Raw genomic sequence first — 114660 nt, 5'->3', positions numbered from 1 at the left:
GGCAAGGCCCACGTGGCTTACCTGCCCGGGGAGCATGTGGTGGGCTTGTCGAAGCTTAACCGGGTGGTGCAGTACTACGCCCGCCGCCCCCAGGTGCAGGAACGCCTGACCCGGCAAATTGCCGAGGAGCTGAAACACTCTCTGCAAACTGAAAACGTGGCCGTGCTCATCGAAGCCGACCATCTGTGCGTGATGAGCCGCGGGGTAAACGACACGAGCAGCAGCACGCTGACGGCCGAGTACGGCGGCCTATTCAAGGAGGATTCGACGCTGCGGGCCGAGTTTTTGCGGCTATTGGGCAAATGAAACGCGCCGGGGTTGCCCATTAGATAGTAGCTTGCAGCCTGATTTTCTGCTTCCTCCCGCCCACACCCGGTAGCGTCCCGGCTAGTAACGCTCCACAAAATGTCCCAAAAAGTACTGATTACTGGTGGTACCGGCCTAATTGGCACCCGGCTGGCCGAAATGCTGATTGATGCGGGTTATGAAGTGGCCCTGCTCAGTCGCACGCCCAGCCAGAGCCGCTACCGCAGTTTCCGCTGGGACCCACAGCACGACACCATCGATGAGGCCGCCGTACCCTACGCCGACTACATCATCAACCTAGCTGGCTCCAGCGTGTCGGAGGGCAAGTGGACGGACGAGCGGAAGCGCGACATTATGACCAGCCGCCTGGGTGGCACCGCGCTCCTAACCCGGGAGCTGGCCAAGGGCCACCACCACGTGCGCACCCTCGTGTCGGCCTCGGCCATCGGCATCTACGGCGACAGTGCCGACCGGCTGGTAACCGAGGAAACCCCACCGGCCCCGGCCGACGACTTTCTGGCCGACGTGGCCCATCAGTGGGAACTGGCCGTGCAGCCCGTGCAGGACATGGGCATCCGGACGGTTATTATCCGCATTGGCATCGTGCTCAGCAACCAAGGCGGTGCCCTGCCGCCCATGGCCCGGCCTATCAAGCTGCTGGCCGGGGCCCCACTGGGCTCGGGCAAGCAGTACATGTCCTGGATTCACCTCGACGACGTGTGCCGGCTGTTTATCCAGGCCCTGGAGGAGCCGCAGTGGCAGGGCGTCTACAACGGTGTAGCGCCCAACCCGGTGACCAACAAAGCCTTTACCGAAGCCCTGGCCGAGGTAATGCACCGCCCGCTGGTGCTACCCAAAGTGCCGGCTTTCGGGCTGAAACTGGTACTGGGCGAGATGAGTGAAATTATTCTGGCCTCCCAGCGCGTGAGTGCCGAGAAAGTGCTGGGCACCGGCTTCCGCTTTGAATACCCCGATCTGAAGCCGGCTCTGGAGTCGTTTTACGGGAAAGAATAGCTGCATTAAGCTTACGGCTCTTGCTATGGCGTACGATTGTACTATAGCCCGGTATTCAGCTGATTTCACCACCCAGCTACCCATTAACCCAGCCGAATGGGCAGCTTTAGCCGAGAGCCGGGCACACTTACGTCTTGCCTCCGCTCTATGGCCTAATGATACCCTGGAGATATTAACGACCACGAAGGCCGACGATATTCGCTCGTCGGCCCAAGCTCCACAAAGCCACTTCCGTAGCCTTGCTGATAAGATCAGCAGGCTTTGGGGAAATCAAAAACCGGTAATAACTTCTGCAAGACCAGAGCCTTTAGAAGAATCGTGGTGGGGAGTACTAACTCTATCGGAGGAAGAAGCAACGTTCCCCAATACAGCCTTTCAGCAAGAGTCTATTTTCGAGTATTTGCTCGATATTGTTGAGTATCTCCAGGCGTGTATAGTTGGGCAGGATGGCGAAATCTACTTTGTGCCTACTATTGGGGTAACCTGGGACGAGTCGGCTACCGGGGAAACATTATTTGCCGGTATTGAAGAGCTTGCGGGCTTTGTACGCAGGCACGGGGCTGATTATCCGCAAGCAGCCCACCAACTAATGCGGCGCAAAGGCTGGTAACGTAGTTTACAGCTTAATGCTGTCGGGCACGGCGACGCCCTGGGTATTGAGCTGCTCGAGCAGGTTGTCGGTGGCAATGGTATCGACGGCCTCCTCGCGGCGGCGGCGCGGCTCCGACTCCGACACGCAGATGTACTTTTTCGTGATTTTACTGGCCGGCCGCGGGAATGGTCCCATGGTAATATCGAGGTCTTTGTCCTTATAGAGCTTCTCCATATAAGTACCAAAGATGGGCAGGGCCATGCGCCCACCTTCACCCTGCTGGGAGCCGTAGAAGTGAATACTGCGGTCTTCGCCGCCGACCCAGACACCAGTTACCAGGTCCTTGGTGACGCCCATGTACCAGCCATCGGAATAGTTGCTGGTAGTACCGGTTTTACCACCAATCTGATTGTCTTTTTTCCAGAGGTCGTACTCCCACAGGGCCTGGGAAGTGCCGCCGGGCTCGTCCATGCCGCCGCGCAGCATGTAAAGCATCAGCCAGGCCGTTTCGGACGGAATGGCGCGCTTCTGCTTGGGGTCGAACTGCTTGATGACGTTGCCGTTGCGGTCTTCGATACGGGTGATGAATTGGGGCTCACTCTGGAAGCCGTTGTTGACGAAGGTGCTGTAGGCGTCCACCATTTCGTACACATTCACGTCGCCGCCCGAGCCCAAGCCGATGCTGGGCACCGGCAGCAGCGGGCTCTGGATACCAACTTTGTGGGCGTACTTGGCCACGTTTTCCCAACCGACTTTCTCCGTGAGCTGGGCCGTGACGGAATTGACCGAGCGGGCCATGGCGTGGCGCAACGTCATGTTGATGCCGGTGTACTCCCGGGTCACGTTGTCGGGCTGCCACTCCATATCCTTGCCGTTTTCGACGTATTTGATGGTCACGCGCTGGTCCCGGATTCGGTCGCAGGGCGTGTAGCCGTTGTCGAGGGCGGTGAGGTAGACGAAGGGCTTGAAGGTGGAGCCGGCCTGACGGCGGCCCTGCTTCACGTGGTCATACTTGAAGAAGCGGTAGTTGATGCCGCCCACCCAGGCCTTAACGTGGCCCGTGAAGGGGTCCATCGTCATCATGCCCGCGTGCAGAAAGTGCTTGTAGTAGGCCAGCGAATCGAGGGGCGAAAGTACCAGCGTCGTGTCGCCGTCGCCCTTCCAGGTGAAGACCTTCATGGGCCGCTTGGCGTGCAGGGCCGAGTCGAGGCGGGCGGGCTGGCCCTTGTAGCGGGCGGCCAGCTCCTTATAGAGCTCGGTGCGCTTGATCTGGGTTTCGATAAAGCCGGGAATTTCCTTGCCCTCGTCATCGACCCAGGGGTTGCCGCCGCGGTTGCGCCAGAACCGGTCGAACTGCTGCTGCAGCTTTTTCATGCGGTCCTGCACGGCATCCTCGGCGTGGGCCTGCATCCGCGAGTCGATGGTGGTGTAGATTTTCAGGCCGTCGCGGTACATATCGTAGCCGTTGGCCTCGCACCACTTGTTCACGAACTGGCTGACGGCCCCGCGGAAATAGGTATCGGGCCCGTCGATGTGCTTCTCGACGCGGTACTGCAGGGCAATGGGCTGCTGCTGGAGCGAGTCGGTGGCTTTGGCCGTCAGCACGCCAGCCTGGCCCATCCGCTCCAGCACCAGGTTGCGGCGCTTGAGGGCGGTTTCGGGGTGGAAGCGCGGGTTGAAGGCCGTGGGGTTATTGAGCATGCCCACCAGCATAGCGGCCTGTTCGGGCTTAAGGCTGTCGGGAGAAGTATTAAAAAAGGTTTTGGCCGCGACTTTGATGCCGAAGGCCTGGGAACCGTACTCCACGGTGTTGAGGTACATCCGCAGAATTTCCTCCTTGGTATAGCGCTTTTCCAGCTCCACGGCCGTGAGCCACTCCTTGGTTTTGCTGATCAGGGTGCTGACCAACGGGATGTGACCAAGCAGGCCCCGCTCGCCACGGCGGGTTTTGTAGAGGTTTTTGGCCAGCTGCTGGGTGATGGTCGAGCCGCCGCCGTTGCGGCCCCCGCCGGCCACGGCCCGGGCCAGAGCCGTGAGGTCAATGCCGGAATGCTCGTAGAAGCGGATGTCTTCGGTGGCGACAAGGGCCTTGACCAGCACCGGCGAAATCTGGTTGAACGGCACCGGGGAGCGGTTTTCCCGAAAGTATTTGCCCAGCAGTACGCCGTCGGCAGTATACAGCTCGGAGGCCTGCTCTACTTTGGGGCTTTCCATTTCTTCCAGACTCGGCGACTTGCCGAACAAAAACAAGAAGTTGCTTTTTACCAGGATGGGGTACAGCAGAAAAACGCCGACCGACACCACGAAAATAGCCCAGGCAGCCCGCGCAATACGGTTGGGCCAACGGCGCTTGGGGGCAGTAGTCGGGGTGGGTTTCGGTTGTTCGGAAGCGGACATTCGGGACAGATATAGTCAGGAGGAGCCTGAGCTCCCGGCAACTGAAGTGCAAATATACCAGTTAGCGGCGGCCCGATAAGCGGGCAGCGCCATTACTCGGCAGCTATTTGCCCTGGTTGGGCCCTAAGGTTCAGCTCCGCGGCCCGGCGGCTACGCCAAGTAGCCAGCACGATGAGCAGCCCTTTGCCCGTGTCCAGCAGCAGATTGTCGAGGCGGCCGTAGCCCAGGTACAGGCCCAGGCCGATGCCTATCCACCAGATTCCCAACAGATAGCACAGCGTGGCGTAGTGCGGCTGCCGTTGCCACACCTGCCACAAAGCCAGGGCATCGACCAGGGACACGAACAGCAGCAGCCAGGCCAGGGCAAAGGCCATAAAACGCGTATCCGGATTGGCTCCGACCCCGAATTTGGTGAGCAGCAGATCGGGGGCCACGAAGCCCCCGATGGTGAGCACCAGCTCAATAACCAAGGCCAGCAAGAGAAGAACGAGTAGCGCAGTACGGGCCATAGAGCGGAGTAAGATGGGCGGGTGGAGCCGTAAGCTAAAGAAATTTGCTGCTTTTGCGGGAAGCCTCCGCCCCGCTCCTCAAAGCTTTATCAGCACCGCAATGATACCCACCAGGGAGAGCAGGGCTGCTCCTCCGTAGCCAACAATTGCCGCTAGGCGCCACAGAGCTTTCCAGAAAAAGCTTTCCACCTCCTCGGCAACCAACCAGGCCACCCGCGCCGCCAGCCAGGGCAGCAGTATGCCGCAGCCAATGGCCCACATAGTGAAGACCACAGTTGCCACGGGTGTATTCGGCCAGATTTCGCGGCTAAATACCAGATTGGCCAAGCTAAAAACCAAGCTGGCCAGCACCCACCACAGCCGCTGCGGGGCAATGCGCAGAACGAGCTGCACCAAGCGAAGCAGCGCGCTCATGCCCCGGTTTCGAGCCAGCCACTGCCCAGCACCAGCACTGCCAGTCCGCAGCCGCTCACGACCAGGTGAAACAATAAGCTCAGCACGAAGACGAAGGCCCCGCGCATACCCTGCAGCTCGATGCTGTGGCCCAGTCGCCACATGGGCCCGGTGGCGTAGCGGGCCACCAGCGCATTAGCCGCCAGCATCAGGGCCAGGGCCGTCCAGTCGTTATACACCAGCGCGGTGAGCCACTGTCCGGTTTCGGTGGCGGAGTGGCCGGCCCGGTACCAGTCGGGCAGCTGCAGCCAAAGCCAGAGCACGGCCGATACGGCCACCAGAATGCCGAGGCTGCGGCCCGCGGAAGGCCATTGTAGGGGTGCAGTTGAAGCCAGCATCATTTTCTTTAGCTCGCTAGGATTACTAGTTGAGGACATTGGGCAGCTTGTTTTACTAGGTTGAACCATAACCGATTTGGATACCACTGAGCGCGCCCAGCCGGGGGTGGCCACCGGCCTTTGCGCCTTGACTTTCCATCGTCGAAAAATCGTTAGAGACTGGCCAGGATGTCGGGCCCCTGGGGCGACCAGATGGCCATGAGCAGAAACACGGCCCCGAGCATGAGGGCTAGCACGGCGCTGGCCACGGGCAGCACCAGGCAGAGCAGGCGCTGGCGGCGCACGTCGGGGGCGGCGGCCCGCTCCTGCCAGGCCAGTACCAGGGCCAGCACCAGCACGCCACCCACGCAGAGCAGCAACAGCAGCAGGCTAAGCCCGAATTGGGCAAGAGGATTCATAAGCGTTGTGAGGAATGTTAGCCGGGGTCAGTGCGCACATCGACCAGCTTTTCAATTAGTTATAGCCCGGCGTGGGCGGGGAAGTATCCAGGGCTAAGGCCAGGCCGAGCACCATGAGCAGCAGACTCAGCAGCTGAAAGCCCACCAGAGCAACATTCCAGGCCAGGCTGAGCACAAACAACCACTGGGCTGCTTGGGGAAGGTGGGGGCTGAGCTGGCGCCACTGCCGAAACACGCCGTATTTCCAGATCAGCAGGTGAGTTGCCAAAAAGCTGAGCAGGGCCAGCACTTCGCCCAGGTTGGACCCGATACCCAGGGCCAAACCCAGCTGGTACAAGGCTAGCCAGCCGACCACGCAACCCACCGTTAGGGCCACGGAGTGCAGGCAGCTGCGGGTAACGGCGGCCGTAGCAGAGTTCCAAAAGCTATTCACGGCCGCTCAGCTGCTGGTAGGCTTGGTAGTCGGCCCAGGTGTAGCTGGGCCAGTGGCGCTGGGCCCGAAACTGCCGGATGCGGCCCGCCAGCTGCTGCCGGGCGTCGGCTTCGGGCAGCGGAATCCAGGTGTTGTAGTCGTTTTCCTGCACCAGGCGGCGGCCCGAGAGCAAGGCCTGGTGGGCAGCCAGTTCGGGCAGCACCCGGTCGGGCATGTCGAGCAGGAAGCCGTAGTCGATTTCGGCAAAGCGCGGCTGCAGGTTGTAGCGCGCAATCCAGATTTCCCAGTTGCCGCAGGCCAGCAGCACCATCACGGCGTAGGCGGCCAGGGCATTGAGGCGAAATAGCGCATAAGCCGAGCGGCGCTGCCAGATCTTGAGCAGCACGGTGGCCAAGCCGAAGAAAGTCAGCAGCAGAAAGCCATACACCCCAATCCGCTTGTAGGCCAGCCCCGTGTACTGGATGTAGTAGTAGTTGCGCAGGCCCACTGAGATGGCCAGCACTGCGTTTTGCAGCACCCACACCGTGGCGGCGCGGCGCAGCGTGGGCAAGCCGGGCTGGTAGAAATTCAGGTTGCGGCGGAAAAACCACAGCACGATGCCCATGGCCACCAGTATGCTCAAAATCAGCACGTAGGTACCCTCGTGCACAAACTGCGTTAAGTCGAAGCCCTTAGCCGGCACAAAGCCAAACCAGATCCAGCGGATGTCGATGACGTTAACGACCAGCAGCAGCACGTTGACCAGGCCGACCAGACTCAGGGCCATCAGGTACTCGCGGCGCAAGTCGAGCATCCCGAACGACTTGGCGCGAAAATCGGGGCGGCGCACGGCAAACGAAGCCACCCGGTCCCGGCCACGGCGCACAAACTCCCCAAAGCGCGACTCGTGGTCGGCAAAGAAATGCACCGGAATGATAAGCACGGCGCCGGCCGTAAGCACCAGGCCCAACCCGAAAAACAGCAGGTGGGGCACCGACAGCCGGGCGAAGAGCAGGTCAAAAAACTGCCCGACCAGGTCCAGCGCCCGGCTGGTCAAGGCCTTATACTTGGGGTTGGCAATGACGAAGAGCACGTGAAACACCAGCAGAGCCCCCACCGGCACCACCAGCAGGCGGCCGTAGTAACGGGTGCGGCTCAGGCGGCCTTCCAGGTTCTGGGGCAGGCGCACCAGCTGCGTCAGGCGCTGGGCGGCCGGCAGCAGGTTGGCGAGGCCCGTGAGCAGGGCGTAGCCCACCAGCTTGAGGTGGGCCTGGTTGACGTAGCCCAGCCACACGGCCAGGGAAGCTACGGCGCTTAGCTGAGCCGCCCCCGAGCCGTAGATGGCCACCATCAGGGCGCTGAGTACGGTACCGCCCAGCGTGAGCCAGAAGTAGCCCGAGCGCCACCCGGCCGCGTGCCGGGGCAGGCCGGCCAGCACGCCCCCGATGATAAACGCGGTGTAAAGCAGCATATTCAGGGCCATGCGCTCCTGCCAGAACAAAACGTCGAACAGGATGGCGCCCACCGGCAGCAGCAGCTTTTGCAGGGCCGTGAGCGGGAAAGGCGTGGCCGCCGGGCGGCTGGCGGCCGGCCACTGGGCCGCCGCGGAGGTTAGGGTAGTCATGACTATTTTATTTTAAAAGAACTTTGTATTTCAAAGTATAAAGACAAAAAAAACTACGCCGAGCCGCGCAGCAATTTTTCCAAAGCCGTTAAATGGTCCTGAAACGCCGTTTTGCCTTCGGCAGAAGCCTGATACGTGGTGTTGGGCTTCTTGCCCACAAACTGCTTGTTGACCAGCACGTAGCCCGCTTTTTCCAGGGCCGACACGTGGCTGGCCAGGTTGCCGTCGGTCAGGTCGAGGGCGTCTTTCAGCTCATTAAAGCTCACGGATTCATTGGCCATGAGCACTGCCATGACGCCCAACCGCACCCGGTTGTCGAAAGCCTTATTGAGCGTATGGATGAGGTGTTTCACAGCGTAGGCCGAGGCGCCCGTTCGTAGCGGTTGTACATGAGTAAGCCGTAGCCGATATGGCCCAGCCCAAAACCCAGGGCGAAGAAAATCAGGCCCCAGCCGGGCAGCAGGATTGCCACCAGGCCCAGAGCCATCTGGGTAAGGCCCAGCAGCCGGATTTCATCAAGGGTATATTTGCTGGCGTTGAGCAGGGCCAGGCCGTAAAACAACAGCAGCCCCGGCACCACGAACGACGCCGCGCCGCGAATATACAACCCAGTGCAGAACAAGCCCCCGGCCACCAGGGGCAACGCCAGGCTCAGCAGCAACCGGCGGGCCGGCGCATCCCACAGGGTCCGGCCTTCCTGCGTGGCCCGACGGTGAGTGAAGTAGAAGGCTACCAGCAACGCCAGCCCAATCATGCCGATGGCCAGGCCCAGCAGAAAAGGGTAAGCCGCCTGCCGCTCGGCCGTGGAGCCTTCCACCAGGCGCAGAAAGCCCTGCTCGCCGTAGTGGGTTTGCAAGTACCAGTGGCCCAAACCAGTGCCGGCCAGGGCTACCACGCCTGCTCCCACCCCCGACAGGCCACTGAGCGACAAGAAGCGGGAAGACCGCTCCATGATGGCGCGAATCTCGGTGAGTTGAGCAAGTGGATCGGTAGCTGGCTTCATGTCTTTCAGAGCACTTTGTAGTGCAAAGCTAACAACGCGGGGTTACAATGCAAGGTTATTCCGCATCAACCCCCAATTAAAAGTTGGTCGTCACTTAGCGCTGCCTCACTCATGCTGTTGCCATCCACTGTTGGGCAAGGTCGTATTGTCGCCTTAACTTCTCTTTTTGGGGCTGCTGTGGCGCAGTGGCTGCTGATTCTTGCATTAGGAAGCATCGGGTTTATGCTTATCAATTCCGACATGCTAGGCTTTACCATTGATAAGCTGGACCTGAACCAATACCTGGTAGTTATGATGCTGGCCAGTTGGCTTTCCTGGCCGGCTTCCCTGGGCTTGTTGGCTGCGCTTTGGTGGCTGCGCATCCGGACGGCCATTCGGGCAGCCAGCACCAGGCGGGTCGATTTGGCAGGCAGCCTTACTATTGCCGTCCTTGTTGGAGTAGTTGCCACAGCCCGGGTGGTAAGAATGGGCACGTCGGAGGGAACATTCGACTGGTTGTTGCGGCTCGTTCAGGTGTGCTGGCCTTGGATGGGGGCCGCGTACCCAGTTGTGTTCTGGGCTAACCGCCGCTACCTCCGTGCCCAGTGAAGCTGCCGCTCAGGGCATTTCAACCGTACTTATTGAATTCCGGCGAATTCAGCGGCTACGGTGCTTCGGCTAACCAACGTTTTTCCTCGTACTTACTTGGGTGAAACTTCGCCTCCAGCTATTCGAATTTGAGGACCTGCCCTGGTTTCCGGGCGTCATCCGGGCCGGCATGATGGACTACCTGCGCTTTATGATCAGCGCCCTGAACACGTATCAGCCCATCGTGCCGCTGCTGCGGGCGGCGCTGCAAGCCACGGGGCAACAGCGGCTGGTGGAGCTGGGCGCCGGGGCCGGGGGCGGCACCGAGGGCGTTACGCTGGCCCTGCGGCAGTATCCGGAGCTGCACCAGCTGCGCGTCACGCTCACCGACTTGTACCCCCAGCCCGCCGCCTGGCAGCTGCTGGCCCGGCGCAACACCCCGGCCATTGACTTCGAGCCCACTCCCGTGAATGCCTTGGCCGTGCCGTCCACCCTGCCGGGGTTTCGCACGATATTCTCCGCCTTCCACCACTTCTCCCCCGCTGCCGCCGAAGCCCTGCTGGCCGATGCCGTGCGCCAGAACGCGGGTATTGGCGTGTTTGAGGGCGCGGGCAAGCACTGGCTGGAAATTCTGCTGGCCTGGACGGTGCTGCCCGTGGCTCAGCTGCTGATTACCCCCTTTATCCGCCCGTTTAGCCTGAGCCGACTGGTATTTACTTACCTGATTCCCCTGATTCCGCTCTTTACTATCTGGGACGGTACCGTGTCGATTCTGCGCATGTACCCGCCCGCGCAGCTGCTGGCCCTGGCCCGCCGCGCCGACCCTGAGCAGCGCTTCGAGTGGCAGGCCGGCAAAGTGCGCCACCGCTGGGGCCCCGAGGTGACCTATCTGATTGGCCGGCCGTGGCAAAAGCGGGTATTGGCCTAGAATCCTACATTTGCCCCATGCTGCTTGCTTACCGCCGGGCGCTGCCCTTGCTGCGCATCCCCTTTTCCGTGTACCTGATGCCCGTTTACTGGTTTGGGCTGAGCGCGCTGCCCCGGGCCGTGGACGGCGTCCGGGCCCTGGGTGTGTTCGTGGTGCTGCACCTGCTGGCGTATCCGGCCTCAAACGGCTACAACTCCTACTACGACCGGGACGAGGGCAGCATTGGGGGCCTGAAACAGCCGCCGAAGGTGTCGGAGGAGCTGATTCACCTGGTCTGGCTCTTCGACGCGCTAGCCGTGCTGGGCGGCTGGCTTTTGTCGCCGCTGTTTGCGGCCCTGGTGGCCGTGTACCTGCTTATTTCGAAAGCCTACAGCTACGAGGGTATCCGGCTCAAGAAATACCCGTTTCTGAGCACCTTCGTCGTCGTCGTTTTTCAGGGCGCCTACACGTTCCTTATGACGCAGGTCGGCGCCGGCGCCACTCCTGCGGCTATTTTGGAGCCAACCAACCTGCTGCTGGCCCTGGTCAGTACGCTGTTTTTGTGCGGCTCTTACCCGCTTACCCAGGTATACCAGCACCAGGAAGACCGGCAGCGCGGCGACCTGACGCTGAGCCTGTGGCTGGGTTTGCGCGGCACGTTCGTCTTTGCCGCCGTGGGCTTGCTGAGCGGGGCCTTGCTGCTGGGTTTCACTTATTGGCAGCGCCACGAAATTCGCAACCTGCTTATTTTTCTGGTGGCCACCGGGCCCGTGGTGGTGCTCTTTGGACGCTGGGCCTGGGCCGTGTGGCTCCGCCCCGCCGCCGCCGACTTCGAGCATACCATGCGCATGAACCAGGTATCGTCGCTGTGCCTGAGTGCGGCGTTTGTGCTGATGCTACTCTGGGCCCTTGCCGGCCGATAACCGCCCGCCGGAGCTGGTTCCCACCTCAACACTACCCTGCTGGACCACGTATTTGGGCAGGTAAAAACTTCAGAACAATGCGCTACGCTGCTTTTGCCTCTCTGCTTTTACTTGCCGGAGCCGCCTGCTCCACCACCGATTCGTCGCAGAACAACGGTGCGGCCGTCACCACCGACTCCGTCGCCACGGCCGCCGAGCCCCTGGATACTACCCGGGCCCGCTCGGTCACGGCCCAGTCGGATACGCTGAAAGTGGTGCGCGCCCGGCACGTATTTTCGGCTCCCGGCACCCCCGACCAGTTTACGGCCGTGCTCCGGGGCACTTCGGTGCTCAGCGGTGAGGTGTCGGTTACCATTACCGATGCCGCCGGCCAGGTTATTTTCCGCGAAATGCTCAGCCCCGGCGACCTGGAAGCCTCAATGGTGTACGAAATGAAAACGGCCACCGCCACCCAGGCCGAGCGTGAAGCCTTCGTGCGCCGCCGCCTCAACACCTTTTTTGCCGAAGCCAACTTCCGCCAGCCCGCCGTGGGCCCGCAGGCAACCTACGCGCCCGGCGAGCTGGACCGCCCCACCTGGGACGACCTGCGCCAGCGCCCCGACGCGGTGAGCTTTCAGTACCTGGTCGGCAAGGAAGACCGGAAGCGCATTGCCTGGTCGCCGCTCAAAAAGCAAGTCGTTCACCTGCCCGGCTTCGGCGGGTAGGCGCGCAGTGCCCGTGCCCTACTGCGCCTGCGCTAAAGCCTGCTCCACGCTGCTGGCAAAGGCGTCGTAGGGCATGAAGCCGCGGGCCAGCACGTAGCCCTGGTTGCCGATGCGCAGAATGGTCGTGGGGAAGCCCTGCACCCCGATTTTGGCCACGGCGGCAAACTCCTGACGCGTGGCCTGAGCGGTTTCGGGCAACGCCCAGCGCCGCTGAAACTCGGCCACGTTCAGACCAAAGTCGGCAGCCAGCACGGCGTAGGTATCCGGGTCGTTGAGGTCTTTGCCTTCGCCGAAATAGGCCTGCTGCACCGCGTGGGCAAAGCTGGCGGTTTGATTATAGGAGTCAAGCTGGCGGAACACGGTCAGGGCCCGGCTCGGCGGCTCAGAATCCTGCACGCGGCTGCCCTCGGCACCAAGGGCCCGAAAAGCCGGCCCGAACTGCACGCCGGCTACTTTCTCCACTTGCTCCAGGGCCGCGCTGATGTAGTCCCAGTCCTGACGAATCGGGCCCACGTGCTCCCCCGTAACCATTCCCCCGCTCAGCACCGACACGGTCAGGCGGCCGGCAAACTCGTTTTGAATTCGCTCCACCACGGGGCTCATGCCGTAGCACCAGCCGCAGAGCGGGTCGAAGATGTAGAGGATTTCGGGCAGATCGGGCGTTGGTTCCATAGTTTTCAGCAAAGCTCTAAGACCGGTAAAGAACGGAAAGGTTTGGGCCGGATAAAATGAAAAAGCCAGTGAAACGTCGTTTCACTGGCTTTTTCGGCTCTATACTATTCCGGCTTAGCCGTTCATCGACAGCAGGAACTCCTCGTTGTCCTTGGTGCCTTTCATACGGTCCTTCAAGAACTCCATGGCCTCCGAGGCGGTCATGTCGGCCATGAATTTGCGCAGCACCCAGATGCGGTTCAGCTCGTCGCGGCTCATGAGCAGGTCTTCGCGGCGGGTACCGGAAGCCGGCACGTCGATGGCCGGGAAAATACGCTTGTTGGCCAGCTTACGGTCCAGCTGTAGTTCCATGTTACCGGTGCCTTTGAATTCCTCGAAGATAACCTCGTCCATCTTGGAGCCGGTTTCAATCAGGGCCGTGGCAATAATGGTCAGCGAGCCGCCATTTTCCACGTTGCGGGCCGCGCCGAAGAAGCGCTTGGGCTTGTGCAGGGCGTTGGCATCCACACCACCCGAGAGAATCTTGCCCGAAGCCGGCTGCACCGTGTTGTAGGCGCGGGCCAGGCGGGTAATCGAGTCGAGCAGGATTACCACGTCGTGCCCGCACTCCACGAGGCGCTTGGCCTTTTCCAGGGCAATGCTGGCAATTTTGACGTGGCGGTCGGCCGTTTCGTCGAAGGTGGAGCTCAGCACCTCGGCTTTCACCGAGCGGGCCATGTCCGTTACTTCTTCCGGGCGTTCATCAATGAGCAGGATGATGAGGTAGACTTCGGGGTGATTTTCGGAAATGGAGTTGGCAATTTCCTGCAGCAGCACCGTTTTACCGGTTTTGGGCTGAGCCACAATCAAACCGCGCTGGCCTTTGCCGATGGGGGCAAACAAATCCAGAATCCGGGTGCTGAGCTGGCTCGACTTGGTCGAGAGCTTCAGGCGCTCCTCGGCAAAGAGCGGGGTCAGGTTGCTGAACGGGATACGGTCCCGGGCTTCCTCCAGCGTGCGGCCGTTGATGCTGTCCACACCGACCAGGGCGAAGTACTTTTCACCTTCCCGGGGCGGCCGAATCGTGCATTTCACCGTGTCGCCGGCTTTCAGGGCAAACTGCTTGACCTGCTGGGGCGCCACATAAATGTCGTCGGGCGAGGCGAGGTAGTTGTAGAAAGGGGACCGCAGGAAGCCGTAGCCGCCGTCGGGCATCATTTCCAGAGTCCCTTCGCTGGGAATTACAATGTCGAAATCGTTGCGGGGGCGCTGCTGCTGAGCCTGCTCACCCTGAACACGAGGCTCGCCGGACTGGCGTTGCTCCCCACCCTGCCGCAGCTGCCGCTGCTGGTCGCGGGCGGCAAACCGGTCTTCGCGGCGGCCTTCGCGGCCCTCCCGCTCGGGGCGGGGCTCCCGTAGCTCCCGGGGCGAGTCGCGCAGGGCGCGGGGCTCCCGCTGGTCACGGTTTTCCCGGTTCTGGCCTTCCCGGCCTTCGCGCGGGGCATCAGCGCGGTACTCGCGGGGCGCATCGGGGCGGGGTTCTCGTGGTTCGCGGTTTTCGCGGGGCTCCCGGTTTTCCCGGAAGTTGCGGGGCTCCCGGCCGTCTTCCCGGCCTTCGCGCGCTTGGCCATTGCCCTGCTCGGGACGGGGCTCCCGGAAAATGATGGGGGCCGGAGCTACGGCCGTTTCGGGGGCAGCTGCTACTGCCACTTCAGCCGAGGCCGGAGCAGCTGCTTCTGCATTTGCATTATTCTGTCCTTCCGTTTCCGGAGCCACGATTGCCGCGGGGGCTTCTTCGGCCCGGTTGCGGGCTTCGGAGCGGCTGCGGCGCTCGGGGCGCTGGTAGGGTTTGATAGGGCGAGCGGCCGCGTCAGGGGCGGTACCGTCGGGCTCGGCTACGGCAGTTTCTACGGCGGCGGGCACCGCGGGCGCGGGCGCAGCAGCTGCCACAGGAGCCGCTGCAGCGGCCGTAGCGCGGGCTACGCCATTATCGCGGCGGGGCGGCGTCGTGCGCGGGGCCCGGGAGTTGGCGCGGGCCGGGGCGGGGGCCACGGCTACTGCGGCGGGCAGCTCGGGCGCAGCCGTAGCCACGGCCACATCCGAGAAAGCCAGGGGCGCAGCCGCCGCGGGCTTGTCGTCCCCGGTTTTCACTTTTTTGGGGAGCTTGTCGGCCGGCGTGATGGCCTGCTGATCGAGAATCTTATAGATCAGATCCTGCTTGCTGAGTTTTTTGAAGTTACCGACGTTCAGTTCTTCCGCTATTTCCTTCAATTCAGAAAGCAGACGGTCCTTCAACTCTTCAATATTGTACATACACTAAAACTGGGAGAAAAAACGGGCGGAGCAAAACCGACACAAAGCAACACAGGCCAATCCGGGCGACAAAAGCAGCCGCAGGGCGGCGCGAAGCACAGTAGTTCGGAATGAAACGGGGTAATTAGGAGGGGGAGGCGCTGGAGATAAATCGGGCCGTGCGCAATAGAAACTGACTGCGGGCCCGGCATCAGCGGCCGGCTTGCTTACGCAATGTTAGCGTAATACGCCCGAACCGCCAAATGGGATACATTTTTTTTACCTGATTGGTGCAAAGCCCTGCCAACTAACTAGCCGCCGCTTCCGAACAGGCTCCGCAAGGGTGGCATTGCTGCTTACCGGCAAACTTCGTTTTAGGTTGCCGGGCGGACCCAATCGTGTTTTTATCCGAAAGCCTATTCAAAAAAACCTACTTTTGCCCTTGTTCAAAACCGCGTTTTCTGCCTTATGCTGCAAGTTTCTGTTCTGCGAGACAATACCGAGCTGGTCCTGGCTGGCCTGGCCAAAAGACACTATAAAACCGCGGAGGCCGACGTTTCCGCCATCCTGAACCTGGACCAGCGCCGCAAGCAGCTGCAAACCGAGCACGACCAGGCCCAGGCCGAAGCCAACGACCTGGCCCGGCAGATCGGGGGCCTGATGAAAAGCGGCGACAAAGCCGGGGCCGAAACCCTGAAGGCCCGCACCGCCGAGCTCAAGCAGCTCACCAAGACCCATTCCGACGAACTGGTGCAGGTGGAGGAAGGCTTGCAGCAACTGCTCTATAAGCTGCCCAACGTGCCCCACAGCAGCGTACCCGAAGGCCGCTCGGCCGACGACAACGAGGTGGTGCGCGAAGTGGGCCAGAAGCCCGAACTGGCCGCCGGCGCCAAACCCCACTGGGACCTGATTGAGCAGTACGACATCATCGACTTTGCCCTGGGCAACAAGATTACCGGCGCGGGCTTTCCAGTATACAAAGGCCAGGGAGCCCGGTTGCAGCGCGCGTTGATCAACTTTTTCCTCGACGAAGCCCGCAACGCCGGCTACACCGAAATTCAGCCCCCGATTCTGGTCAACGAGGCCAGCGGCTACGGCACGGGCCAGCTGCCCGACAAGGAAGGCCAGATGTACCACTCCACGGCCGACGACTTATACCTGATTCCGACGGCCGAGGTGCCCATTACCAACCTCTACCGCAACGAAATCATTGCCGCCGAGAAGCTGCCGATCCGCAATGCCGGCTACACGCCCTGCTTCCGCCGCGAGGCCGGCTCCTGGGGCGCCCACGTGCGCGGCCTCAACCGCCTGCACCAGTTCGACAAGGTGGAAATCGTGCAGATTACCGAGCCCGAGAAAAGCTACGAGGCCCTGGAAGGCATGGTGGCCCACATCGAAGGGCTGCTGCAGAAGCTGGGCCTCCCCTACCGCGTGCTGCGCCTCTGCGGCGGCGACATGGGCTTCACCTCGGCCCTAACTTTTGACCTGGAAGTGTGGAGCGCGGCCCAGGGCCGGTGGCTGGAAGTAAGCTCGGCTTCGAACTTCGAAACCTACCAGGCCAACCGCCTCAAGCTGCGCTACCGCGGCGAAAATAACAAGATGCAGCTCCTGCACACGCTCAACGGCTCGGCCCTGGCCCTGCCCCGCATCGTGGCCGCCCTGCTGGAAAACAACCAGGCCGAGGACGGGATTCACTTGCCCGAAGTGCTGCACAGCTACTGCGGCTTCAGCAAGATCGGGTAAGCATTACCCAAAGCAGCTTGTACTTGAAAAGCCCTTTCTGCCGCGGCGGAAAGGGCTTTTTGTATAGCGCGGAGCCTCAGAATAGCTCGGGCCGCCGCTGCGCCAAAGGCAGCGAATTTGGCGTCACCTCTTGCTGACCGAAGCCGCAGGCCGCGCAAAAACGGGCTTCCGGGGTCCGCAGCGGCTTACGGCATTTCGGGCAGGGCGGGCCGTAGAGCTCAACGCTATGATGCAACACGGCATTCGGATTGGTTTCCACAAAGCCCGTCAGCAGCCGGTACATTTCCAGCATGGGCTGCCAGGCTCGCGCTGTGCCGGTTAATTCCATAGGGTGCAGAATTCGGCCCCGTTTCTGCGCCTCGGCTTTTACCAGGGCCAAACCCTCCCGAATAGTGCGGTGGACCAGTTGGCTTTCGGCGGGCTCCAGCATCGGCATTTCCTGCTGACAGCGCCAGCACCAGAGTATCTTCATTACAGGATTTACTCGTCAAGTTTGTCAGTCAGCCAGTCGTTGGCCTGCCGCTCGTCGGTAAAGTACTGGATTCGGTAGTGGGGGTTGACCTCGGCGGGCAGCTGGGCCAGCCGGGGCCGGGTCCCGACTTCGTACAGATACATCGGGGAAAGCAGCACGGCCAGGTACAGCACCCCGCCGAGCTGCTGGGCGGCCCCGGGAAAAAACTCGTCGGTGACCCAGCGGGCCGTGTCATCGTCGCTGTGGTTGCGGCGGCGAATGTCGAGCAGCCAGTACCGGCAGCCGTAGGGCTGGGCCGCCCGCAAAACCTGCTCGTACGTGCTGCGGATATCGGCTACTGCCACTGGCTGCAGCCAGCGGGCAATAATCAGGCAAGCATCAGTCCGGTAGGTGATGTCCAGCGAATCGGATGCGTAAACCTGTTGATACATAAGGCGCAAGCAGCGGTGCAGTACCGGAGCGGGGGGTTAATACTCGGCCATCTGGCTATCCTGGTAGCACCAGGCCCACTGCTCGCCGGGCTCGGCTGAAATAATCACCGGATGCTGGGTAGCCTGGAAATGCTTGGTAGCGTGCTTGTTTTTTGATTGGTCGCAGCAGCCCACGTGGCCGCAGCTCTGGCACACGCGCAGGTGCACCCAGGTGTCGCCCTGGGCTACGCACTCGGGGCAGCTGTAGTCGGCGGCCGGAACCAGGGTTTCGAGGGCCGAAAGGTGTTCACAAAGTGCCATAGAGCAGCAGGAATAGGGTAGTTTGAAGTTAGGAAGCCAAAAATTCGGTTTCGGGCACGAGGCGGGTGACGATGCGCAGGCCGCTCATCAGGGTTTTCTGCACTGGGCACTTTTGGGAAATAACTTCCAGGCGCTGGCGCTGCTCCTCGGTCAGGGGCCCCAGCAGGCGGAGCTCCTTGGTTACTTCTTCCAGCATCTGGCCGGGCTGCTCGCACTTTTCGCAGTCGTGCTCGTGCACGCGCTGGTGGCTCAGGCGCACCTCAATGCCTTCGAGCGGCCATTTTTTCTGGTTGGCGTACAGGCGCAGCGTAATGGCGGTGCAGGCACCCAGGGCACTGAGCAGCAAGTCGTAGGGCGTGGGGCCCTGATCCTTCCCGCCCACTTCCACGGGCTCATCAATGAGGAAGGTGTGGCGGCCGGCCTGCACGTCGGCCTGCAGGGCTTCGGCTCCGACGCGCACCAGCACGTGTTTATCCAGTAACATACAAAGGCGGGGTTAACCTAGCCCGCAACTACTGCCGGGCTTCCGAGAGAAAAGATAGGCATTTCCGCATGCTTTTGCCCATCAGCCGCAGCTGGCCGCAGTTACCGCCCGTCGTGGGTAGGCGGCAGGTCGAGGTCGAAACGAATGTCGCGCATGCAGCGGAAATGGCCCTGGGGGCACTTGGCGTAGCCAATTTTGGAACAGGGCCGGCAGGGCAAACCCGGCACTTCCAGCACCCGAAACTCGGTGCGGTAGGGATACATACCAAACTCGGGCACGGTGTTGCCCCACACGCTGAATATTTCCTTATGAAAGGCCGCAGCAATGTGCATCAGACCCGTGTCGTGGCTGACGACCAGCTGGGCCTGCCGCACCAGGGAGGCCGACTGATTCAGCGAGTACCGCCCGCAGGCGTTGTAAATGAGTGAATGAGTGAATGAGTGAATTTCTTTGCTTTGCTGCTCAAACGCCTGCTCCACGACGTGGCCGGTGGTTTCGTCTTCGGGGCCGCCAAGCAATATAATGGGCCGGTTGAGTTGGGCGCAGAGCGCAATGATTCGTTCGGTAGGCAGACGCTTGGTAGCGTGCTGGGCCCCAATGGCAAAGGCCACGTAGCCGCCCTGAAACCCGGCCGGCAGCGTGGCCAGGTCCACTTCGTCCTGGGGCGGAATAAAATAATCCAGGCCCTGCCGGTCGTCTTGCACGCCCAGCGGGGCCGCGGCGGCCAAGTAACGCTCCACGATGTGCACCCGGGGCAGCACGTCTATTTTGGCATTGACCAGCAGCCACTTCTGCCAGTTGAGCTTGTCGAAGCTGGCCGATTTCACACCCAGCCGCAGCTTGAGAATACTGGTCCGCAGGTTGTTGTGCAGGTCTACGATGAAGTCGAACCGCTCCTGCTTAAGCTCGGCCACCAGCTCGGCCAGGGAGCCAGTGAGGTAGTGCGCCTTGTCCACGTAGGGGTTAGGCTCGATGATGCTGCGGTAGGCCGGTTTGGTGCAATAGTGCACCTGGGCGCCGGGCACCTGCTGCTTGAGGGCCCGCACCACGGGAGTCGTCAGCACAATGTCGCCGATGGAGGAAAAGCGCAGAACCAGAATCTTCATAGGAGCTACTCACGGCCGCCGCACCCGGCGCGGCCCGGGCTAGTTACCCAAACAGGGAGTCTTTGTATTCCAGCGGGGGCTTGATGTTGGCTTTGCGCTCGGCAAAGTAGGCGGCCACTTCTTCTCCGCTCAGGGCGTTGAAAGTCATGTCCTTAGTCAGCCCGCCCTTGCGGCCCATCATCACGCCGTAGCGCATGTCGGCGTAGCCGTCGGTGTGGTGGGCGTCGGGATTGATGCTGAGCTTGACGCCTTGGTCGAGGGCGTAGCGCACCCAGCGCCAGTCCAGGTCGAGGCGCCAGGGGTTGGAGTTGATTTCGATGATGACGTTGTGCTGGGCGCAGGCGTCGATAATGGCTTTGTGATTAATGGGGTAGCCTTCGCGCCGCAGCAAGAGCCGACCCGTGGGGTGGCCCAGCATGGTGGTGTAGGGGTTGGCAATAGCCCGCAACAGCCGCTCGGTGGCTTTGCGCTCGTCCATGCGCAGGTTGCTGTGCACCGAGGCCACGATAAAGTCGAACGACTCCAGCACGCTGTTCGAGTAGTCCAGGTTGCCGTCGCCGAGAATGTCGCTCTCGATGCCCTTGAAGATGCGGAACGGGGCCAGCTCCTGGTTGAGCTGGTCGATTTCGCGCTGCTGCTGCCGCACCCGCTCGGGGCTCAGCCCGTTGGCGTAGTGGGCGGCCTGCGAATGGTCGCAGATGCCCAGGTACTCGTAGCCCTGGTCACGCAGGAACTCGGCCATCTGGCGTAGGGTGTGGCTGCCGTCGGAATACGTGCTGTGGTTGTGTAGGGAGCCGCGCAGGTCTTCGTCGGTGAGCAGCTCGGGCAGCTTTTTCTCCTGAGCCAGGGCCACTTCGCCCAGTCCTTCGCGCAGTTCGGGCTCCACGTATTGCAGGCCGGCCTTTTCGTAAATGGCCGTTTCCTGGTAGAATTTCTCCCGCTTCACCAGCTGCCGCAACGAGCCGGCCCGCGCATCAGTCAGCGGCTCCGACAAGTGGGCTTCGGCGGCCGAGTGCAGGAACAGCTGGTTGACGAAATCTTCTTTGCTGACCAGATACACCTCCACTTTCACGCCCGAGGCCGTGGCCGTCCCGCGCCAGGCAAACGGGCCGGAGCGCTGCGGGTCGGGCGTGAGGCCGTCGAGGCCGTTGAGCAGCTCGTGGGCCTGCCGGGGCTGGGTTGTGGCGGCCACCAGCGTCACGGTTTCCACGATTTCGAGGCGGCGGCGCACTTCCCCGGCCACGGCCACCGAGTCGGTGCGCAGGGTGTCGCGCAGGCGGCGGGCCAGCTCTTCGGCTAGCTCCTCGGCCTGGGGGTAGAGCACTTTGCCCCGGCTTTCCTGGTTGAATTCGAGGGCGGCCAGAATCGTGTCCTGGGTCTTTTTGCCGAAGCCCTTGAGCTTGCTCACCTCGTCGCGCTCGGCGGCCTCGCGCAACTGCTCAGGACTCTCCACGCCCAGCTCCCGCCACAAAACCCGGATTTTCTTGGGCCCGATACCCTTGATGTTGAGCATTTCCACCACGCCGGGCGGGGTTATTTCCAGCAGCTTGCGCAATTCCTCAAACGTGCCCGTATCGAGCATCTCGGCCACTTTGGCGGCGGCCGTCTTGCTCAGGCCGGTCCGGTCGGGCAGGCCGGTGCGGTCCATGTCGGCCACGGGCAGCTCCAGGCGCTCCAGCGTGGCAGCGGTGCCTTCGTAGGCGCGGATTTTGAACGGGTTTTCGTCGTGCAGCTCCATGAGCGACGCGGCGAGGCGAAAGGCACGGATGAGGGCGCGGTTATCCACTTCGTTTCTTGGTTGATAGTTGATAGTTGATAGTTGATAGTTGTTAGGTGGCTTATTGACCTGTCGGAACTGACAACTGACAACTAGCAACGAACAACCACAACAGGCAGCGGCGGCCCGTCAAAGGTACGGGCCAAAGTCGTACATTCGCTCCTACGGGCCAGTACGAGGCCCGGCCGACCTTTTGTTTAACTTTCCTTTGCCGCTATGCGCGTTCTTCTGTTGTTGGCTTCGATGAGCTTGTTTTTGTTGGCCGGTACCTGCAATACCGATTCCCGCGCCTCGTCGCCCGAGCTCAAGCGCCTGGAAGGCACCTGGCTGCACGCCCACGAGGAAGACCAGGGCGAGGTGCGCGTGTACCGCCCCAACACCTACGCCTTTCCGCCTTCCCGGGGCCGCACGGGCTTTCAGTTCGACCATAACGGCCTGTTTACCCAGTACGATATTGCGCCCACCGACGGGCTGGAAGGCCGCAAAGGCCTCTGGAAAGCGGAAGGCGCCAACGTTATCCGCATCAGCCTCGACGACAAGAAGGAGCCCGACTACAAGCTCGAAATCGTGTCGTTGGAAAATGGAGTGCTCAAAGTAAAGCGCATCGAATAGCAGGCCGCGTGCAACCTTAGCCGGCTTTATCTCATCTGCTCTATATTCTCCGACTATTTTTCCGCTATGCTGCGCCGTTTACTGTTTTTACTCTCCGTCCCGATGCTGCTCGGCAGCTGCGAAAAAGAAGCTGACGCCACAACTCCCCTCGTAAGCCAGGCCACGTTTGAAGCCCACATCCAGGGCCGGAGCTGGCTCGAATCGTGGGAGGAAGAGCAGCCCGGCAGCGACATTAAAGTGTTTCGACCCGAAACCGCCAACCTGCCCGTTTCCCGGCCCCGCTACGGCTTCCAGCTGGACGCCGACGGGGTCTTTATCGGGCGCGGCCCCTCCCCCGACGATGGTATTGCCGTGTATCCCGGCCGCTGGCTGATGGAAGGCAACCAGCTGGTCCGCGTCACGCCCAGCGGCCAGAGCACCGGCTACGGCCTGCAGATAATTTCCCTGGAAAACGAGGTGCTCAAGCTTCGTCAGGTGGAATAAGCCCGCAGCAGCTTCGCAGAAAAAGCCCAGCAAGAGCTGAACTGAAGTTTTTTCAGTCTTCTTTTGCCGGGCTTTTCCATTTGCTTTTCTGTTTGCTTTCATGAATTACTGGCTCGTTAAATCAGAACCCAGCGCTTATTCCTGGCTTACCTTCACCCAGGACGGCCGCACCGACTGGACCGGGGTGCGCAACTTCCAGGCCCGCAACTACCTGCAGCAGATGCAGCCCGGCGACCTGGTGCTGTTCTACCACAGCATGACCGAGAAGGCCGTGGTGGGCATTGCCGAGGTCGGGGCCGGGGCCGCCCCCGATGCCACCGCCGAGGCCGGCAGCGGCTGGGTAGCCGTGGAGCTGCGCCCCCAGCAGGCCCTGGCCCGCCCCGTGACCTTGGCCCAAATCAAGCAGGACAGCCGCCTGACCCAGATTGGGCTGCTGCGCCAGTCGCGCCTGAGCGTGATGCCGCTGCGGGCCGAGGAATTCGACGTGCTGCTGGAGCTCGGCAGCTAGCTTTTGCAGCTTCTAACTGGCTAAGCCTGGCGCCTTTCGGGGCAGCCGGGCTTTTTTGTGGCCGTGAACAGAAAATTGGGTGGGCGGTGTTGTATGGAAAAGCGGCGAATAGTGCATCTGTTTACGCACAGGGCGTGACTATCTGTGGGCTTCCTCGTATCTTCCGTATGCTGCTGCCGTCACGGGCAGGTAGCCTCCCCTTCCGCTATGAAACAACCCGTACTTCGTCTCTTACTGCTGGTGTTCGGGGGCCTGCTGCCGGGCCGGAGCCAAGCCCAAACGGTGCCGGCCACGCAGGTCCCACGGCAAACGGCCCGCCTAGAGCTGCCCCTGCAGTCGTCGTCGAGCGACGTGCAGGTGCTGGCCATTCCCGAGGATAGCAGCGTGGTGCTGCTGGTAGAGCGCGAGGCCAAGATTACCGGCCCCAGCACGTTTACATTTCAGAAACTAGACAAGGACCTGCACAGCCGCTGGGAAAAGCCGCTGGAAGTACCCGAGCGGTTCAGCCTGGCCGAAACCTGCAACGAAGGCAGCATGGTGTACGCCTTGTTTCAGGATGATTATCTGAGCAACAAGCTCTGGATTGCGGCCCTGAACAGCCGCACCGGCGACATGCGCACCACTACCTACGACACCAAGCTCACGCACTCGGTCTACAGCATGAAGGCCCTGGACGGCAACTTGTTCGTGACCGTGCAAATCGAGCAGCACCTGACCGTACTGCTGCTCAAGCTGGCCTCGGGCGACTTTCAGTTTTTGCCGGCCGTGTACGAGCCCCTGGAAAGCCAGCTCACCTTCCTGGCCGACTCGGTGGCCAAGCAGGTTAAGTTTGTGGTCAGCCAGAACAACGGCGTCAAGTCGCGGCTGCAGGTCAAGCAGATTTCGCCCCAGGGCAAGCTGCTGCACAGCGAGTTTGTGCAGGCCGAAAGCAACCGGAGCCTGCTCACGGCCCAGCTCAGCCCCGGCGACTCCACCCACCGGCTAATGGCCGGCACCTACACCCTGCGCGATATTCGCTACTCCCAGGGCTTATTTGCCACCGACCTCACCCAGCCCCTGACGGCCAGCGGGGCCCGGCCGTCGTTGCGCTTCTACGACTTTCTGAACCTGAAGCACTTTTTCGACTTTATGAGCCCCAACCGCCAGGCCCGGCTGCGGCAGCGCGGGGCCCGGCGGTTGGCCGCCGACCGGGAGTTTCGCCTGCATTACCGGCTGCTCATGCACGATTTGCTGCCCAGCCCCGAGGGTTACGTGCTGGTGGCCGAAATCTACTTCCCGCACTACCGCTACAATAATTACGGCTTCGGCTTCGTGGGCACGGCCCGCAACTTCGACGGCTACCACACCACCCACGCCATTGTCTGCGGCTTCGACCAACACGGCAACCTCCTGTGGGACAATACTTTCGTTTTGAAGGACGTGGAGCACTACAACCTGGAGGAAACCGTGCGCATCCGGCCCCTGCCCGACGGCCGCTACGCCCTGACTTACATCGACGACCACCACATTCGCTACAAAATCATTGACCGCACCGCACCTTCGCCCAACGACTGGGAAGTGCCAGTCCAGACCACCCTGGCCGCCGATACCAAGGAAAAAATCACCAACACCGCCAGTTCCGATGTGCAGGCCTGGTACGGCGGCCGTTTCCTGGCCTTTGGCTACCAGCACGTGCGGGCCCCCAACTGGAACGGTCGGGACGTGTTTTTCGTCAACACCATAGATTTCGAGTAAAGCCAACGACCGGGCCGGGCCTGCGTATGGAAAAGGCACTTTGTTCTTTTTGCCTTTTTTTACGCTATGAAAAACCGACTCCTGACCTTGTGGGTGCTCGTGGCCCTGCTGGCCGCCAGCAGCTGCCGCACCAGTGGCCCGGGCACTCCCGCCCGCACCGTGGCCGAATTCTTCAACAAGTACGAAAACCGCTCCGGCTTCAAAGCCACCGACTGGTCGGCGGGCCTGACGACGCGCCTGCTGCTACTGAAGCTGGGCAACCTGGGCGGCGACAATGAGCTGACCCAGGCCATATCGGCGGTGCGCAGCGTGAAGGTGCTCACCTTTTCGCCCACCTCGGGCAGCGCCCGGGAGCTGGTGGCCGAGGGCCTGACCAAGGAAGTAGACGGCCTGCTGGCCAACGAGCGGTACACCCCCCTGCCCGTCACGGCCGAGGCCGGCACCACCGTCATGCGCTACTCGGCCCGGCAGCAGGGCGACAAAGTGAAGGAAGTGGTGGCTACCGGCAACGTGCAGGGCGCGCCCGAATCGTTTATGCTGGTCGCCATTTCCGGCGACTTCACCCAAAGCCAGGTCAATAAGCTGGTCAAGTTCCTGCCCAACGTCAGCGGGGAACTGGCTAAGTAACCATGCTACGTTCTACGCCAGAAAAGGCCGTCCGACATCCGGGCGGCCTTTTTTGTGGCTATACATTCAGAGCTGAGCCGCATGAGCCCCACAAGTTGGCCCCGGGTACGAAATCGTGTACTTTATCTGCCTGATTCTTACCTGGCAATATCTATGCGTTGGAAAGCAAGACTACTGGGGCTGTTGCTCCCGCTCGTCCCGGGTGCAGCCTGGGCCCAGAACAACAAAATCGAAATAGGCCACATCGACAGTTTATCGTCAAAGGTGCTGGGAGAACGGCGAGGACTGTGAGTGTACGTGCCACCTGCCGCAACTGAGCCCGGTTATGCTCCCAAGTGCTACCCGGTACTCCACCTGCTCGACGGCGACTGGCATTTTCCCTACGTCACGGCCCTCGTGCAGCAACTCAGCACCGTGACCAGCCTTGGGGTTTGCCCGGAAATGATAGTTGTGGACATTCCTCACCCCTACCCCACCCGCGGCCTGACGCCCACGCACTCCACCAAACGCTGGGACGGGGCCGAAGACCGCACGCTGAACTCATCCGGCGGAGGCGAAAAATTCCTGGAGTTTCTGGAAGCTGAACCGCTGCCCTACATCGACGCGAAGTATCCGACGGTGCCTTACCGGCTGCTGATGGGCCACTCCCTGGGCGGCCTGACCGTAATTAATACGCTGGCCACCAAGCCCAAAGCCCGGCAGTATTACACGGCCACCTCCCGGATTGAGGACTTGTCGGAGGCCCGGCAGAAGATAGCCGAGCTGCAACGCGCTTCCAGGAAGCCCTAGCCCAGCATCACAAAAAAAGGGCCTCACCAAGTTGGTGAGGCCCTTTTTTATTCGGCAGCAAACCGTCAATTACATGCTGGGCTGCGGCAGGGTAAAGAATTCGAACTTGAACTCGACGCGGCGGTTCTGCGACATGCCGGCCTTCGAGGTGTTCGGAGCGGCGGGCTCACCCTCGCCACGACCTTCGGTCACGACGCGGCTGCCTTCCACCTGCTTACCGGTGAAGTAGCGCTTCACCGATTCGGCGCGGCGCTCCGACAGGCCCTGGTTGTACTCATCGGTGCCGCGGCTGTCGGCGTGCCCGATGATGCGGATACCGTACTCGGGGTGGGTTTTCAGCGCCTCAATCATCTTATTCAGCGTGGGGTACGAGCTGCGCTCAATTACCGTGCTGTTGGTTTTGAAGCGGATGGGCACTTCCAGCTTCCGGATGGCGGGGTCTACTACCAAGGGGCAGCCAGTGGCGTCCACGCGGGTACCGGCGGGCGTGTTGGGGCACTTATCCACGTTGTCGAGTACACCGTCGTTGTCTTGGTCGAGTACCAGCGGGCAGCCGTTGGCGTCTACCTGGGTACCGGCGGGCGTGTCGGGGCACTTATCGTCCTGGTCCCGGACGCCGTCATTATCGGCGTCGGGGCAGCCGCGCAGCTGGGGCTTGCCGGGGGTGTCGGGGCAGGCATCTTCGCTGTCGCGCACCCCGTCGTTGTCACGGTCGGGGCAGCCTTCCAACGCTGCTACACCTTTTTCGGTGGGGCACTTATCCTGGTAGTCCGGTACCCCGTCACCGTCGCCGTCGAGGGGGCAGCCTTTCTCGTCCACGGCCACGCCGGTGGGCGTGTCGGGGCACTTATCTTTTTTGTCGCTCACGCCGTCCCCGTCCGTGTCCTTGGCTTTGCCAAAGGCAATGGTCAGGCCCACAGTGTGCTGCAGGTAGCGGTCATCAATTTTGTCGTCGTCCCGAATCGGCTCCCCATCCAGGTTGGCGTTTAGCGGAATGTGCTGGCCGGTTTGCACAAACAAACCCACCGCGTCGCTGAGGCGGAAGTTGATACCAGCCGCGCCAAAGGCGTCGAAATACGTTTTGTCTTCGTCAATGCGGGCGCCGCGCACCGAGCCTTCGCGGCTGGTGTAGGCAATGCCCGGGGCCAGCAGCAGGTAGGGCTGAATTACGGCGTCTTCCTTCAGAGCCCAACCGTTGTTGAGCTTCAGTTTCAGGGCCAGGTTCACGTTCACCACGTTGGTGTTGAAGAACGTGCTGGCATCCTTGGTGCCTTTCAGCTCAGTGTAAGCCCCCTGCAAACCCAGGTCGAGGCCGGGGGTGAGGTAGCGGTTGATGCTGATGCCGGGGCCGTAGTGGTTGTTGCTCCAGTTCCAGAAGTCGGAGCCGAGGCTGCCCTTGTACTGATACGCGCTGCCGTAGAGGCTAAGGGCCGTCTTGCGGTCGGCCGTCTGCGCGTGCCCATCCGGGGCCGCCGCCAGCAGCGTCAGTCCCAGGGCGAGTGAAGAGGTTAGAGAACGTTTCATGAGAACGGGTTTGGGTGACAAAAACGCCAGTTTGCGGGGCGCAAACTGGCCCGGTGCCGCAAACATAGGTACCGAACTATACTTTTCGAATGCGAGAAGGTTGTCTTACCCGGGTGGTTTTTGGCAAAAATTGACTTGTTCAGCTCCTTTCTCCCTGCTTTTCAAGGACTCTCGGGCCCACATATTTTTTGTAAAAAAATTCTATATTTTAATTTTTCAAGGAAGCCGTAAAACAAAAGAGCCGCCCAGGCTACGGGCGGCTCTTGTCGGGGCCGATCAGTTGGCTGCTACCAAATCTAGCGCCGGGCTTCGCGCATCAGCCGCTCGATATCGTCGGCTTCGAGCGGAATATTCTTCATCAGGTCCTCGTTGCCGGAAGCAGTAATGAGAATGTCGTTTTCGAGGCGGATGCCCAGCCCTTCCTCCCGGATGTAGATGCCCGGCTCGCAGGTATAGACCATGCCCGCTTCGAAAGTGCGGTACTTGGCGCCCACGTCGTGCACGTCGAGGCCCAGGTAATGGCTGGTGCCGTGCATGAAGTACTTCTTATACAGCGGGGCGGCCGGGTCCTGGCTCTTAACGTCGCTTTCGTTGAGCAAATCGAGCTTAATCAGCTCCTGCTCCATCACGCGGCCCACTTCGGCGTGGTAGTCCTCGATGTTGTTGCCGGCCACCAGGCGGGAAGTGGCGTGTTTCATCACCCGAAGCACGGCTTCGTACACGGCGCGCTGCCGCGGGGTAAAGGTGCCATTGACGGGGATGGAGCGCGACAAGTCGGCGGCGTAGTTGCCGAACTCGGCGCCGAAGTCCAGCAGCAGCACGTCGCCGTCCTGGCACTGCAGGTCGTTGCTCACGTAGTGCAGAATGCAGGCGTTGGCACCCGAGGCAATGATGCTGCCGTAGGCTGGGCCGCGGCTGCGGTTGCGCACAAACTCGTGCAGGATTTCGGCTTCAATCTCGTACTCCCACACCCCGGGCTGTACGAAGCCCAGCAAGCGGCGGAAGGCTTTTTCGGTGATGTTGGCGGCCTCGCGCATCAGGCGAATTTCCTCCTCGCTCTTGATGGCGCGCAGCTGGTGCATGATGGGCGCCACGCGGCGGTACTGGTGCAGCGGGTAGGCTTCGCGCAGCTTTTTGCCCAGGCGGGCGTCGCGGGTTTCGACCTCTACCACGGCTCGGATGTGCTCGTTGGAGTTGAGGTACACGTTTTCGGCCTCGTTCATCAAAGCCGGCAGCACCGTTTCGAACGAGTCGAGCCACATGATGGTGCGCACTCCGGACTGGGCGCGGGCGTCGTCCTTGGTCAGCTTATAGCCTTCCCAGACCAGGATATGGTCACTGGTTTCCTTCAGAAACAGGATTTCGCGGTATTGGGGCAGCTTGGCGTCGGGAAAAATCACCAGGATGCTTTCCTCCTGGTCCACGCCGGAGAGGTAGAACAGGTCGTTGTTCTGACGGAAGGCCATGGTGCCGTCGGCATTGGTCGGCATCACGTCGTTGGAGTGGAAAATAGCCAGCGACGCCGGGGGCAGCTGCTGAACGAAGTTGCGCCGATTCTGAATAAAAAGCTGCGGATCGATGGGGCCGTAACGCATGGGATGAGGTTAGAGTGCGAACAAAGACCCACCGCGGGCGGGCCGGCTGCAAGTTAAATAGATTGACCACACACGGGCCCGCAAGCCGGGGCCCGGGCCTGCGAGTTTGCACCGGGGCCCGGGCCGGGTATCTTTGCAGATTGCTACTTATCTATGCCCAATCCAGTTGCCCGCCGCGCCGTCCTGCTCATCCAAACCGCCTTCATCGGCGACGTTATTCTGGCCACGGCCTTGCTGGAGCACCTGCACCTGACCGAGCCCGGCACGCCCGTGGACTTCCTGGTGCGCAAGGGCAACGAGGGCTTGGTCAAAAACCACCCCCACGTGCGCCAGGTGCTGATCTGGGACAAGAAACAGGACAAGTACCGCGGGCTGTGGCAGCTGCTGCAGCAGATTCGCGGGGCCGACTACCAGCGCGTCATTACGTTGCAGCGCTTTGCCTCCACGGGTTTCCTGACGGCGTTTTCGGGCGCCCCCGAACGGGTGGGCTTCGACAAGAACCCGTTTTCCTTCCGCTTCACCCGGGCCATCCCGCACGTCATCGGGGCGGGCGTGCACGAGGTGTCGCGCAACCTGCACCTGCTCGACCCGGCCTATGACGGGCCCCTGACCCCGCCCCGCCTCTACCCTACCACTGCCGACGAAGCCGCCGCGGCCCAGGCCGCCGAGCTGGCCCAGGGCGGGCCCTACCTGTGCATCGCCCCGACTTCGGTGTGGTTTACCAAGCAATTCCCGCGGGAGCAGTGGCTGAAGCTGCTGCGGGCTTTGCCACTCAAGTACACCGTGTTTCTCATTGGCGGCCCGCCCGACGTGGCCGAATGTGAGGCCCTGCTGGAAGCCAGCGGCCGGCCTGGGGTAGTTAATCTGGCCGGCAAGCTGTCCTTGCTGGCCTCGGCGGCGCTGATGCGCGGGGCGGTGCTGAACTACGTCAACGACTCGGCGCCCATGCACCTGTGCTCGGCCCAGGGCGCGCCCACCTGCGCCATTTACTGCTCCACGGTACCGTTTTTCGGGTTTGGCCCGCTGAGCCCGTTTTCGAGAGTGGTGGAGTTGCCCGAGGAGCTGGCCTGCAAGCCCTGCGGCCTGCACGGCTACCGCAAATGCCCCCTGAACCATTTCCACTGCGCCCACGGCATCGAAACCAGCCAGCTGCTCAGCGCCCTGGCCGAAGCCGAAGAATATTAATGTGCTAATGATTAATGCGCTGATGTGCTAATGCAAAACTCGTGTGCTTGCGAGCTTGCGAAGCAATCCGTCCGCTGAAATGTGCCGAGTTTTCTAACGTGAGAAGCCCTTTCCTACAAGTGATAGGAAAGGGCTTTCTGGTGAAAGAGCGTTGGTCAGTAGCAGAAGACGGATGGCCACGGCTACGCCTCGCAAGCACACGAGTTTTGCATTAGCAGATCAGCACATTAATCATTAGCCATTAACTCGCACCTTAACAGCGTTACCTTTGTGGGGATGAAACCAGCGGCGGGGCTTGCTGGTTAGTATCTTTTCCGGCTGGTCTGCTTTTTCAGTCCGCCGGCTCCTGTCTTCAAGACCCTATTCAATGTCTGATTACGACCTCTACGAGTTGCCCAACGGCATTCGGGTTCTTCATAAACAAGTACTGCACACCAAGATTGCGCACTGCGGCTTCCTACTGGACATTGGCTCCCGCGACGAGAAGCTGCACCAGCTCGGGCTGGCCCACTTCTGGGAGCACATGGCTTTCAAGGGCACCGAAAAGCGCAAGAGCTTTCATATCCTGAACCGCCTCGAAACCGTGGGTGGGGAGCTGAACGCTTATACTACTAAGGAGAAAATCTGCTTTTACGCTTCCCTGCTCAGCACCCACTTCGAGCGGGCCTTCGAGCTGCTGACCGACCTGACCTTCAACTCGGTGTTTCCCGAAAAGGAAATCGAGAAGGAGCGCGGCGTGATTCTGGAGGAAATGAGCATGTACCAGGACGCCCCCGAAGACGCCATTGTGGACGACTTCGACGACGTGATTTTCCCCAACCATTCCCTGGGCCACAATATCCTGGGCACCCGCGAGAGTGTGTCGAGCTTTCAGCAGCAGGATTTCTACCGGTTTCTGGCCGACAACGTGCGCACCGACCGGCTGGCGTTCAGCTCGGTGAGCAACCTGCCCTTCAAGGAAGTAAAGCGCCTGGCCGATAAGTACCTGGCCCCGATTTCGGCCAAGCTCGGGGCCCGGCCCCGCACGCCGTTCACCGCCTTTCAGCAGGTAGAGCAAGTGGAGCGCAAGCCCATCAACCAGGCGCACTGCATCATCGGGGGGCCGGCTTACGCCATTGGCGACGCCCGCCGGATTCCGTTTTTCATGCTGAATAACCTGCTCGGCGGCCCGGGCATGAACTCCCGCCTCAACCTGGCCGTGCGCGAAAAGTACGGCCTGGTCTACACCATCGACTCGACTTACAGCCCCTACACCGACACGGGCTTGTTCGGCATTTACTTCGGCACCGAGAAAAAGCAGGTGGCCCGTACCATTTCGCTGGTCAACAAGGAGCTCAAGCTGCTGCGCGAAAAGACCCTGACCACCAACCAGCTGCACGTAGTAAAGGAGCAACTGATGGGCCAGCTGGCCATGTCGGAGGAAAGCAACAGCGGCATGATGCAGCTGCTGGGCAAGAGTACCCTGGATTTGGACCGGGTGGAATCCATCAACGAGGTCTTCGCCCAAATCCGCCAAATTACCGCCGAGCAGCTCCGCGACCTGGCCAACGATGTGCTGCGCGAAGACAACTTAAGCATGCTGCAGTACCTGCCGGAATAGGTGAGGTGGTGAACTTGTGAAATGGTGAGTTGACGTTGTGTCCTTGCGAGGCGCAGCCGTAGCAATCCATCCTCTGCTGGTGACAACCGCTCTTTCATCAGAAAGCCCTAACGCCTAACTAGACGTTAGGGCTTTTCACATTAGAAGGCTCTGCCTGTTTCGGAGGACGGATTGCTACGGCTGCGCCTCGCAAGGACACCAGCACGCACCACATGCACCAGCAGAACATCAAACTCACCATTTCACTAATTCACCATCTCTCCCTTTGCGCATCTTTGGTCACGTAGGTACTTACCGGCCCGGCGACACGTTTGCCTCCCGTTTAGTCTTGAGCGCCGCGGGCGTGCACCGGCCGCTGCGGGCCGGCGTGAGCGGCACGCCGGCCGAGGGCGTCGATTCCATAGTGCTGGCTGGGCAGTACGAGGATGACGTGTTTGGGGAAGACCAGATTCTCTACGCCGGCCACGGCGGCCGGGACCCTAAAACCGGCCACCAGACGGCCGACCAGGAGCTGACGGCCCGCAACCGGGCTTTTCATACCAGTCTGGCAACCCGGCGGCCGGTGCGAGTACTGCAGAAAGTGCCCGCTGGGGATGAAACGTTGGTATATCGGTACGAGGGACTCTACCAGGTAACGGCCGCCCAGTACGTGCGGGGCCGCTCGGGCTACTATATTTGGCTCTTTACATTGCGCCCGGCGCTGGCAGAGGCGTAGCGCCGGCCGGGTGTTGCCGTTATTTGCCCTTTGGTTTGCTTTTCTCTCTATTCTGAACCGCTAGCGGCATGCCGTTTACGCCCGCCCATCCGGCCCTTATTTTACCCGTGCTCCGTGCCGGGCAGCGCCGGCTCTCGGCCACGGCCCTGGTACTGGGCGCCATGGCTCCCGACTTCGAATACTTCCTGCGGCTGCGGCCCGACGGCATCTACGGGCACACCTGGGCCGGTATTTTTTGGCTCGATTTGCCCCTGGTGCTGCTTTTCGCTGGGCTATTTCACAACTTGGTGAAGGTGCCGCTGGTGCAGTGCCTGCCCACGGTGCTCCGCTCCCGTCTGCTGCCGCTCACGGCTGGGCGCTGGCCAGCGCGGCGACTAATATCCGGACCGGTGCTGCTGGGCGCGCTGCTGGGCTGCCTGTCCCACATTGTCTGGGACTGGTTTACCCACGACGACGGCCTGGTGGTGCTGCACTGGGCCTGGCTGCGCCACACGCTGCCGGGTTTTGGGCCTAGCTGGCCGCTGTACCAGTTTCTGCAGTACGTCAGCACCTTTATCGGGCTGGGCAGCATCCTGTGGTACGTGCTGCAGCTGCCCAAACGGCCCACGCCCCCGCTGCCGCCCACCCGCACCCGGTTCACGTTTTGGCTGGCCACCGGGGCCGTGCTGCTGCTGCTTTGGGGGCCGTTTATGATTTACTCGGCCCAAATCTGGCCCTTTGATGCCAACTCGGTGCTGGTGACGGGCATGAGCGCCGGCCTGGTGGGCCTGCTAGTAGCGGCCGGCGTGTTGCGCCGCCGCCTGGCCCCGGTCCCCACTTCCTGATTGTTGAATTTACCTTCCCTGTCCCCGTGCACCCCGACGAACTGCAAGCCTACGCCGAAAACCATTCCTCGCCCGAACCCGAGCTACTGCGCCGCCTCAACCGCGAAACCCACGTGCAGGTGCTGGCCCCGCGCATGCTCTCGGGGCACTTGCAGGGCCGGGTCCTGAGCATGCTCAGCCACATGGTGCGGCCCCGGCGGGTGCTGGAGCTGGGCACGTTTACGGGCTACTCGGCCCTGTGCCTGGCCGAGGGCCTGCTGCCCGACGGTGAGCTGCACACCGTGGAGCAAAACCCCGAACTGGAAGCCCGCATCCGGCGCTACGTGGCTGAGGCCGGCCTTACCGACCGAATTCACCTGCACATCGGCGACGCGGCTGCCGTGCTGGCTACGCTGCCGCAAACCTGGGATTTGGTGTTTATCGACGCCGATAAAATCAACAACGCCCGCTATTACGAGCTGGTGCTGCCCCAGGTGCGGCCCGGCGGCTTTATCTTAATTGACAATGTGCTGTGGAGCGGCAAGGCCCTGCCCTCCTACCCGCTGAAGCCGGCCGACAAGGACGCCCACGCCGTGCGGGCTTTCAACGACTTCGTGCAGCAGGATGAGCGGGTGGAAAACGTGTTTCTGCCCCTGCGCGACGGCCTGCTGCTGGTGCGCAAACGATAATTTTCCGGGGCTGGGTTAAACATTTGCCTTCAAGCCGCGTCTATTGAGCTTCAGGCTCAATAGGATGATGAGAAAAGTAGCTGTATTACTAGTATTGTTGTTCGGGGCTCTCCCCGGATTTGCGCAAACTTACCCCGTTTCCGGCCGCGTGGTCGACATTACTGATCAGTCGCCGCTGATTGGGGCCAACGTGCTGCTCGTGCACCTGCCCGACTCGGCCAAGACCGGCACCGCCGTGGATCCGACGGGCAGCTTTTCGATACCTGCCGCACCCGGCCGCTATATTCTGACAGCCTCTTTTCTGGGCTACGTCACGCTGCGGCGGCCGGTGGAAGTTACCAACGGGCCCGTGGCTTTGGGCGCCCTCACTTTGGCTACCAGCCAGGTGAAGCTAAAAGGCGTGGAAGTGGTGGGCCAGGCCGCCGCCGCCGTGCAGAAGGGCGACACAACCCAGTACGACTCCCGGGCCTTCAAAACCAACCCCGACGCCAATGCCCAGGATTTGATTACCAAAATGCCCGGCGTGGTGGTGCAGGACGGCAAAGTGCAGGCCCAGGGCGAGCAGGTGCAGCGCATCACCGTCGACGGCAAGGAGTTTTTTGGCAGCGACCCGGACGCCGTGCTGAAAAATCTGCCGGCCGAGGCCATCGACAAAATCCAGGTGTTTGACCGCCGCAGCGACCAGTCGCAGTTCACCGGCTTCAATGACGGCAACACCGAGAAAACCATCAACATCGTGACCAAGCCCAGCTTCCGCAACGGGCAGTTTGGGCGCATCGTGGCCGGCTACGGGCCCAGCAGCGGCAGCAACAGCCTCTCCGACGGCAAGTACCGGGTGAGCGGCAACATCAACTCGTTTAAGGGTGCGCGCCGCTTTTCGGTGGTAGCTCAGTCTAACAACGTGAACGAGCAGAACTTCGGCACCGACGATTTGCTGGGTGTCATCGGCACCTCGGCCCAGGGCGGGGGCGGCAACCGCGGCGGCCAGGGCGGAGCCCGGGGTGGCCAAGGCGGCCAGGGTGGCAACCGCGGCGGCGGGCAGCAGGGCGGCGGCAACGCCGGCAACTTCTTGGTGAACCAGGCCAGCGGCATTTCCACGACCCACGCCGTGGGCCTGAACTTCTCCGACACCTGGGGCAAAAAAGTGGACGTGCAGGCCAGCTACTTTTTTAACCTGAGCGACAACAACTCCAACAGCACCACCAACCGCCTCTACAACGTGCTGACCCGGGGCCGCACCCTGGGCTACGACGAGGTGTCGGACGGCTCGGCCCGCAACATCAACAACCGCTTCAGCCTGCGCCTCGACTACAAAATCGACAGCGCCAACTCCATCCTGTGGCAGCCGCGCCTGACGATGCAGAACAATTCGAGCGACAGTAACCTGGACGGCAACACCTTTTTGAGCGCCTTTTCGGACGTGCCCGACAGCGTGCAGAGCGCCAACCGCAGCCGCTACAACTCCGACCAGACCGGCCTGACCTTTACCAACCAGGTGCTCTACCGCCACCGCTTCGCCAAGCGCGGCCGGACCTTCTCGCTGGGCCTGAACACCACCTACAACGACCGGAACGCGGACAACTACCTGTTTTCCGACAACTTCGACTACACCGCCCGGCCCGAGGCCCGGGTTACCCAAACCAACCAGTACTCCCGCCTCGACCAAATCGGGTGGACCTGGAACGGCTCGGCCAACTACACCGAGCCAATCAGTCTGAAAAGCCAGCTTCAGCTGAACTACTCGCTGAACTACTCGCCCAACGACTCCGACAAAAAAACCTACAACCTGCTCAGCGGGGAGCAGCGCGAGCTGGACGAGCAGCTCAGCAACGTCTTTACCAGCCGCTACGTCACCAACTCCGGCGGGCTGACTTACCGCTACCAGTTCGAGAAGCTGGAGTGGGCCGTGGGCTCGTCGGTGCAGTACGCCCAGCTCCACAACGAGCAGGAGTTTCCGCAGACGGCCACCACCGACCGGCCGTTCTGGAGCGTTTTGCCTAATGCCACGCTGCAGTACAAATTCTCCCGCAACCAAAACCTGCGCCTCAATTACCAGACCCGCACCCAGAATCCGAGCATCAGCCAGCTGCAGGCCGTAGTAAATAACTCCAACCAGCTCCAGATCCGGACCGGCAACCCCGACCTGGCCCAGGAATACTCGCACAACCTGTTCTTGCGCTACTCCTCGACCCAGCCCGAAACCTCGCGCTCCTTTTTTGCCCTCATTGGCGGCTCGTTTACCAACAATTCCATTGCCAACAGCACCACCGTCGTGCGGCAGCCCACGCCCATCGACGGCACCAACGTCATCGTGCCCGCCGGCGGTACCATCATCCGGCCCGTCAACCTGAACAACCAGTATTCGCTCCGCTCGTTTGCCAACTACACCCTGCCGCTGAAGCCCATCAAGTCGAACCTGAACCTGAACGCCTCGGCCAGCTTCAGCCAAACACCGGGCTTCGTCAACGGAGTGCTCAACTACAACCGCTCCCCCAATTTCGCCCTGGGCGCGGTGCTGAGCAGCAATATCAGCCCCGAGCTCGATTTCACCATTTCCTCCAACTCCAGCCAGACCTACGCCCGCAATACGGTGCAGAGCAACAGCAACAGCCAGTATTTCCGTCAGAACACCACTCTGCGCCTGAACTGGATTCTGGTCAAGGGCGTGACTTTGCAGTCGGAAGTGAACCACCTGGCTTATTCGGGCCTGACGGCGGGCTATAACCAGAACTTCGTGCTTTGGAACGCCAGCCTGGGCAAAAAGCTGTTTGCCAAGCAGCAGGCCGAAATCAAGCTCTACGCCTTCGATTTGCTGGCCCAGAACAACAGCATTCAGCGCAACATCACCGACGCCTACACCGAAGACGTACGCACCAACATCCTGCAGCGCTACTTCATGCTGATGTTTACTTACAACCTGCGCAACTTCAGCGGCGCAGGCGGCGCAGCCCCCACCGATGCACCGCGCGACGGAAACCGGCAATTTGGCCCGCCCGGCGGCATTCCCGGCGGCCGGCCACCCGGCGGCGGCGGCGGGCCCGGCACGGGCTTCGGCGGCTAAGCACCCCGGATTTCTTCCCTGTGAAACCAGCACCCGAACGGGGCCGCGGCTTGGCAAAAGCGGCGGCCCCGTTCGGGTTTTTGCCGCCCGGATTTTGCACCGGTCGGCTCGACGGGCCGGATTGGGGCAGGAACTACGGCTTGAAAAATGAGCATTTTTACGGCTTTTTCTGCCGTATCCAGGGTTTTTTCGCCTACTTTGTACACGGTCGGCGCTGGTCCTCAGTAGGATTGAAGCCAGAACTACCGGTTTGCCTCCTATGAAACGACTTATACTCACGCTGCTCTGCCTGCTGCCGCTGCTGGCCGCGGCCCAGAGCGTGACGGTCCCCGCGGACCTCTATTTTGCCGGTTTGCACCTGCGCCTCACCGAGGGAGGCCGGGCCGCCGTCCAACAGAAAGTAGACGCCATCCGGCGTTACCAGCCCTCGTTTCAGGCCCGCGTAAACCTGGCCGACGCCCACTTTCCGCTTATCGACCGGGTGTTTCAGACCGAGGGCGTGCCCCTGGATTTCCGCTACCTGGTGCTCCAGGAAAGCGGCCTGCAGGGTGAGGCCCAGTCCATCCACGACGCAGTGGGCTACTGGCAGTTCAAGCGCGAGTCGGCCACGGAGCTGGGCGTGGTCGTCAACGACGTGGTGGACGAGCGTAAGCACATCGTGGCTTCGTCGCGGGCGGCGGCCAAGTACTTTCTGCGCAACAACAACACGTTTCACAACTGGCTCAATACCCTGCTCAGCTACAACCTGGGCCTGACCGGGGCCAAGCCCTACACCCTGCCCACCGACTTCGACGCCACCGAAATGGAAGTCACCGAGCAGACTCACACCTACGTGCTGACGTTTCTGGCCCACAAAGTAGCCTTTGAGCCCGCCTGCGGTCAAAACCCCAAGCCCCCGATGCTGCTGGCCGAATTTCCGGCCGCGGCCGGGCAGCAGCTCTCGGCCCTGGCGGCTTCGTTGCAAACCAGCCCCGCGGAGCTGGCCAAGCACAACCGCTGGCTGCTCAACGACGGCCCCGTGCCCCTGGATAAGGCCTACACCATTCTGGTACCCGTAACCGACCCGCTGCAACTTACGGCCATGGCGGCCCAGCAGAAAACGGCCGCCGCCGGCCAGCTCCTGCACGAGCCCAAACCTGACCCGCAAAACGCCGATTTCGTGCAGGTCAACGGCTTGCGCGCCATCATTGCCCTGCCCGGCGACACCAAGGAGAGCCTGGCTCAGCGGGCCGGGGTGAAGATGCGCAAGTTCATGCAGTACAACGACTTGTTTGCCTTCGACAACATCGTGGTGGGTCAGCCTTACTTCGTGCAGAAAAAGCGGGATAAGGCCGCCGTGGAGTACCACGTGGCCCAGCCCGGCGAGAGTATAGCCACCGTGTCGCAGAAATACGGGGTGCGGGCCAAGGCCATCTGGAGCAAAAACCGCATGCCCCGCAACGAGGAGCTGCGCCCGGGCCGCATTCTGTGGCTGCAGCACACCCGGCCCAAGGAAGTCGCCATCGAGTACGCCAAGAGCGACAACGCCGCTGCCCTGGCCGCCTTCGAGCGCGCCCCGCAGCCGGCCGCTCCCGCACCGGCGCCGGCCAAACCAGTCCGCAAAAAGGAAAAAGCCCAGGATGAGTCCGAGCCCTACACCGGCACGACGGCCGCCGCCAACCGGATTCTGGAAGATGCCACCGACGCCGATTCGGCCACGACCAACGCCGACAAGACCCTGGTAACCCAGGCCGACAGCGTGACGGATGACCACATGGAAAACCTGAACGAGCTGCCCGAGGCCACGGCGGCCAGCAAGCCTGCCGCCCCCGCCAAACCAGCGCCGAAGGAGACACCCGTGGTTCAACAGCCCAAAAAGCCCCTGCCCACCGCGGCCCCCGTTGCCGATGAGCCCCGGGACGAAGCCGTAGCGGCCCAGCCCGTGAAAGTCCCGGCGGCCCAGCCGGCCGCTCCCAAAGCGGCCCCCGCTCCAGTAGCTACTGCGCCGGCCAAAGCGCCGACGCCGGCGGCTGAACCTGCCGCTGCCACCAGCCCGGCGGCCCGCCCGCTGCCGCCCTCCTACTCGGCGCCTACTGCCACTGCTGTGGAGCCAGTACCGGCCAACGGCCAGCACACCGTACTGAAAGGCGAAACCCTCTACGCCGTGGCCCGCAAGTACGGCCTGCGCCCCGCCGACCTGATTGCCTGGAACAATTTGCCCGCCAGCCCGTCGTTGCGCCTGGGTCAGGTGCTGCGCGTGGTGGCTCCTACTACCGCCATGGCCGCCGCTAGCCCCGCCACGGGCACGCCGGAAGTAGCCGCGGCGGCTGTGGTAGCCCCGGTGAGCCACACGGTGGTAGCCGGCGAGTCGATGTACGGCATTGCCCGGCGCTACGGGGTGAGCATCAAGCAGGTGATGGAGTGGAACAACAAGGCCGACGCCAATGTGAAGCTGGGGGAAGTTTTGGTTATCAAGCCCACCAAATAGCCCGCCCCGTATTTTTGTATCGTTTCCGATTCTTAGTCTCTGATTTTCCGAATGCGTCCCTTCTTTCGAGTACTCCTGTTTGGCGGCCTGCTTGCGGGCCCTTTGGCGGCCCAGGCCCAGCAGTCCACCGCGGCGGCCCCGGCTGCTCTTTCCGAAGATTCCGTACGGGTAATGTCGGGCCTGGTGCAGACCAGCGTGCGGCAGCTGCGCGAAATCTACTTCGAGCCCAGCGACACCCGGGCCGTCAGCCTGATTGAAGCCGCCCTGCTGCAAATTCCGACCCTGAACCAGCGTTTGAGCCACTACACGGCCAGCCTCCCGCGCGAGCAGCAGCAGGTCCTGGCCCAGCGCCTGCGCCAGCAGCCCTGGCAGATTGAGCTCCAGACGCTGATGCGCAGCCCGCAGTTTCGCAACTTCGACGCCCGCGCCGCCAAAAACCCCGACTTGAAAGCGGCCACCGAACGGCTGCGAGCCTCGGGCTTCGTGGGCGCCTCCCGCCCCGCCCCGGCCGTAGCCGCCGCTCCGGCGCCCGAACCCATGGGCACCATTGCGCCGCCACCGCCGTCGAAACCGGCCAAGCCCGCTTCCGCCAACGCCTTGGCCGCCTCGAAAGCAACCGGAACCAAGCCCACCACTGCCTTCAAAGTCGCCCCGCTGACGACGCCCGTCAAAGCGGCGCCAGTGGCGGCTCAACCCACCGTGGCGGCTGCCCCAGCCGTAGCGCACGCCAATGCCACGGCTACGCCAGTGGCCGCCGCCCCGGCCCGCCACACGGTGCAAAAGGGCGAGACGCTGTTCAGCATTTCCCGGCGCTATGGCGTAACGCCGGCCCAGCTCCAGGAATGGAACAACAAACCCACCGGTGCCGTCAAAATCGGCGAAGTACTGGTGCTGAACTCGGCCAAGTAGCCCCAGACCCAATTCGACCAATAAAAAAGGGACGCTGTAGCAGCGTCCCTTTTTTATTGGTCTGGCTCAGCACCGCGCTAGGCGGCTACGGCTACCGGCGGGGCCAGGCGGGGAATCCGGCGGGTGCGCGACTTGAGAAACGTCACGACTTCGGCCTCCGACTGGTACTGCTCGCCGAGGTCGACGAAGTGCCGGGCCAGCAGATCGTAGCGCCGGGTCATGAGGTAGGCGAAGATGTGCAGGAAGTGAATACCGTCGAAAACCACGGCCTGCTGGCGGGTGTACTCGGCCAGGTTCTGGCGGAAGTGGGCTGGGTGCTCGGTCCAGTGCAGGGCGGGCTTGAGGTGGTGACTGATGTGGTAGCCGTCGTTCCAGCACTTGTGGTTGTACTTGGTGTTGATGCAGGTCACGCTGTTGGTGTAGCAGTTGCCGGGGTCAGCCGAGTCGATAAAAGCGTGCTGGCTCCAGTTACCGAGCATCATCACGGCCCGCGTCACGAGGACGGGCAGCACCAGCACGGCCAGGGTAGCGGGCAAATTCACGAAAGCCAGCCCGGCCACGGTCAGTAGGTAGACCACCTCGCCCCGCAGCAGCCGAAACCGCAGCTTGGGCTTGTTGGTGCGCCCGAAATACAAGACAAGCTTCGGAATGCCCAGCAGAAAGAAATCGACCAGGTAGCGCCCGAAACTGGCGGCCGAGTCGCGCTGGTAGTACATGGTGGAGCTTTCGTCGTCGGGCAGGTTGTTTTCGGGGTGGTGCATGCCCAGGTGGTGGGTGAAGTAGGTTTCGGGAGTTTGCCCAAACAGCGGCCCAATCACCCAGGGAATGTAATGGTTGAGCCGGGCGTACTTCTTCTTAAACAGGATGCGGTGGCTGGTGCAGTGCAGCATCAGCCCAAACGGCCCCTTGAAGTAGAACGTGGTCAGCAGCAGGTACAGCCCAAACACTGCCCACCACGCCGCGGCCGGCAGCCCGGGCACAAACAGCAGCCCGGCCAACGGCAGCAGCGTGGCCGATATTTCTAGGATGAGGTACACGAAGGGCAGGTCCCGCTTGTCCTGAATAAATTGCAAAAACCAGGCGCCGAGCCGGGAAACCGGGGCCGCCGGGTCATAGACCGGGTCGGTAAGAGAAACCAGATACTTCATGCGCAGATACTGACCGAACCGCTCGGCCGGGAATGACAAAAACGACTAAATAGAAACCCAGAAATAACCATGTGCCGCCGCCCGGAAGCGACGACCTGATCAGCGTAGAAAATCCAAAGTAGCTGCTCGGCAGCCGTAGATTAAGCTGGCCCTGTAACGAACCGGCGGGTAGAATAAGTGCAATAACTCGGGCAAGATAATCAGATTCTAATGGTTGGGCTTCGTCAGCATCGTCCTAGCCCTGCCCCACTGCCCACCGGCCCGCTATAATACCCGGGAGGCACTAACCGGGCGGCAGCACCGTTACGAGGATACCTTTGGCTTCGACCGGGTGGGCGCGGCGCCCCCATAACCACGCTGGAACTTCCCGGCAGCTATTTATTCTGAACGTATGCCCAAACGCCTCGTGCTTACTGCCTGCCTAGCGTGGACCACCGCGGCCACCCTGCTGGCTCAAACCAAACCTGCGGCCGGTTCTCAACCCACCCCGCCGGCCGTGGTTACCAGCCTGAAAGCCCATGCCGCGCAGTATTTTGCCGACCTCAACCAGCGCCAGCGGGAAATTTACTTTGCGCCCAGTGACGGCCGGGCTATTGCCCTGTTGAGCACTGCCATTACCGAATTTGGGGCGCGCAAGAAAGGGCTGGTGGCCGAAGCCGAAGAGCTCAAAAAGCTGCCCGTAAACATGAAAATGCCCGTCCGCCTCAACTTGCAGAGCCCGACCTGGGCCAAGGACCAGCAGGCTTTGCTTACCAGCGCCTCCGCCGCTAAAATGAAGACGCGGCGCCAGCAAAACCCCGCCTTGGAAGCTGCTTTCCGCCGCTTCGACGCCGCCCAGCTCGCTACCTTGCCGGCCCCACTGATACCCGCCGACTAAGTCCCTGCCCCTAAAATAAGTTGTGTGCGCAGCCCGCTCCCCAACACCCTTGGCAGCAGCGCCGGAAGCTGAGTGGCCGTAGCGGCCGAGGAACACCCACCGAAAAGGACGGCACGCAAAGCCGTCCTTTTTCGGTTACTACACAAAAACCACTTGCCGCGCAATCTTTCCCGGCCTCGCTTTTGGCGGTAACTTTACTCTTATTAAATTCTGACTGCTGAATTCTGACTGCTGCATTATCGGGCATTCCAATTCAGCAGTCAGAATTCAACACTCAGAATTCCCCGGAAGATGCCCGTATTCTCCCACCTGCACTGCCACACCCAGTATTCCCTGCTCGACGGCCAGGCCAGCATCAGCGCCCTGATGAAGAAGGCCCAGGCCGACGGCATGCCCGCCGTTGCCCTCACCGACCACGGCAACATGTTTGGCGCGTTCAACTTCGTGGCCGAAGCCAATAAGTACAACGTGAAGCCCATCGTCGGCTGCGAGTTCTACTTGGTGGAAGACCGGCACAAGAAGAGCTTCAGCCGGGAAAAAGGGGAGCGGGACGTGCGGCACCACCAACTGCTGCTGGCCAAGGACCAGGCCGGCTACCAGAACCTGGCCAAGCTCTGCTCCATGAGCTTTATCGAGGGCGTGTACTCCAAGTATCCGCGTATCGACAAGGAGCTGCTACTGCAATACCACGAGGGTCTGATTGCCACTTCCTGCTGCATCGGGGCCGAAATTCCCCAGGCCCTGCTCTGGAAAACAGAGGACGAAGCCGAGAAGCAGCTGAAGTGGTGGCTCGACGTGTTCGGCGACGACTACTACATCGAAATCCAGCGCCACGGCATCGAGAATATCGATAACACCGGCAAAAGTCAGGAAGACCTCAACCAGGTGCTGCTCAAGTGGGCCCAGAAGTACAACGTCAAGGTGATTTGCACCAACGATTCGCACTACGTGAATCAGGAGGACTTCGCGCCCCACGATTTGCTCTTGTGCGTGAATACCGGCGAAGAGTACAGTATCCCGGTCGGCGACTTCCAGACCAAGTACTTCCGCCTGATTTCGGGCGAGAAAAAGGTGCTCTACGACCACCTCGACAACCTGCGCCCCCTGGCTTCTTCCGACGACTCGGTGCGCCGCCAGCTCATGCGCATCGACGAGGAAGCCCAGATGCCCCGGCCCCGCTCCCGCTTCGGCTTCCCCAACGACCAGTTCTTCTTCAAGAGCCAGGAGCAGATGAACCACCTGTTCCGCGACGTGCCGGAAAGCGTGGACAACACGAACGAAATCGTTGATAAAATCACGCCGCCCAAGCTGCAGCGCGACATTCTGCTGCCCAACTTCCCCATTCCTGCGGCTTTTGCCAACGCCGACGAGTTTCTGCGCGAACTGACCTACGTGGGGGCTTTTGGGCCGAGTGCCGGCAAGGGCGTCGTGACGATGACCAAGCCGCCCCGCTACTCCGAGCGCACGCCCGAAATCGAGGAGCGCCTGGACTACGAGCTGCGCATCATCCAGACGATGGGCTTCGCCGGCTACTTCCTCATCACCCAGGACTTCATCAACCACGGCCGCAGCGTGGGCGTGGCCGTGGGCCCGGGCCGGGGCTCGGCGGCGGGCTCGGCCGTGGCTTACTGCGTGGGTATCACCAACATCGACCCGATTAAGTACTCGCTGCTGTTCGAGCGTTTCCTGAACCCGGAGCGGGTGTCTATGCCCGATATCGACATCGACTTCGACGACGTGAACCGCCAGCGCGTTATCGACTACGTGGTGGATAAGTACGGCAAAACCCAGGTGGCCCAGATTATCACCTTCGGTACCATGGCCGCCAAGTCCAGCATCAAGGACGTGGCCCGGGCCATGGAGCTGCCGCTGCCCCTGACCAACGAGCTGGCCAAGATGGTGCCCGAAAAGCCCGGCACGACCCTGGCCGGCGCCTTTGCCGAAAATCAGGAGCTCGACATGATTCGGCGCGACGACGCGCCCGACAACCTACGCGGGCAGATCCTGCGCCTGGCCGAGAAGCTGGAAGGCTCGGTGCGCAACACCGGTATCCACGCGGCCGGCGTTATCATTGCCCCCGACGACATCACCAAGTACATTCCGGTGTCCACCTCCAAGGACTCCGACCTGCTCGTGACGCAGTTCGACGGTAAGGTGATTGAGAGTGCCGGGATGCTCAAGATGGACTTTCTGGGGCTCAAAACCCTGACTATCATCGTCGATGCCCTGGAGCTGATCAAGAAAAACCACGGCGTTGATATCAACATCGACGACATCCCGCTCGACGACCCCAAAACCTACGAGCTCTACCAGCGCGGCGACACGATTGGCACGTTCCAGTTCGAGTCCGAGGGCATGCGCATGTACCTCAAGGACCTCAAGCCCACCAACATCGAGGACCTGATTGCCATGAACGCCTTGTACCGGCCCGGCCCGATGCAGTTCATTCCGAACTTCATCAACCGCAAGCACGGGCGCGAGGAGGTGGAATACCCGCACGAGCTGCTGGAACCCATTTTGAACTACTCCCAGGGCATCATGGTGTACCAGGAGCAGATCATGCAGGCCGCCCAGATTCTGGCCGGCTACTCCCTCGGCGGCGCCGACTTGCTGCGCCGGGCCATGGGTAAGAAGGACATGAAAAAGATGGCCCAGGAGCGGGAGAAATTCTGCAAAGGCGCCGCCGAACTGCACGGCATCAAGGAGAAAAAGGCCAACGAGGTGTTTGACGTGATGGAGAAGTTTGCGGCCTACGGCTTCAACCGCTCCCACTCCGCCGCCTACTCCGTGGTGGCCTACCAGACGGGTTATCTGAAGGCGAACTACCCGGCCGAGTACATGGCCGCCGTGCTGACCAACAACATGTCGGACATCAAGAAGGTGACCTTCTTTATCGAGGAAGCCCGCCGCCAGGGCGTGGCCGTACTCGGGCCCGACGTCAACGAATCCATCCTCAAGTTCAACGTCAACGAAAAGGGCCAGATTCGTTTCGGCATGGCTGCCGTGAAGGGCGCCGGCGAGGCGGCCATTGAGAACATCGTGGCTGAGCGGGCCAAAAAGGGCCCGTTCACCGATATTTTCGACTTTTCGAAGCGCGTCAACCTGCGGGCCGTCAACAAGAAGACCTTCGAAAGCCTAGCCTTGTCGGGCGCCTTCGACTCGTTTGAGCGTTACCACCGCCGCCAGTTCGTGGACGCACCTGCCGGCGACCAGAACCTCATCGACAAGGCCGTGCGCATGGGCCAGCAGTACCAGGCCGACCAGGATTCGGCCCAGCAGAGTCTGTTTGGCGGCGGGGCTTTCGGGGCCGTGGCCATGCCTCTGCCCAAGGTAGCCGACATGGAGCCCTGGCCCGCTACCGAGCTGCTACGCCGCGAAAAAGAAGTGGTGGGCTTCTACCTCTCGGGTCACCCACTGGACGACTTCAAGCTCGAAATCGACTCTTACTGCACCTGCGGGCTGGATAAGGTGGAGAACTACAAAAACCGCGAAGTAACCGTGGCCGGGCTGATTTCGAACGTTATGTTCAAGACCACCAAGACCGGCCAGCCCTTCGTCTCGTTCAGCGTGGAAGACTACGAGTCGAGCCTGAACCTGGCCTTGTTCCGCGACGACTACAGCCGCTTCTCGGCCCTGATTAACCCCCGCAACTACGACAAGGAGCAGGTGCCGCCCATGTATATCCGGGGCAAGTACGCCCAGCGCTTCCGCGACTCCGACCAGTTTGAGTTCAAGATCCTGACCATGGAGCCCCTGTTCAACGTGGCCGAGAAACTGGCCAACGGCGTGCGGGTGCAGCTCGATCTACGCACGATTACCGAGCCCTTCATGGACCGGTTTATGGAAGCCGTGGAAGGCTGCGCGGGCTCGAAAAAGCTCGAAATCAAGTTTGCCGAGCCCCACGAGCACCTTACCGTCGATACCTATTCGCGGCGTTACCGCATCGAGCCCAAGGAGTTTATCCGCAAGATGCGGGCCATGGAAATTGAGGCCTGCCAGCTGATTTGAACCGGCTATACACGCAAAAAAGGGAGCCAGATTCTGGCTCCCTTTTTTGTGTCCACTGTTCAACAAACTACGAAGTCCGGCGTGCGTCGTCGTCGGTGGTGTAGCCCGTGCGTTGGGTTGAGGCATCGTTGATGCGCTCCACGTCAACTTCGGTTTTGCGCACCGTGTCGCGGATGGTTTCTTCGCGCTCGGTAACTTCCTTACCCAGCGTCACTTCTTCTACCACCCGAGCCTCTTTGCCCACTACGGCGCGCTCGGCGCTTTCCGTAATTTCGATTTCACCCTCTTTGAAGGTGTTGAAGTCGGCTTCCGTGGCGGGCCGGTTTACCGGGTGCCGCTCCACGCTCACGTGCTCTTCGCGCAGCCGGACGCTGGCTTCCACGGGGCGCTCCACGATGCGGCTGCGCAGGCGGGCCCCACCGGTTTGCTCCACGCGCTTGCCAACCTGCAGGTTTTCCTCGATTACCTGGGCCGACATGCCTTCCTGACCAGTATTGGCACCGGCTTGGTAGCTGTTGGCGCCGGCGTAGCCCGTCTGGGCGGCGCGCTCATCCACGTCCACGGCTCCGGCGTTGTCCAGAATTTCAGCCGCCTGCCGAGCATGCTCCGCCGACTGGCAGTGCACCGTCAGAATGGAGTGGCCCTGCCGGGCAACGTGCGAGTAGCGGCGGGCGTCCTCGGTGTCGTCGCCGCCAAATAAGTTGCTGAAGAAGTTGCTGATGCTGTCACCGGCGCGGCCGGCAGCGTCGCCGACGGCTTCGGTAGTCGTACCACTGGTATTCTGGTAGTTGCTGCTGTTGGTGCTAGCGGTATTGGTAGTGCCGGCAGTGCTGCCGCTGGCCGTAGCGGCGCCTCCGGAGGAGATGTCCACGTTTTCCTGCATAAAACCGGCGGCAATGAGTTGGCGCGAAGCCTGCTGAGCGGCCTGAATGTTATCGAAGATTCCTACTACGGTCTGGTTCATGGTGAAAGAATTTAGGGTTGGGAGATTAAACAGGGTGATTATTCTGCAGAAGCAGGCCCCGGGGCGGCCCCGGCGGCCGGGTTTCGTTCGATGTGCATTTCCTCGTGCCGCAGGGTAATGGGCTGGGTCAGCATGGTGGTTTGGGTGCGCTTCGTGACGCGGATTTCTTCGACCACTAATAGGCGCGTCACCACTACCTCGCGCAGCACCGGAATAATGGTCGTGTCGCCGTCGTAACGCAGGCCGGGGGTGGCGGCCCCGTCGGCCACAAACTGGTTGACGGGCACCCGCTCGACGAGTACTTCCTCGTGTTGTAGCGGTATTTCGAGCAGCTCTTCCCGCTCGTGCACCGTTTTGGCCAGGCGCACCCGCCCGCTTTCTACCACTTCCCGGTTGATAACGGCTTGTTCTTCGATAACCGGAATGACCAGGGGCTGCCCGGGGCCAGCCGTAGCCGAACGGGGCATTTGAGAAGGAGTGTCGGTGGGGCGGTTGGGTTCCATGGGCCAATCTTACGCTCGCCTTTTCGGTTGGTTCCTAGCGTCCAGCTAGCCTTTTCACCGACCTCAACGACAGATTTAGCACTTTGTAAACCCTGATTTTTACATACTTATATTTTAATAAAGGCCCTGGTCCCAAACTAGCCCGCCATCCGCTCCACAGCAAGCTTAACCACGTAATTGGACAAAACTCACGCGGCACATATTGAATTTAAACATGATTTTTTATTGCTCCTTCGGAGGTAAGGCGTGCTTCGAGTACTGGCTAAATTTATTTTCAATAATTATTGAAAGTATAAAATATCCTTCTACATTTGAGCCATGCAACTCGACGAAGCCAAGCGCAGATTCATTGAAGGCTGGGGTACCCTGGGTTCGGCCTGGGGCGTGAGTCGCACGATGGCGCAGGTTCACGCGCTGCTGCTGGTGTCGCTAGGGGCCCTGAGTACCGAGGATATCATGGAGCAGCTCCAGATTTCGCGGGGCAACGTGAATATGAATGTGCGGGCCCTCATGGACTGGGGCATTGTGCGCAAAGAGCTGCGGCCGGGCGAGCGGCGCGAGTTTTTCTCGGCCGAAAAGGATATTCACCGTGTGGCCACCCTGATCCTGAAGGAGCGCCGCCGCCGGGAGTTGGAGCCCATTGTGCGGGTGCTGGGTGAAATCCGGCAGGTGGAGCCCTCTCCCACCGCCACGCCCGAGGAAACCGCAGCCTTTACCCAGATGATTGGCAGCATTCAGAACTTCGCCGATTTTGCCGACCGCGCCGCCGCCACGCTCATCAAGGCCGACGAAAACTGGTTTCTGAGCACCTTTATGAAGCTCATGCGGCCGGGGCCATAGCCGGGCTTATTTTTTTACTTATTGATTTCAATTTTTACTGAAAGTTTAATAAAAATCAGCTGATCAGAATTTACTGCTAGCTGGCTTCCCTTTTATCCATTCACTCAACGCTTGTCGCAGCATGGAACGGCCCAAAATGATTCTTGCCGGGGGTACCGGGTTTCTTGGTCAGCACCTGACCCGCTATTTTACCTTGCTGGGCTACCGGGTGGTAGTGCTGAGTCGGCGGGCGGGAGCCGGGCAGGTAGCCTGGAACGGCCGAACCCTGGGCGCCTGGGCCGCCGAGCTGGAAGGGGCAGCCGTGGTGCTAAACCTGGCGGGCCGCACCGTGGACTGCCGCTACACGGCCGTCAATCGGTACGCCATTACCCGCAGCCGCACCGAAAGCACCCGGGTGCTGGGTCAGGCCATTGCCGCTTGCCAAACTCCCCCACCCGTTTGGCTGAACCTGTCCACGGCCACGATTTACACCGATACCCCGGCCGATGAGCCGGCCAATACCGAAGCCGACGGCCGCATTGGCCGCAACTTTTCCGAAATGGTAGCCCAGCGCTGGGAAGCCGAATTCTGGGTGGCCGCCACGCCCTGCACCCGTCGGCTGGCCTTGCGCACGGCTATCGTGTTGGGGCCCGACGGTGGGGCCCTGCCGGTAATGGCACGCCTGGCGCGCTTCGGGCTGGGCACGCCCCAGGGCACGGGCCGGCAGTGGATAAGTTGGCTGCACGTGCTGGACTTCTGCCGGGCCGTGGAGTTTCTGCTGGCTCGCCCCGACCTGGACGGCACCTTCAACCTCTGCGCACCCCAGCCGCTGCCCAACCACGGATTCAACGGCCTGCTCGACCATTATTACCGGCCCCGCTTCCATTTGCCCCAGCCGCGGTGGCTACTCGAAATCGGGGCGTTTTTGCTGGGTACCGAGACTGAGCTGGTGCTGAAAAGTCGCAAAGTAGTACCCGCGCGGCTGGTGCAGGCGGGTTTCCGGTTCCAGTTTCCCAGCTGCGAGCAGGCTCTGGCCGACCTCGTGCCCCAGCTTCCCTAGCTTCTTCCGGTGCTTGTAGTGCCGCGCTTCTTTATCCTTTTTTCACTTCTAACTTTTTACCGTCATGAACTACCACTTGCTCGTTTACGGGGTGTATCTGCCCGTCACGGTTCTGCTCACGGTGTGGGTGGCCCGCACGCTTTTCACGAATGGCCGCACGTTTCTGGTCGATATTTTCCACGGCAACGAGCACCTGGCGGATTCCGTCAACAAGCTCCTGCTCACGGGTTTCTACCTCATCAACATCGGGTATGCCACTCTGACGCTGCGCAGCACCGACGAAATTACCAGCTACCAGGGCAGCGTCGAGACACTCAGTATCAAGCTTGGCACCATCATCCTGATTTTGGGCGCCATGCACTTCTTCAACCTGTACGTGTTTTATAAGCTCCGCCACCGCGCCCAGGAGTATGCCCGCACCTATCAGTTCGTAGTCGATAAGCCCTTGTAAGGGCCTCTAGTCCCGGGCCGGGCTTCGCGCCAGCAGCCCAGTCCGGGGCTAGAGGCTACGGGTGGCGTGGGTAGAATATGACAAGCTGGCCGGTTGAAACTTTCCGGCTCAAGTCTTGTTGAACTCGCAATCTGCTACCTTGCAGCCCCAAGTTTCGTAAGGAGCAGTTTCATTGTCACCACAAACCCCCTATTGTCATGGGACATAAAGCCATCGAGATTACCGATGCTAACTTCGACCAGATCATCAACTCCGACAAACCCGTGCTCGTGGATTTCTGGGCCGAGTGGTGCGGTCCGTGCCGCATGGTGGGCCCGGTCGTTGAGGAGCTGGCCGGCGAATACGAAGGCAAAGCCATTATCGGCAAAGTCGACGTAGACTCCAACCCCCAGACCTCGGCTAAGTTTGGCATCCGCAGCATCCCGACGCTGCTCGTGTTCAAAAACGGCCAGATCGTGGACAAGCAAGTAGGCGCCGTGCCCAAGCACGTGCTGGCCCAGAAACTGGATGCCCAGGTAACCGTCTAACTTCGGTTAGCGGCCCACTACATAGAAAAAGCCCTGCCGCTCCGAGGAGCAGCAGGGCTTTTCTGTGGCCATTGCTGAGAGGCTAATAACTGTCGTCGGGGTTGCCGGCGCGGGCTTCGGTGGGGGGCGTCTGGGTAGCCTTCACGCCACCAAAGAGCTTGAAGTTAGGGGCAAACATGATGGGCAGCGTGTAGGTCATGGCCGTGGGCACGTTATACTCGCGCCCGGGCTTGAAAGCGGGCAGGGCGGCCACTACCCGGCGGGCCTCAATATCGACCTCGGGGGCCAAACCGCGCACGACGCGTACCTGGCTTACCCGTCCGTCCTCGCCCACCGTGTACGACACGTATACTTTGCCGGTAATATTCTTGCGCCGGGCGGCCTTGGAGTAAATCGTGTTGCGGGCCAAATACTGCATCAAAGCCGCCTGCCCTCCGGGGAATTCGGCCGCCTGCCGACGCCGCGGTATGCCGGCATACAGCTCACCTTCCAGGTTGAAAAACTTCAGGTTGGTGCTGCGCCCGTTTTCGAGCCGCTCCACGGCGCTGAGCTGGCCCGTATCGTAGTAGTAGCGCCACTCGCCGTGGGGCCGGCTGGCCACGTAGGTGCCCTCCGAGCGTTTTTGCCCGTTCCGGTGCACGCTGATCCACTTGCCGGTGCGCATGCCGTCGGTGTACTCCCCGCGCTGGCTCACTTTGCCATCCTCGTACCACGACACGTACACCCCGTCGGCTTCGTCGTTGTGGTAGTGCACCTGCCCGGCCTTGTTGCCATTGGGGTGATACCAGGTAAAGAGCCCATTGCGCACGGCTGGCTCCAAGCCGGTGAGCGTACCGCGCAGCAGCAGGGTGCCATTGAGGGCGTAGTCGCGCATGGCGTAGCCGCCTTCGCCTTTTTTGCGGTCCACCACCCGGTAGTGTGTGGCACTGTCGGGCACGGTTTCTTCGTCGCGGGCATTCAAGTATACGGCCGGCAGGCTTTGCGCCCGGGCTGGGGGCACGAGGGCGGCCGTCGCCAAAAATGCAATGAGTAGCGCTTTCATGGATGTGCGGACAAAAATCAGCTAAGGAAAGATACTTACTTACTTGCTTTTAGCCAAGTAGCGGGATACCAGACTCTAAATCTACGGGATTCAGGGTTGGCTTGCTATACTTTGCACTCGAAATTTAACAGAACAGTTTCCAGGAATAATGCATAAAGTAGAAAAGCCGGGCGCAAGCTCATCAGGCACAAAAGGGCCTGCCTCAGCTGCGGTTGGCAGGAAGCAGGCCCTTAGTGAAAGTCGGCAGCAACTAAAAAGCTACTGCAGCTGAATGGCGCGGTTCATGGTTTCCTCGAGCGAAATAAGCGTTTCGGTGCGCTCGATACCCTCGATGAGCTGCACCCGGTCGTGGAGCACGTCGCGCAGGTGCTGGGTGTCGCGGCACACGAGGCGGGCAAATACGCCGTAGGCGCCAGTGGTAAAATGGATGCTGACCACCTCCGGAATTTCGCGCAGTTGCTCCACCACGCTGGCGTAGACTGAGCTCTTGAGCAGGTAAATTCCGAGAAAAGCACTGACCCCGTACCCGAGCTTTTGGTAGTCAATTTTGAGGGTAGCCCCCTTCACAATGCCCAATTCTTCGAGGCGGGCCATGCGCACGTGCACGGTACCGCCCGAAACGTGGACTTTACGGGCAATTTCGGTGTAGGGAATCTTGGCGTCTTCAATCAGAAGTGCCAATATTTTGCGGTCGGTGTCGTCAAGTTCGTAATTGCGGGCCATTTTTCAGCAGGTTGATTGCCTAATTTGCAAATCTTCTTCAGTGATACTAAAAAGTATGTAAATTTTAAACCATATGTCTGCGATTATTTTATTTATTCAACTCAAATACTAAATTTGTTACAATCCAACACGAACGGTGATGGGCCATTTTGTAGGATGATGAAATTGGCAGACATGCCCTCCTCTCTCGGGGGTGGTGATTTGGGAGAAACTGGTCCGGCGGCCGGCTAACTACACCGTGGAGGTTCGAACCCTTCTTCTACAGCTGATCAGTTGGATAATGTGAGGAGGGAAAAACCAGGACGTATCTGGGTGGGTACGTTCTTATTCAAGAGGCTGCATCTGGGTGGGTGCAGCCTTTTTGTATAGTAACAATCTGCTAACGAAGCAGTCAAAACTTTGCTTCTTTCGTCCAACTGGGTGCAAAGGAAATCAAAAAACGGAACAAGTCGAAAGCCCAGCGGCAAAACAACAGACCAAGCCCAGTTATATTCCGACGCGGGAGAAACAGCTGCCATTCGCGGTTAAAACAGTTTTATACCCGACTAGTCCGACCTCTAGCTACAAGTGAGTACAATTCCTGACTAAAGGTTGCTTGTGCCACCACAAAAATAAAATCCGGGGCGGCCGGGAGTAAGTCAGTGCTTATTCCCGGCCGCCCCGGATTTTGTTTTTACGTCCCGCTCTTTTTAGCGGCGGGCCACGGGTGCGTTTTGGCGCTGGTGCTGAGCCTTGCCCGCATCGAGGAAACGGATGAATTTATTAACGTCCGACTCATAGGTAACGGCCGGGGCCAGTACCACCGGGTTTTCCAGCGTGCTGCTGGGGCTGAGCAGCGTGTAATAGGGCTGGGCATTCATGTTGAAGCGGCTGATCTGGAAGTCCAGGTTCTGCTCGCCCAAAGTCTTTTTCACCCGCTGGTCGCGCTTGGAAGTATACCACTGGTCGGCGGGCAGCTCAGTTTTGTCATCGGCGTACAGGGCCACGATGATGTAGTCGTCGCGCAGGCGCTGCAGCACCCGCGGGTCGCTCCAGACGCCGGCTTCCATCACCCGGCAGTTGCCGCAGTTGTGGCCGGTGAAATCCACGAAAATGGGCTTGTTCTTTTCTTTGGCGCAGGCCAGAGCTTCCTGCAGCGTGAAGTAGCCCGACAGATTATGGGGCAGCTCCAGCACTTCGGCGTAGCGGGGCGAGGTGCACAGCTCGGCGGCAGTAGCTGTGGCCGGAGCCGCGCCGCTGCCGAGCCAGGCAAAATCCTGGCGGGCGGGCGGCGGCGCCAACGCCGATAGGGCATTGAGCGGGGCGCCAAACAAGCCGGGCACCATGTAAAGCATAAACGACAAGGCCACGGCGCCCAGCAGCAGGTGGGGCACGCTCACCCGGGGATTGTCGCTGTCGTGGGGCAGGCGGATTTTACCCAGCAGATACATGCCCAGCAGGCCTGCCAGCACAATCCAGATGGCCAGGAACACCGGGCGGGGCAGCAGGCCCCAGTGGTAGGACAGGTCGGCCGAGCTCAGAAACTTAAAGGCCATGGCCAGCTCCACGAAGCCCAGAACCACCTTGAGCGTATTGAGCCAACCACCCGAGCGGGGCATCGACTTGAGCCAGGTCGGGAACAGGGCAAACAGCACGAAGGGCAAAGCAAAGGCCGTAGAGAAGGCCAGCATACCCAGCGTGGGCCGCAGCAGCTCGCCGTTGGCCGCGGCAATGGCTACCGAGCCCACGATGGGCACGGTGCAGGAAAAAGAGACGAGCACCAGGGTGGCCGCCATGAAAAACAGCCCTGACCAGCCGCCCTGGTCGGCTTTAGCATCTACTTTATTAACTAGGCTGCTGGGCGCGTTGATTTCAAACATGCCCAGAAATGACATGCCGAACAAGAGGAAGATAACGAAGGACAGTAGGTTGGGCAGCCAGTGGGAGCTGATAACGTTGGCCGCGTCGGCGCCGAAGAGCAAACTCAGCACCACGCCCACACCGGTGTAGATGCTGATAATGGAGAGGCCATATACCAGGGCCTTGCTGATGGCCTCGCCCCGGCTGCTCTTGTTGGTGAAGTACGACACCGTCATCGGCAGCATGGGATACACGCAGGGCATGAGCACGGCCACCAGGCCCGCGCCGAAGGCCAGCAGCAGGTATTTCCACAAGCTCAAGCCCGTGCCGGCGGGTGTGTTGGAGGCCGAGGCAGCTACGGGAGCAGCACCAGCAGCACTTTCGGCGGCCGCGGGAGCCACGGTGGCCGAGGCTTCAGGAGAGGCAGCGACCGGGGCCGCGGCTACGGCAGCCGAATCGGCCGCGGGAGTTGCCGTGCCGGCGGCTTGGGGCGTTGTGACGGATGGGGTAGCTGCCGGGGCCGTAGTGGTGGCGGGCGTTGTAGTTGCCGCCGGGGTTGCGGCGGCTACTGCTGCGCCGCTTACCTCGACGGGACCGAAGCTCAGGGTTTCGTTGCCGGGAATGCAGCGCCCGTCCACGTCGGTGCAGCTCTGGTATTCGACGTCGGCCTTGACGGTGAGCGGGCCGGGCTGCAGCACCCGAATGCGCTGCCGGATCTGGCCGGTCTTTTCGAAGTAGGTGACGTCGCCCTTAAACACGTCGTCAAACTTCTTTTTGGCCCCCACCGATTTGGGCTTACCGACCAGCTCGTAGGCCGGGCTTTTGGCAAATGAGAAGGTAAAAACCGTGGGCCCCAGGTCGGGGTCGAAATCAGTAGCGTAGAGGTGCCAGGTGTTGTCGATGCGGGCATTGACAATCAAATCGAGCTCCTCCCCCGCCTTGGCCGCGGGCTGACTGACGGCAGTGCTGAGCTTGGCCGGCGTGAGCACCTGGGCCGACGCCGGGCCGAGTAGCAGCAGCAAAAACCACAGGGGCAGCAGTATTTTCTTATTAAAAAGCATGAAGCAGAGTTAGAACAACGACAACGTTGGGAACAAACAAAGTACGGCAGGAAGTGTCACAATCTTATTATTAAGGCTGCGCGCCACCCCGAAACGCGGGCTGTGCCGGCGGCCGCACCAGCCGCGCCGGGCGCCGAATAGCAACTGAGCTGGAACCGCTTGGATAGAATCTCGTACTTTTGTAGTACCAAGGGAGCTGGGCCGCGTGAGCCCGACCCCCGGATCTATGATCTTAAATATCTTACTTACCGTTCTGCTCGTGTTGCTGAACGGCTTTTTTGTGGCAGCAGAGTTTGCCTTCGTCAAAGTTCGTATCTCCCAAATTGAGATAAAGGCGCAAAGTGGCAACTTTCTGGCCAAGCGGGTGCAAAGCATGCTGCAGGACCTGAACTTCTATTTGTCAGCTACCCAGCTCGGTATTACGCTGGCCTCTCTGGCCCTGGGTTGGATCGGGGAAAGCGTGGTGGCGGAAGTGGTACTGGCCCTTATCCACCAATTCAGTATTGCGTTGTCGGTGGAAGCAGTGCACCGGATTTCGCTGGTCACCTCCTTTTCGATCATCACCGTTCTGCACATTGTACTTGGGGAGCAAGCCCCCAAAGTGCTGGCCATCCAGAAGCCCGAGAGTACGACCATGGCCGTAGCTCTGCCGCTGTGGGCCTTTGCCAAAATCTTCTGGCTTTTTATTAAGCTGCTCAACACGCTTTCCAACCTGGTAGCGGGTTTGTTTGGCGGGCAGGTAACCCACGGCCCCGAGGCCCACTCGGCCGACGAGCTGCGCCTGCTGCTAGACCAAAGCAAGCAGAGCGGCGAAATTCAGGACTCGGAGCATGAGTTGATTGCAAACGTGTTTCAGTTCAACGACCGAATGGTGAAGCAGATTATGGTGCCCCGCACCAAGCTCTCGGCCATCGACGTGGATACGCCCCAGGAAAACATTCTGGAAATTGTCTACAACGAAGGCTATTCCCGCATTCCGGTGTTCGAAGACAATATTGACAACATCGTGGGCGTACTCTACGTGAAGGATCTGCTGCCGATTGTGCGCCGCAATGAGCCCATCGTGCTGTCCAAAATCATGCGGCCGGCGTACTTCGTACCCGAAACGAAGAAGATTAACCGCCTGCTGCGCCAGTTTCAGCGCAAGCACACCCACATGGCCATCGTCTCGGACGAGTTTGGCGGCGTGTCGGGCATCGTGACCATCGAGGACATCATGGAGGAGCTGGTGGGCGAAATCCAGGACGAGTACGACAACGAGGTACCGGTAGTCGAGAAGATTTCGGAAACCGACTACCGCGTCAACACCGCCACGCCCATTTCCGACGCCAACGAGTACCTGCCCTACCCCCTGCCCGAGGGCGACGACTACGAAACTGTGGGCGGTTTGCTCAACGTCATCTATGGCAACATTCCCGAAGTCGGCGACGTGGCCGTGCTCGACAACTACGAGTTTCGGGTGCTGCAACGCTCCCGCCGCGCCGTGGAGCTAGTACAGCTCCGCGTCACGGCCGACGAGGAGCGGCAGCTGGAAACCGGTGAAGGCCTGAATATGTAACCACCCTCACCAGCAATAAAGAAGCCCGCTCTCAGCCGAGAGCGGGCTTCTTTATTAGCCTTGAGCAAAGTGCAGACCTGTTCCTAGCTGGCAGTTGCTATGCGTACTACGGCCAGGAGCACCCCGATACCAATGGCAATCCAGACGCCCTTTGACACTTTGGCGGGCTTCGCAGGTTGCTGGGGCTGACGAGTGGCCTGCTGCTGCTCGGGTGCTACAGCGGCAGCTTGGGCAACCGAGGCGGCCGGCGTCGTGGCCAGGGCCGTTGCGGCCTGATGGGCCGGCAAGGCAGTAGGCTCCGGACTGAGCGGCGCGGCACTGGCCGTAGCTACTGGCTGAGCCGGTGCTGGGCTCACGGATTGAGCGTGGGACGCAAAGGTGGTGACGGTCAGCAGACCGCCGAGTAGAAAAGAGTAGGCTTTTTTCACAAAAAATGCGTTGTATACCTTCCTGAACAGTATGCCCAGGATAGACAAATCAATAACAGCATAATTTGCCACCCGCACAACTAGCCCGCTACTCGGGCTTCAGCCAGCTGGCGTAAAGCACGTAGTTATCGGCCGTGCGGCTTAGGTTGGCGCGCTGCTCCTCCGTCACGGGCTTGATTTTGCGAGCCGGAATTCCGGCGTACAGGTAGCCTGGCTCGCACTGGGTATTTTCCAGCACCACGGCCCCGGCGGCAATAATGCATCCTTGGCCCACCACGGCCTTATCCATCACAATGGCCCCCATGCCGATGAGCACGTCGTCGTCGATGGTACAGCCGTGCACAATGGCTTTGTGGCCGATGCTGACCCGGGAACCCACGGTGGTAGCAGCCTTCTGGTAGGTGCAGTGCAGCACGGCTCCGTCCTGAATATTGGTTTTGTCGCCGATGCGGATGCTGTTCACGTCGCCGCGGATAACGGCGTTAAACCACACGGTGCAGTCGGCGCCCAGCGTCACATCCCCGATAATGGTGGCGTTATCGGCCACGAAACAATTGGCGCCCAAAGTCGGCAGAACGCCGTGAACCGGCAGAATCAAAGCAGGCATATGGTGAAGTTGTGAACTGGTGAAGTTGTGAACTGGTGAACTGGTGAACTGGTGAGATGGTGAGTTTGGTGTTCTGGCGGCGCGGACCTGCGCAGTCCGCGCGGGTTAAACGAAAAACTCACCATCTCACCATCTCACCACTTCACCAGTTCACCTTTATCGGGCCAGCATTCGCCGCCAGGTCCCTTTCTGGACGTTGTATTTGAGGGTGCTGGGCAGGGCCTGCCAGAAGTACTTGTTGATTTCGACTGCGAAGCTGGGCTGCATGTAGCAGTTGATGGTGCAGCCCTCACACTGGGGCAGCCGGCCTTCCAGAGCTACCATCCGCCCCACCTCCGGCGACTGGTAGAGCTCGTAGAGCTGGCCCTGAATGGGGAATTTCTGCTCGCCTAAGTGGTAGCAGGGCACCACCAGTTCGTTGCTCGGCGAGATGACCAGCGTGGTGCTGGCGGCTTTGCACACGGGCGCGGCCACGTGGTTGCCACCGTCCTTGCGCAGCTGAATAAAGGCCTCGTTCAGGTATACACCCCGCTTCTTGCCGAAGGCCGACAGATAATCCAGCTCGGCCGGAGTCAGCTGCTCACCGGTTTCCACGCTGTTGTACTCAAAGGCCGGATTGATGATGAGCATCAGGCCGTTGGGCTGGGCAATGTCGCGGTACACGGCTTCCAGGTCGTGCAGGTTTTCACGGAACACGGTGAATAAAATATCGGGCCGCTCCCCCAGCTCTTTGGCCACCCGGATGCTTTCCAGCACGAAGTCGTAGCAGGCCACGCCCCTGCCCTTGTCGTGCACTTCCTTCTCGGAGGCATCCAGGGAAAAGTGCAGCATATCGACCTTGCCGCGCAGCTTTTCGGCGTACTTGGGGTAGAGCAGGCAGTTGGTAGTCAGGGTCGTGATAAAGCCCATGTCGTGGGCCAGACCCACAAACTCGTGAATCTGTCGGTGCAGCAGCGGCTCCCCACCGGTAAAGTCCATGACGCTCACGCCCAGCCGCTTCAGGTCCCGCAGGTTCTGCTCCACGTCGGCCAGCTGAATATAGGGCGAGGGTTTCTCCCAGATATCACAGAACGAGCACCGCGCATTGCACCGGTAAGTGACGTAATAGTTGCAAAGCACCGGGTGACGAACTAGACGCATAGTGAGGCTAAAGGTACGCAGGAGTCGGCTGGGTGCCGCGGCAGGAATCCGGTACTCGTAACCGGATGCAACCAATTCTGTTCCGTGCAGATCTTCCCAGTATATCATCCACGTCTTTTACCCAGCCTATGAAATTTTCAATGCTATGGCTTGCCGTTGTGGCGCTTACTACCATTGGCCTCAGTGCCTGCGACAAAGAACAGGTCGAATCAAGTGCGGAGTTTGACCAAACACCCATCCTTTTCGGTTCGTTTTACGGAGAATGCCAGGGAGAAAGCTGCATCGAAATATACAAGCTCGATACCCAGGCGCAAACCCTGCAAGAAGACACCAAGGACGCTTATCCCCGTAGCGACGCGCCCTATGACGGCACGTTTGCAGCCCGCAGCCTGGCTGAGTATACGCTGGTAAAAGACTTGGTTTCGCAAATACCCGCCGAGTTACTGCGGGAGAAAGGCCCTGTTATCGGCTCCCCCGACGCCGGTGACTGGGGCGGCTATTACGTGGAAGTACAGCAGGCCGGGCAGCGGCGCTTCTGGCTAATTGACACCCAAAAGCGTAACCTACCCGTTTACCTGCACGCCTTTACGGACACACTGAAAGTACGCCTCAGTAAGTTGCGGTAGCAGCTAGTGCTGCAGAGTCCCGCGCTTAATGTCCCACTGAGTAGGCGTAGCGGCTAGGGCCTCGGCCGTGGCCGGGCCGTAGTGCTCCAGATAATAGTTGCAGAAGCCCTTCAGGGGGCAATTGGGACAGTCGGGCTTGGTAAAAAAGCAGATGTGCTGCCCGTGCCAGTAGTTGTGCTTGTGAAAGTTGAGCAGCACCAGTGCATCCTTTGGCAGCTGGGCCAGCAGCACCTGGTGGGCTTTTTCCACCGACACTTTCGGCCCGATCATACCCACGCGCTGGGCCACCCGGTGCACGTGCGTATCGACGGGCAACACCGGCTTTTGGTAGTTGAAGAGCAGCACCAACGACGCGGTTTTCAACCCGATGCCCGGCATGTCGGTCAGCCACTCCAACCCTTTTTCCACTGGCCAGTCGGCCAGGAAATCGAGCGTGAAGCTGCCCTGCTCGGCCTTGAGGCGGCGCAGAATCTCCTGAATGCGGGGCGCCTGGGTATCGGGCCAGCGGGTGGTCCGGATAGCGTGGGCTAGGTCGGCCGTCGGCGCGGCCAGCACGCCTTCCCAATCCCCGAAGGCCTCCAGCATCCGGTCGTAGGCCAGCTCTTCGTCGTGGTGGGTGGTGCGGTGCGAGAGCAGGGTGCTAATCAGCTCCCGCATGGGCGTGCGGCGCGGTTTAGGATCGAGAGGGCCGAAAAACTCGTTCAGAACCACGTGGTCCTGCCAGGTCTTGTCGGCCGCGGGCAGCGAATAGGCATCGGTCATGCTTGGTTGTACCGCTCCCGCTTCTGCCAGGTTGCCTCAACAGTGTGGATTCTGGCGGCCCGGCCACTAGTGGCCGCCGCATTACCAGACACAAAAAAAGGCGGCACCCGAGGGCACCGCCTTTTGACATTGGCAACTTACGAGCTTAGATGGTGCCTTTTTCGGCAGCCTTCTTCAGCTTTTCGTTAGCGAAGATGGCAACTTCCACGCGGCGGTTAGCAATCCGGCCGGCTTCGGTCGAGTTGTCGGCTACCGGCTGCTTCGAGCCGTAACCCGTTACCGTGAAGCGCGAAGCATCTACCCCTTGCTGCTGGGCGTAGTTGGCCACGGCCTGAGCCCGGCGCTGCGACAGAGGGTCGTTGATGGCGTCCGAACCGCTGGTGTCGGTGTGGCCTTCCACAATAACGTTGGTGTCGTTGTATTTGATGAGGGTTTTAGCCAGCTCAGCAATATTTTCCTGGGCCGTCGAGGTCAGCGCAGCCGAGTTCTTGGCGAACAACAGGCCCGAATCGAAGGTGATTTTGATGCCTTCCCCAACCCGCTCTACGCGGGCACCAGCCATTTCCCGCTTCAGCTCAGCGGCCTGCTTGTCCATGCGGCGACCAATCAGGGCCCCGGCACCACCGCCCACGGCAGCACCAATGATAGCACCTTTGGCCGTGCCCGACTTACCGCCAATCACGCGGCCCAGCACGGCACCGCCGGCGGCACCACCCAAGCCACCGATGATAGCGCCTTTAGCCGTTTTGCTCCAGGGCTTTTTCTCCGTGGTAGTCGTTGTCTGAGCCTGAGCGTAGCTCGTACCCAGCAGCAACACTGCCATCATAATTGCGAAATACGAACGAAGGGTTTTCATCTTGTTGGGAGTTAGTGTTTTTGGTGTGATGTAAATATGCAGAGGTTTTTCTTTTGATGAACAAACTTCTGCTTTTGCCAGAAAGTTTGACCGTCTGTTGTCAAGCATTTTGCAATCCCCTTGCCAAACTATATCAAAGGGCAAAAAAATTTAAAAAAACCTGTTTTCAGTTCCGAAAAGCGTCTTTTCAAGGCGAAAGAATATTTTTACTAACGCCAAATAGAGACAATCTATTGCCATCACCGACTTGATTAAAGCCATTCTTTTATCGCCAGCTTTCTATTGTTTATTTACGCATAAATCAGCTTTCAACTGGCAGTTTCTATTTATAGCTAATTAGTTTAAATTAATCTTAGTCAGGGTGCTAAGTTTCTACTGCTATTGATTAGCCCAAAAATGCCAACAAAAAGGCCGCACCAAAATGGTGCGGCCTTTTATGTGTTTAAGCTTGGTTTGGCAGCTTACAGGGTGCCGTTCTCAGCAGCCTTCTTCATTTTCTCGTTAGCGAAGATGGCAACTTCTACGCGGCGGTTAGCCTGCTTGCCTTCAGCCGTGGTGTTGTCGGCCACGGGCTGCGACGAGCCATAGCCTTTGGTCTGAACACGCGAAGCATCCACGCCCTGGCTGATGGTGTAGTTGGCCACAGCCTGAGCGCGGCGCTCCGACAGGGGCTGGTTGATGGCGTCCGAACCGGAGTTGTCGGTGTGGCCTTCGATGATGACGTTCGTGTCGGGGTACTTTTTCAGCACTTCAGCCATCTTGGTGATTTCGGTTTGCGAAGCCGCACGCAGATCCGACTTGTTGGTGTCGAAAAGGATGCCCGAATCGAAGGTAATTTTGATACCCTCGCCAACGCGCTCCACGCGGGCGTTTTTCATGTCGCGCTGCAGTTCTTCGGCCTGCTTATCCATCTTGCGGCCAATCAGGGCCCCACCGGTACCACCCACGGCGGCGCCAATGATGGCACCGGCTGCGGTACCGTTTTTACCACCGATTACGCGGCCGAGCACGGCCCCAGCAGCGGCGCCGGCGCCGGCACCAATCAGGCCACCTTTGGCCGTTTTGCTCATACCGGTTTTGCGGGCGCCCGTGCCATTATTGGTCGACAGGTCAGGCTGGCTAGCGGGCTGCGACGAAGCGCAGGAGCCGAGGAACATGGTCAAGGCCATGAACAGGGCCAGAAGGGATTTGGGAGATTTCATCAGAAGAGAATTGGTGGAAAGAAAAAAAGAGCGGGTTTGCTTACCAGTCCGGATGTGCTTACTTGACTTGCTGGTAAAATGTTCGCCAAATATAGCCTGCTGGCTATACGGAGCTGAACAACAGATTAAAATTTTCGACCAGGTGAAAAGGAAAGCCCGTTCAGCGCCCCGGAAAGGCGTTGAACGGGCTTTTTCCAAAAAGCTTGCCGAAAATTTGGTCCAACTTAGCGTAGCGTCGGCTGGGGCTGAGCCACAGCTACTTCCGCGGGCCGCAGCATGGTCAGCAAATCGGTGAGGCGCTGCTTGAGGTCCTTGCGGTCCACGATGAAGTCGAGGAAGCCGTGCTCGAGCACGAACTCGGAGCTTTGGAAATCCTTGGGCAAATCCTTACCAATGGTTTCTTTGATAACCCGCGGGCCGGCAAAGCCAATCAGGGCGCCGGGTTCGGCAATGTTGAAGTCGCCGAGCATGGCGAAGGAAGCCGTGACGCCGCCCGTGGTGGGGTCGGTGAGCATGGAAATGTAGGGAATGCCGGCTTCGGAGAGCAGGGCCAGCTTGGCCGAGGTCTTGGCCATCTGCATCAGGGAGTAGCCAGCCTCCATCATGCGCGCCCCACCCGACTTAGAAATCATCAGGAACGGAATGCGGTTTTGGCGGGCGTAGTCGATGGCACGGGCAATTTTCTCGCCCACCACCGAGCCCATGGAGCCCCCGATGAATTTGAAATCCATGCAGGCCACTACCAGCTCCAGGCCGTTGAGGCGGCCGTGGGCCGTGCGCACGGCATCTTTGAGGCCGGTGCTTTTCTGGGTAGCGGCCACGCGCTGCGGATAGGCCTTGGTATCGACGAAGTGCAGCGGGTCGCCGGAGGTCAGGTTCTCGTCCAGCTCGGTGAACTGGTTGTGGTCGAACAGGATTTCGAAGTACTCGGCCGAGTCGACCCGGTCGTGGTGGTTGCACTTGGCACAGGTGTACAGCAGCCGTTTGTGCTCGGCCATGGTGGCCACCGTTTTGCACTCCGGACACTTGTACCACAGGCCGTCGGGCGTCTCCTTCTTCTGCTCCGTCGGGGTGACGATGCCTTTCTCTACGCGCTTAAACCAAGACATTGGGGTAGTCATTCTTATTAGTTGGAAGCTGCAAGGTAAGCGTAGCGGGGCCGGCGGCCAATACGTAAGCGTTACTTGCGGGCTGTGTGGCAGGCAAAGGTAAGTCAGCGGCCCGATTACATTGCTATGCAGCGGGCCTCGGGGCTTTTACGCAAGCGTAATGGCTTGGTCGAGGTAGACGTCCTGAATGGCGTTGAGCAGCGCTACGCCTTCGGCAAAGGGCCGCTGAAACGCCTTGCGGCCCGAAATCAGGCCCTGGCCGCCGGCGCGTTTGTTGATGATGGCCGTGCGCACGGCATCGGCCTGGTCGGAGGCACCTTTGCTTTCCCCACCCGAGTTGATGAGCCCGATGCGGCCCATGTAGCAGTTGGCCACCTGGTAGCGGGTCAGGTCGATGGGGTGGTCGGAGGAGAGGCTTTGGTACATGGCCGGGTGGGTTTTGCCAAACTTCAGGGCCGCGAAGCCGCCGTTGGTTTCGGGCAGCTTCTGCTTGATGATGTCGGCCCCGATGGTGACGCCCAGGTGGTTGGCCTGCCCGGTGAGGTCGGTGGCCACGTGGTAATCCTTATCGGCAGTTTTGAAGGCGTCGTTGCGGGTGTAGCACCAGAGCACGGTGGCCATACCCAGCTCGTGGGCCCGCTCGAAGGCCTGGCTAACTTCGATAAGCTGGCGGTTGGACTGCTCGGAGCCGAAGTAAATGGTGGCGCCCACGGCCACCGCGCCCAGATTCCAGGCTTCTTCCACCGAGCCAAACAGAACCTGGTCGAACTTATTGGGGTAGGTGAGCAGCTCGTTGTGGTTGATTTTAACCAGGAACGGGATTTTATGGGCGTATTTGCGGGCCACCGTCCCGAAGGTGCCAAAGGTGGTAGCCACGGCGTTGCAGCCGCCTTCCAGAGCCAGCCGGATAATATTTTCGGGGTCGAAGTACATCGGGTTAGGCCCGAACGAGGCCCCGGCCGTGTGCTCGATGCCTTGGTCGACGGGCAGAATGCTCAGGTAACCGGTGCCAGCCAGGCGGCCGTGGTGGTAGAGCTGCCCGAGGCTACGCAACACCTGGGGCGGCCGGCTGCTAGGTACGAAGCAGCGGTCCAGAAAGTCGGGGCCCGGCTGGTGGAGCAGGTCGCGGCTGATGGTTTTGCACTCGTGCTGGAGCAGGGCCTCGGTTTCGGCACTCAGGGAAAGTGGGGTAGCCATACGCAGTGCGGTAAAAGGTAAGCTTGAAGACGTAAACAAATATAAGCCGAAAAACCAACGCCAGCGGGCCGTGACTGGCAGATGCGGCCCGGCCTCATTACCTTGCCGCGGGGAGACTGATTCCCAACGAAATCAGCCCCCTAGTAGTGCTTATTCAAGATAATACCTGCGTGAAAAAAACTCCTTCTCTCCTGCTGGGCCTGGCCGTGCTGGCGGGCACGGCGCTGCCGGGCTGCGTGGCTTCCAAAAAATACGACGACCTGCGGGCCCGGCAGCAGGCCACCGAGCAGGGCAAGGCCGAAGCCGAGCGTCAGCAGCGGCAAGCCGTGACCGAGCTCAAAAAAGCCACCGACGAGCTGACCGAAATGCGCCTCAACAACAAGCGCCTCACCGAGGACTCGGCCCAGACCGGCAACGCCCTGCGCCGCACCCGCTCGCTCTACACCCAGCTCACCGACAGCTACGACAAGCTCCTCAAAAACAGTGACCGGGCCATGGCCGATAAATCGGCCGACTATAACAAGGTGGCCAAGGACCTGGCCCGGCGCGAGGCCGAGCTGGGCGAGCTGGACACCAACCTCCGTCGCAGCAAGGCCGACATCGACAAGCTCAACGCCGACCTGAAGGTGCGCGAGGCCCGGCTGGCCGAGCTGCAGCAGGCCCTGGCCGACAAGGACAAAGCCGTAAATGACCTCAAAGCCAGCGTGAGCAACGCCCTGCGCGGCTTCCAGGGCACTGATTTGCAGGTGAAGATGAAGGACGGCAAGGTGTACGTGTCGCTGTCGGAGCAGCTGCTGTTCAAAACGGGCTCGACCAAAGTGGACCCCAAGGGCCAGGAGGCGCTAAAGCAGCTGGCCGCCGTGCTCAAAAACCAGCCCGACGTGAACGTGGTAGTGGAAGGCCATACCGACAACGTGCCCTTCAGCCGGCCCACGGCTGCCATGCAGGACAACTGGGATTTGAGCGTGCTGCGGGCCACCGAAATTGCCCGCCTCATTACCAGTGGTGGCGTGGAGCCCCAGCGCATCACGGCCTCGGGCCGCAGCCAGTACATTCCGGTGGCGGCCAATGACTCGCCCCAGAACAAGGCCTTGAACCGCCGCACCGAAATCATCCTGACGCCCAAGCTCAACGAGCTGCTCAAGATTCTGGACTCGAACTCAACGACTGGCAAGTAGGCCCGCACAGCTGTTGTTTCCGGCCTGAACCTACTGTATTTTAACGGAATAAACTGGACAAAGCAGCCGGCGGGCTGCTTTGTTTTTTCGCCCAATATTCTTCTGTATTTCACTCAACGCCTACCTTCTATGCAGCACCGATTCTTGCTTCGTTTACTATTTCTGGGCCTTATCGGCCTTGGTTGGAGTGTCTCCGCCCGGGCCAGCCACATTCTGGGCGGCGACTTAACGTATGAGTCTTTGGGCAACTTTTCCGACTACCGCAAGTACCGCGTCACGGTGCGTTATTACCGGGACATTTCTACCTCAGTTGAGACCGGGCCCAAAATCACGCTGCTGGCTACCAAGGATGGCTGCTCCTTGAGCACCCCGGGCAGTTTGTCGGCGACTCTGTACCGCACTAGCCAGACGATTATCTCCCCCGCGGGCTGCGCGTCCGGCTTTTCGTACCAACTCAACATTTTTGAAGGGGAGGTTATGCTGGAGCGCGGCCAGTGGCTGCTTAGCGTGAATGAGGAAAATCGGTCGGCGGGAATGCGCAACGTGGTGAACTCCGCCGAGAAGTCCTTCCACGTGGAGGCCTACCTGAACAACCGCGCTTTCCCGGCCAACAACTCCCCCAAGTTTACGTCGTTTACCCTGCCCTACCTCTGCGGCAACCAGGCGCACCGTTATAGCTTCAGCTCTTTCGATGTGGATGGCGACTCGCTGGTATATGAGCCCGTTCAGCCCCAAACGCAGATTCAGAGCGTCTTGGACCCCTGCAGCGTAGATATTCCTTACAGCAGCTACCCCGCCGGCCTTTTCACCGACCCCGTTAGCGGGCAAACGGGTGGCTACTCGTCCGGGACGTATTCGGCGGCGTATCCGCTGGCCTCTTTCCAGGTAATCAACGGGGTGGCCCAACCCTATTTTCAGCTTAACCCTGCCACCGGCGAACTGCTGGCCCAACCCCAGCTGCAGGCTACCGGACCGTACATCGTAGCCGTGCGCGTAAACGAGTTTCGCAAGCTGGCCGGCACCTGGACCAGAATCGGGAGCGTGACGCGGGATGTTATTTACACCGTTTTCAACGGGCAGGGCAACCGCAACCCCGTGCTCAGCGGCCTGCAAATTGACACCAACCCCGCGGCGCAGTCCCCGGATCAGCTGATTCCCGTGGCGGCGGGCCAAACCATTACTCTCACGCTCAGCGCCACCGACCCCGATGCCGGCCAAACCACCCGCATCAGCAGCGACGTGGCCAGCAGTATTCCGGGGGCTTCCTTCCAGACGCTGACCAACGGCCGCGGCCAACTCACCTGGCAGGTGCCGGCCACGCTTAAACCCGGGCGCTACCGCTGCACGGTCACGGTTGCGGACAATGCCAACTGCCCCTTCAGCGGCTCAGAGGTCCGGACGCTGACCTTCCAGGTGAGCGGTACCACGCTGGCCACCAAAGCCGCTTCGCCCCAAATCCTGACGGCCTTTCCCCTGCCTTTCCACGACCAGGTGCAGTTTCAGCTGGCCGCCCGCACCACCCAGACCGTCGTCATCACCGATGAGCTGGGCCGCGAAGTAGCCCGCCTCAACAGCCGCCCCGACGGCCTGGTCATCTGGCAGCCCGCCGCCGCGGTGCCCGCCGGCCTGTACCTTGCCCGCACCGCCGACGGCCGGCAGGTGGCCCGCCTGTTACATTCGGCTCAGTAAATTAGTCGTATTCGCAGCCAACAAAACGGCCGGCTTTCCACCACGGGAAAGCCGGCCGTTTGGCGTTTACCAAGGCGGCAGTTTACTTGGTCGTCGGCAGATTGACCAGCAGGCGGGCGAAGTAGAAGCCGCCGTTGTAGCCAAACTGGTTGGGGTTGTAGATGGTCCGGCCCCGGTTGGTGTTGTCGCGGGAGGAGTTGTAGGCCAAAGCTCCCACGGCGAAGTTTTGCTCGTTGTTGAGCTCATTCACGCGGTACTTGTCGGGGTAGACGTCGAAGATATTGTTAGCCCCCACCGTCAGCCCGATTTCCTTGTTGAGCTGCACGGTCAGGGTCAGGTCGGTTATCCACTTGGCCGCAAACGTCTGGTCGATGCTCGAAAACAGGAAGCCGTTGTTGGCCCCGGGGTTGTCGAGGCGGGCGTCGCGGTACTCCACCGAGCCGAAGCGCACGGTGCGGGCCTCCACGCTGAACATGCCGAAAGAGTAGCCCGCCGTCAGGTTGATTTTGCTCCGGGGCTGGGCACTCTCAATCCGGCCCCGCTGCTGCCGGTCGAATAGCGTGTTCTGCAAGCCAGTCTGGTCGGCATCAATCGTGGACGAGCTGTTGACTTTGCGCACCTCGGTCTTGTTGAAGTTGGCGGCAACAGTCAGCGTGAGGCGGCCCGGACCCAGCTCCATGCGGTTGTTGGCCACCACATCGATGCCGCGGGTGCGGGTATCAATGGCGTTGGCAAAAAACTGCACCTGGCTCACCGGCAAAGTGCCCAGAATGGCGGCCACCGTGGCATTGGCCCGGCTAAACTGCGACGACAGCACAATCCGGTCCTTGATGTCAATCTGGTAGGCATCCACCGTCACGCTGGCCGTGCGCAGCACCCGGGCCGTGACGCCGAGGCTGTAGTTTACCGACTTTTCCTGCTTCAGAGCTGGAATTCCGAAGCCCTGCTGACCCGTGCCGCCCGGCGTGAAGCCGTTGCGCACGATGGGGTTGTCGTTATTTACGGTCAGCACCTGGTTGGGGGCGCCCTGCACAAACTGGGTACTGGTGTTGGTGAAGTAGCGCTGCTGTAGTGAAGGCGCCCGAAAGCCGTTGCTCAGGGCTCCGCGAATGGCCACATCGGGCAGAATGCTGTAGCGGGCCGCCACCTTGCCGCTCACGTTGTTGCCAAAGTCGCTGTAGCGCTCGGCCCGGCCGGCCACGCCCACCAGCAGCTTTTCGGTGATGTCACTTTCCAGGTCAACGTAGCCGGCCGTATTGGTGCGGCTGCGGTTCACGGCGTCGGAAGGCTGGTAGCCGGGAAACACCTGGGCCCCGGCCGCGGCCGGGGTGCCGGGCGCAATCAGGCGGCCGTAGGTAGCGTAAGAGCCCGGCTCCCCGGCCTTGATGCGGTAGTTGTCGTCGCGGTATTCCAGGCCGAAGGCCACGTTGAGCGTACTCAGGGCCGCCACATCGGTGAAGTGGCGGGTGAAGTTCAGGTTGGACGTGTTTTGCCGGAAGGCAATGCTGCCGGCGTAAAAATTGGTTGGACTCAGGCCAATGGGCAGCGAAGCATTGAGCGTGTTGCTGATATCGAAGCGCAGCTCGTTGCGCCCAAAGGTGTTGCTCAGATCCACGTCAAAGCCCGCCACGCGGGTGCGCAGCCCCGAAATGATAGACTGGTCATCAATGAGCGTGTTGATGAAGGGCAGAAAGCCGTTGGGGTAAATGGTGGCGTCGATTTGGGTCAGCTGGTTGGGCAGGCGGTAAAAACCGGCGGCCTTGCCCGTGCGGTGGGTGGCGCCGGCCGTAATGTAGGCTTCAAGGCCCAGGGCGGGCACCAGCGTGTAGCCAAAGTTCAGAAAGCCCCCGTAGTTGCGGGCTTCCGACTGACCCAGGCGCAAATTCTTCCGGTCGTAGCCATTCTGGGCCACCAGGGCGTCGTCCTGGGCTTTCAGCTCCCGGCGCTTGGCCTCAGTATCGGCGCTGCCGGGGTAGTTGCCGCCGTTGCCGCCCAGGTAAATCAGCGGGGCCGTATCGGTGCCGGTACGGTTGGTGTAGCTGCGGTTGCTGAACTGCCCGCTCAGGTCGAGGAAGCCGCGGCCATTCAGGCCTACGCCCACGTTGGCATCGGCCTGGTAGAGGCGGCCGTCGCCCTCGTAGGTTTCGCCCACGGTGCTGCTGGCCTGCACGCCGGTGGTATCGTCCTTGAGCTGAATGTTAATTACGCCGGCAATGGCGTCGGACCCGTACTGGGCGGCGGCCCCGTCGCGCAGCACCTCAATGCGCTTGATGCTGGCATTGGGAATCGTGTTCAAATCAGTGCCCACCGAGCCGCGGCCCACCGTGCCGTTGATGTTGACCAATGCCGAGGAGTGCCGCCGCTTGCCATTCACGAGCACCAGCACCTGGTCGGGACCCAGACCGCGCAACGAGGCCGGGTCTACGTGGTCGGTGCCGTCCGAAATGGCCTGGCGCGACGATTGAAACGAGGGCGCCACGTAGGTCAGAATCTGGGACACGTCGGTTTGGGCAAACACCTTGATTTCCCGGGCCGAAATAACGTCGACCGGGGCCGTGGTCAGGATGTTGGAGCGGCCCTCGGTGGCTCGGGAACCCGTCACGACCACCTCACTGAGGTCGGTGGCGGCATCCTGCAGGCGCACGTCGAGGCTGGTGCGCCCGTTCACCACGATTTGCTGAGCGGCCGAGCCCACGGCAGAAAATACCAGGGTGGCCGCAGGCGGCACCGTAATGCTGTAGCGGCCGTCACTGTCGGTAGAGGTCCCGTTGGTGGTGCCTTTTTCCAGCACCGTTACTCCGGGCTGGGCGCTGCCGCCGGGCCCGGTTACCCGGCCCGTCACGGTCAGGCTCTGGGCCTGGGAGTGGCCCGCTAGTACCAGCAGAATTACCAGTAGCGAGTAAGCAAAGAGGAGAGGTCTTTTCATAGGAACGCAACGGTTAGAAGGTGAAAAATGGAAAAGAGCTAAGCCTGCGGCGCGGCCCGGACGGCGAATTGCGCAATACTATATAGCTGATTTACATAAATATATCTTAGAACACTGTCTTCCCGGCGTACCACAGCCGCTTAGTACCGGCTGTTTTGACCAACATCCAGCCGCTGGCCCTGGGCGGCAACTAAGCTAATATAATAACGGCCAGTTGGTTGCATAACCAACAAGAGGTATGATTCGCATTTATTAGAACATTTCCAATATCAATTTAACTCTTAGAAATAAATATTCATATTTTTACTAAACTTATTTATATATAAATATATTTGACCCGCCTCTCTGTGTTATTCGGAGATGATCCTACGATTTCAACTTATCAGCTCTGTTGCCGGCCTACTCCTGCTGCTTTTGCGCGGGGTCAGCAAGCCGTGTTTCTTTTTCCCTTCCACCTTATTGCTCTCTGCTCATGCGTACCTACCTCACCCTTTCGCTTCTTGCTCTCGGCCTCAGTGGGGCCTTCCTCTCCTGCTCCACGCCGGAACTCGACGACCTGAACGCCCCAACCCGCGCAACCCAGGCGACCAACAAGAAAGCGGAGTTAAGTGCTCCTACTTTGTCCACCGTCGAAGCCACCCAGACGTCTATTACCCTGCGCGTCACGGCCGGGGCCGGCGAGGGGGCTCCCGCCGGGTTCAGTCTGCAGTGGATGAGTGCCGCCGATTACGTTGCTAACGGTAACAGCTGGCTTTCCTCTGACGACCCACGCCTGTTTAAAGCCTCTTTTTCGGGCAATGCCAACCAGTCGCGCTACAACTTAGCCCCGAACCAAAGCGTAACGGTTAACATTGGGGAGATGCTGTTTGATAACGGGGCCTCCACCACTTCGGCCAAGGCCCTGAGCTGCATCACCCAGCAGTACGTGTTCCGGGCGTTTGCCCACGCAACCAGCAGCCTGCAGCGTAGTGATTTTACAGCCCCATATCAAGCGGCCACCCTGTCCTGCCGCGCCAGCGCCACCTGTACCTTTACCCAGGACTACTGGCGCACGCACGGCCCCATTCCCGTGGGCAACAACCGCAACGAGTGGCCTCTGACTTCCCTTACCCTGGGCACGACCACCTACACCGACCTGCAAGCGCTAAGCATTCTGAATACGCCAGCTGAGGGCAGCGCCCTGCTCACTCTGGCCCACCAGCTTATTGCCGCCAAGCTGAACGAGGCCAAGGGCGCCGATGCTACCAGCATCAGTCAGTACATTGGCAGCGCCGACGCCCAGCTGGGCAGCCGCAGCTTACTGCCCGGCACCACCACCGACCAGCCCACCAGTTCCTACCTCGGGGCCGTGTCTACGCTCACCCAGCCCCTGCTCAACTACAACGAGGGAGCTACCGGCCCGGGTCACTGCGCCGAGGCGGAAGACTAATCCTGGCTGACTTACATACCGCGGGCTCCCGCCTGGCCTGGCGGCCGCGCGGGAGCCCGCGGTATGTAACGCCCTAGCCCCGCGCCCGTACCGGCTAGCGGCGCCACCACTGCTCGGGTAGGGGCCCGGCGGCTACTTCCACTCGTTGTCCAGGCGCGGGCAAAAGCAGAGGCACGTCGGGGCCGGCGGCGGCCAGCAGCCGCTCCACGGGCTCGGTCCAGGCGTGGAAGGCCAGGTTGAAGGTGGCCCAGTGCAGGGGCAGCAGCGGGCCACCACCCAGGGCCCGGTGGGCGGCCAGGGCGTGGTCGGGGCCCATGTGAATATCGGCCCACAACGCATCGTAGGCCCCTACTTCCAGCATGACCAGGTCGAAAGGACCGTAAGCTGCTCCGATTTCGCGGAAGGCGGCTTCGTAGGGGCCCGAGTCGCCCCCGAAAAAGGCGCGGTGCGTGGGTCCCAGCAGGCACCAGGAGGCCCAGAACGTATTGTCGCGGGTGAGGCGGCGGCCCGAAAAGTGCCGGGCCGGCGTGGCCACCAGCGTGTGCGCGGCCCCCAGCGTTACTTCCTGCCACCAGTCCAGCTCGGTGATTTGGGCGGCGGGCACGCCCCAGCGGCGCAGGTGGCCGCCCACGCCCAGCGGGCAGAAAAACGGCACCCCGGTGCGGCTTAGCGTCCGAATGGCGTCCTTGTCGAGGTGGTCGTAATGGTCGTGGGAGAGGATAACGGCGTCCAGCGGGGGCAGTTCGGTTAGGGCCAGCGGGGGCGCAAAGAAGCGTTTGGGGCCCACCACGCTCAGTGGGGAAGCCCGCAGCCGCCACACTGGGTCGGTCAGGAACCGTTTGCCATCCAGTTCAATCAACGTGCTGGAATGGCCAAACCAGGTCACGCGCAGGGCTGCCGCCGGCACGGGCTCGGCCAGGGCGGCCACGTCGGCCCGGAAGGGACCCAGCGGGGTTTTGGGCTCCCGCTCCTCGGTGCCGCGCAGCCAGCGGCGCAGCATCTGGCCGTAGTCCATCGACATGCCAGTGGGAAGGGTATTCAGGTACTTTTTGCCGGTAAACTGCGAGGGAGTTTTCATGCGGAAACAAGGAAAGCGAAGCAAACTACTGCTGCCCTAGACGAGCCAGCGGCCCGGATACTTTACTTGTCCGGCTTTATTTCAGGGCGGTCCTCACCACCGGCAGCGCCAGCTGGGCCCACTGCTGCATCTGCCGGCCCGAGTAGTGCAGGCCGTCGGGGGCAAACTGAGTGGCGTCGCCGGCTGCAGCCCGGGTGGCGGACGTTATATCGACGAAGACCACCCCGGCCTGCTGGCACTCGTCGCGCGCTACGGCGTTAAACTGGTCAATTTCCCGGCTTATCTGGGCCTGGTCGTACATCTGGCCAAACGGGGTGCGGCCCCAGTCGGGAATGGACAGCACGAAAACCCGCCCCGGCCGGTGACCGGCAAAGCGGGTGGCCGTGCCCAGCAGCTGCCGAAACTCGGTGCGGTAGGCGGCCTGGGGCAGCTGGCGAAACTGGTTGTTAACCCCAATCAGCAACGACACCAGGTCGTAGGTTTTCTGCTGATCGGCTTCCGCCAGGGCCCGCTGCAGGTCGGTGGTGGTCCAGCCCGTGCGGGCAATGCTCACCGGCGGGGCCAGGCCGGCCAAGCGGCTTAGCTGCGTGGTCCACCGGTCGGCCTCGGCCACGCCTTCCCCAATGGTGTAGGAGTCGCCCAGGGCCAGGTAGGTGTTGCCGGCGCCGGGCAGCTCCGAGCTCGGCCCGGGACTGGGCACGGCCCGCTCGGCATCGTCCTGGGTACAACCGAAGCCGAGAAAAAGACACAGAACCAGCAGGAAGCGCATACGCAGCAGAAAAAAGACCTGCCGCATATACGGCCCCCACCCGTCGGCAGATTGGCCCCACCCGCCAGCCTCTATTCTCCTTCGCACTAGCCCCACCGGATAAAATTCACAGGAGCTCGGATGATTTTCACAGGAGCGCCCGTGATTTTCACGGCAGGCCGCATGAATTTCACGCAAGCCCGAGTGAATTTCACGGGACGTCGGGTGAAAACCACGGGACGTCGGATGAAAATCATGGGAGCTCCTATGAAATTCATGGGACAGCGGATAAATTTTATACCGAGCTCCTATAAAAAAGATGGGAAGCCGGATGAATTTCATCCAGCTTCCCATCCAAAGTAGAGGCAGATTCGGCGGAGCCCGGGCTTAGCCGATGGCCTGCTGGAGGTCCTCAATCAAATCTTCCGCGTCCTCGATGCCCACGCTGAGGCGAATCAGGGAGTCGGAGAGGCCGGCGGCCTTGCGGGCTTCGGCCGGGATGCTGGCGTGGGTCATGGTGGCGGGGTGGCCCGAGAGGCTTTCGACGCCGCCCAGGCTTTCGGCCAGCGAAAACAGCTGAAACTTCTCCAGCACGGCAATGGCGTCCTCTTTCCGGTCGCCCTCGAGCACGAAGGAAATCATGCCGCCGAAGTCGTTCATCTGCCGGGCCGCTACGTCGTGGTTGGGGTGGTCCTGGAAACCGGGCCAGTACACTTTCTCCACCTTGGGGTGGGCCTTGAGGTACTCGGCAATCTTACGGCCGTTTTCGCAGTGGCGCTGCATCCGAATGTGCAGGGTTTTGAGGCCGCGCAGCACCAGGAAGCAATCCTGGGGGCCGGGCGTGCCACCGCAGGCGTTCTGGTAAAAGCTCAGGCGCTGGTGCACCTCGTCGTCGTTGAGCACGATGGCGCCCATCACCGTATCGGAGTGGCCGGCCATGTACTTGGTCAGGGAGTACACCACGATGTCGGCGCCCAGTTCCAGCGGGGTTTGCAGGTAAGGCGTCGAGAAGGTATTGTCCACCACCAGCAGGGCCCCGGCTTCCTTGGCTACCTGGGCGGCGGCGGCAATATCAATGACGTTGAGCAGGGGGTTGGTGGGCGTTTCCACCCAGATCAGCTTGGTGCGCTCGGTTACCTTGGCCCGCACGGCTTCCATGTCGTGCATGGGCACGAAGTGAAATTTGATGCCCAGCGGCTCGTACACTTTGGTGAAGATGCGGTAGGAGCCGCCGTAGAGGTCGTTGGTCGAAATCACCTCGTCGCCGGGCTGCAGCAGCTTGATGACGCAGTCGGTGGCAGCCATACCCGAGGCGAAGGCCAGGCCGTGCTTGCCGTTGTCGAGGGCGGCCAGGGCGTCCTGGAGCTGGGTGCGGGTGGGGTTGTGGGTGCGGGAGTATTCGTAGCCTTTGTGGTCGCCGGGGGAGCGTTGCACGTAGGTCGAGGTCTGGTAGATGGGCGTCATGATGGCCCCGGTGGTGGGGTCGGGATGCACGCCGGCGTGGATGGCTTTGGTACCGAATTTCATGGGTGAGGAGTTACGGAATCAACTGGGAAGACGGGTTATGCGGAGTTGGGCGCCAAAGGTAAGAAGGTAGCCGACAGAAAAGTTTCGCCAAATCGACAGCCGGCGCCTTATGCTCCGCCGTCCACCGGGTATCTTCGTGGCAAAATCCTATTCAACCCTAATCGGCAACTCGTTTGAAACAACTTCTACTGCTGTGGGCGCTGCTTTGTGCCGCCCTGGCCACTGCGGCCACCCCTACCCCATCCGATATTCCGGCCGATACCCTCGACCGGGAACAGGTTTACATCGACTCGGTGCAGGCCGCGCTGCATTACCAGACCGGTCGTATCATGCTGCCCAACGCGCTGGGCGTTCTGAACGTGCCCCCGGGCTTTCGCTACCTCGACGTGAAGCAGAGCGACTACGTGCTAACCAAGCTTTGGGGCAACCCTGACGGCGAGTCCTTGGGCATGCTCTTTCCGCTCAACCGCGGCCCGCTCGACGGCGGCAGTTGGGCCTTCTGCCTCGAATACGACCCCTCGGGCTACGTGCAGGATGATGACGCGGCCGATATCAACTACGACGACCTGCTCAAGCAGATGCAGGACGACACCGAGGAAGGCAACGAGGAACGCGAAAAAGCCGGTTACGGTCGGGTTCTGCTCATCGGCTGGGCCGCCAAGCCCTATTACGACGCCAAGCTCAACGTGCTGCACTGGGCCAAGGAGCTGCGCTTCAGCAGCACCGACGACAACACGCTCAACTACAACGTGCGCCTGCTCGGCCGCCGGGGCGTGCTCAACCTGAACGCCATCGGCAGCATGGAGCAGCTGCCCGAAATCCGGAATACCATCCCGGCCGTCATCAAGAGCGTGTCCTTTGCCAAGGGCCAGCAGTACGCCGATTTCGACCCCAAGCTCGACGAGGTGGCCGCCTACGGCATCGGCGGGCTGATTGCGGGTAAGGTGCTGGCCAAAGTGGGCTTCTTCGCTTTGATTGTGAAGTTCTGGAAAGTCATTCTGGCCCTGGTAGCCGGGGGCTGGACAGCCATTCGCCGGTTTTTCGGCGGCAAAACCGCTGAGGATTAAGCGCCGCTACGCCCGGGGCGGCCAACAGGATTTGGCACTCGGCAGCCTTCAGTCGAGTTCTTTCGTTTTACCTTCGGGCCGGCTGCTCCTAGCCGGCCCGCTTTGTTTTCTGACCTCTGTTCATGGCCTTTCTCAAAGAGCTTTTCCAAAAAAACGCCTCCACCCTGCTGTCCATGATGCTGCTGGTGGCCATGCCCGTTATCGGCAGCGCCTCGCTCACGTTCGTGCTGTATCAGTACCAGGAGCTGCTGCAGCATTTGTCCTTGGGCCAGGCGCTGCTGTACTTCGTCATCATCAGCTTCACCATGGCCTTTGCCCTCACGCCCACCACGTTTGTGGCTCTGGTCACGGGCTTTTACTTCGACTGGCTGGGGCTACCGGGCATGGTGGTGGCCTACGCTCTGGCCTCGCTGGTGGGCTACGAAGTGGCTTCCCGCCTCGACCACGGCAAGATGACCACCTTCCTGCACCACTTCCCCAAGGCCGACGCCGTGATGCGGGAGCTCAAAAACGAAAGCCTGCAGCTCATTATCCTCACCCGGATTTCGCCGGTGCTGCCCTTCGCCCTGATGACCTTCGTACTGGCCGTGATGCGCATCGACCGGCGGCGCTTCCTTATTGGCAGCGTGCTTGGAATGCTGCCGCGCAGCCTGTTTTTTTACTGGCTCGGCACCAAGGCCCAGGACGTGTTTCTGCTGGTCAAAAGCCCCGATACGGGCACGGCGGGCAAGCTGCTGCTGCTGGGCCTGGTGGTTATTTCGCTCTTTGGACTCTACTACATCTTCAACCGCGCCCTGCAGCGGGCCCTGAGCCGTAGCTCGGCGGAGGAGCAAAAATATTAAAACTGGCTTTCAACGATTTGTGCTTTCTTAGAGTCTTTTTTCGGAAGTTTTTTCACCGCCAATTTGCTTGACCCGGATTTTTGCTCTTATCTTTGCAGCACCAAAACGGTAAATGGTTGTATAGCTCAATTGGATAGAGCATCTGACTACGAATCAGAAGGTTTAAGGTTCGACTCCTTATACGACCACACTACAAGCCTTAAACACCCTGTGAACCAAGCGTTTGCAGGGTGTTTTCGTTTACGGGTAAAACATAGGTAAAACAATGGGTCTGTCGCCTATCAATCTGCGCTCAGACAGCGTCGTTAGCAACCACCCCCTATTAGGGTAAGATTAGGCTCTCGTCAAGGTACATCACATTTCTTATCCGACGAGTAGCAAATCCTCTAGACGCGTCGTGTAAGCAGGAGTACGCCACTGAGCTTGCCCCTCCCAAGGAGCCCGCTGTTCGCCCCTACCTAACATGGAGGTAGCTAAACGTACAGTCCCATTCCCAAAGCGACGGTTTAGAGCGTCAAGCTCCGCCATAAGACGAATCCGCTTCTCAGAAACTGGTCCGGCCTCAAAGAGCGTGAGCTGTGTTTGCCCAGCGGGCTCTAACCCATCCAGCACGACGCCGGCCTTGGTGTAGCGGCTGTCGGCTTGCCAGAGGCGTTTCAACGCGACGCGGGCATACCGCAGCAGCTCTAGGGTATCATTCGTCGCCACCGGCAACGTGAGCACGACTGAGCAGGAATACGGTGGTGGCTCCATGCCGTATCGGCTCTTACTCAGAAACACGGTCATATAATGGGCCGCATCCCCTTGTCGGCGGAGCTTCTCCGCGGCCCGGGAGGCAAAAGCACTGATGGCCCCCAGCAAGTCCGGAAAATCACTCAGGGGCTTGCCGAACGTGCGCGAGCAGCACAGCGTCCGACGACTTAGTGTACCGTCTTCGCTGGGAGCCAGCCCCTGACAGGGAAAGCCCTGCAGTTCGCGCACCAGCCGGGCACCCACCACCCCACCCAGATGCTTCCGAGCCAATGCCTCTGAGCAGCCCGCTAGGTCGGCAGCCGTGGTGATACCCATGCTGTAGAGCTTGGTGGCGTACTGCCGGCCAATGCCCCAGATATCTTCCACGGCCACCTGCTCCAGCGCCCAGCGCCGGCGCTCATCGGTGTCGAGGTAACAGACCCCACCCATGGCCGGGCTCTTCTTCGCTAGACGGTTGGCCAGTTTGGCCAGCGTCTTGGTGGGAGCCACTCCCACGCAGGTCGGGATACCAGTACGGGCCAGCACGTTGGCGCGTAAGGTGCGAGCAAAGGTGTCCAGGCTCTGCACGAAAAAGCGCTCCATTCCGTGCAGGTCCAGAAAGGCTTCATCAATAGAGTAAATCTCGACCTCCGGCGTCACTTGGCTCAGGTACCACATCACCCGCCGCGACATATCCCCGTAGAGGGCATAGTTACTCGATAGCACCGTGACCTGGTGCTGCTCCAGCACGGGCTTGACCTGAAAGTAGGGGTCACCCATCTGCAGCCCCAGCGCCTTGGCCTCGGTCGAGCGCGAGATGATGCAGCCGTCATTGTTGCTGAGCACCACCACTGGCTGCCCATCAAGACGGGGCTGAAAAACCCGTTCACATGACACGTAAAAGTTGTTGCAGTCGACTAAGCCGAACATACCCTAGTCGCGTGTCCGCAGCAGGGCCGCGAGTTTACCGGGCACAATCTCGTGCAGTACATGGGTAACCACGCCCCAGATCTTGATGGCTCCGGCGTCGACAATCTCCCAGGGCTTATAGTCGGGGTTCTCCGGCTTGAGCCACCAAGTACCGTGCTCGCAGACCAAGCGCTTGACTGTGCACTCGCCCTCTACCACAGCGACGACGATATGCCCGTGGTCGGCTTCCATCTGTTTGTCTACCCCTAGCAGATCACCTTCGTGAATCTCGGCATCGCGCATACTCTCTCCGCTGACTCGGACTAAGTAGGTGGCATCAGGGTGGCGCAGCAGCAGGCGGTTCAGATCGAAGAGCTCATCCACGTGGTCCGATGCGGGCGAAGGGAAGCCAGCAGGAATCCGGCAGTTAAAAAGCGGGAGCAAAAAGGGTGTCTGGGTGGGTGTAACCCGGATTAATTCAATGTTGCGCATATAGTCGACTCAGCTAGGTGTGTCCGCAATGTTACGTATTGCTAACTAAATTAGTAACACTTAAGCTAAAACAATGAGCAATGCAATTGGCTGTAACTCCGCCATTCAACGACGACAATGATATCGGCTTCAGCTGTTTAGCAGCAGGAAGGAACCTTGTCTTGTCTGAAGTGGTAGAAGCAACACGTTTCCTGCTGAATCCCTTCAGGTAGCCTGCTGCACTTACGTGTAGCCGGGCTGCTGGCCTATGTCCTTGGTGACATATGGCTCAGTGAGTGCGATACTGCTCTCACTCACAGGGGCGTGGAGTGTCGCATCAGCAGGTTTTACTGAAATGTTAGACCTAACCCCAGCAACGGATATTCGACCGGCTGATACACTTTTCGTTTCTGTATCGGCCATGTGTATGCTGGTAGCCTTGGCACACCGGGGACTGGGCCATCTTAACCTGACAGGCCTAGCTCTGCACGAGCGGTACCTAACCGGCGCAGTACTCGTGCTGGTGGGCATCGCTGGCTTTTTCGTCGACTGGTAGACGTGCGCTCCTGGCTCTTCTCCTTCTCTGATTTACTCCCGCTTTCCATGCCTGACCCTTCGTCCGATAACCTGAATGAGGAGCTGAACACCGCTAAGCAGGTGCAGCCCGAAAATGTGGGTGCACTCACCCGCACCCAGCTCACACCTGAAGCTGCCTCGGCCCCGGAGGGCCACGACGTCCCTGGCCACGACCACAACGAGGTTGGGCACGCGGGCCACAACCATCCCGCTGGTAAACGTGTGGTCGACAAAGGCGGAGTAGCCGAAGATGAGCAAGCTGGCCACGACCATGGCAGTGACGACGACCACGGCCCTGCCAGCAACAGCCCTTATCTGGTACCGGGCATTAGCTTGGTGCTCATGCTGGCCGGCATTACAATGGACTACTACCAAGTCGGCTTCTTCACCGGCTACGTGCGCCCTATCTGGTACGGGGCAGCTTACCTCTTAGTGGGGTGGAAGGTCATTCGCTCAGCCATCCAAAGCATTCCCAGCGGCAACATCTTCAACGAGTTCCTGCTTATGAGCATTGCCACCATCGGCGCCATTGCCCTGGGCGAATACGCTGAAGGGGTGGCCGTGATGCTGTTCTACACTGTGGGCGAGCTGTTCCAGGACGCGGCCGTAAACCGCGCCAAGCGCAGCATCAAGGCCCTGCTCGAAATCCAGGCCACCGAAGTGGGCGTGCTCCGCAATGGCCAGCGCCGGATGCTCGACCCCAAAGAGGTGGTCGTGGGTGACATCATCGAAGTCAAGCCCGGCGAGAAAGTAGCCCTTGACGGTACCCTGCAGTCTGAGCGCGGCACCTTCAACACGGCTGCCCTTACCGGCGAGTCCGTGCCCCAGACCAAGCAGAAGGGCGAAACGGTGCTGGCCGGCATGATTAACCAGGATACGCTGAGCCAGATTGCCGTCACCGCCGCTTTCCAGGACACCAAGCTGAGCAAGATTCTGGCGATGGTGCAGGACGCGGTGGGCCGTAAAGCCAAAACTCAGCAGTTCATCACCAAGTTCGCTCGCATCTACACGCCCATCGTGGTAGGGCTGGCTCTACTGCTCACCTTCCTGCCCTACGTCTTCGTAGATGATTACGTATTCCGCGACTGGCTCTACCGGGCGCTAGTGTTCCTGGTTATCTCGTGTCCCTGTGCCCTGGTTATCAGCATTCCGCTGGGTTACTTCGGCGGCATTGGCGCGGCCTCCAAAGTGGGCGTGCTCTTCAAAGGCTCCAACTTTCTTGATGTTATGCGCGAGATTGACACCGTGGTGATGGACAAGACGGGTACCCTGACCAAGGGCGTGTTCGCCGTGCAGCAGGTCGTTACAGCCCCGGGACAAACCAAAGCCCGGTTTACGGCTCTGGCAGCTGCTCTCGAAGCCAAGTCCACGCACCCTATTGCCCAGGCGCTGGTGCAGTACGTCAAGCCCACGGGCACTTCGCTCGCAGTTGAAAATGTGGAGGAGATTTCCGGTCACGGCCTGCGCGGCCATGTCGACGGTCAGGAAGTACTAGCCGGCAACACCAAGCTGCTTACCAAATTCAATGTCGCCTATCCCGCTGAAATTGACCAGCAGGTCGACAGCATCGTGGTAGTGGCCGTTGGTAACCAGTATGCTGGCTACCTCACCGTAGCCGACGAAATCAAGGAAGATGCCGCCCAGGCTGTGCGTGAGCTCCAGGCACAGGGTATCAAGACCATTGTCATGCTCTCCGGCGATAAGGACACCATCGTGCAGCGTGTGGCCAAAACACTAGGCATCACCGAAGCTCACGGCGGCCTGCTGCCTGAAGACAAAGCTGCCCACGTTGAGCGCCTGAAAGCCATCGGCCACCACCTGGCCTTTGTCGGCGACGGCGTCAACGACGCCCCTGTAGTCGCCCTGGCTGATGTCGGCATTGCCATGGGTGGCCTTGGTTCCGACGCGACCATCGAAACGGCCGACGTCGTGATTCAAACTGACCATCCCAGCAAAATTGCTACTGCCCGCCGCATCGCTGTGGCCACCCATACAGTCGTCTGGCAGAACATCTGGCTGGCCTTTGCCGTGAAAGCCGTGGTGCTGGCTCTCGGAGCCGGCGGCCTGGCCACGATGTGGGAAGCCGTATTCGCCGATGTGGGCGTGGCCCTACTCGCCATCCTTAACGCTGTGCGTATCCAGCGCATGAACTTCACCTCCAAGCCCTAGTTTCCCTATAATGACAACTGAAGCTGCCCCTACCAACCGCGAACGGGCCGAACGTGGTCAGACCTCTACCCTTATCGGCATTGGTGCCAACATCGCCCTGGTGCTCGGCAAAGGTACGGCGGGCGTGGTCGGTCATTCCTACGCCCTCATCGCCGAAGCCATCGAGTCTGGCACTGACATCTTCAGCTCGCTCATCGTCTGGTTCGGCCTGCGCACTGCCGCCCGTGAGCCTGACGAGAACCACCCCTACGGCCACGGCAAAGCCGAGCCGCTGGCCGCCATTGCGGTTGCTTTTGCCCTCGTGTGTGCCGCGGCCTACATCGCCACCGAAGGCATCCTCCATATCCTGACACCCCACCAGCTACCGGCTCCCTTCACTTTGGCTGTGCTGGCGGTGGTCATTGCCATCAAGGAGACCTTGTATCGGCGGGTTAACAAGGTCGGGGAGGAAGTAGACAGCAACGCCGTGAAGGCTGACGCCTGGCACCACCGCGCTGATGTCATCACCTCCTGCACCGCCTTCATGGGCATCAGCATTGCCCTGATCGGCGGCAAAGGGTGGGAAGCGGCCGACGACTGGGCGGCCCTGGTAGCTTGCTGCTTCATCGTCTACAACGCCTACCACATCTTTCGGCCGGCTTTCGGAGAAATAATGGATGAAGCCCCGGAGGGAACCTGGACCGAGGATGTGCGTGCCCTGGCCGAAGCCGTGCCAGGCGTGGTGGCAACCGAAAAGTGCTTCGTGCGCAAGATGGGCTTCGAGTACTTCGCCGACCTGCACGTGATGGTGAACGGCGACATCAGTGTACGCGAAGGCCACGACATTGCCGGCGCTGTCAAAGCCGCCATCATGCAGGCTAAGCCTGCTGTCTACAACGTGCTGGTACACATCGAGCCTAGCACATAAGGCACCACTTTCTCCCTTCTATGAAACGACACCCTGCTTATCTCGCGCTACTGCTCGGTGCCAGCGTTATCTTCATCTGCTGTAATTCCCGGCACGATACCGACGAGCACCGAGCAGGAAGTCCACGTAAGCAAGCCCAAGGCGGCTCCCGTAGCGACGCTACCTAGCCTCCGCGATACCTTAAGACTACTGGCGCACCAACTTGACACCGTGCGTCGTGACGGCTGTTGGGACGAGGACTTTGCTCGCCTTATGACCGTGCACCACATAGGTGCATTGCGCTTGGCTGCGGTGGAGCTTTCGCACGGCAACGACTCTACCCTGCGGGCTCTAGCCCATTATGTGCTCAAAGGCCACGAGCGTGACAACAGCATGCTACTGTTGGCCCTGGCTCGGCAACCGCCCAAGGGCAAGAAATACCGCCCCGGTAACGCCAAAGACCCATTTGTCCGGCGCATTGCCACTGCCCTAGCGCCCCTGCACCAGCCACCAGCCACCCCCGGCCCTCTCGACGCCGACTTTGCCACCCTCATGCAGGTGCACCACCAAACCGGCGTAGCCCTGGCCCAAGCGCAATGATTCTTGCGTCCGTATGCTAGCAGCGAACGAAATCTATTTAGAACCTTTCTAATAAATTCCTCAGTATTTGTAATCATTCCAAATAAAGGCAATAGCTTTGGGGCGTCAACACTGCACTAAACATTAATCTCGCCTCATGACCTTCAAGTACATTCCCACCGCGCTGCTAGCCCTAACAGTTGTCCTAAGCTCCTGCGACAAGAATGACACCGAGTCCGCGCCCACTCTGCGCGCCAAGATGGACACCAGCACTCTGACGGCCACTTCTAAATACACGGAGTCGTTTAAAGACGGTAATGGCCAGTCGACTGTCGACCTAACGACCTCGAACCAGCGCCTGGACATGTTCTCAGAGCTGAACTCTTACATGGCCCTGGTGGCAGTGGCGGCTCCTGCCACGCCAACCACGCTGGACGCGGCCAAGCTGCGCGGCTATTATACCAACACCGGCGGCTACTTCACGGGTGCCGGCCTGAACGCCTCGGGCCTGAACCTGCGCACCAGCACCGCGGCCTCGTTCCCGGCCACCAACGCCGAAACCGTGCGCACTTATGTTGACACCAAGCTGACCCAGCTGGCCACCGCCAGCCAGTCGGTAAACAACGTGGCCACGCCCGGCAATGCCGGCCGCCTGGGCCGCTACCTGGTGGATGGCAACGGCATCGAGGTGAATCAGGTGATTCAGAAGGCCCTGATTGGCGCCCTGCTGCTCGACCAGATTGACAACGTGCTGCTGACCGACAACGCCCTGAAGGCCAACAATAGCAGAGTGGTCGACGGCAAAGCCTACTCGGAGTTGGAGCACAACTGGGATTTGGCCTACGGTTTTCTGACCAACAACGCCATCATGACCACGGACATCAACCTGACGCCCCGGGAGCGGTTCCTGGCCAGCTACCTGAACGAGAAGAATCCCACGGCTTCGCCGAACGTGTACATGGCCTTCCTAAAGGGCCGCGCTGCCATCGTCAACAATGACGCGGCCGGCGTGAAAACCCAGGCTGACCTGATTCGCACTGAGCTGGAGAAAACTATTGCGCTGGCTGCGGTGTCTTACCTGAGCAACTGGAAATCGGCTTCGACCCTGGACGTGAAGGCGCATGCTCTGGGTGAAGGCCTCGGCTTTGTGTACTCGCTGCGCTTCTGCACCAAGTACGGCGCTGATGCTACTTTCTCGGACAACCTGCTTACCGGCCTCACGTCGGGCACCAATGGTACCTGGAGCCTGACCAACACCCAGGCTGATGTGGCTATCAACGCCATCAAAGCCAAGTTCAGCATTCAGTAAATTTGGCTCGCTTACGGCAAGCGGAACCCAGGCCAACGCACCAGGCAGCCCCGGCCGCCTGGTGCGTTGGCCTTCGCCACGAAAAAAAGCTCTCTGATGAAAAAGCCCGTTTTATTTGCCCTGTTGCTGCTGTTGGTGGCAGTCGGCGTCTTCAGCTGCAAGAAGGACCCCAGCGGTGACGCAGCCGGCCCCGACACGGCGCTGGACCGCAAAGCCCTGCTCACCCAGTGGGCCGACAGTCTGGTAAAGCCCGGCTACCAGCGCTTTAATGACAAGCTGGCCGTGCTCAAGGCCAAGACCACGGCCTTCACGGCGACGCCCACCCCGGCCACGCTCGTGGATGCGCGCCAGGCCTGGCAGGCGGCCTACGTGGAGTGGCAGAAGGTGGAGCTGTTTGAGTTTGGCCCGGCCGAATCGGTGAGCTTGCGCAACCACTTCAACATCTACCCGACCGACGCGGCCGGCATCAACCGCAACATCAGCACCGGCAGCTACGACTTTGAAGTGGCCACGGCCATTCCGCAGCAGGGTTTTCCGGCACTGGACTATTTGCTGAATGGCGTGGCCAGCGGCGACGCGGCCATTGTGCAGCAGTACGCGGCCTCGGCCAACCACCGCCGCTACCTGACCGACGTGGTGGCCAAGATGGACCAGACTTTCGGCACGGTGTATTCGCAGTGGAACGGCTCGTACCGCGACGCCTTCGTGAACAACGCCGGCACCGACGCCAGCTCGTCGCTTTCGCGGGTCATCAACGCGTATTCGCTGTACTTCGAGCGTTACCTGCGCGCCGGCAAAGTGGGCATTCCGGCCGGCACCATGACCGGCGTGGCCCGTCCCGAGAAGATTGAAGCCTACTACCTGAAAGGTACGCTGCCCCTGCAGCTGGCCACCACGGCCCACGCCACGGTGCAGCAGTTTTTTAATGGTCGCGCAGGCCGGCCTTCGCTCAAAAGCTACCTTGACGCCCTCGGTGCCAAGGACAGCCGCACGGGCCAGAGCCTGACCAGCATCATCAACACCCAGTTTGGCGTGTCGTTTCAGCAGCTCAACACCCTGGGCCCGGACCTGTTCACGACCATTACGGCCCGCAACGCCGACGCCGTGACGTCCTACAATGAGATGCAGAAAGCCGTGCGCCTGATTAAGGTAGACATGACCTCAGCCCTGGGCATTACGGTAACCTACGTCGACAACGACGGCGACTAAATGACCGACAGGCTTCGGCACTATCTGCAGGCGTACACTTCTGCCGCACCACTGGCCACGTTCCGCGTGGCCTTTGGCGTTTTGGTGCTGGCCAGCGTGGTGCGCTTCTGGGCCAAGGGCTGGATTGAGGAGCTGTATCTGCAGCCGAAGTTTTTCTTCTCGTACTACGGGTTTGAGTGGGTGAAGCCCCTGGGCACGTACACCTACGGGCTGTTTGTGGTTTGCGGGCTGTGCGCCTTGCTGCTGACCCTGGGCTGGTGGTACCGCACGGCGGCGGTGGGCTTGTTTGTGAGCTTCACCTACATCGAGCTTATGGACAAAAGCACCTACCTCAACCACTACTACTTTGTGAGCCTGGCGGCGTTTCTGCTGGTGCTGCTGCCCGCCGGCCGCTTCTTTTCCGTCGATGCCCACCTCGACCCCGCGCGCTGGCGTAGCCAGGTGCCGCGCTGGACGGTGGATGCGTTGCGCCTGCTGGTAGGCATCGTGTACTGCTACGCCGGGCTGGCCAAGCTCAACTCCGACTGGCTGGGGCAGGCTATGCCGCTGCGCATCTGGCTGCCAGCCAAAAACGATTTGTGGCTCGTCGGACCCCTGTTCAACCACGTCTGGGTGGCCTATGCCTTCAGCTGGTTCGGGGCTTTCTATGATTTGACGGTTCCCTTCTTCCTGCTGTACCGGCCCACGCGGGCCTGGGCCTACGCCGCCGTGGTGGTGTTTCACATACTAACGGCCGTGCTGTTTCCCATCGGCATGTTCCCCTACGTGATGATAGTGGCGGCGCTGGTGTTCTTCCCCGCCGATGCCCACGTGCGGACCCTGGCCCGGCTGCGGCGCTGGGTGCTGCGCACGCCGACGCTGCCCCGGCTGGCCCAGCCGCTGGTGTACGCGCCGCGCACCCGGCAGGTCCTGCTGCTGGTTTTGGGCGTGTTTTTCGTGGTCCAGCTGCTGTTGCCCTTCCGCTACCTGCTCTACCCGCGCGAGCTGTTCTGGACCGAGGAAGGCTACCGCTTTTCGTGGCGGGTGATGCTGATGGAAAAGATGGGCCAGGTGCAGTTCAAGGTGGTGGACGGGGTCACCGGCCGGGCCCGGCTCGTGAATAACTACGAACACTTGAGCGTGCTCCAGGAGAAGATGATGAGCACCCAGCCCGACATGCTGGTACAGTTTGCCCACTACCTACGCGACTACTACGCCCGCCGCGGCGTGCAAAACCCCAAAGTATACGCCGATGCCTACGTGAGCCTGAACGGCCGCCTGGGTAAAAGCTTCATTGACCCTACCGTGGATTTGGCCCGCGTGACCGACGACCTGCGGCCCAAGCCCTGGATTTTACCTTTCGACGATGAGATTACCGGTTTATAGCGCGGCCCTGGTGGTGAGCGTACTCTCTTCATTTTCGGCCCTGGCGCAGCAGGCCGCGCTGCAGGGCCGGGTGCGCGAGGCCAACACCGGCCGGCCCGTGGCGGGCTGCGAGGTGTACGTGCGCGGCTCCCGCCAAATTGCCCGCACCGACTCGGCCGGCCTATTTACCCTAGCCAAGCTGCCGGCCGGGCGCCAGCAACTGCAGTTTTCCTCTATCGGCTACGAGCCCTTCAAAACCGAAGTGGACGTGCCGCCCAACGGCGGCATTCTGGATTTCACCCTCACACGGCGGGAGCGGCAGCTCAAGGAAGTAGTGGTGGCGGCTCCCCAAACCCGCTTCGGGCCGCAGCGGCTGCGCGAGGTGGAGGGCACGGCTATTTTCGCGGCCAAAAAGTCGGACGTCATCGTGCCCGACAACCTGGTGGCCAACCTGGCCACCAACAACGCCCGGCAGGTATACGCCCGAGTGGCGGGGCTCAACATCTGGGAAAGCGACCAGGGCGGCCTGCAGCTCAGCATTGGCGGCCGGGGCCTGGACCCCAACCGCACCAGCAACTTCAACGTGCGGCAGAACAACTACGACATCTCGGCCGACGCCTTGGGCTACCCCGAAAGCTACTACACGCCGCCCATCGAGGCCATCAAGCGGATTCAGCTGGTGCGCGGGGCGGCCTCGCTGCAGTACGGCACCCAGTTCGGCGGACTGCTCAACTTCGAGCTGCGCGCGCCGGAGCCTGATAAAACCGTGTCGGTGGTATCGCGGCAGACGGCAGGCTCCTACGGCTTTTTCAATTCCTTCAACAGTGTGAGCGGCACGGTAAAGAAGCTCAGCTACTACACTTTTGCCCAGTACAAGCGCGGCGACGGCTGGCGGCCCAATTCCCACTTCGACAGCAAAACGGCCTACGCCGACGTGCGCTATCAGTTTACGGAGAATTTCAAGGTCGGTACTCAGGTCACTCACATGGACTACCTGGCCCAGCAGCCCGGCGGCCTGAGCGACGCACAGTTTGTCCAGAATGCCCGGCAGAGCAACCGCGAGCGGAACTGGTTTGCCGTGGACTGGAACCTGTTCAATGCCTCGGCCGACTGGAAGCTCACCCCCCAATCCAATATTAACGTGCTGGCTTTTGGACTGCGGGCTACGCGCAAGTCCCTGGGCTTTCGGCCCAATCAGGTGGAGCTGCCCGACAAAGACTTCTATCTGCGCGACCTTATCACCGGCGAATTTCAGAATTATGGCGTGGAAGCTCGCTACCTGAACCGCTACCAGCTAGGCAGCAAAACCGGCGTGCTGCTGCTGGGCACGCGCTACTACCACGGCTACAACCACAGCGTGCAGGGTTTCGGTCCAACGGGTCGGGGAGCCGATTTTCGCTACGTGGGGCCGGAAGGCGAGACGTTTGCCAGCAGCTTCTCCGACTTCGAGTTTCCTAACCAGAACGTGGCGGTGTTTGCCGAAAACATCTTCTACCTCAGCGACAAGGTGTCGGTGACCCCCGGGGTGCGCTACGAGTACATTCGCACAAAATCGCAGGGCACCTACGGCAACGTGATTCGCGATAACGCCAATAACATCGACGCCATCATCCAAAAGGACGAGCAGCGGCTCAGCCCGCGCGGCTTCGTGCTGGGCGGCATCGGCGTGAGCTATAAGCCGGTGGAAACGCGGGAGCTCTATGGCAACATTTCGCAGAACTACCGCTCCATCACGTTTTCGGACATGCGCATTGCCAACCCTTCGGCCGTTATCGACCCCAACCTGCAGGACGAGCGCGGCTACTCCGCCGACCTGGGCCTGCGCGGTGAGCAGGGCCAGTGGCTGACTTACGACGTGAGCTTGTTTGCCCTGCAGTACGGCAACCGCATCGGCGAAGTACAGACCTACGATGCTGCCGACCGGGTGCTACGCCGCCGCAGCAACGTGGGCCGCGCCCTGATTCTGGGCGTTGAATCATACGCTGAAGTAGACCTGCTGCGCGCTGCCCACCCCGCCGTCGAGCCGGGCCGCTGGTCGCTAGCCGCCTTCGGCAACTTGGCTCTGATTCGGGGACGCTACACGCAAAGCGAAATTGCGGGCGTGAAAGGCAACCCGGTCGAGTTTGTGCCGGATGTCAACCTCAAAACTGGCGCCCGGGTGGGCTTCGGACCATTCAAAGGTTCGCTGCAGGCCACTTACCTGTCGAAGCAGTATACCGACGCCACCAAGGCCGAGCTGGGCGGCGTGTCGGCCGTGGTGGGTCGCATTCCAGCCTACACCGTGCTCGACGCCTCCGTGTCATGGGAGCGGCGCTGGCTCAAGCTCGAAGGCAGCGTGAACAACCTGGCCGACGCCATCTACTTCACCCGCCGCGCCACTGGCTACCCCGGCCCCGGCATCCTGCCTTCCGATGGGCGCAGCTTTTTCCTGACTGTAGCCGCTAAGTGGTAGAGCCTGCGGAAGTGGCAGGACCTCCAATTCGGCCCACCATGAAACCCTATAACGCTCCACTCGCCGAGGTGCTGCACGCCTGGCCCCGACTGCGGAGCCGCTTTCATGGGCAAAAGCAGATTTCCGAAGCGCAGCTCCTGACCGGTTTTACTCAGCTTGTTTCGGCCGTTGCCCCCGCCATCTGGCCCACCATTCGGCAGGAACTGCTGCGTAACGAGTTGTTGTACGAGGTGGGCGGAAACTGCTTTTCCTTCGAGGCACCGCTGGTAACCAGCGCACCCGGCACCATGCTGGAAACGGCCTGGCTGGGTGTATGGCAGCAGCTACAGGCTCATTTGGTGTTGCCGCTGGGCTGCTTGTGGTCCACACAATGGCTCCATCCCTACCTACCTGACTTGCCCGACCTGCTGGTGGTAGAAGTGAGTTGGGCTGAAGTGAACTACGCCCGGCAGGTGCTGGAAAACCATCAGGCCGAAGCAGCCGTTGCCACCACATCGGCACTATGCTCAGTGCTGGTGCGTGCCTGGCGCCCTAGTGCCCCCGTCCGCCGCGTCAAAGGCATTCCCACGGCCCGGCCTGAGAAAATGCTGGTCGACGTCGGGCAGATTCCCGAGCTTGCTCCCTTCGCGTCAGAAGCTGCGCTGAAGTCGGCTCTGACGGCTTTGCACGCCAGCGGCGGGCTGAACATGGACCGTCTCCGGCGCTACGCTGTGGCCTGCCAGTTGTCGGAGCAGTGGAATACCTAACTGCCACCCTTGTTAGCTGCATAGGGTGGCTTGTCACTCTTTAACATTACGTGCCCTCATCGGGTCCAAGACGGCGCCAACGACCCTTAATGCTTCATCCCCCGCATGCTGCTGGCCGGGCCTTTGCCCAACTGGTCCAGCGCGGCGCGGAATCCGGTGGCCAGCGGCGTAGCGGGGCCGCGCCCGTAGTAGTGCAGAAACATCATGCGCGGCGTGTCGCCCAGCATGTGATTATGCACGGCCACCACTTCTAGGTTGTGGGCGCGCAGGGTTTTAATTACGGGGTTGACTTCGTGCTCCAGCATGGCAATGTCGCCGGCAATGTGGGCGTCGTCTTGCCGACCGGCAAATGCCGCCCAGGAATTAAGGCCGATGGCAGCCGTCATTTCCGTGCCCATCATCAGGCACTGCAAGTCGTCGCGGCCCACGGTGTACTTGTAGGAGGGTCCGTTCACCACGCCTTTGTACTTCACCAGCGCATCGAGGGCGGCCAGGTCAAACAGCTCATTGCCCGTGAGTGGGCCCGCGGCGGGGGTGGCGTTGCCCGGGGTCGCCGGCCCCGGCGAAGCCGACTGCGGCTGGTTGGCAGGCAGCAGCTTGGAATCTTTGAGCGTGGCAGCAAACTTCCGGGCCAGCTCCACCGAGGCGCCCATGCCGGAAATATGCATGTAGTAGATGCGGGGCTCCTCGTAGAAGAAGTGGTTGTGCACGGCCCCGATTTCCAGCCCGTTGGCCAAGGCAGCCGACATTAGCGGGTTCACTTCTTCCTGCAGCAGCACCGTGTCGCTCATCAGCATCGCGGACTTCCCGTCCAGCGTGTGCTTGATGGCCACCCATCCGCCAAAGCCGAAGGCAATGGGTACCGGTTCGCCCTTGATTTTCACCTTCAGGTCGTTGCGGGGCAGGCTTATCAGGTGGGTGGCCTGCGCCTCGTTGTAGGTGCCCTTCTTGCCCAGCGCGGCATCAATGGCCGTCTGGTCGGCCTGGCTCAGCGGCGGGGTTTTGCCCGGAGCAGCAACGGATGCCGCGCTGGTCAGTGAGGGCGAGCCGCTCAGCAGCGTGGTGGCGCCCAACACCGCGGCGGCGCGCAGGGCCTCGCGCCGGGAAACAGAAGAATGAGCCATCGAACCGGAATAGAAAGAAACGTGAACGAATACGCCGGCTCAAAGCCGGTAAGCCAAGTTACGCTTACACACACACTGCGTTCAAGGTTGGAGGCACTGCCAACGTGCCCAGCCGCATTTCGTAAAAAGGCCGCACCTCTTTTCCACTGAAATATGAACACAACCTACGCATCCTATGCTTTCGCCCTGCTGCGCATCGTCGCCGGGCTGCTCTTCGCCATGCACGGCAGCCAGAAGCTGCTCGGTTTTCCCGGCGGCCCGCAGGTGCCCCTTGCCTCGATGATGGGGGTGGCCGGCATTATTGAGCTGGTGGGCGGCCTGCTCATCGCCGTGGGGCTTTTCGCCCGCGTTGCGGCGTTTCTGGCCAGCGGCGAAATGGCCGCGGCCTACTTCATGGCCCACTTTCCGCAAAGCCCGCTGCCCATCGTCAACAAGGGCGAGGCCGCCGTGCTGTTCTGCTTCCTTTTTCTCTACATCGCCGCCCACGGCGCAGGCATCTGGAGTTTGGACGGCCTACGCCACGGACGCCAAGTGGGAGAACCCGTCAGATCATGATCACCCGAATACACACCCTGCCGCAACGGCTCTTCCCGCCTCGGCAGCAGCCGTTGCGGCAGGGTGTGCCAGGGACTTTTAGCGGGTAGCTACACCGTCGGCTTTCGCAATAACATTGAATGTCAGCGTAAAGGCATCGTCAATGGCCTTGTCACCAATGCTTTCAAAGAAAGATTTGGACCGGTAGCGGATGTCGTACTTGGTGCGGTCGATAGTGGCTGTGCCCGAGGCCGCGGCGACGCCGCTTTTCACGCCTGCTTTGGCCGGAAAGCTCAACGGGTTGGTTTTGCCTTTGATGGTCAAATCGCCGGTGATGGTGACATTGTCGGCGTCTTTGGCAGCGCCTTTAATGGGCGTTACACTGGTGATAACGAAGGTGGCCGTGGGATTTTTGTCCACACCGAAGAAGTCGTCGGACTTTAGGTGACCCACCAGCCGCTCGCTCTGGTCGTTGTCCTTGATGGAGGTCATGTCCACGGTAAAAGTGCCGCCCACAATCTGGCTGCCTTTCACCAGCACCTGCCCGCTCTGGAACTGGACGGTGCCGTTGTGCTGACCGGTCACTTTTTTAGCCAGCCAGCCCAGCGTACTCAGCTGCGGCTGCAGCACGTAGGTGCCGGGCGTAGGCTTGCGTGATTCCGTAGCAAACAGTACACCATTGCGAGCAGCCAACGAGGGAGCTCCCAGCGCAGCCGCCGCGAGTAACATGAGTAAAATGCGCTTTTTCATGAGGGTTAAATTGAGGGGTTGCTGAAAGGCCACAAGTTAAGCGGCCAACTACTAACGCCCCCAGCCCACCCGCCGCGCAGTCCTCTGGCTTTGCTAGTTGCCCCGTGTGGCGCTTGCCCTAAGCCAGCCGAAGCCAGTGGCAGGCCGCTTCCAGGCTGGCCACCGGAATCTGGTGGCCGCCGGCAAATTCCGGCGGCCACTATGTTAAAGCATCCAAGCTCCGCTGCGCGTGGCTCTCCGGCCCCAGCCGCTGGTACTTGGTCGGCGTCAGCCCCGTCACCTGCCGAAACTGCCGCGACAAATTCGCTGGGCTGCTGTACCCGAGTTGCTGCGCCACCTCGGCCATGGTCTGCTCGCCGGACGCCAACAGAATCATGTTCGAATCTTGTATAATCTTGCTCCCGCCGCTTTCCTCCAAGTAGCCGGACCGGCACGTTTGCGCCCCAAAATCAGTTAACCAAGCACCGCCCGCCCTCATTGGCAGCACGTTGGCATCAGCAAGCGCCGAACCATTCACCACGCAAAGCGGTAAAAGGTCAGTTCAACTGCTCACGGGTTCTTTCCTACTTTTGCGGTTGTCCGTGTTTCATCCGGCTTGGTATGTTCCGTAGTCTCTTCCCCTTCCGCCGTTTGCTGGCGACGAGCTTCCTGCTCGTCTTCGTCAACGTGTTCGTGGGCCAGTGCTACTGCGCTACCATGAACCCGACCACTCGCGGCGGGATAATGGGCATGTCCAAAGGCAGCCACTGCGCCGAAACGCCTCCCGCTAAGCCCAGTCATCCCGGCTGCCACGGCCATGGCAAGACAGTCAAGAAAGACGTAGCCGGGCACTCGCACAAGAAATCCAGCCGCAGCCACGACTGCTGCAAAGACAAGTCGGCTTCGCTGCTCTCCTCGCTCACCACCCCGGGCCAGAAGCAGCTGCTCAGCCCCGTACCCGCCCTGCTGCCTGATTCCCAGGACTTTCAGTTCCGGCCCTTCGCCGGCCAGTGGAATCGCACTCTGGCGGTGCAGTTGGTGCCCCGGCGGCACCTGCCCCCCAAAATACCCGACATCCGCATTTTTATCCAGTCGCTGACTGTCTGATTTTTCCGACGCGCTAAGGCTCGCGCCGGCATAGCCATGCTATGTCCGGGGCGGGCCTTTTCGTTTGCCCGTCGCGCTGCCTAAGGCCGCCCACCATTCCCTTCAACTTCCGGGTTTTCCCTCTCCGCAATGAAAGATTGTTGCGAACCGGCCGCCGGCCCGCCACCCCGCGGTCCGTTCCGCCAGCTGCTGCGCGGCCTGCTCTACGTCGCGTTAGCCGCCGCCATTGGCTTCGTGCTCTGGCAGCAATTCCAGGCCTGAGCACCCCACCCGCTCGGCTTCCTCATCCCCAGTTAGTACATTTTTCATGAACCGTTTCCTCGTTTACCTGCTGGCCAGCGCCAGCCTCTTCACCGTCGCAAGTTGCTCCTCCGATTCATCGAGCAGCGCCACCAATACCGTCACCACACCCACAGGCACCGCGGCCGACAGCACCGCCGGGCACGCCGGTGGTCACACCTACGCCTGCCCCATGCACCCCGAGGTCACCAGCACTAAGGAGGGCGAGAAGTGCTCCAAGTGCGGCATGGCCTTGGTGCACAACGACCAGGTGAGCAACGGCAAAACCTACCAAATGAAGTTTGCGCCCACCCCTATGCGGATGGTCGCCGGCCAGCCCGTCACGCTCACCTACACGCCGCAGGAAGTCGGCAATGAACAAGCCCCCGTGCCGCTGGCCGTGGTGCACGAAAAGAAAATCCACCTCATCATCGTGCGCAAAGACCTCTCGGCCTTCTACCACGAGCACCCCGAGTACACCGCTGAAGGCAACTATCGCGCGCCCTTCACTTTCGCAACGGGTGGCGACTATGTGCTGTTTCAGGACTACACGCCCGACGGCAGCAGCCACCAGCTCGGCCGTCAGCCCGTCACGGTACAGGGCCCCAAGTACACGCCCGTCAAGTACAGCCAGGACCAGATGCAGTGGAGCCAGGACGGCTACCAGGCCACGCTTTCCTTCGACAAAGACCTGAAAGTCGGCCGGCTGCTGGCCATGAAAATCAACCTCACCAAAGGCGGCCACCCCGTCACTGACCTTGACAACTACCTCGGGGCCCTCGGCCACGTCGTGGTCATCAGTGAAGACACCGAACGGTACCTGCACGTGCACCCCAACGATCAGGCCGACAAAGGCCCCGCCATCGGCTTCAACACCAACTTCGAAGCCCCCGGCCTCTACCGCGTCTTCCTGCAGTTCAACCACGCCGGCACCATTCACACCGGCAACTTCACCGTCAACGTCAAAGCCTAACTCACCTCCCAACCCATCAAGCCCTAACCCATGAAAAAGTCCGCTTTCTTCCTCGCTTCCCTCTGTATCAGCACCGGCCTGTTCAGCAGCTGCGGCGACAGCAACAAATCTGCCGAAACCACCACTACGGCCACCACCGAAGCCAGCACCTCGGCTGATTCCGCCGGCAGCATGGCCGGCATGGACCACTCGGGCATGAGCCACGACGCCAACGCCTCGGGCATGATGGCCGTGATGACCAGCATGATGAAGAACATGGAGTCGTTCAAGCCCGCCGGCAACACCGACCACGACTTCGCCCACATGATGATGGCCCACCACCAGGGTGCCGTCGACATGTCGGCCTTGGAGCTCAAGGAAGGCAAAGACGCGACCCTGCGCGCCATGGCTCAGAAAATCAGCGACGACCAGCAGAAGGAAATCAAGGACCTCGAAGCCATTGCCACCCGCCTCGACGGCGCCCCTACCAACTACAAGCCCCAGGACCCCGCCGACCCGTTCACCAGCAAGATGAAAACCTCGATGGACGACATGATGAACATGGGCCAGCCCACCGGCAACGTAGACCAAGACTTCGCCGCCATGATGGTGCCTCACCACCAGAGCGCCATCGACATGGCCAAGGCCGAGCTGGCCCACGGCCGCGACACCAAGCTTAAGGAAATGGCCCAGGGCATGATTGACGCCCAGCAGAAGGAAATCCAGCAGTTCAAGGACTGGCAGGCCAAAAACGGCGGCAAGATGAGCGGCTCGGCTGCCGTCTACGAGTGCCCCATGGGTTGTGAGGGCAGCCGCAGCAACAAGCCCGGCAAGTGCCCCACCTGCGAAATGACGCTGGAAAAGAAAGCCTAACTAGGCGCCGGGGTCTTACCCACTCCCTCATTCGGAATACCCGCCCCGCGTCCACCACCAGCGCGAGGTGTATGCCTCTTCACTCTCATGCAAACACAACCAAGCACTTACAGGCCCGCGTGGCTGCTGATACTCCTGCTGGCCCTGTTTTCGGTGCCGGCCGTAGCCCAGCAGGTTGTGGTGCGCCCGGACAGCGCCGAAGCCCAGGCCCTGCGCCGGCACCCGCGCCTGCGCCAGTCCACCCAGGAAATTGAGGAGCAGCGCGCCCTCAAGCGCGGCAGCTTCTCGCTGCGCAACCCCGACTTCCTATTCTCCGCTCCAACAGGCGAACGGTGGGCCCCCGGCGTGGTGCAAACCATCGACTTTCCCACCGTGTACCGCCAGCAGGCCCGCAACGCCCAGGCCGGCATCGCCCTGGCCGAGCGCGGTCTCGACATGAACCGCGCCACCGTACGCCGCGACGTACGCCTAGCTTACCTGACCCTGCAAGTGAGCGAAGCCCAGGTGCGCCAGCTCACCTACCAGGACAGCCTGTACCAAGGGTTGCGCGTGGCCACCGACCGCCTTTTCAAAGCCGGCGAAGTCACGTCGCTGCAGCGCATCAGCACCGAGGCCGAAGCCCGCCAGGTAGCCAACCAGTTGGCCCAGGCCCAGGTAGACCGCCGCTCCGCCCAGCGCCGCCTCGGCCTGCTGCTTGGCCAGCCCGACGCCAACCTCACCACCGGCACTGACCTCCGCCGCACCGGCCAAGAGCTGGCCCGCATCGGAACTGAACTGCTTGGCAGCTTGCCCGTGCAGGACAGCGTTGCCCTCGCCCAGAGCCCTACGCTGGCTTACTACGCCCAAAACGTGGGCCTGAGCCAGTCGGGTATCAGCCTGGTGCGGGCCCGCCGTACGCCAGCCCTCACCGTGGGCTACCAGAACCAGGCCTTTGCAGATTCCCCCTTCAAGTACCGGCTACAGTTCGGGGTGTCAGTGCCCATTTACTTCTGGACGTACCGTTCGCAGCTGCAGGCGGCCACGGCCCGCACCAAAGCTGCCCAGGCGCAGGCGCAGGTGCAGCAGCTGGAGCTCGGCACCCAGTACCAGCAGGCCCTGGCCGACACCCGCAAGTTCGCCGCCTCTCTGGCCTACTACGAGCAAACCGGCCTGCCCCAGGCCACGGCCATCATCAGCCAGTCGCAGCGCCTGTTCCGGGCCGGTGAAATCAGCTACCTCGTTCTGATTCAAAGCCTCAACCAGGCGTTTACCATCCAGAATACCTACCTGACCACCATCCGCGACTACCGGCAGGCCCTCACCGAACTCAATTACCTCCGCGGCCAGTAACCCCAGCTTATGAGACCCTCCCTTAAAATCACGCTATTGCTGGTGCTGCTGGCCCTGTGGCAAGTCGGCCCGGCCCGCGCCCACGGCGGCGAGGACCACGGCGGCACCGCCAAAGCCTCCGGCGGTGCCTTCCCCACCACGTTTTCGGTAGCGGCCCTGTCCGAGAAGTTCGAACTGCTGTTGCGTTTCGAGCCCCTCGAAAAGGGGAAAGACGCTGACCTACGCCTCTTCATCTCCGACTACGCCACCAACGCGCCCATCAAAGGTGCCAAGGTCACCATCACCTGCCCCGAAGCGCCGGCCCTCAAGTTCGCGGTGTCCGAGAAAGAGCCCGGCAGTTACTTAGTCGAAAGCAGCTTTCCGGAGAACAAGAAATACAGCCTCGCCGTCAACATTGTGGCCGGCTCCCAAGCCGACCTGATGGCACTGCAGGGCCTGGAAGTGGGCAAGAAGCTGCCCGTAGCTCCCGAAGCCACCCACGCTGACGGGTCCATTTTCTCCTCCTGGAAAACCATTCTGGCCCTGGTCGGGGCCTTCGCCTTTGGCATCCTGCTCACCGTGCTGCTCATGCGTCGCCGCGCGGCTGCGCCCGTTTCCACCTCCACGCCTCCCGTTTATGAAAACCACGCCTAAACTCCTCGCGGCTACGGCCGCCGTGGCGGCGGTGCTCACCGTGCTGCTGCCCCCACCCACCCATCTGTTCGCTCATGGAGGCGAAGACCATAGCGCGGGTGCCCAGCCTACTGCCGGCGTGGGGCTGGTCGACGCCGTAGCCCTGCCCAAGGAAAGCCAGTTTCTCTTTGGCGTGCGCACCGCCCTTGCCGGCTATTCCGCTACCTACAACCGCCTCACGCTCTACGGCACCGTTTCTTCGGCCGCCGGCGGCGAGGGCCGCGTGATAGCACCCCAAACCGGGCGCATCGTGAGCCTCTCGGCTCAGGTGGGCCAGCCAGTTCGCGCCGGCCAGGCGTTAGCCATGGTCGACCAAACCCTTGACGCCACCCAGCAAATCGGCCTCAGCACCGAGCGGGCCAACGCCCAGGCTGAGCTGCGCGCCGCCCAGCAGGACTACGCCCGCCTGCAAAGCATTGCCGACATCGCCGCCCGCAAAGACGTGGTAGCTGCCGAGCTGCGCCTGCGCCAGGCCCGCCAGAACGCGGCCATCTACAATGGCCAGGCCAGCAGCCGCCGCGCCACCATCACCTCGCCCATCAGCGGCACCGTCGACGTGTTCAACCTCGCCGTAGGGCAGCAAGTCACCCAAGGCGACGAGCTGTTCCGCGTACTCAACCCCGGCAAGCTGCGCGTCACGGCCGAAGTTTTCGCCCAGGACCTGCCCAAAATCACGCCCGGCGCCCAGTTTCGGGTCGAAGGCCTGCAGGGTCAGGAAGGCAGTGCACCCGCCAAGTTGGTGGTGTTCAGCAACGCCGTAAATCCCGTGAACCAGGCCCGCCAGCTTATCCTTGAGCTCGATGGCGCCGAAGGCAATTCCTTCCGCGCCGGCCAAGCTGTGAACGTGCAGGTGGTGGGCCAGGCCGGCAACGGCCCCAAGCAGCTCGTGGTGCCCACCTCGGCCCTCACCGACCTCAATGGAAAGCCCGTAGTATTCGTGCACACCGACCCCGAAACCTTCAAAATCCGCTACGTGCAGCCCGGTTCCGCCAACGGCGAGCAAACCGTGCTGCTCGGCGGCACCGTGAACGAAAACGACCGGGTGGTAACCGTGGGCACCTACCAGCTCAAATCCATCTACCTCAACCAATAGCGGGATGCTCGATAAAATCATCCGCTTTGCCCTGCAGAACCGGCTGCTCATGCTGGCCTTCGCGGCGGGCCTGCTCATTGCCGGCACCTACACCGCGCGCCAGCTGCCCGTCGACGTGCTGCCCGACCTCGACCGCCCCCGCGTAACGGTCTTCCTCGAATCCCCCGGCATGGCACCCGAGGAGGTAGAAGCCCTCGTGACGCTGCCGGTCGAAACCGCCCTCAACGGCGCCACAGGCGTGTCGGCTGTTCGCTCCAACTCCGCCATCGGCCTTGGTCTTGTGTTCGTAGAGTTCGACTATGGCACCGACATCTTCACCGCTCGCCAGATCGTGGCCGAAAAGCTGCAAACCGTGGGCGAGCAGCTGCCCACGGGCGTCACGCCCGTGCTCGGCCCCATTTCCTCAGTCATGGGCCAGATTATGCTCGTCGGCATGTCCAGCAGCAACGGCCAGACCACCGCGGCCGACCTGCGCACCCTGGCCAACTACACCGTGCGCCAGCGCCTGCTCAGCATCCCCGGTGTGGCCCAGGTCATTCCCATCGGCGGCGACAACCTGCAGTACCAGGTGCTGCTCGACATGCCCCGCCTCAACGCCGTGGGCCTGACCGTGACGCAGGTAGAAGAGGCCCTACGCCGCTCCAACCTTAACACCACGGGCAACTTCTTCGACCGCAACGGCTCCGAAGTCCTCATCCGCAACCTCGGCCGCCTGCGCTCGGTGCAAGACATCGAAAACATTATCGTCGGCTACCGCGAGAACTCGCCCATCACTGTCAAGCAGGTGGCCAGCGTCGAGTTCGGTGCCCGCTTCAAGCGCGGCGATGGCAGCGTCAACGGCCAACCCGCCGTCATCCTCAGCATCGAGAAGCAGCCCGGCGCGGCCACCGTGGGCCTGACCCAGGCCGTGGAGAAAGCCATTGCCGAGCTGCAGCCCTCCCTGCCCAAGGACGTGCAGCTCAACACCCGCCTGTTCAAGCAGGCCGACTTCATCGAGTCGTCGATTACCAACGTGGAAGAAGCCCTGCGCGACGGCGCCATTCTGGTCGTCATCGTGCTGTTTGCCTTTTTGCTGAACGTGCGCACCACGTTTATTTCCCTGGTCGCCATTCCGCTCTCGCTGCTGGTCACGGCCCTGGTGTTCCGGGCCGCCGGCATCAGCATCAACACCATGACACTCGGCGGTCTGGCCATAGCCATCGGTGAATTAGTCGACGACGCCATCGTGGACGTGGAAAACGTGTTCCGCCGCCTGCGCGAAAACCAGCACCTCCCGCAGCCCAAACCCGCCCTGCAGGTCATCTACGCGGCCAGCTCCGAGGTGCGCAACTCCATCGTGTACGCCACCATCATCGTGGTGCTGGTATTCCTGCCGCTGTTTGCGCTGGAAGGCATGGAAGGCCGCATTTTCGCGCCGTTGGGCATTGCCTACATCACGAGCATCGTGGCCTCGCTCTTCGTGTCGCTCACGGTTACGCCCGTACTCTGCTACTACCTGCTGCCCAAGATGAAGCAGATTCGCGAAGCCGAGCAGGAAGGCCGCCTCATCCGCTGGCTCAAGGGCAAGGACACGCGCCTGCTGAATTGGGGCCTGACGCACCCCAAAGTCATTCTCACCACCACGGCCGTCCTCTTCCTCGCCGCCGCGGCCATGGTGCCCTTCTTCGGTACCGAGTTTCTGCCGCCCTTCAACGAAGGCTCCCTGACCGTCAATTTCTCGGCTCCGGCCGGCACTTCGCTCACCGAGTCCAACAAGCTCGGCACCTTGGGCGAGCAGCAGATGCTCAAGATTCCGGAAGTGGCCTACACCGCCCGCCGCACCGGCCGCGCCGAACTGGACGAGCACGCAGAGTCGGTGAACAACTCCGAAATCGAGGTGGCCTTCAAAACCGAAGAGGAGCTGAAAAAGGAGGGCCGTGAGATGCGCAGCCGCGACGAAATCCTGGCCGACCTGCGCCAGCGCCTCAGCCTCATTGCCGGCGTGAACGTGAACATCGGCCAGCCCATTTCTCACCGCCTCGACCACCTGCTCTCCGGCGTGCGGGCCCAGGTGGCCATCAAAGTCTTCGGCAACGACTTGCTAGAACTCCGTCGCTACGCAAATGACATCCGCAACGCCGCGAGCACTGTGCCCGGCGTGGTCGACCTACAGGTGGAGAAGCAGGTACAGATTCCGCAGCTGCTGGTGCGACCCCGCGACGCCGCCCTGCGCGCCTACGGCCTGGAGCGCGGTCAGGTAGTGGCCACCCTCGAAACGCTGTTTCAGGGCGATGTGGTATCCCAGATGCTCGATGGCCAGAAACGCTTCGACCTCATCGTGAAGCTGCCCGAAGCCCAGCGCAGCGACGTGGCCACCATCGCCAATACCCGTATCGAAACGCCGTCTGGTGCCCTTATCCCGGTGAGTCAGGTGGCCGATGTGAGCTATGAGCCCGGCCCTAACACCGTCAACCACGAAAACACCCAACGTCGCATCACCATCTCCATGAACGTGGCCGACCGCGACCTGGGCAGCACGGTCAAAGAAGTGCAGGCCCGCATTGCCCAGCAGGTCAAGCTGCCCGCCGGGTACTACCTCACCTACGGCGGCCAGTTTGAAAGCCAGCAGTCGGCTTCCAGCAAGATTCTCTGGCTAAGCCTGTTTTCGCTGGCCGGCATCTTCCTGGTGCTGTACTCGCACTTCAAGTCCACGCTCATGGTGGGCCAGATTATGCTCAACATCCCGCTGGCCCTTATCGGCTCGGTAGTGGCGGTGCTGCTCACCGGCGGCACCTTCAGCATTGCCTCGCTGGTGGGCTTCATCACCCTCACCGGCATTGCCTCCCGCAACGGCATCATGATGATTTCGCACTACATCCACCTCGTAGAACACGAAGGCGAGAAGTTCAGCAAGGAGATGATCCTGCGCGGCTCGCTCGAACGTCTGGTACCTGTGCTCATGACAGCCCTCGTAGCCGCCCTGGCCCTGGTGCCGCTCACGCTGGCTAAAGACGCGCCGGGCAAGGAAATCCTTTACCCCGTGGCCACCGTCATCCTCGGCGGCCTGCTCAGCTCCACCTTCCTCGACATCATCGTGACGCCGGTGGTCTTCTGGCTGTTTGGCGAACGAGCTCTAGCCCAGTACCGCCGCGGGCACAGCGACATCAGCCTCGATGCCCACCCGCAGGAGCTCGACGCCCAGCCACTCACGCCGCCCAACGACCTCAACCCCGTGCAGCCCGCCGTATAAGTCGGCATGCAGCACTATCCGGCAGCCTCTCGCTTTTTTGTCTCTTTTTCCAACCTTAACCCCCTTTCCCATGCACGCTCAAAACCAATCCCTCCTCGACGCTCTCAACGCCTGCATCGCTGCCTGTGAGCATTGCGCTACCGCCTGCCTGCAAGAGCAGGACGTGCAGATGATGGCGCGTTGCATCAGCATCGACCGCGACTGTGCAGACATCTGCGCCATCACCGCCCGCTTCGTGGCCCGGGGCTCGGAGCACGCCATGCACGTCATGCGCGAGTGTGCCGAAATTTGCGGCATCTGCGCCACCGAATGCGAGAAGCATGGTGCCCACATGCAGCATTGTAAAGAGTGCGCTGAAGCCTGCCGTCGTTGCGAACAAGCCTGCCGCGCCGCCATGAACTCGGCAGCTTAACCCAGTGCTGGTAGAAAAGCCGGCCCTATTCCATGAGACAAAACGCCCGGTTACCGGGCGTTTTTGTTTTTAACTCCAACCCACACCGAGCGCGAAATCATGCAAGTCCACGGCTTAATTCTGTAGCCTTGCACCTGCACGTTCTCTATAGTTTTGCCTGTTCTGTTTCCGTAGCCCGACGTGCTCGGGATTACCCAACCACTCCTGGCATGCAAACCCTCAAATTCAAAACCAACATCAACTGCGGCGGCTGCATCAAAGCCGTAACGCCCACCCTCAATGGCGAGAAAGCCATCACCTCTTGGCAGGTCGATACCGCAAATCCCAATAAGGTGCTGACTGTGACCGGCGATGTGACTGACGAGCAGATACTGGCTCTGGTGGAAGACGCCGGCTTCAAAGCTGAAAAGGCGTAACCACTCAACTATTCCTCACTACCACACGCAGGCTGGTACCACTGGTTCGAGCTCCTATTGCGCAGTAAGTAACCCGTCTGGATTCGTAATAAAGCTGGCTCTTGTCTGGAAGCATGTATACAGCTCCAAGCCAGAGCCAGCTTTCTAGCCCCGTGGTTCCCGGAAATAGTGCAGCAGCTACTGCTTGGACTAGGGCACCCACAGCTTGGTCCTGGGCCACGGTGCTCAACTCAGCAACGTCGCCTTTGATGTCGTCTAAGCTCATGATTGCTGCACACTGATTGTCGACAAGGGTGACGCTCATATGCCGACGTACACACAGGTTGTCATTCACTTGAGCTGAGAGCGTGTCTGCACTCTGACCCTTGTCGAGAGAGGACGTGTACGCTTGCCGCTCAAACAAGTCACCCCCCTGCCCCCCGTCAGGAAAGTGACTCTTCCGTGCCGCTCCTGATACAGCAACCAGAAGGTCGCTGAAGCACAAGTGAGAGTCGTTACAAGTCGTCGAAAAACGTTGCTCTCTTCAACCTTCATGACGAAGATCGACTAGCCCACCATGCCCGAAGAAACGGACATGGTGTTTTGCAGAAGCGGGTCAGGCAACTGCTCGTGCTTCTGCCCAGTGGCAGGAGTTAGGTTATTGTCCGGTACAAAACCACGCAAAAAAACCGAGTTAGCTATATTGGTACAGCAGGCGCAGTAGAGGAAAAGTTCTACTAGTGAACGGGACTCACACGGCTTCTTGCTGCTGTAGTGCTCTCTAATAATCTACGACATAATTCGGTCCTGTGCAACATGTGCCGCAAACAAAGCCGAAAATATTGCCCGACTTCGTTGCTGTATCCTTCGGCAGCGGAAGAACGATCTGTCTAAAACACAGTTCCCGGAGTAAAACTGCAGCGCGTGCACACGAGCAAGTAGGAACTCGAATCATGCCCTTTCGCCCCGACTTCCTGAGGTCACCGACTTCGAGGTTTGATAGTACATTAGATAGCTAACTCGGTCAACTGCTCCTCAATTAGGGTACTGAAACCTGTCGTACGTCAGCGATGGGCACCCACTTTCTCAACTGTTTCCCGCATCCTCATTCGGGTCTTACTGTTTGGTCAGGGGCGGCTTGTAATGTCTGGGTAAGTGTAGTAACTCTCCTCGACTGTGAGGTGCTTCTCCGCCTTTCGTTAGCTTACCACTATGAAAGCAATTCTACTCGTTATCCTATCGAGCACCCTCTTATTTGGCTGTGCTACTTCTAAGCCACCCGTCGTGACGCAGACGGTTCGAGATGAATCCGTAGATGATGTGGTCATCAACCTGTTTACGACCCCTTCTGCGGATGGGGCAGATTTAAGATCATCGCCAGATGAGTCCGCCTCGGTTGTGACTCACTTCTCTCCGACTCGTCAGATCATGGTGAAGCGGACTCGTCGGAAGCAATGGGCAATCATCGACTACAATGGTGTGGAAGGCTACATCCTGTTGTCGCAACTAGCGCCGTTCACCGCTCCCAGTACTCCTTACAGCTCAGGTAGTAGTTCTGGGGGCTCTAGTTCTCCAAGCCGCAACATCCAAACCGGACCCAGAGGAGGTCAGTACTACATCAACAAGAACGGCAATAAGACCTACATTAAACACTAGACACGAAAAAGCCCCTACCACATAGGCAGGGGCTTTTTATTTGCACAGGTTGCGCGTTCTTCTGGTGTGCCGTGACAGGCTTGAGCTCCTGGGACGCGGGCGCAGCTTGCTGAGCAGCTTTAGCGGTCAGATTAGCACCCTGCGCGGGCCATGAACGAGTATCGTTTGTGCGGGAAAAAATCTGGAAAAACAAGAGGACCCCGCGTGAGCGAGAGTACCGGGTATACCAGGAACTACCCCCCCGTACTTCGCGGCAACCGACCCACCCCCCACCTCATGCAGCCTCGCGTGATGCCTGGCGAGTTACATCGTTTACGTTTAACTGCTGCAGAGTTATGAAACACCTCCTTCACCCGGCCAGTCGCCGGCAATGCCGTATGCGCTTGTTGCTCCAGGGCAGTAGCGGATCTGGCAAAACCATGAGTGCCCTGCTGGTCGCCTACGGTCTGGCCGGCGACTGGGCCAAAGTAGCCATCATCGACAGCGAGCGGGGTTCAGCCCACCTCTACGCGGACTTGGGTGCGTACCAGGTTCTGCCGCTTACAGCTCCCTTCACCCCGGAACGGTACATGGATGCGCTGGCTACCTGTGAACAAGCGGGAATGGAAGTTATCATCCTGGACTCCATCACCCACTGCTGGGAGTACCTGCTCGACTACCACGCCAGCCTGCCGGGCAATTCCTTCACGGCCTGGAGTAAGGTTACGCCGCGTCACAATGCCTTCGTGGACCGACTGCTACGCTCCCCGGCCCACATCATTGCCACCGTGCGCTCGAAGACGGAATACGCTCTTTCGGAGAAGAACGGTAAGCAAGTGCCCGAGAAGCTGGGCATGAAGAGCATCCAACGCGACGGGCTGGACTACGAGTTCAGCCTGGTGTTTGAGCTGGACGCGAAGCACCATGCCGTAGCCAGCAAGGACCGCACCCGCCTGTTCGTGGACCAGCCCCCGTTCCGGTTAGGGGAAGGCACCGGCCAGGCGCTGCTGGAATGGTGCGCTGCCGGCCTGCCGGCTCCGGAAAGCGAGGACGATGTCCGTCAGTCCATTCGCCTTTGTCAGACACTGGATGAGCTGCTGGCACTCTACTACCGCCTGGAGCCCGCGTACCAGGTTGCCCTCAAGGCCGAGTTCCAGGACCAGAAACAACACCTGCAAACCCTGTCCGACGCTCCCAGCAGCGTGGGCAATAACAAACTCTTTACTCAACCCTCACAACTCTCCACTCATGGAAACCTCGCTCATTCGGCTTAGTGCCACCCCAGCTCCAATGCACATCCTTCAGGAGGTCGACCCGCAAGAGTCGGCCTCTTTTGCTTCCTCCACGTCCCGCGCCTTCATCGAGGCCAACACGACAGCAACCAGCTTCTCAGAAATCCGGCGGGACCATATCATTCCGGTCTTCGTGAAGGACAACGAGCCGCTGATCAGCCAAGCCGACTTCATCCAGGTCACCGCGCAGGCTGTACGCGACGTGTTTCGCGGGGAAGAGATTCTGACACCGCAGATCCGGGTATCTCACCCGATTAAGGGCCGTATTCCGGATGCCAAGGACAAGCCGGCCAGTCAGCTACAGGACTGGGAGCGCACGCTGTACTACGAGCGCATGATGTTCGCTATCGAGATACCGAGCATGTTCGATACGATCGGCGGCAACCGGCTGACCCTGATCGTGGGTGGGGTGAAAGCCTACAACCTGGACAACCTCTATAACCGCAAGGGAGCCGTGGAGCACTTCAAGCTCTTCGTGGGCTTCGAGAACATGGTCTGTACGAACCTCTGCGTCCGGACTGACGGCTGCATGGGGGACGTGCGCGTGAGCAGCCTAGAGCAGCTGCAAAAGGCCATCATCCAGCTGCTGCAGTCCTATGACCTGCACCGGCACCTGCGCCAGATGCAGGCCCTAACGGAGTACTCCCTTACCGAGCAGCAGTTCGCCCAACTTATCGGACGGTGTCGGATGTATCAGTACCTGCCGGCTGCTACCAAGCAGCACATTCCGGCGCTGCTCTATGGAGACCAGCAGTTGGCCAGCGTTTGCAAGGACTACTATCGTGACCAGAGCTTTTGCCGCGAGCCAAACGGCGACATCAACTTGTGGCGTCTCTACAACCTGTTCACCGGGGCCAACAAGTCCACCTACATTGACCAGTTTCTGGACAGGTCAGTCAACGCCCTGGATTTTGTTCAACAGGTACAAGGAGCACTCAATGGTCGCATGACCAACTGGTACTTGAGCTAAGCCACTTCTCAGAAACCCGTTTCGGCAGCATACGAGCCGGACGGGTTTCTGACTTGGGGAGTGAAGCGGGTAAATGGCTCTTCATCACCTGGTTCACTTGACTCAGCGCTCCACCGTGAACCATCCCGTCAGGCTTGGTTTTGGGTAAGGCTGTTACGCGTCCACTCGACTTGCTCTGCTACGGAGTTACCCGCTGCTAAACGGTGAAGCAGAGACTTCACCATATAGTCCGTCTGTGCATAGTTCAGAGTGGGGTTGCTCTCAATCACCTCCTGTGCTAGTTCCTGGTAGTACATCAGGTTACGCGCCAGGTAGTATGCTTCCCCTTCAAAGCTGGGGGTTTCGACACTGTTCTTCTCCTCTAGGTACTGCGCAACCCAGTTGGCGAAGTCGTCGAGGGCATCCAAGTCGACCTGAACGATTTTTCCCGCTTTCCACAACATAGGGGCACGCTGCTCGAAAAGCTTGACCCACTTTTTAAGGGAAAGGGGTGGGAGCGTCAGCTGCAGTATCTCTATTGCGTGTGTCATCGCCTGCATACGCTCCACAGGGGTAGCTTCAGCATACGCTAGGAGTTGAGTCGAGTCGAATGAGGTAGGTGCCATGGTGCGTGTAGGAGTGAAAGGGCGAAATAACTACCCGCGCAAGTAAAACATAAAAACGGAATAAGGGCGTATACGCCCTTATTCCGTTTAGTAGCTTGCGACAGCTTGCCGTGTGAAAAACCCGGCGGGTCTCAAAGCCTTTTCTGATCGATTGCGGTACTTGCGTAAACAACGCGGGTACTCTCAGCAGAAGCTGGCCGACATCGCCAACGTAGAGCAGTCCACCATCAGGCGGATTGAACGTGTACAGCTCGCGCCAACACTCGACCTGCTGATTTCCCTCAGCCGTGCGTTAGAGCTGGAGGTGCGTGACTTGGTTGATGACCCAGCCATAACCAACTCCGACACGGAGATTTAAGTACTATCGGCTCTCTCAAAACGCGGGCGCCAACAAGTCCCTTTCCTACCCGTTGAGTTCCGGGACTACTCAGTGAATACGCTTGATTGCGCAATGGCGACAGAGGGTACCGTAACGGCCGCAACACAAGCAGGTCTATGAACCTGCGCATGACCGTAAACATGCAGTCGACTTGTTGAAACACTAAGTTGGTTTGTAGTCGGCGACTTCCATGCCAGCGAACTTCACTTCAGCATGAAGTAGTACCCTTGCCGTACTCCTCTAACCCACCAAAGCATCATGCTGCCCAGAGCCGGGTACTGCTCTCGTCCCAATCAACTCCTACTAGCCGCTCCTCTCTATCAACCCTACCCTCAACTTCCACATGATTACATGTGTGGAGAACGGTACCATTTTTGGGACTTGCCGTCAACAGTGGCAGCCCATCTGGGCAGAGCGACTGAATGTGCTCAGCCATGAGCAAGTCATACGGATGCGGCCCTTCACGCAGCTTGGCTTGCTCCTGAAGCAGGCGGTAGTCTCCTTGCCTACGCTTGAAAGTTGATTTGGGAACGTGAGGTCGTACTCCTTCCCACCACGCTAGGTCTGCGCCTGAGTAGAGGAGCGCGCCATCAGCTATGGATAGGTCTGAGTAGTCAAACGGAAGTCGGCGAACGGTTTTTCCCCACTGCTCATGCACATAGGCAGCGACAGTATTGAATACATCGGGTGCCACCAAGTCTACCAGAGTCAGTGTGGTGCGTCCGGTGAGCTTGTTCAGGACGCGGACACGCGTAAACACAACCTCGAACCTCAAAAGGTGACGACAACCTATTGGCAATGGGATACCCTGGCGGGCAGCGTATGCTCCCTTGTCGTAGTACTTAAGCCTGTAATCAGCGTGTACTGCAAAGTATTCTAACGGCCGCAGGCAACCTGTTGGGGGAGCTAACGGATAAAATCGGCTTTTTTTGTGGTAGCTCAGTGTTTCCAGAAAAGGAAGCGGCGAGGAGGGGACGACGATGTTTACTCCCGCTTCGAGCTTCCGCGTTACGAAAGCCTCAGGAGGCAGTCCCAGGGCAGAAGCAAGGTCAATGCACGCGTCTACTGCTTCATCTGCGTTAAACATGCCGACGTTCGACCCCTGTGCGAAGCTGTGCAGGGAACCCCGTACAGTGCCCCAGTATTGGCCGGGGACGTACTCGATACGCAGGTTACGGTAACGAACCTGGATGCGTCCTCTTTCATCAGTCTGGCCATCGTTGCCGGCAAAGGCAGACGATTGTGCCAGAGCGTCTTCAAACTCCTGAACAGGCTCGGGAAGGCGAAAATACAGGTGTAGGTTATCGTACACGTCTTTACGCAACTGCCCGAAACGGCTTGTGGTGGTGCTTCAGTAGCAAGCGGTCGATTTCTTCCCGGTTGTAGTAGATTTTCCCAACAACCTGGCTGAACCCAATCAGCCCCTCATCGCGCCACGTCTGTAACGTGCGCCTGCTGATCTTGAGCAAAGCGGCGGCTTCGGTACTGTCCAGCCATTCGATGGCGGTCTTCTTACGCTCTTCCTCCATGAGCTTCTTCATGTAGATAAACGTGTTCTGCTGAAGCTGCTTGAACGCTTCGTTGTGTAGTACTACTACTTCCATATGGGGTGAAGTGAAATGGTCGTTTCGGTTTGACAATGCGAAATAACCGTGTAGATCACCTCTACAAAACCCCCATCACTACTACCTGTAGTAGACTTGTAGTAGCCCTGCGGTGTCTGGCACAGGAAAAAGCCGTAGGCTCTATCTGTACGCCACTCTCACCACATCACCCCTAGACCAAAATAGGCAACAGATTTTGCGCTCCCTGTAGTGAGTTCTACACGAAGCTTACCGGAGCACACTGCCGAGTTCTCTAATCTCGTCCCTCTTGGGCGTGTTTTCATCCTTGACTCCTGTACTCACCAGTTCACTGGCGGTGAAGCTGTCGCCATTACGATGGACAAAACACGCAGCTACCGCGACCCACTTTTTGGGCTTGTTGTCTCCAGGGAGCTTCAGCTTAGGCACAATCGTTTTGAAGAGGTACTGAAGCTGCTTGTTGGTCCCCGTCCACGTGACGGGTTTAAGGACAACCTTCCCCGAGAATATCGCCCTGAAGTCCTCAATTGAGGTATCGGGAGCAATTAGCTGAAGCTCACTGCGTAATTTGTGAAACAAGTCACCCAGATAACGGCTCGTCAAACCCTTGTCCTCTGCGCTGCTACCCGCCTCCACGCACTTGTACTGATAGCTAACAACCGGCTCCTCTTCAGTAGTAGGTGCTTCTATTGAGCTCGTTCCGGATTGCAGCGGACTATGTGAGACAGCAAAGTCTTTAATGCTGACCAGGGCTTTGAAGACGCATGGGTACCTATGGTACACCTGCTGTTCGGAGACGATGTTAATCAGTCCCTCCACGTCCCGCATCAGCTGCTTGAAGGCGGCCGTTCTCTCAGCCTGAGACCCCGAAGTCACCTGCTTGTAAATGCGAACTATACTCTTTTCGGTCTTCTCTGGTATCTGAGCACACACCTCTTTCCCAAAGTCGCGGGTTATTGAAACAGAGGGCTCAAACAGAACCGACTGTTTGTAACTAAGCGTTTCTGCTTCGGCATCGTACTCGACCTCGCTCCACTCCTCCCCTATACGCGGTGTGGATGTTGTCATGCGGGTGTACTCGTGGTGAAACGCATTGCGTCGCTGGATGAGCTTTCCCCGTTCTATTAGCCGCATGAAGTACAATAAAGCCGACTTTGGTTCCTTCATGAATATCAGTTGAATGCGTCCATCGCCTGGTCGAGCTTCTCGTTGACGATTTTCGCGTAAATCTGTGTCGTGTTGATAGAGTGGTGACCCATCAGCTTGGACACCAACTCAATTGCTACCCCCTTCGTCAGGGCTCTCGTTGCGAAAGTGTGCCGCGAACTGTGAAAACTGATGTGCTTCTCGATTCCCGCCCGCTCAGCGATGATCTTCAGGTTCTTGTTGGCATAAGCGGTTGCCGACGAGATGACTCTGTGCAGCGCCCTGGGGTCAGTGTAGTCGACATACGTATGAAGAAAAGGGAAGATGTAGTCAGATGGCTTACCCCCATCGTGACGGTAGAGCTGCAGTATCTCCAGCGCCCTGTTCGGCACCTTGACCGATACAGCATCGTTCGTCTTCTGCATCGTGATACGGATGTGGGTACCCGAGAAGTTGCTCCACCTGAGCTGGAGCAGGTCGGAGATCCGCAGGCCACCCGCGTAAGCAGCGAAGACGAACAGGTTCCGATGGTGCCAAAGCTTAAGGCCCTCCTTCAACGGCAAGGTCCACAACGCCTCTAGCTCGTCTTCTGAGAGGTATGATTTAGTCGTCTTCTCCAACTTGAGCTTGAACTTCCGAAACGGGTCACGGGCAACGGAAAACAAGTCCTCCCGGATAGCGTCGTTGATGAGCTTACGAAAGATCTTGAGGTTGGAGTGAATGGTATTGACCGAGTTTCCCAGCTCGTCGTGTAAGTAGTCCTCATACTGCTTCAGGAAGCTGACCGTGACCTCGTCGAAGAGCAAGTCGCTTGTCCCCAAGAAAACCTTGAGTTTGGAGAACACAGCTGCAGCTTTGGTCAGTGAGCTAATCTTACCAGTTTTCTCCAGCGTGTGCAGGTGCTTTTCGAAATACTTGAGGAAGCTCTCCGACGACTGCCCCATGATGGTGTTCTTGATTTGGACGGGCGAAACGAACTTCGACTCCCGCTGCATATCCAACGCTGTTGCATCTGCTTCGGCGAGCTTAGCAGATAGGTAAGCGTTTGTGTGTGCCATTTTAGGGTGCGACTTTTTCACACGCCCTAAGTCGCTGTTCCAATCTTGCGGCTTCACCCGTAGACCAATGGAGATGTACTTCGGCTTCCTGTCCTTAATAATGCGCAGGTACACGGGTGCCTCACCGGCCTTATTTATCTTCTCCTCCATCAGGAGTACCTTTACACTTGCCATGTGGTTAGGGACGTTGTTACCCTACGAAGGTACATCCAAGCCGTGAAAGGTAAAACAACAGGTAAAACATTACCCTCAAACCAGTACAAAAACGTGCAACTAGCAAACAACCCCCGCAGCCTTTAAACGGCCTTTACGCTGGAAATAATGCGCAACCGTACGCAAGTATGCTACAAGTACGGAGTCCTTATACGACCACAGAAAAGGCCTCTAGCAGCACGCTAGAGGCCTTTTTGTTTTTGCCCGGGAACCCCGCATTACCCCCAGCCCTACTGCTGCCGCACCCGTAGCACGCCGGCAATATCCACTTGGGGCGGCAACACCCCGCTGCGGGCAAAGTCGGCCCAGAGCTGCCGCACCGGCCGGCCGGCTTCTTGCACCTGTTCCCAGGTGGCCCGGCCCAGGATGGGCGCAAACGACCAGCTGGCCTGGGAGCCCAGTAACAAGGGCAAATCGATGGTGTGGGCCGCGCCAAATGCACTACCGGGTGGCCGAAACAAGACCAGAAAGTGGTAGGCCCGGCCCCCAGCCCGGGCGTGGCGGCGCGCAAAAGCTTTGGTAGCCCGCAGATACACCAGCCGGGAACTGATGGCCACCAAGGGCCGCGCCAACAGCCGCCCCAGCAGCGGCAGGCTCAGCAGACGGCGGTACTTAGGGTCGAGCACCGCAAAAAACCGGGTTTCTTCGGCCGTAGCTCCAATCAGTACATCCACTCCGGGCGCGGCGGCTTGCCAGGCCTTGTCCACATGACCCTCCTCAGGCAGCGGATGGGCACCATACTGCGTGCCGAAGGGCATGCCGCTTTTCAGGCCAAACCGCCGAGCAGCTTGCGTTACGGTACTTTCGCGGGCCAGCACCTCATCGATAGTGGCCGTGGGCTCAAAGCTGCCCGCGGCCTGGGCCATGGCCCGGCTCATTGCCTGCCGGTTGCGCGACAACCCCAGCGGGGCGCTGTGCATAATCACGCGCCTGAACAGGCCCTGGGCGCCTTCGGCCACCATCAGGTGGGCAATGGCGTCGGCACCGGCCGACTGCCCAAACAGCGTAACCAAGTCCGGGTTGCCCCCGAAGGCCGGGCTATTGCGCTGCACCCAGCGCAGGGCTTCGAGCAGGTCTAGCAGGCCCAGGTTGGGCGGCGCCCCGCCCTGCTGCCCCAGAAAGCCCAATAGTCCCAGCCGATACGTCACGGCCACAAACACAAGGCGCTGCTCGCTCACCCAAACGGCCGGATCATACACGGGCAGGTCGCCGGCCCCGGTTACGTAGGAGCCGCCATGCACCCACACCACGACCGGCAGTTGCTCGTCGGGGCGGTAGTCGGCCGGGCGCGTGACGGAAAGGCGCAGGCAGTCCTCGTCGTAGCTGATGCCCGCAAACAAGCTTCCCAGGGCGGGGGCCAGCAAGGAATCGGCTACCTGCGGGCAGGCCGGAGCCGGGGCCGTAGCCAGGATTGGGGCCGTAGCGGGTGGTTCGGCTACCGGGGCCTGAAACCGGACGGCCCGGGCGTAGCGGATACCGGTAGCGCGCAGCACGGCCCCGTCGTGCCGGCCAATAATGTGGCCGGCGGGCGCGTGAAAGTGAGCAGAATTAGCGGAGGTCATACGCAAAGGTACGCCCGGTTAAACCGAAAGGGGCAGCATTAAGCCCCCGCAGAGCTTCTCCATTCCACTGCCCGGACTACCCGCTCTGCCAAGGGTTGCTGTATTGCCGCAGCTGAGCAACCTGCTACGCTTCCGAGGTCATTGGTGATGGGCCAACCCCGTAGAAATGCGCTACAGTAGCAAATAGCTCGTGCTTGGTACTGCCTTCAAAGCAGACGGCAGAAAAGCCAGGCTTGCCGCGGGGCGGCGCCACTACTCCGGCAGTGGCGACTCATTAGGTGAAAGTAGGGCGGCTATTTTCTTGCTTCTCTTGAGCCCCGGCCGCTTGCGGCGGTGCCGGGCCCGTTGCGCCCGAATTAAGAACAACTTCCAATCCTGTGGATCAGCTGGAAAAGGCGCAGAAAGCGGGTCA

105 protein-coding genes and 1 tRNA gene (1 of these 106 running past the window's edge) are annotated in these 114660 nt (G+C 60.5%); 59 read left to right on the top strand and 47 right to left on the bottom strand.

Annotated features, from left to right (window positions below):
• From folE to CLV45_RS16840, 3 genes are all read left to right on the top strand, one after another.
• Positions 1-306, top strand: the 3' end of a protein-coding gene (folE, locus tag CLV45_RS16850) for a GTP cyclohydrolase I FolE (protein ID WP_100337621.1). 372 nt of this gene lie to the left of the window's left edge; the window shows 306 of its 678 coding nt (coding positions 373-678); its start codon lies off the left edge, out of view; its stop codon occupies positions 304-306.
• A gap of 99 nt (positions 307-405) precedes the next feature.
• Positions 406-1320 carry a TIGR01777 family oxidoreductase gene (locus CLV45_RS16845; RefSeq protein WP_100337620.1) on the top strand — a complete coding sequence of 305 codons (915 nt, stop codon included), beginning with the start codon at positions 406-408 and terminating at the stop codon, positions 1318-1320.
• Positions 1321-1345: 25 nt separating this feature from the next.
• Positions 1346-1930 carry a hypothetical protein gene (locus CLV45_RS16840; RefSeq protein ID WP_100337619.1) on the top strand — a complete coding sequence of 195 codons (585 nt, stop codon included), beginning with the start codon at positions 1346-1348 and terminating at the stop codon, positions 1928-1930.
• A gap of 6 nt (positions 1931-1936) precedes the next feature.
• Here CLV45_RS16840 and CLV45_RS16835 read toward each other — a convergent pair whose 3' ends face one another.
• From CLV45_RS16835 to CLV45_RS16795, 9 genes are all read right to left on the bottom strand, one after another.
• Entirely contained in the window at positions 1937-4309 is a 2373-nt protein-coding gene (locus CLV45_RS16835; protein ID WP_245882898.1) for a transglycosylase domain-containing protein, read from the bottom strand.
• Between the two features lie 92 nt (positions 4310-4401).
• Complete coding sequence (locus tag CLV45_RS16830) at positions 4402-4818, bottom strand: hypothetical protein (RefSeq protein WP_100337618.1); 417 nt, start codon at positions 4816-4818, stop codon at positions 4402-4404.
• A gap of 78 nt (positions 4819-4896) precedes the next feature.
• Positions 4897-5232 carry a hypothetical protein gene (locus tag CLV45_RS16825; RefSeq protein ID WP_157807596.1) on the bottom strand — a complete coding sequence of 112 codons (336 nt, stop codon included), beginning with the start codon at positions 5230-5232 and terminating at the stop codon, positions 4897-4899.
• Positions 5229-5612 (bottom strand): hypothetical protein, encoded by a 384-nt coding sequence (locus CLV45_RS16820; RefSeq protein WP_157807595.1) that lies wholly within the window; start codon positions 5610-5612, stop codon positions 5229-5231. Before CLV45_RS16820 ends, CLV45_RS16825 begins: the two co-directional genes overlap by 4 nt.
• Before the next feature lie 149 nt (positions 5613-5761).
• Positions 5762-6007, bottom strand: coding sequence for a hypothetical protein (locus CLV45_RS16815; protein WP_100337615.1), 246 nt, complete (start codon positions 6005-6007; stop codon positions 5762-5764).
• A 55-nt stretch (positions 6008-6062) separates the two neighbouring features.
• Complete coding sequence (locus CLV45_RS16810) at positions 6063-6440, bottom strand: hypothetical protein (RefSeq protein ID WP_100337614.1); 378 nt, start codon at positions 6438-6440, stop codon at positions 6063-6065.
• Positions 6433-8043, bottom strand: a complete 1611-nt coding sequence (locus CLV45_RS16805) for a DUF4153 domain-containing protein (RefSeq protein WP_100337613.1) — start codon at positions 8041-8043, stop codon at positions 6433-6435. Before CLV45_RS16805 ends, CLV45_RS16810 begins: the two co-directional genes overlap by 8 nt.
• A 53-nt stretch (positions 8044-8096) precedes the next feature.
• Positions 8097-8396, bottom strand: a complete 300-nt coding sequence (locus CLV45_RS16800) for a winged helix-turn-helix domain-containing protein (RefSeq protein ID WP_100337612.1) — start codon at positions 8394-8396, stop codon at positions 8097-8099.
• On the bottom strand, positions 8393-9046 hold the full coding sequence (locus CLV45_RS16795; protein ID WP_100337611.1) for a hypothetical protein: 654 nt from the start codon (positions 9044-9046) through the stop codon (positions 8393-8395). Before CLV45_RS16795 ends, CLV45_RS16800 begins: the two co-directional genes overlap by 4 nt.
• 111 nt (positions 9047-9157) lie before the next feature.
• Between CLV45_RS16795 and CLV45_RS16790 the strand changes: the two genes are divergently transcribed.
• The 4 genes from CLV45_RS16790 to CLV45_RS16775 all read left to right on the top strand — a co-directional run bounded on the left by CLV45_RS16790 (position 9158) and on the right by CLV45_RS16775 (position 12147).
• On the top strand, positions 9158-9634 hold the full coding sequence (locus tag CLV45_RS16790; RefSeq protein WP_157807594.1) for a hypothetical protein: 477 nt from the start codon (positions 9158-9160) through the stop codon (positions 9632-9634).
• 100 nt (positions 9635-9734) lie between these two features.
• Entirely contained in the window at positions 9735-10541 is an 807-nt protein-coding gene (locus CLV45_RS16785; protein WP_100337609.1) for a hypothetical protein, read from the top strand.
• Positions 10542-10558: 17 nt separating this feature from the next.
• A complete protein-coding gene (locus CLV45_RS16780) occupies positions 10559-11443 on the top strand; it encodes a UbiA family prenyltransferase (RefSeq protein WP_100337608.1) in 885 nt (294 codons plus the stop codon).
• A 77-nt stretch (positions 11444-11520) separates the two neighbouring features.
• Positions 11521-12147: a hypothetical protein gene (locus CLV45_RS16775; protein WP_100337607.1), complete on the top strand. Its 627-nt coding sequence runs from the start codon at positions 11521-11523 to the stop codon at positions 12145-12147.
• 18 nt (positions 12148-12165) lie between these two features.
• On the opposite strand, the gene CLV45_RS16770 is transcribed toward CLV45_RS16775, so the two are convergent.
• Both CLV45_RS16770 and rho read right to left on the bottom strand, forming a co-directional pair.
• A complete protein-coding gene (locus CLV45_RS16770) occupies positions 12166-12819 on the bottom strand; it encodes a DsbA family protein (protein WP_157807593.1) in 654 nt (217 codons plus the stop codon).
• Positions 12820-12933: 114 nt separating this feature from the next.
• On the bottom strand, positions 12934-15111 hold the full coding sequence (gene rho, locus CLV45_RS16765; protein ID WP_100337605.1) for a transcription termination factor Rho: 2178 nt from the start codon (positions 15109-15111) through the stop codon (positions 12934-12936).
• Between the two features lie 447 nt (positions 15112-15558).
• Here rho and serS point away from each other — a divergent pair, with 447 nt between their 5' ends.
• Positions 15559-16833 carry a serine--tRNA ligase gene (gene serS / locus CLV45_RS16760; protein WP_100337604.1) on the top strand — a complete coding sequence of 425 codons (1275 nt, stop codon included), beginning with the start codon at positions 15559-15561 and terminating at the stop codon, positions 16831-16833.
• Between the two features lie 76 nt (positions 16834-16909).
• Here serS and CLV45_RS16755 read toward each other — a convergent pair whose 3' ends face one another.
• The 6 genes from CLV45_RS16755 to CLV45_RS16730 form a co-directional block, all read right to left on the bottom strand.
• Positions 16910-17263 carry a zinc ribbon domain-containing protein gene (locus CLV45_RS16755; RefSeq protein ID WP_245882897.1) on the bottom strand — a complete coding sequence of 118 codons (354 nt, stop codon included), beginning with the start codon at positions 17261-17263 and terminating at the stop codon, positions 16910-16912.
• 50 nt (positions 17264-17313) lie between these two features.
• Positions 17314-17736 carry a hypothetical protein gene (locus tag CLV45_RS16750; protein WP_100337602.1) on the bottom strand — a complete coding sequence of 141 codons (423 nt, stop codon included), beginning with the start codon at positions 17734-17736 and terminating at the stop codon, positions 17314-17316.
• A gap of 36 nt (positions 17737-17772) precedes the next feature.
• Positions 17773-18036, bottom strand: coding sequence for a UBP-type zinc finger domain-containing protein (locus tag CLV45_RS16745; protein WP_100337601.1), 264 nt, complete (start codon positions 18034-18036; stop codon positions 17773-17775).
• A 28-nt stretch (positions 18037-18064) separates the two neighbouring features.
• Positions 18065-18520 (bottom strand): OsmC family protein, encoded by a 456-nt coding sequence (locus tag CLV45_RS16740; protein ID WP_100337600.1) that lies wholly within the window; start codon positions 18518-18520, stop codon positions 18065-18067.
• A 101-nt stretch (positions 18521-18621) separates the two neighbouring features.
• Positions 18622-19626, bottom strand: coding sequence for a glycosyltransferase family 9 protein (locus CLV45_RS16735; RefSeq protein WP_100337599.1), 1005 nt, complete (start codon positions 19624-19626; stop codon positions 18622-18624).
• A gap of 43 nt (positions 19627-19669) precedes the next feature.
• The gene (locus CLV45_RS16730) at positions 19670-21412 is read right to left on the bottom strand and encodes a helix-hairpin-helix domain-containing protein (protein WP_100337598.1); all 1743 of its coding nucleotides are present in this window, start codon (positions 21410-21412) and stop codon (positions 19670-19672) included.
• A gap of 207 nt (positions 21413-21619) precedes the next feature.
• Here CLV45_RS16730 and CLV45_RS16725 point away from each other — a divergent pair, with 207 nt between their 5' ends.
• From CLV45_RS16725 to CLV45_RS16700, 6 genes are all read left to right on the top strand, one after another.
• Positions 21620-22015: a hypothetical protein gene (locus tag CLV45_RS16725; protein WP_100337597.1), complete on the top strand. Its 396-nt coding sequence runs from the start codon at positions 21620-21622 to the stop codon at positions 22013-22015.
• Positions 22016-22081: 66 nt separating this feature from the next.
• Positions 22082-22498, top strand: coding sequence for a hypothetical protein (locus CLV45_RS16720; protein ID WP_157807592.1), 417 nt, complete (start codon positions 22082-22084; stop codon positions 22496-22498).
• A 100-nt stretch (positions 22499-22598) separates the two neighbouring features.
• On the top strand, positions 22599-23006 hold the full coding sequence (locus tag CLV45_RS16715) for an EVE domain-containing protein (RefSeq protein ID WP_100337595.1): 408 nt from the start codon (positions 22599-22601) through the stop codon (positions 23004-23006).
• A 207-nt stretch (positions 23007-23213) separates the two neighbouring features.
• Positions 23214-24740, top strand: a complete 1527-nt coding sequence (locus CLV45_RS16710) for a hypothetical protein (protein ID WP_157807591.1) — start codon at positions 23214-23216, stop codon at positions 24738-24740.
• A 66-nt stretch (positions 24741-24806) separates the two neighbouring features.
• The gene (locus CLV45_RS16705; protein ID WP_100337593.1) at positions 24807-25367 is read left to right on the top strand and encodes a DUF4252 domain-containing protein; all 561 of its coding nucleotides are present in this window, start codon (positions 24807-24809) and stop codon (positions 25365-25367) included.
• A gap of 297 nt (positions 25368-25664) precedes the next feature.
• A complete protein-coding gene (locus tag CLV45_RS16700; RefSeq protein WP_157807590.1) occupies positions 25665-26156 on the top strand; it encodes an alpha/beta hydrolase in 492 nt (163 codons plus the stop codon).
• Between the two features lie 69 nt (positions 26157-26225).
• On the opposite strand, the gene CLV45_RS16695 is transcribed toward CLV45_RS16700, so the two are convergent.
• On the bottom strand, positions 26226-27680 hold the full coding sequence (locus CLV45_RS16695; RefSeq protein ID WP_100337686.1) for an OmpA family protein: 1455 nt from the start codon (positions 27678-27680) through the stop codon (positions 26226-26228).
• A gap of 296 nt (positions 27681-27976) precedes the next feature.
• Positions 27977-29275 carry an aminopeptidase P N-terminal domain-containing protein gene (locus CLV45_RS16690; RefSeq protein ID WP_100337591.1) on the bottom strand — a complete coding sequence of 433 codons (1299 nt, stop codon included), beginning with the start codon at positions 29273-29275 and terminating at the stop codon, positions 27977-27979.
• A 153-nt stretch (positions 29276-29428) separates the two neighbouring features.
• Between CLV45_RS16690 and CLV45_RS16685 the strand changes: the two genes are divergently transcribed.
• The 8 genes from CLV45_RS16685 to CLV45_RS16650 all read left to right on the top strand — a co-directional run bounded on the left by CLV45_RS16685 (position 29429) and on the right by CLV45_RS16650 (position 40704).
• The gene (locus CLV45_RS16685; protein WP_100337590.1) at positions 29429-30460 is read left to right on the top strand and encodes a glycosyltransferase family 9 protein; all 1032 of its coding nucleotides are present in this window, start codon (positions 29429-29431) and stop codon (positions 30458-30460) included.
• A 367-nt stretch (positions 30461-30827) separates the two neighbouring features.
• Positions 30828-32060 carry a M16 family metallopeptidase gene (locus CLV45_RS16680; protein WP_100337589.1) on the top strand — a complete coding sequence of 411 codons (1233 nt, stop codon included), beginning with the start codon at positions 30828-30830 and terminating at the stop codon, positions 32058-32060.
• Positions 32061-32325: 265 nt separating this feature from the next.
• Complete coding sequence (locus tag CLV45_RS16675; RefSeq protein WP_100337588.1) at positions 32326-32775, top strand: YDG/SRA domain-containing protein; 450 nt, start codon at positions 32326-32328, stop codon at positions 32773-32775.
• Positions 32776-32843: 68 nt separating this feature from the next.
• Positions 32844-33599 carry a DUF4184 family protein gene (locus tag CLV45_RS16670; RefSeq protein ID WP_100337587.1) on the top strand — a complete coding sequence of 252 codons (756 nt, stop codon included), beginning with the start codon at positions 32844-32846 and terminating at the stop codon, positions 33597-33599.
• A 26-nt stretch (positions 33600-33625) separates the two neighbouring features.
• Positions 33626-34267: an O-methyltransferase gene (locus CLV45_RS16665; protein WP_100337586.1), complete on the top strand. Its 642-nt coding sequence runs from the start codon at positions 33626-33628 to the stop codon at positions 34265-34267.
• Between the two features lie 148 nt (positions 34268-34415).
• The gene (locus CLV45_RS16660) at positions 34416-37328 is read left to right on the top strand and encodes a TonB-dependent receptor family protein (RefSeq protein ID WP_170061877.1); all 2913 of its coding nucleotides are present in this window, start codon (positions 34416-34418) and stop codon (positions 37326-37328) included.
• Positions 37329-37587: 259 nt separating this feature from the next.
• Positions 37588-39795, top strand: a complete 2208-nt coding sequence (locus CLV45_RS16655; RefSeq protein ID WP_100337584.1) for a lytic transglycosylase domain-containing protein — start codon at positions 37588-37590, stop codon at positions 39793-39795.
• A gap of 51 nt (positions 39796-39846) precedes the next feature.
• The gene (locus tag CLV45_RS16650) at positions 39847-40704 is read left to right on the top strand and encodes a LysM peptidoglycan-binding domain-containing protein (RefSeq protein ID WP_100337583.1); all 858 of its coding nucleotides are present in this window, start codon (positions 39847-39849) and stop codon (positions 40702-40704) included.
• 77 nt (positions 40705-40781) lie between these two features.
• Here CLV45_RS16650 and CLV45_RS16645 read toward each other — a convergent pair whose 3' ends face one another.
• Positions 40782-41891 (bottom strand): fatty acid desaturase family protein, encoded by a 1110-nt coding sequence (locus CLV45_RS16645; protein ID WP_245882896.1) that lies wholly within the window; start codon positions 41889-41891, stop codon positions 40782-40784.
• A 352-nt stretch (positions 41892-42243) separates the two neighbouring features.
• Between CLV45_RS16645 and CLV45_RS16640 the strand changes: the two genes are divergently transcribed.
• Both CLV45_RS16640 and dnaE read left to right on the top strand, forming a co-directional pair.
• Complete coding sequence (locus CLV45_RS16640; protein WP_100337582.1) at positions 42244-42729, top strand: hypothetical protein; 486 nt, start codon at positions 42244-42246, stop codon at positions 42727-42729.
• Between the two features lie 291 nt (positions 42730-43020).
• Entirely contained in the window at positions 43021-46737 is a 3717-nt protein-coding gene (dnaE, locus tag CLV45_RS16635; protein ID WP_100337581.1) for a DNA polymerase III subunit alpha, read from the top strand.
• Between the two features lie 67 nt (positions 46738-46804).
• Here dnaE and CLV45_RS16630 read toward each other — a convergent pair whose 3' ends face one another.
• Both CLV45_RS16630 and CLV45_RS16625 read right to left on the bottom strand, forming a co-directional pair.
• The gene (locus CLV45_RS16630; protein ID WP_100337580.1) at positions 46805-47701 is read right to left on the bottom strand and encodes a YsnF/AvaK domain-containing protein; all 897 of its coding nucleotides are present in this window, start codon (positions 47699-47701) and stop codon (positions 46805-46807) included.
• A gap of 38 nt (positions 47702-47739) precedes the next feature.
• The gene (locus CLV45_RS16625) at positions 47740-48204 is read right to left on the bottom strand and encodes a YsnF/AvaK domain-containing protein (RefSeq protein ID WP_245882895.1); all 465 of its coding nucleotides are present in this window, start codon (positions 48202-48204) and stop codon (positions 47740-47742) included.
• Between the two features lie 318 nt (positions 48205-48522).
• On the opposite strand from CLV45_RS16625, the gene CLV45_RS16620 reads away from it, so the two are divergent.
• The 4 genes from CLV45_RS16620 (at position 48523) to trxA (ending at position 51061) form a co-directional block, all read left to right on the top strand.
• Positions 48523-49044, top strand: a complete 522-nt coding sequence (locus CLV45_RS16620; protein WP_100337578.1) for a GbsR/MarR family transcriptional regulator — start codon at positions 48523-48525, stop codon at positions 49042-49044.
• Between the two features lie 121 nt (positions 49045-49165).
• Positions 49166-50083 (top strand): TIGR01777 family oxidoreductase, encoded by a 918-nt coding sequence (locus tag CLV45_RS16615; protein ID WP_100337577.1) that lies wholly within the window; start codon positions 49166-49168, stop codon positions 50081-50083.
• Between the two features lie 64 nt (positions 50084-50147).
• Positions 50148-50534 (top strand): hypothetical protein, encoded by a 387-nt coding sequence (locus CLV45_RS16610; protein WP_100337576.1) that lies wholly within the window; start codon positions 50148-50150, stop codon positions 50532-50534.
• Between the two features lie 197 nt (positions 50535-50731).
• Entirely contained in the window at positions 50732-51061 is a 330-nt protein-coding gene (gene trxA, locus CLV45_RS16605) for a thioredoxin (RefSeq protein WP_100337575.1), read from the top strand.
• Positions 51062-51143: 82 nt separating this feature from the next.
• Here the strand turns inward: trxA and CLV45_RS16600 are convergent, their stop codons facing one another.
• From CLV45_RS16600 to CLV45_RS16590, 3 genes are all read right to left on the bottom strand, one after another.
• The gene (locus CLV45_RS16600) at positions 51144-52103 is read right to left on the bottom strand and encodes an energy transducer TonB (RefSeq protein ID WP_100337574.1); all 960 of its coding nucleotides are present in this window, start codon (positions 52101-52103) and stop codon (positions 51144-51146) included.
• 258 nt (positions 52104-52361) lie between these two features.
• Positions 52362-52826 carry an AsnC family transcriptional regulator gene (locus tag CLV45_RS16595; RefSeq protein WP_100337573.1) on the bottom strand — a complete coding sequence of 155 codons (465 nt, stop codon included), beginning with the start codon at positions 52824-52826 and terminating at the stop codon, positions 52362-52364.
• A gap of 689 nt (positions 52827-53515) precedes the next feature.
• Positions 53516-55726 (bottom strand): protein-disulfide reductase DsbD family protein, encoded by a 2211-nt coding sequence (locus CLV45_RS16590; RefSeq protein ID WP_100337572.1) that lies wholly within the window; start codon positions 55724-55726, stop codon positions 53516-53518.
• A gap of 226 nt (positions 55727-55952) precedes the next feature.
• Here CLV45_RS16590 and CLV45_RS16585 point away from each other — a divergent pair, with 226 nt between their 5' ends.
• Positions 55953-57284, top strand: coding sequence for a hemolysin family protein (locus CLV45_RS16585; protein ID WP_100337571.1), 1332 nt, complete (start codon positions 55953-55955; stop codon positions 57282-57284).
• An 83-nt stretch (positions 57285-57367) separates the two neighbouring features.
• Here the strand turns inward: CLV45_RS16585 and CLV45_RS16580 are convergent, their stop codons facing one another.
• The 3 genes from CLV45_RS16580 to CLV45_RS16570 all read right to left on the bottom strand — a co-directional run bounded on the left by CLV45_RS16580 (position 57368) and on the right by CLV45_RS16570 (position 59459).
• A complete protein-coding gene (locus tag CLV45_RS16580) occupies positions 57368-57712 on the bottom strand; it encodes a hypothetical protein (RefSeq protein WP_157807589.1) in 345 nt (114 codons plus the stop codon).
• Positions 57713-57800: 88 nt separating this feature from the next.
• Complete coding sequence (locus CLV45_RS16575; RefSeq protein WP_100337569.1) at positions 57801-58319, bottom strand: gamma carbonic anhydrase family protein; 519 nt, start codon at positions 58317-58319, stop codon at positions 57801-57803.
• Between the two features lie 156 nt (positions 58320-58475).
• Positions 58476-59459: a radical SAM protein gene (locus CLV45_RS16570; RefSeq protein WP_100337568.1), complete on the bottom strand. Its 984-nt coding sequence runs from the start codon at positions 59457-59459 to the stop codon at positions 58476-58478.
• A gap of 128 nt (positions 59460-59587) precedes the next feature.
• Between CLV45_RS16570 and CLV45_RS16565 the strand changes: the two genes are divergently transcribed.
• A complete protein-coding gene (locus CLV45_RS16565; protein WP_100337567.1) occupies positions 59588-60085 on the top strand; it encodes a hypothetical protein in 498 nt (165 codons plus the stop codon).
• 3 nt (positions 60086-60088) lie between these two features.
• Here CLV45_RS16565 and CLV45_RS16560 read toward each other — a convergent pair whose 3' ends face one another.
• From CLV45_RS16560 to CLV45_RS16540, 5 genes are all read right to left on the bottom strand, one after another.
• Positions 60089-60847: an endonuclease III domain-containing protein gene (locus CLV45_RS16560; protein WP_100337566.1), complete on the bottom strand. Its 759-nt coding sequence runs from the start codon at positions 60845-60847 to the stop codon at positions 60089-60091.
• 145 nt (positions 60848-60992) lie between these two features.
• Positions 60993-61703 (bottom strand): OmpA family protein, encoded by a 711-nt coding sequence (locus CLV45_RS16555; RefSeq protein WP_100337565.1) that lies wholly within the window; start codon positions 61701-61703, stop codon positions 60993-60995.
• A 461-nt stretch (positions 61704-62164) separates the two neighbouring features.
• Complete coding sequence (locus tag CLV45_RS16550) at positions 62165-62905, bottom strand: OmpA family protein (protein ID WP_245882894.1); 741 nt, start codon at positions 62903-62905, stop codon at positions 62165-62167.
• Between the two features lie 224 nt (positions 62906-63129).
• On the bottom strand, positions 63130-64014 hold the full coding sequence (gene accD, locus CLV45_RS16545; RefSeq protein WP_100337564.1) for an acetyl-CoA carboxylase, carboxyltransferase subunit beta: 885 nt from the start codon (positions 64012-64014) through the stop codon (positions 63130-63132).
• A gap of 147 nt (positions 64015-64161) precedes the next feature.
• Positions 64162-65211 carry a class I fructose-bisphosphate aldolase gene (locus CLV45_RS16540; protein ID WP_100337563.1) on the bottom strand — a complete coding sequence of 350 codons (1050 nt, stop codon included), beginning with the start codon at positions 65209-65211 and terminating at the stop codon, positions 64162-64164.
• 170 nt (positions 65212-65381) lie between these two features.
• Between CLV45_RS16540 and CLV45_RS16535 the strand changes: the two genes are divergently transcribed.
• Positions 65382-66389, top strand: coding sequence for an OmpA/MotB family protein (locus CLV45_RS16535; protein ID WP_245882893.1), 1008 nt, complete (start codon positions 65382-65384; stop codon positions 66387-66389).
• Between the two features lie 129 nt (positions 66390-66518).
• Positions 66519-68078 carry a putative Ig domain-containing protein gene (locus CLV45_RS16530; protein WP_157807588.1) on the top strand — a complete coding sequence of 520 codons (1560 nt, stop codon included), beginning with the start codon at positions 66519-66521 and terminating at the stop codon, positions 68076-68078.
• Between the two features lie 82 nt (positions 68079-68160).
• Here CLV45_RS16530 and CLV45_RS16525 read toward each other — a convergent pair whose 3' ends face one another.
• Positions 68161-71004 carry a TonB-dependent receptor gene (locus tag CLV45_RS16525; RefSeq protein ID WP_100337561.1) on the bottom strand — a complete coding sequence of 948 codons (2844 nt, stop codon included), beginning with the start codon at positions 71002-71004 and terminating at the stop codon, positions 68161-68163.
• A gap of 472 nt (positions 71005-71476) precedes the next feature.
• On the opposite strand from CLV45_RS16525, the gene CLV45_RS16520 reads away from it, so the two are divergent.
• Positions 71477-72433: a hypothetical protein gene (locus CLV45_RS16520; RefSeq protein WP_100337560.1), complete on the top strand. Its 957-nt coding sequence runs from the start codon at positions 71477-71479 to the stop codon at positions 72431-72433.
• Positions 72434-72527: 94 nt separating this feature from the next.
• Here the strand turns inward: CLV45_RS16520 and CLV45_RS16515 are convergent, their stop codons facing one another.
• The 3 genes from CLV45_RS16515 to CLV45_RS16505 form a co-directional block, all read right to left on the bottom strand.
• On the bottom strand, positions 72528-73511 hold the full coding sequence (locus CLV45_RS16515) for an MBL fold metallo-hydrolase (protein WP_100337559.1): 984 nt from the start codon (positions 73509-73511) through the stop codon (positions 72528-72530).
• A 76-nt stretch (positions 73512-73587) separates the two neighbouring features.
• Entirely contained in the window at positions 73588-74280 is a 693-nt protein-coding gene (locus CLV45_RS16510) for an SGNH/GDSL hydrolase family protein (RefSeq protein WP_100337682.1), read from the bottom strand.
• A 366-nt stretch (positions 74281-74646) separates the two neighbouring features.
• Positions 74647-75786, bottom strand: a complete 1140-nt coding sequence (locus tag CLV45_RS16505) for a cystathionine gamma-synthase (protein WP_100337558.1) — start codon at positions 75784-75786, stop codon at positions 74647-74649.
• A gap of 173 nt (positions 75787-75959) precedes the next feature.
• Between CLV45_RS16505 and CLV45_RS16500 the strand changes: the two genes are divergently transcribed.
• From CLV45_RS16500 to CLV45_RS16490, 3 genes are all read left to right on the top strand, one after another.
• Entirely contained in the window at positions 75960-76853 is an 894-nt protein-coding gene (locus tag CLV45_RS16500; protein WP_100337557.1) for a DUF2167 domain-containing protein, read from the top strand.
• 122 nt (positions 76854-76975) lie between these two features.
• The gene (locus tag CLV45_RS16495; protein WP_100337556.1) at positions 76976-77695 is read left to right on the top strand and encodes a TVP38/TMEM64 family protein; all 720 of its coding nucleotides are present in this window, start codon (positions 76976-76978) and stop codon (positions 77693-77695) included.
• 114 nt (positions 77696-77809) lie between these two features.
• Positions 77810-77883 (top strand) — tRNA-Arg (locus CLV45_RS16490).
• Between the two features lie 175 nt (positions 77884-78058).
• Here CLV45_RS16490 and CLV45_RS16485 read toward each other — a convergent pair.
• Both CLV45_RS16485 and CLV45_RS16480 read right to left on the bottom strand, forming a co-directional pair.
• Positions 78059-79357, bottom strand: a complete 1299-nt coding sequence (locus CLV45_RS16485) for a Y-family DNA polymerase (protein WP_100337555.1) — start codon at positions 79355-79357, stop codon at positions 78059-78061.
• A 3-nt stretch (positions 79358-79360) separates the two neighbouring features.
• Positions 79361-79828 carry a LexA family protein gene (locus CLV45_RS16480; protein WP_100337554.1) on the bottom strand — a complete coding sequence of 156 codons (468 nt, stop codon included), beginning with the start codon at positions 79826-79828 and terminating at the stop codon, positions 79361-79363.
• A gap of 582 nt (positions 79829-80410) precedes the next feature.
• Here CLV45_RS16480 and CLV45_RS16475 point away from each other — a divergent pair.
• The 8 genes from CLV45_RS16475 (at position 80411) to CLV45_RS16440 (ending at position 91077) form a co-directional block, all read left to right on the top strand.
• Positions 80411-82552: a heavy metal translocating P-type ATPase gene (locus CLV45_RS16475; RefSeq protein ID WP_100337553.1), complete on the top strand. Its 2142-nt coding sequence runs from the start codon at positions 80411-80413 to the stop codon at positions 82550-82552.
• A 10-nt stretch (positions 82553-82562) separates the two neighbouring features.
• The gene (locus CLV45_RS16470) at positions 82563-83459 is read left to right on the top strand and encodes a cation diffusion facilitator family transporter (protein WP_100337552.1); all 897 of its coding nucleotides are present in this window, start codon (positions 82563-82565) and stop codon (positions 83457-83459) included.
• Positions 83460-83516: 57 nt separating this feature from the next.
• The gene (locus CLV45_RS16465; protein WP_317045116.1) at positions 83517-84038 is read left to right on the top strand and encodes a DUF305 domain-containing protein; all 522 of its coding nucleotides are present in this window, start codon (positions 83517-83519) and stop codon (positions 84036-84038) included.
• Between the two features lie 136 nt (positions 84039-84174).
• Positions 84175-85326 carry a DUF4856 domain-containing protein gene (locus CLV45_RS16460; RefSeq protein WP_100337550.1) on the top strand — a complete coding sequence of 384 codons (1152 nt, stop codon included), beginning with the start codon at positions 84175-84177 and terminating at the stop codon, positions 85324-85326.
• Positions 85327-85422: 96 nt separating this feature from the next.
• The gene (locus CLV45_RS16455; RefSeq protein WP_100337549.1) at positions 85423-86535 is read left to right on the top strand and encodes an imelysin family protein; all 1113 of its coding nucleotides are present in this window, start codon (positions 85423-85425) and stop codon (positions 86533-86535) included.
• On the top strand, positions 86536-87900 hold the full coding sequence (locus tag CLV45_RS16450; protein WP_100337548.1) for an HTTM domain-containing protein: 1365 nt from the start codon (positions 86536-86538) through the stop codon (positions 87898-87900). It abuts the gene before it with no gap.
• Positions 87881-90331: a TonB-dependent receptor gene (locus CLV45_RS16445; protein WP_100337547.1), complete on the top strand. Its 2451-nt coding sequence runs from the start codon at positions 87881-87883 to the stop codon at positions 90329-90331. Before CLV45_RS16450 ends, CLV45_RS16445 begins: the two co-directional genes overlap by 20 nt.
• Positions 90332-90369: 38 nt before the next feature.
• The gene (locus CLV45_RS16440) at positions 90370-91077 is read left to right on the top strand and encodes a DUF6577 family protein (RefSeq protein WP_100337546.1); all 708 of its coding nucleotides are present in this window, start codon (positions 90370-90372) and stop codon (positions 91075-91077) included.
• Positions 91078-91163: 86 nt separating this feature from the next.
• Here the strand turns inward: CLV45_RS16440 and CLV45_RS16435 are convergent, their stop codons facing one another.
• Positions 91164-92201, bottom strand: a complete 1038-nt coding sequence (locus CLV45_RS16435; RefSeq protein ID WP_100337545.1) for a DUF1259 domain-containing protein — start codon at positions 92199-92201, stop codon at positions 91164-91166.
• Between the two features lie 153 nt (positions 92202-92354).
• Here CLV45_RS16435 and CLV45_RS16430 point away from each other — a divergent pair, with 153 nt between their 5' ends.
• A complete protein-coding gene (locus CLV45_RS16430; protein WP_100337544.1) occupies positions 92355-92756 on the top strand; it encodes a DoxX family protein in 402 nt (133 codons plus the stop codon).
• Between the two features lie 78 nt (positions 92757-92834).
• Here the strand turns inward: CLV45_RS16430 and CLV45_RS16425 are convergent, their stop codons facing one another.
• Positions 92835-93485 carry a YceI family protein gene (locus CLV45_RS16425; protein ID WP_100337543.1) on the bottom strand — a complete coding sequence of 217 codons (651 nt, stop codon included), beginning with the start codon at positions 93483-93485 and terminating at the stop codon, positions 92835-92837.
• A gap of 199 nt (positions 93486-93684) precedes the next feature.
• Positions 93685-93861: a helix-turn-helix domain-containing protein gene (locus CLV45_RS25620; protein ID WP_211289954.1), complete on the bottom strand. Its 177-nt coding sequence runs from the start codon at positions 93859-93861 to the stop codon at positions 93685-93687.
• Between the two features lie 224 nt (positions 93862-94085).
• Between CLV45_RS25620 and CLV45_RS16415 the strand changes: the two genes are divergently transcribed.
• The 13 genes from CLV45_RS16415 (at position 94086) to CLV45_RS16360 (ending at position 107702) form a co-directional block, all read left to right on the top strand.
• Entirely contained in the window at positions 94086-94571 is a 486-nt protein-coding gene (locus CLV45_RS16415; protein WP_157807587.1) for a hypothetical protein, read from the top strand.
• A 129-nt stretch (positions 94572-94700) separates the two neighbouring features.
• Positions 94701-94832: a hypothetical protein gene (locus tag CLV45_RS25495; RefSeq protein ID WP_262496888.1), complete on the top strand. Its 132-nt coding sequence runs from the start codon at positions 94701-94703 to the stop codon at positions 94830-94832.
• Positions 94833-94878: 46 nt separating this feature from the next.
• Positions 94879-95823 carry a heavy metal-binding domain-containing protein gene (locus CLV45_RS16410; protein ID WP_100337540.1) on the top strand — a complete coding sequence of 315 codons (945 nt, stop codon included), beginning with the start codon at positions 94879-94881 and terminating at the stop codon, positions 95821-95823.
• Between the two features lie 30 nt (positions 95824-95853).
• Complete coding sequence (locus CLV45_RS16405; protein ID WP_100337539.1) at positions 95854-96675, top strand: DUF305 domain-containing protein; 822 nt, start codon at positions 95854-95856, stop codon at positions 96673-96675.
• Positions 96676-96762: 87 nt separating this feature from the next.
• A complete protein-coding gene (locus tag CLV45_RS16400; protein ID WP_100337538.1) occupies positions 96763-98004 on the top strand; it encodes a TolC family protein in 1242 nt (413 codons plus the stop codon).
• Between the two features lie 9 nt (positions 98005-98013).
• Positions 98014-98637, top strand: coding sequence for a hypothetical protein (locus CLV45_RS16395; RefSeq protein ID WP_100337537.1), 624 nt, complete (start codon positions 98014-98016; stop codon positions 98635-98637).
• The gene (locus CLV45_RS16390; protein ID WP_100337536.1) at positions 98621-99769 is read left to right on the top strand and encodes an efflux RND transporter periplasmic adaptor subunit; all 1149 of its coding nucleotides are present in this window, start codon (positions 98621-98623) and stop codon (positions 99767-99769) included. The genes CLV45_RS16395 and CLV45_RS16390 overlap by 17 nt, the downstream gene beginning before the upstream one ends.
• A gap of 4 nt (positions 99770-99773) precedes the next feature.
• Entirely contained in the window at positions 99774-102998 is a 3225-nt protein-coding gene (locus CLV45_RS16385) for an efflux RND transporter permease subunit (protein ID WP_100337535.1), read from the top strand.
• A 70-nt stretch (positions 102999-103068) separates the two neighbouring features.
• Complete coding sequence (locus CLV45_RS16380) at positions 103069-103410, top strand: four-helix bundle copper-binding protein (protein WP_100337534.1); 342 nt, start codon at positions 103069-103071, stop codon at positions 103408-103410.
• A gap of 209 nt (positions 103411-103619) precedes the next feature.
• A complete protein-coding gene (locus CLV45_RS16375; protein ID WP_100337533.1) occupies positions 103620-103826 on the top strand; it encodes a heavy-metal-associated domain-containing protein in 207 nt (68 codons plus the stop codon).
• Between the two features lie 1191 nt (positions 103827-105017).
• Positions 105018-105461 carry an SH3 domain-containing protein gene (locus CLV45_RS25015; protein ID WP_157807586.1) on the top strand — a complete coding sequence of 148 codons (444 nt, stop codon included), beginning with the start codon at positions 105018-105020 and terminating at the stop codon, positions 105459-105461.
• A gap of 335 nt (positions 105462-105796) precedes the next feature.
• Entirely contained in the window at positions 105797-106714 is a 918-nt protein-coding gene (locus CLV45_RS16365; protein WP_100337531.1) for an AAA family ATPase, read from the top strand.
• Positions 106689-107702 carry a DUF3871 family protein gene (locus CLV45_RS16360; protein WP_245882891.1) on the top strand — a complete coding sequence of 338 codons (1014 nt, stop codon included), beginning with the start codon at positions 106689-106691 and terminating at the stop codon, positions 107700-107702. Before CLV45_RS16365 ends, CLV45_RS16360 begins: the two co-directional genes overlap by 26 nt.
• 128 nt (positions 107703-107830) lie before the next feature.
• On the opposite strand, the gene CLV45_RS16355 is transcribed toward CLV45_RS16360, so the two are convergent.
• The gene (locus CLV45_RS16355; RefSeq protein WP_100337530.1) at positions 107831-108307 is read right to left on the bottom strand and encodes a hypothetical protein; all 477 of its coding nucleotides are present in this window, start codon (positions 108305-108307) and stop codon (positions 107831-107833) included.
• 112 nt (positions 108308-108419) lie between these two features.
• On the opposite strand from CLV45_RS16355, the gene CLV45_RS16350 reads away from it, so the two are divergent.
• Complete coding sequence (locus CLV45_RS16350; protein ID WP_100337529.1) at positions 108420-108665, top strand: helix-turn-helix domain-containing protein; 246 nt, start codon at positions 108420-108422, stop codon at positions 108663-108665.
• A 1337-nt stretch (positions 108666-110002) separates the two neighbouring features.
• Here the strand turns inward: CLV45_RS16350 and CLV45_RS16330 are convergent.
• The 4 genes from CLV45_RS16330 to CLV45_RS16315 form a co-directional block, all read right to left on the bottom strand.
• A complete protein-coding gene (locus CLV45_RS16330) occupies positions 110003-110290 on the bottom strand; it encodes a helix-turn-helix domain-containing protein (protein WP_100337525.1) in 288 nt (95 codons plus the stop codon).
• Positions 110291-110518: 228 nt separating this feature from the next.
• Positions 110519-111436, bottom strand: a complete 918-nt coding sequence (locus CLV45_RS16325) for a hypothetical protein (protein ID WP_157807585.1) — start codon at positions 111434-111436, stop codon at positions 110519-110521.
• A gap of 5 nt (positions 111437-111441) precedes the next feature.
• Complete coding sequence (locus tag CLV45_RS16320) at positions 111442-112647, bottom strand: site-specific integrase (protein ID WP_100337523.1); 1206 nt, start codon at positions 112645-112647, stop codon at positions 111442-111444.
• 269 nt (positions 112648-112916) lie between these two features.
• Positions 112917-114248, bottom strand: a complete 1332-nt coding sequence (locus tag CLV45_RS16315) for a carboxylesterase family protein (RefSeq protein ID WP_100337522.1) — start codon at positions 114246-114248, stop codon at positions 112917-112919.
• Between the last annotated feature and the right edge of the window lie 412 nt (positions 114249-114660).

This window comes from Hymenobacter chitinivorans DSM 11115, assembly GCF_002797555.1.
GTDB classification, from domain to species: Bacteria; Bacteroidota; Bacteroidia; order Cytophagales; family Hymenobacteraceae; genus Hymenobacter; species Hymenobacter chitinivorans.
Note: the sequence above shows the minus strand (reverse complement) of the source record. Positions and strands in the feature narration are given on the sequence as shown.

Coding starts and splice junctions, on each gene's coding strand:
- CLV45_RS16600 (WP_100337574.1), bottom strand. CDS start 52,103: ATGAAAGCGCTACTCATTGCATTTTTGGCGACGGCCGCCCTCGTGCCC.
- CLV45_RS16550 (WP_245882894.1), bottom strand. CDS start 62,905: ATGAAATCTCCCAAATCCCTTCTGGCCCTGTTCATGGCCTTGACCATG.
- CLV45_RS16825 (WP_157807596.1), bottom strand. CDS start 5,232: ATGAGCGCGCTGCTTCGCTTGGTGCAGCTCGTTCTGCGCATTGCCCCG.
- CLV45_RS25620 (WP_211289954.1), bottom strand. CDS start 93,861: ATGATTCTGTTGGCGTCCGGCGAGCAGACCATGGCCGAGGTGGCGCAG.
- CLV45_RS16400 (WP_100337538.1), top strand. CDS start 96,763: ATGCAAACACAACCAAGCACTTACAGGCCCGCGTGGCTGCTGATACTC.
- CLV45_RS16625 (WP_245882895.1), bottom strand. CDS start 48,204: ATGGAACCCAACCGCCCCACCGACACTCCTTCTCAAATGCCCCGTTCG.
- CLV45_RS16565 (WP_100337567.1), top strand. CDS start 59,588: ATGAAATTTTCAATGCTATGGCTTGCCGTTGTGGCGCTTACTACCATT.
- rho (WP_100337605.1), bottom strand. CDS start 15,111: ATGTACAATATTGAAGAGTTGAAGGACCGTCTGCTTTCTGAATTGAAG.
- trxA (WP_100337575.1), top strand. CDS start 50,732: ATGGGACATAAAGCCATCGAGATTACCGATGCTAACTTCGACCAGATC.
- CLV45_RS16720 (WP_157807592.1), top strand. CDS start 22,082: ATGCTGCGCCGTTTACTGTTTTTACTCTCCGTCCCGATGCTGCTCGGC.
- CLV45_RS16690 (WP_100337591.1), bottom strand. CDS start 29,275: ATGCGTTACGGCCCCATCGATCCGCAGCTTTTTATTCAGAATCGGCGC.
- CLV45_RS16570 (WP_100337568.1), bottom strand. CDS start 59,459: ATGCGTCTAGTTCGTCACCCGGTGCTTTGCAACTATTACGTCACTTAC.
- CLV45_RS25495 (WP_262496888.1), top strand. CDS start 94,701: ATGAAAGATTGTTGCGAACCGGCCGCCGGCCCGCCACCCCGCGGTCCG.
- CLV45_RS16680 (WP_100337589.1), top strand. CDS start 30,828: ATGTCTGATTACGACCTCTACGAGTTGCCCAACGGCATTCGGGTTCTT.
- CLV45_RS16770 (WP_157807593.1), bottom strand. CDS start 12,819: ATGGAACCAACGCCCGATCTGCCCGAAATCCTCTACATCTTCGACCCG.
- CLV45_RS16750 (WP_100337602.1), bottom strand. CDS start 17,736: ATGTATCAACAGGTTTACGCATCCGATTCGCTGGACATCACCTACCGG.
- CLV45_RS16590 (WP_100337572.1), bottom strand. CDS start 55,726: ATGCTTTTTAATAAGAAAATACTGCTGCCCCTGTGGTTTTTGCTGCTG.
- CLV45_RS16315 (WP_100337522.1), bottom strand. CDS start 114,248: ATGACCTCCGCTAATTCTGCTCACTTTCACGCGCCCGCCGGCCACATT.
- CLV45_RS16585 (WP_100337571.1), top strand. CDS start 55,953: ATGATCTTAAATATCTTACTTACCGTTCTGCTCGTGTTGCTGAACGGC.
- CLV45_RS16820 (WP_157807595.1), bottom strand. CDS start 5,612: ATGATGCTGGCTTCAACTGCACCCCTACAATGGCCTTCCGCGGGCCGC.
- CLV45_RS16470 (WP_100337552.1), top strand. CDS start 82,563: ATGACAACTGAAGCTGCCCCTACCAACCGCGAACGGGCCGAACGTGGT.
- CLV45_RS16830 (WP_100337618.1), bottom strand. CDS start 4,818: ATGGCCCGTACTGCGCTACTCGTTCTTCTCTTGCTGGCCTTGGTTATT.
- CLV45_RS16435 (WP_100337545.1), bottom strand. CDS start 92,201: ATGGCTCATTCTTCTGTTTCCCGGCGCGAGGCCCTGCGCGCCGCCGCG.
- CLV45_RS16740 (WP_100337600.1), bottom strand. CDS start 18,520: ATGTTACTGGATAAACACGTGCTGGTGCGCGTCGGAGCCGAAGCCCTG.
- CLV45_RS16520 (WP_100337560.1), top strand. CDS start 71,477: ATGCGTACCTACCTCACCCTTTCGCTTCTTGCTCTCGGCCTCAGTGGG.
- CLV45_RS16685 (WP_100337590.1), top strand. CDS start 29,429: ATGCCCAATCCAGTTGCCCGCCGCGCCGTCCTGCTCATCCAAACCGCC.
- accD (WP_100337564.1), bottom strand. CDS start 64,014: ATGTCTTGGTTTAAGCGCGTAGAGAAAGGCATCGTCACCCCGACGGAG.
- CLV45_RS16640 (WP_100337582.1), top strand. CDS start 42,244: ATGCCCAAACGCCTCGTGCTTACTGCCTGCCTAGCGTGGACCACCGCG.
- CLV45_RS16575 (WP_100337569.1), bottom strand. CDS start 58,319: ATGCCTGCTTTGATTCTGCCGGTTCACGGCGTTCTGCCGACTTTGGGC.
- CLV45_RS16670 (WP_100337587.1), top strand. CDS start 32,844: ATGCCGTTTACGCCCGCCCATCCGGCCCTTATTTTACCCGTGCTCCGT.
- CLV45_RS16525 (WP_100337561.1), bottom strand. CDS start 71,004: ATGAAAAGACCTCTCCTCTTTGCTTACTCGCTACTGGTAATTCTGCTG.
- CLV45_RS16515 (WP_100337559.1), bottom strand. CDS start 73,511: ATGAAAACTCCCTCGCAGTTTACCGGCAAAAAGTACCTGAATACCCTT.
- CLV45_RS16715 (WP_100337595.1), top strand. CDS start 22,599: ATGAATTACTGGCTCGTTAAATCAGAACCCAGCGCTTATTCCTGGCTT.
- CLV45_RS16745 (WP_100337601.1), bottom strand. CDS start 18,036: ATGGCACTTTGTGAACACCTTTCGGCCCTCGAAACCCTGGTTCCGGCC.
- CLV45_RS16480 (WP_100337554.1), bottom strand. CDS start 79,828: ATGCGCAACATTGAATTAATCCGGGTTACACCCACCCAGACACCCTTT.
- CLV45_RS16615 (WP_100337577.1), top strand. CDS start 49,166: ATGGAACGGCCCAAAATGATTCTTGCCGGGGGTACCGGGTTTCTTGGT.
- CLV45_RS16395 (WP_100337537.1), top strand. CDS start 98,014: ATGAGACCCTCCCTTAAAATCACGCTATTGCTGGTGCTGCTGGCCCTG.
- CLV45_RS16845 (WP_100337620.1), top strand. CDS start 406: ATGTCCCAAAAAGTACTGATTACTGGTGGTACCGGCCTAATTGGCACC.
- CLV45_RS16805 (WP_100337613.1), bottom strand. CDS start 8,043: ATGACTACCCTAACCTCCGCGGCGGCCCAGTGGCCGGCCGCCAGCCGC.
- CLV45_RS16530 (WP_157807588.1), top strand. CDS start 66,519: ATGCAGCACCGATTCTTGCTTCGTTTACTATTTCTGGGCCTTATCGGC.
- CLV45_RS16360 (WP_245882891.1), top strand. CDS start 106,689: ATGGAAACCTCGCTCATTCGGCTTAGTGCCACCCCAGCTCCAATGCAC.
- CLV45_RS16355 (WP_100337530.1), bottom strand. CDS start 108,307: ATGGCACCTACCTCATTCGACTCGACTCAACTCCTAGCGTATGCTGAA.
- CLV45_RS16610 (WP_100337576.1), top strand. CDS start 50,148: ATGAACTACCACTTGCTCGTTTACGGGGTGTATCTGCCCGTCACGGTT.
- CLV45_RS16620 (WP_100337578.1), top strand. CDS start 48,523: ATGCAACTCGACGAAGCCAAGCGCAGATTCATTGAAGGCTGGGGTACC.
- CLV45_RS16710 (WP_157807591.1), top strand. CDS start 23,214: ATGAAACAACCCGTACTTCGTCTCTTACTGCTGGTGTTCGGGGGCCTG.
- CLV45_RS16790 (WP_157807594.1), top strand. CDS start 9,158: ATGCTGTTGCCATCCACTGTTGGGCAAGGTCGTATTGTCGCCTTAACT.
- CLV45_RS16445 (WP_100337547.1), top strand. CDS start 87,881: ATGAGATTACCGGTTTATAGCGCGGCCCTGGTGGTGAGCGTACTCTCT.
- CLV45_RS16560 (WP_100337566.1), bottom strand. CDS start 60,847: ATGACCGATGCCTATTCGCTGCCCGCGGCCGACAAGACCTGGCAGGAC.
- CLV45_RS16540 (WP_100337563.1), bottom strand. CDS start 65,211: ATGGCTACCCCACTTTCCCTGAGTGCCGAAACCGAGGCCCTGCTCCAG.
- CLV45_RS16630 (WP_100337580.1), bottom strand. CDS start 47,701: ATGAACCAGACCGTAGTAGGAATCTTCGATAACATTCAGGCCGCTCAG.
- CLV45_RS16325 (WP_157807585.1), bottom strand. CDS start 111,436: ATGAAGGAACCAAAGTCGGCTTTATTGTACTTCATGCGGCTAATAGAA.
- CLV45_RS16485 (WP_100337555.1), bottom strand. CDS start 79,357: ATGTTCGGCTTAGTCGACTGCAACAACTTTTACGTGTCATGTGAACGG.
- CLV45_RS16440 (WP_100337546.1), top strand. CDS start 90,370: ATGAAACCCTATAACGCTCCACTCGCCGAGGTGCTGCACGCCTGGCCC.
- CLV45_RS16495 (WP_100337556.1), top strand. CDS start 76,976: ATGGCCTTTCTCAAAGAGCTTTTCCAAAAAAACGCCTCCACCCTGCTG.
- CLV45_RS16390 (WP_100337536.1), top strand. CDS start 98,621: ATGAAAACCACGCCTAAACTCCTCGCGGCTACGGCCGCCGTGGCGGCG.
- CLV45_RS16505 (WP_100337558.1), bottom strand. CDS start 75,786: ATGAAATTCGGTACCAAAGCCATCCACGCCGGCGTGCATCCCGACCCC.
- CLV45_RS16475 (WP_100337553.1), top strand. CDS start 80,411: ATGCCTGACCCTTCGTCCGATAACCTGAATGAGGAGCTGAACACCGCT.
- CLV45_RS16755 (WP_245882897.1), bottom strand. CDS start 17,263: ATGCTGGAGCCCGCCGAAAGCCAACTGGTCCACCGCACTATTCGGGAG.
- CLV45_RS16320 (WP_100337523.1), bottom strand. CDS start 112,647: ATGGCAAGTGTAAAGGTACTCCTGATGGAGGAGAAGATAAATAAGGCC.
- dnaE (WP_100337581.1), top strand. CDS start 43,021: ATGCCCGTATTCTCCCACCTGCACTGCCACACCCAGTATTCCCTGCTC.
- CLV45_RS16385 (WP_100337535.1), top strand. CDS start 99,774: ATGCTCGATAAAATCATCCGCTTTGCCCTGCAGAACCGGCTGCTCATG.
- CLV45_RS16775 (WP_100337607.1), top strand. CDS start 11,521: ATGCGCTACGCTGCTTTTGCCTCTCTGCTTTTACTTGCCGGAGCCGCC.
- CLV45_RS16375 (WP_100337533.1), top strand. CDS start 103,620: ATGCAAACCCTCAAATTCAAAACCAACATCAACTGCGGCGGCTGCATC.
- CLV45_RS16695 (WP_100337686.1), bottom strand. CDS start 27,680: ATGAAACGTTCTCTAACCTCTTCACTCGCCCTGGGACTGACGCTGCTG.
- CLV45_RS16425 (WP_100337543.1), bottom strand. CDS start 93,485: ATGAAAAAGCGCATTTTACTCATGTTACTCGCGGCGGCTGCGCTGGGA.
- CLV45_RS16595 (WP_100337573.1), bottom strand. CDS start 52,826: ATGGCCCGCAATTACGAACTTGACGACACCGACCGCAAAATATTGGCA.
- CLV45_RS16835 (WP_245882898.1), bottom strand. CDS start 4,309: ATGTCCGCTTCCGAACAACCGAAACCCACCCCGACTACTGCCCCCAAG.
- CLV45_RS16840 (WP_100337619.1), top strand. CDS start 1,346: ATGGCGTACGATTGTACTATAGCCCGGTATTCAGCTGATTTCACCACC.
- CLV45_RS25015 (WP_157807586.1), top strand. CDS start 105,018: ATGAAAGCAATTCTACTCGTTATCCTATCGAGCACCCTCTTATTTGGC.
- CLV45_RS16365 (WP_100337531.1), top strand. CDS start 105,797: ATGAAACACCTCCTTCACCCGGCCAGTCGCCGGCAATGCCGTATGCGC.
- CLV45_RS16510 (WP_100337682.1), bottom strand. CDS start 74,280: ATGCGCTTCCTGCTGGTTCTGTGTCTTTTTCTCGGCTTCGGTTGTACC.
- CLV45_RS16460 (WP_100337550.1), top strand. CDS start 84,175: ATGACCTTCAAGTACATTCCCACCGCGCTGCTAGCCCTAACAGTTGTC.
- CLV45_RS16650 (WP_100337583.1), top strand. CDS start 39,847: ATGCGTCCCTTCTTTCGAGTACTCCTGTTTGGCGGCCTGCTTGCGGGC.
- CLV45_RS16735 (WP_100337599.1), bottom strand. CDS start 19,626: ATGAAGATTCTGGTTCTGCGCTTTTCCTCCATCGGCGACATTGTGCTG.
- CLV45_RS16415 (WP_157807587.1), top strand. CDS start 94,086: ATGTTCCGTAGTCTCTTCCCCTTCCGCCGTTTGCTGGCGACGAGCTTC.
- CLV45_RS16795 (WP_100337611.1), bottom strand. CDS start 9,046: ATGAAGCCAGCTACCGATCCACTTGCTCAACTCACCGAGATTCGCGCC.
- CLV45_RS16815 (WP_100337615.1), bottom strand. CDS start 6,007: ATGAATCCTCTTGCCCAATTCGGGCTTAGCCTGCTGCTGTTGCTGCTC.
- CLV45_RS16380 (WP_100337534.1), top strand. CDS start 103,069: ATGCACGCTCAAAACCAATCCCTCCTCGACGCTCTCAACGCCTGCATC.
- CLV45_RS16705 (WP_100337593.1), top strand. CDS start 24,807: ATGAAAAACCGACTCCTGACCTTGTGGGTGCTCGTGGCCCTGCTGGCC.
- CLV45_RS16430 (WP_100337544.1), top strand. CDS start 92,355: ATGAACACAACCTACGCATCCTATGCTTTCGCCCTGCTGCGCATCGTC.
- CLV45_RS16405 (WP_100337539.1), top strand. CDS start 95,854: ATGAAAAAGTCCGCTTTCTTCCTCGCTTCCCTCTGTATCAGCACCGGC.
- CLV45_RS16725 (WP_100337597.1), top strand. CDS start 21,620: ATGCGCGTTCTTCTGTTGTTGGCTTCGATGAGCTTGTTTTTGTTGGCC.
- CLV45_RS16780 (WP_100337608.1), top strand. CDS start 10,559: ATGCTGCTTGCTTACCGCCGGGCGCTGCCCTTGCTGCGCATCCCCTTT.
- serS (WP_100337604.1), top strand. CDS start 15,559: ATGCTGCAAGTTTCTGTTCTGCGAGACAATACCGAGCTGGTCCTGGCT.
- CLV45_RS16555 (WP_100337565.1), bottom strand. CDS start 61,703: ATGAAAACCCTTCGTTCGTATTTCGCAATTATGATGGCAGTGTTGCTG.
- CLV45_RS16410 (WP_100337540.1), top strand. CDS start 94,879: ATGAACCGTTTCCTCGTTTACCTGCTGGCCAGCGCCAGCCTCTTCACC.
- CLV45_RS16330 (WP_100337525.1), bottom strand. CDS start 110,290: ATGGAAGTAGTAGTACTACACAACGAAGCGTTCAAGCAGCTTCAGCAG.
- CLV45_RS16450 (WP_100337548.1), top strand. CDS start 86,536: ATGACCGACAGGCTTCGGCACTATCTGCAGGCGTACACTTCTGCCGCA.
- CLV45_RS16655 (WP_100337584.1), top strand. CDS start 37,588: ATGAAACGACTTATACTCACGCTGCTCTGCCTGCTGCCGCTGCTGGCC.
- CLV45_RS16455 (WP_100337549.1), top strand. CDS start 85,423: ATGAAAAAGCCCGTTTTATTTGCCCTGTTGCTGCTGTTGGTGGCAGTC.